The organism is Microbacterium sp. ISL-59 (genome assembly GCF_018613945.1).
In the GTDB taxonomy this organism is placed as follows: Bacteria; Actinomycetota; Actinomycetes; order Actinomycetales; family Microbacteriaceae; genus Microbacterium; species Microbacterium oxydans_B.
Genome location: NZ_JAGGPG010000005.1, coordinates 55604 through 169111, shown reverse-complemented (window position 1 = coordinate 169111; position 113508 = coordinate 55604). Strand labels below are relative to the sequence as shown.

The 113508-nt window shown below is 69.1% G+C and carries 106 protein-coding genes and 1 tRNA gene (2 of these 107 only partly in view); 59 read left to right on the top strand and 48 right to left on the bottom strand.

The window, feature by feature from the left end; translation table 11 throughout:
- The 4 genes in view from J7E45_RS17165 to J7E45_RS17150 are tightly spaced (at most 20 nt apart) and all read right to left on the bottom strand, a layout consistent with a single transcriptional unit that may run on beyond the window.
- Window positions 1-891, bottom strand: partial view of a glycoside hydrolase family 3 protein gene (locus J7E45_RS17165; protein WP_215070940.1) — the 5' portion only. It extends 1383 nt beyond the left edge of the window; the window shows 891 of its 2274 coding nt (coding positions 1-891); the start codon lies at window positions 889-891; its stop codon lies beyond the left edge, outside the window.
- A complete protein-coding gene (locus J7E45_RS17160; RefSeq protein ID WP_091030986.1) occupies window positions 888-1739 on the bottom strand; it encodes a carbohydrate ABC transporter permease in 852 nt (283 codons plus the stop codon). Before J7E45_RS17160 ends, J7E45_RS17165 begins: the two co-directional genes overlap by 4 nt.
- Window positions 1740-1759: 20 nt before the next feature.
- Window positions 1760-2692, bottom strand: a complete 933-nt coding sequence (locus J7E45_RS17155) for a carbohydrate ABC transporter permease (RefSeq protein ID WP_091030982.1) — start codon at window positions 2690-2692, stop codon at window positions 1760-1762.
- Window positions 2693-2709: 17 nt separating this feature from the next.
- Complete coding sequence (locus J7E45_RS17150) at window positions 2710-3993, bottom strand: ABC transporter substrate-binding protein (protein ID WP_215070938.1); 1284 nt, start codon at window positions 3991-3993, stop codon at window positions 2710-2712.
- A gap of 135 nt (window positions 3994-4128) precedes the next feature.
- Between J7E45_RS17150 and J7E45_RS17145 the strand changes: the two genes are divergently transcribed.
- Together J7E45_RS17145 and J7E45_RS17140 are read left to right on the top strand one after the other, a co-directional pair.
- Window positions 4129-5169 carry a LacI family DNA-binding transcriptional regulator gene (locus tag J7E45_RS17145; protein WP_215070936.1) on the top strand — a complete coding sequence of 347 codons (1041 nt, stop codon included), beginning with the start codon at window positions 4129-4131 and terminating at the stop codon, window positions 5167-5169.
- Window positions 5170-5176: 7 nt separating this feature from the next.
- Window positions 5177-6433: a glycosyl hydrolase gene (locus J7E45_RS17140; protein WP_308162176.1), complete on the top strand. Its 1257-nt coding sequence runs from the start codon at window positions 5177-5179 to the stop codon at window positions 6431-6433.
- A gap of 3 nt (window positions 6434-6436) precedes the next feature.
- Here the strand turns inward: J7E45_RS17140 and J7E45_RS17135 are convergent, their stop codons facing one another.
- On the bottom strand, window positions 6437-7285 hold the full coding sequence (locus J7E45_RS17135) for a spermidine synthase (RefSeq protein ID WP_215070935.1): 849 nt from the start codon (window positions 7283-7285) through the stop codon (window positions 6437-6439).
- A 56-nt stretch (window positions 7286-7341) separates the two neighbouring features.
- Between J7E45_RS17135 and J7E45_RS17130 the strand changes: the two genes are divergently transcribed.
- The 5 genes from J7E45_RS17130 to J7E45_RS17110 all read left to right on the top strand — a co-directional run bounded on the left by J7E45_RS17130 (window position 7342) and on the right by J7E45_RS17110 (window position 13790).
- The gene (locus tag J7E45_RS17130) at window positions 7342-9165 is read left to right on the top strand and encodes an ABC-F family ATP-binding cassette domain-containing protein (RefSeq protein ID WP_215070933.1); all 1824 of its coding nucleotides are present in this window, start codon (window positions 7342-7344) and stop codon (window positions 9163-9165) included.
- Window positions 9166-9205: 40 nt separating this feature from the next.
- Entirely contained in the window at window positions 9206-10975 is a 1770-nt protein-coding gene (locus tag J7E45_RS17125; protein WP_215070930.1) for a Na+/H+ antiporter, read from the top strand.
- 103 nt (window positions 10976-11078) lie between these two features.
- Window positions 11079-11990 (top strand): MetQ/NlpA family ABC transporter substrate-binding protein, encoded by a 912-nt coding sequence (locus J7E45_RS17120; protein WP_215070928.1) that lies wholly within the window; start codon window positions 11079-11081, stop codon window positions 11988-11990.
- Window positions 11991-12087: 97 nt separating this feature from the next.
- Window positions 12088-13131 carry a methionine ABC transporter ATP-binding protein gene (locus J7E45_RS17115; RefSeq protein ID WP_091030959.1) on the top strand — a complete coding sequence of 348 codons (1044 nt, stop codon included), beginning with the start codon at window positions 12088-12090 and terminating at the stop codon, window positions 13129-13131.
- Window positions 13131-13790: a methionine ABC transporter permease gene (locus tag J7E45_RS17110; protein ID WP_091030955.1), complete on the top strand. Its 660-nt coding sequence runs from the start codon at window positions 13131-13133 to the stop codon at window positions 13788-13790. Before J7E45_RS17115 ends, J7E45_RS17110 begins: the two co-directional genes overlap by 1 nt.
- Here the strand turns inward: J7E45_RS17110 and J7E45_RS17105 are convergent.
- Both J7E45_RS17105 and J7E45_RS17100 read right to left on the bottom strand, forming a co-directional pair.
- On the bottom strand, window positions 13777-14700 hold the full coding sequence (locus J7E45_RS17105; RefSeq protein ID WP_215070925.1) for a pseudouridine synthase: 924 nt from the start codon (window positions 14698-14700) through the stop codon (window positions 13777-13779). The two genes, J7E45_RS17110 and J7E45_RS17105, sit on opposite strands and share 14 nt — an antisense overlap.
- Window positions 14701-14789: 89 nt before the next feature.
- Window positions 14790-15539 carry an SDR family oxidoreductase gene (locus J7E45_RS17100; RefSeq protein ID WP_167634503.1) on the bottom strand — a complete coding sequence of 250 codons (750 nt, stop codon included), beginning with the start codon at window positions 15537-15539 and terminating at the stop codon, window positions 14790-14792.
- Between the two features lie 62 nt (window positions 15540-15601).
- On the opposite strand from J7E45_RS17100, the gene J7E45_RS17095 reads away from it, so the two are divergent.
- On the top strand, window positions 15602-16078 hold the full coding sequence (locus tag J7E45_RS17095) for an Rrf2 family transcriptional regulator (protein WP_091030945.1): 477 nt from the start codon (window positions 15602-15604) through the stop codon (window positions 16076-16078).
- A 32-nt stretch (window positions 16079-16110) separates the two neighbouring features.
- Here the strand turns inward: J7E45_RS17095 and J7E45_RS17090 are convergent, their stop codons facing one another.
- Both J7E45_RS17090 and J7E45_RS17085 read right to left on the bottom strand, forming a co-directional pair.
- A complete protein-coding gene (locus J7E45_RS17090) occupies window positions 16111-16605 on the bottom strand; it encodes a MarR family winged helix-turn-helix transcriptional regulator (protein WP_091030941.1) in 495 nt (164 codons plus the stop codon).
- A 7-nt stretch (window positions 16606-16612) separates the two neighbouring features.
- Window positions 16613-17110, bottom strand: a complete 498-nt coding sequence (locus tag J7E45_RS17085; RefSeq protein WP_091031289.1) for a GNAT family N-acetyltransferase — start codon at window positions 17108-17110, stop codon at window positions 16613-16615.
- A gap of 126 nt (window positions 17111-17236) precedes the next feature.
- On the opposite strand from J7E45_RS17085, the gene J7E45_RS17080 reads away from it, so the two are divergent.
- The 7 genes from J7E45_RS17080 (at window position 17237) to J7E45_RS17050 (ending at window position 23884) form a co-directional block, all read left to right on the top strand.
- A tRNA-Gln gene (locus J7E45_RS17080) sits at window positions 17237-17308 on the top strand.
- Window position 17309: 1 nt separating this feature from the next.
- Complete coding sequence (gene glmU, locus J7E45_RS17075; RefSeq protein ID WP_215070923.1) at window positions 17310-18740, top strand: bifunctional UDP-N-acetylglucosamine diphosphorylase/glucosamine-1-phosphate N-acetyltransferase GlmU; 1431 nt, start codon at window positions 17310-17312, stop codon at window positions 18738-18740.
- Between the two features lie 7 nt (window positions 18741-18747).
- The gene (locus J7E45_RS17070; protein ID WP_029262597.1) at window positions 18748-19782 is read left to right on the top strand and encodes a ribose-phosphate diphosphokinase; all 1035 of its coding nucleotides are present in this window, start codon (window positions 18748-18750) and stop codon (window positions 19780-19782) included.
- Between the two features lie 93 nt (window positions 19783-19875).
- Entirely contained in the window at window positions 19876-20349 is a 474-nt protein-coding gene (locus J7E45_RS17065; protein ID WP_091030931.1) for an FMN-binding protein, read from the top strand.
- Between the two features lie 14 nt (window positions 20350-20363).
- Complete coding sequence (locus J7E45_RS17060) at window positions 20364-21245, top strand: FAD:protein FMN transferase (protein WP_215070921.1); 882 nt, start codon at window positions 20364-20366, stop codon at window positions 21243-21245.
- A 15-nt stretch (window positions 21246-21260) separates the two neighbouring features.
- Window positions 21261-22835, top strand: coding sequence for a flavodoxin reductase (locus J7E45_RS17055; RefSeq protein ID WP_215070919.1), 1575 nt, complete (start codon window positions 21261-21263; stop codon window positions 22833-22835).
- Window positions 22836-23215: 380 nt separating this feature from the next.
- Window positions 23216-23884 (top strand): DUF559 domain-containing protein, encoded by a 669-nt coding sequence (locus J7E45_RS17050; protein ID WP_308162173.1) that lies wholly within the window; start codon window positions 23216-23218, stop codon window positions 23882-23884.
- A gap of 165 nt (window positions 23885-24049) precedes the next feature.
- Here J7E45_RS17050 and J7E45_RS17045 read toward each other — a convergent pair whose 3' ends face one another.
- From J7E45_RS17045 to J7E45_RS17035, 3 genes are all read right to left on the bottom strand, one after another.
- Entirely contained in the window at window positions 24050-25558 is a 1509-nt protein-coding gene (locus tag J7E45_RS17045) for a cell wall metabolism sensor histidine kinase WalK (RefSeq protein ID WP_215070914.1), read from the bottom strand.
- Window positions 25559-25584: 26 nt separating this feature from the next.
- On the bottom strand, window positions 25585-26313 hold the full coding sequence (locus J7E45_RS17040) for a response regulator transcription factor (protein WP_091030915.1): 729 nt from the start codon (window positions 26311-26313) through the stop codon (window positions 25585-25587).
- A 75-nt stretch (window positions 26314-26388) separates the two neighbouring features.
- Window positions 26389-27354, bottom strand: a complete 966-nt coding sequence (locus J7E45_RS17035) for an acetylxylan esterase (RefSeq protein ID WP_215070912.1) — start codon at window positions 27352-27354, stop codon at window positions 26389-26391.
- Between the two features lie 123 nt (window positions 27355-27477).
- On the opposite strand from J7E45_RS17035, the gene J7E45_RS17030 reads away from it, so the two are divergent.
- Entirely contained in the window at window positions 27478-31488 is a 4011-nt protein-coding gene (locus tag J7E45_RS17030; protein WP_215070910.1) for a hypothetical protein, read from the top strand.
- Window positions 31489-31560: 72 nt separating this feature from the next.
- Here the strand turns inward: J7E45_RS17030 and J7E45_RS17025 are convergent, their stop codons facing one another.
- Both J7E45_RS17025 and J7E45_RS17020 read right to left on the bottom strand, forming a co-directional pair.
- Window positions 31561-32721 (bottom strand): mandelate racemase/muconate lactonizing enzyme family protein, encoded by a 1161-nt coding sequence (locus tag J7E45_RS17025; protein ID WP_091030903.1) that lies wholly within the window; start codon window positions 32719-32721, stop codon window positions 31561-31563.
- 83 nt (window positions 32722-32804) lie between these two features.
- The gene (locus tag J7E45_RS17020; protein WP_029273785.1) at window positions 32805-33608 is read right to left on the bottom strand and encodes an IclR family transcriptional regulator; all 804 of its coding nucleotides are present in this window, start codon (window positions 33606-33608) and stop codon (window positions 32805-32807) included.
- 227 nt (window positions 33609-33835) lie between these two features.
- Here J7E45_RS17020 and J7E45_RS17015 point away from each other — a divergent pair, with 227 nt between their 5' ends.
- From J7E45_RS17015 to J7E45_RS17005, 3 genes are read left to right on the top strand one after another with little or no spacing between them, the layout of a single operon-like run.
- On the top strand, window positions 33836-34774 hold the full coding sequence (locus tag J7E45_RS17015; protein ID WP_215070908.1) for a carbohydrate ABC transporter permease: 939 nt from the start codon (window positions 33836-33838) through the stop codon (window positions 34772-34774).
- Entirely contained in the window at window positions 34774-35631 is an 858-nt protein-coding gene (locus tag J7E45_RS17010) for a carbohydrate ABC transporter permease (RefSeq protein WP_051662341.1), read from the top strand. The genes J7E45_RS17015 and J7E45_RS17010 overlap by 1 nt, the downstream gene beginning before the upstream one ends.
- Before the next feature lie 52 nt (window positions 35632-35683).
- Window positions 35684-37000 (top strand): extracellular solute-binding protein, encoded by a 1317-nt coding sequence (locus tag J7E45_RS17005; RefSeq protein ID WP_167634495.1) that lies wholly within the window; start codon window positions 35684-35686, stop codon window positions 36998-37000.
- 67 nt (window positions 37001-37067) lie between these two features.
- On the opposite strand, the gene J7E45_RS17000 is transcribed toward J7E45_RS17005, so the two are convergent.
- Both J7E45_RS17000 and J7E45_RS16995 read right to left on the bottom strand, forming a co-directional pair.
- The gene (locus J7E45_RS17000; RefSeq protein WP_215070906.1) at window positions 37068-37787 is read right to left on the bottom strand and encodes an SDR family NAD(P)-dependent oxidoreductase; all 720 of its coding nucleotides are present in this window, start codon (window positions 37785-37787) and stop codon (window positions 37068-37070) included.
- On the bottom strand, window positions 37784-38677 hold the full coding sequence (locus J7E45_RS16995) for a dihydrodipicolinate synthase family protein (RefSeq protein ID WP_251054540.1): 894 nt from the start codon (window positions 38675-38677) through the stop codon (window positions 37784-37786). Before J7E45_RS16995 ends, J7E45_RS17000 begins: the two co-directional genes overlap by 4 nt.
- Window positions 38678-38813: 136 nt before the next feature.
- Here J7E45_RS16995 and J7E45_RS16990 point away from each other — a divergent pair, with 136 nt between their 5' ends.
- From J7E45_RS16990 to J7E45_RS16980, 3 genes are all read left to right on the top strand, one after another.
- Window positions 38814-39731 (top strand): SMP-30/gluconolactonase/LRE family protein, encoded by a 918-nt coding sequence (locus J7E45_RS16990; protein WP_215070902.1) that lies wholly within the window; start codon window positions 38814-38816, stop codon window positions 39729-39731.
- Window positions 39728-40372 (top strand): bifunctional 4-hydroxy-2-oxoglutarate aldolase/2-dehydro-3-deoxy-phosphogluconate aldolase, encoded by a 645-nt coding sequence (locus J7E45_RS16985; protein ID WP_215070899.1) that lies wholly within the window; start codon window positions 39728-39730, stop codon window positions 40370-40372. Before J7E45_RS16990 ends, J7E45_RS16985 begins: the two co-directional genes overlap by 4 nt.
- Window positions 40373-40437: 65 nt before the next feature.
- On the top strand, window positions 40438-41688 hold the full coding sequence (locus J7E45_RS16980) for an FAD-binding oxidoreductase (RefSeq protein WP_215070897.1): 1251 nt from the start codon (window positions 40438-40440) through the stop codon (window positions 41686-41688).
- A gap of 50 nt (window positions 41689-41738) precedes the next feature.
- Here the strand turns inward: J7E45_RS16980 and gndA are convergent, their stop codons facing one another.
- Together gndA and J7E45_RS16970 are read right to left on the bottom strand one after the other, a co-directional pair.
- Window positions 41739-43187: an NADP-dependent phosphogluconate dehydrogenase gene (gndA, locus tag J7E45_RS16975; protein WP_091030878.1), complete on the bottom strand. Its 1449-nt coding sequence runs from the start codon at window positions 43185-43187 to the stop codon at window positions 41739-41741.
- Window positions 43188-43243: 56 nt separating this feature from the next.
- Window positions 43244-44134: an NAD(P)-dependent oxidoreductase gene (locus tag J7E45_RS16970; RefSeq protein ID WP_215070895.1), complete on the bottom strand. Its 891-nt coding sequence runs from the start codon at window positions 44132-44134 to the stop codon at window positions 43244-43246.
- Between the two features lie 99 nt (window positions 44135-44233).
- On the opposite strand from J7E45_RS16970, the gene J7E45_RS16965 reads away from it, so the two are divergent.
- From J7E45_RS16965 to J7E45_RS16935, 7 genes are all read left to right on the top strand, one after another.
- On the top strand, window positions 44234-45292 hold the full coding sequence (locus J7E45_RS16965; RefSeq protein ID WP_215070893.1) for a D-2-hydroxyacid dehydrogenase: 1059 nt from the start codon (window positions 44234-44236) through the stop codon (window positions 45290-45292).
- A 55-nt stretch (window positions 45293-45347) separates the two neighbouring features.
- Entirely contained in the window at window positions 45348-46136 is a 789-nt protein-coding gene (locus tag J7E45_RS16960; RefSeq protein ID WP_215070891.1) for an IclR family transcriptional regulator, read from the top strand.
- A 132-nt stretch (window positions 46137-46268) separates the two neighbouring features.
- Entirely contained in the window at window positions 46269-47687 is a 1419-nt protein-coding gene (locus tag J7E45_RS16955) for an MFS transporter (protein WP_215070889.1), read from the top strand.
- Complete coding sequence (locus J7E45_RS16950) at window positions 47684-48469, top strand: SDR family NAD(P)-dependent oxidoreductase (RefSeq protein WP_167634488.1); 786 nt, start codon at window positions 47684-47686, stop codon at window positions 48467-48469. The genes J7E45_RS16955 and J7E45_RS16950 overlap by 4 nt, the downstream gene beginning before the upstream one ends.
- The gene (locus J7E45_RS16945; protein WP_167634487.1) at window positions 48469-49200 is read left to right on the top strand and encodes a fumarylacetoacetate hydrolase family protein; all 732 of its coding nucleotides are present in this window, start codon (window positions 48469-48471) and stop codon (window positions 49198-49200) included. The genes J7E45_RS16950 and J7E45_RS16945 overlap by 1 nt, the downstream gene beginning before the upstream one ends.
- Window positions 49201-49216: 16 nt before the next feature.
- The gene (locus J7E45_RS16940) at window positions 49217-50254 is read left to right on the top strand and encodes an alcohol dehydrogenase catalytic domain-containing protein (protein ID WP_215070887.1); all 1038 of its coding nucleotides are present in this window, start codon (window positions 49217-49219) and stop codon (window positions 50252-50254) included.
- On the top strand, window positions 50251-50748 hold the full coding sequence (locus J7E45_RS16935; protein ID WP_215070884.1) for a gluconokinase: 498 nt from the start codon (window positions 50251-50253) through the stop codon (window positions 50746-50748). Before J7E45_RS16940 ends, J7E45_RS16935 begins: the two co-directional genes overlap by 4 nt.
- Before the next feature lie 7 nt (window positions 50749-50755).
- Here the strand turns inward: J7E45_RS16935 and J7E45_RS18135 are convergent, their stop codons facing one another.
- Window positions 50756-50881 carry a hypothetical protein gene (locus J7E45_RS18135; RefSeq protein ID WP_258134167.1) on the bottom strand — a complete coding sequence of 42 codons (126 nt, stop codon included), beginning with the start codon at window positions 50879-50881 and terminating at the stop codon, window positions 50756-50758.
- 224 nt (window positions 50882-51105) lie between these two features.
- Between J7E45_RS18135 and J7E45_RS16930 the strand changes: the two genes are divergently transcribed.
- Window positions 51106-51717 carry a 50S ribosomal protein L25/general stress protein Ctc gene (locus J7E45_RS16930; RefSeq protein WP_091030853.1) on the top strand — a complete coding sequence of 204 codons (612 nt, stop codon included), beginning with the start codon at window positions 51106-51108 and terminating at the stop codon, window positions 51715-51717.
- A 99-nt stretch (window positions 51718-51816) separates the two neighbouring features.
- Window positions 51817-52398, top strand: a complete 582-nt coding sequence (pth, locus tag J7E45_RS16925) for an aminoacyl-tRNA hydrolase (RefSeq protein WP_167634485.1) — start codon at window positions 51817-51819, stop codon at window positions 52396-52398.
- Between the two features lie 36 nt (window positions 52399-52434).
- On the opposite strand, the gene J7E45_RS16920 is transcribed toward pth, so the two are convergent.
- Both J7E45_RS16920 and trpS read right to left on the bottom strand, forming a co-directional pair.
- The gene (locus tag J7E45_RS16920; RefSeq protein WP_251054538.1) at window positions 52435-53046 is read right to left on the bottom strand and encodes a hypothetical protein; all 612 of its coding nucleotides are present in this window, start codon (window positions 53044-53046) and stop codon (window positions 52435-52437) included.
- Window positions 53047-53059: 13 nt separating this feature from the next.
- Window positions 53060-54064, bottom strand: a complete 1005-nt coding sequence (gene trpS, locus J7E45_RS16915) for a tryptophan--tRNA ligase (RefSeq protein ID WP_167634484.1) — start codon at window positions 54062-54064, stop codon at window positions 53060-53062.
- 45 nt (window positions 54065-54109) lie between these two features.
- Here trpS and J7E45_RS16910 point away from each other — a divergent pair, with 45 nt between their 5' ends.
- From J7E45_RS16910 to J7E45_RS16900, 3 genes are read left to right on the top strand one after another with little or no spacing between them, the layout of a single operon-like run.
- Complete coding sequence (locus J7E45_RS16910) at window positions 54110-54754, top strand: SRPBCC family protein (RefSeq protein WP_215070878.1); 645 nt, start codon at window positions 54110-54112, stop codon at window positions 54752-54754.
- Window positions 54751-55434 carry a DUF4166 domain-containing protein gene (locus J7E45_RS16905; RefSeq protein ID WP_215070874.1) on the top strand — a complete coding sequence of 228 codons (684 nt, stop codon included), beginning with the start codon at window positions 54751-54753 and terminating at the stop codon, window positions 55432-55434. Before J7E45_RS16910 ends, J7E45_RS16905 begins: the two co-directional genes overlap by 4 nt.
- Entirely contained in the window at window positions 55431-56093 is a 663-nt protein-coding gene (locus tag J7E45_RS16900) for a DUF4166 domain-containing protein (protein WP_215070871.1), read from the top strand. Before J7E45_RS16905 ends, J7E45_RS16900 begins: the two co-directional genes overlap by 4 nt.
- Here the strand turns inward: J7E45_RS16900 and J7E45_RS16895 are convergent.
- From J7E45_RS16895 to sdhC, 6 genes are all read right to left on the bottom strand, one after another.
- Window positions 56081-56920, bottom strand: a complete 840-nt coding sequence (locus J7E45_RS16895) for an exodeoxyribonuclease III (RefSeq protein WP_215070868.1) — start codon at window positions 56918-56920, stop codon at window positions 56081-56083. The genes J7E45_RS16900 and J7E45_RS16895 overlap by 13 nt on opposite strands.
- Before the next feature lie 10 nt (window positions 56921-56930).
- Window positions 56931-58139 (bottom strand): YihY/virulence factor BrkB family protein, encoded by a 1209-nt coding sequence (locus tag J7E45_RS16890; RefSeq protein WP_215070865.1) that lies wholly within the window; start codon window positions 58137-58139, stop codon window positions 56931-56933.
- A gap of 126 nt (window positions 58140-58265) precedes the next feature.
- Complete coding sequence (locus tag J7E45_RS16885; RefSeq protein WP_091030828.1) at window positions 58266-59033, bottom strand: succinate dehydrogenase iron-sulfur subunit; 768 nt, start codon at window positions 59031-59033, stop codon at window positions 58266-58268.
- 2 nt (window positions 59034-59035) lie between these two features.
- Window positions 59036-60862, bottom strand: coding sequence for a succinate dehydrogenase flavoprotein subunit (gene sdhA / locus J7E45_RS16880; protein ID WP_215070862.1), 1827 nt, complete (start codon window positions 60860-60862; stop codon window positions 59036-59038).
- A gap of 18 nt (window positions 60863-60880) precedes the next feature.
- Window positions 60881-61327, bottom strand: a complete 447-nt coding sequence (locus J7E45_RS16875) for a succinate dehydrogenase hydrophobic membrane anchor subunit (RefSeq protein WP_167635373.1) — start codon at window positions 61325-61327, stop codon at window positions 60881-60883.
- Complete coding sequence (gene sdhC, locus J7E45_RS16870) at window positions 61327-61761, bottom strand: succinate dehydrogenase, cytochrome b556 subunit (protein WP_105710884.1); 435 nt, start codon at window positions 61759-61761, stop codon at window positions 61327-61329. Before sdhC ends, J7E45_RS16875 begins: the two co-directional genes overlap by 1 nt.
- Before the next feature lie 179 nt (window positions 61762-61940).
- Between sdhC and J7E45_RS16865 the strand changes: the two genes are divergently transcribed.
- From J7E45_RS16865 to J7E45_RS16820, 10 genes are all read left to right on the top strand, one after another.
- Window positions 61941-63056: a mannose-1-phosphate guanylyltransferase gene (locus J7E45_RS16865; protein ID WP_091030817.1), complete on the top strand. Its 1116-nt coding sequence runs from the start codon at window positions 61941-61943 to the stop codon at window positions 63054-63056.
- Window positions 63057-63216: 160 nt separating this feature from the next.
- Window positions 63217-64329, top strand: coding sequence for a BMP family protein (locus J7E45_RS16860; protein WP_091030813.1), 1113 nt, complete (start codon window positions 63217-63219; stop codon window positions 64327-64329).
- 120 nt (window positions 64330-64449) lie between these two features.
- Window positions 64450-65964, top strand: a complete 1515-nt coding sequence (locus tag J7E45_RS16855; protein ID WP_215070859.1) for an ABC transporter ATP-binding protein — start codon at window positions 64450-64452, stop codon at window positions 65962-65964.
- Window positions 65961-67280 (top strand): ABC transporter permease, encoded by a 1320-nt coding sequence (locus J7E45_RS16850; RefSeq protein ID WP_091030805.1) that lies wholly within the window; start codon window positions 65961-65963, stop codon window positions 67278-67280. The genes J7E45_RS16855 and J7E45_RS16850 overlap by 4 nt, the downstream gene beginning before the upstream one ends.
- A complete protein-coding gene (locus tag J7E45_RS16845; protein WP_374225482.1) occupies window positions 67280-68563 on the top strand; it encodes an ABC transporter permease in 1284 nt (427 codons plus the stop codon). The genes J7E45_RS16850 and J7E45_RS16845 overlap by 1 nt, the downstream gene beginning before the upstream one ends.
- 27 nt (window positions 68564-68590) lie before the next feature.
- Window positions 68591-68989, top strand: a complete 399-nt coding sequence (locus J7E45_RS16840) for a cytidine deaminase (protein ID WP_029262551.1) — start codon at window positions 68591-68593, stop codon at window positions 68987-68989.
- Window positions 68986-70278 (top strand): thymidine phosphorylase, encoded by a 1293-nt coding sequence (locus J7E45_RS16835; protein ID WP_215070856.1) that lies wholly within the window; start codon window positions 68986-68988, stop codon window positions 70276-70278. Before J7E45_RS16840 ends, J7E45_RS16835 begins: the two co-directional genes overlap by 4 nt.
- A 50-nt stretch (window positions 70279-70328) precedes the next feature.
- Entirely contained in the window at window positions 70329-71444 is a 1116-nt protein-coding gene (locus tag J7E45_RS16830) for an adenosine deaminase (protein ID WP_215070852.1), read from the top strand.
- A 2-nt stretch (window positions 71445-71446) separates the two neighbouring features.
- Complete coding sequence (locus J7E45_RS16825; RefSeq protein WP_215070849.1) at window positions 71447-72562, top strand: polysaccharide deacetylase family protein; 1116 nt, start codon at window positions 71447-71449, stop codon at window positions 72560-72562.
- 26 nt (window positions 72563-72588) lie between these two features.
- On the top strand, window positions 72589-73455 hold the full coding sequence (locus tag J7E45_RS16820; RefSeq protein ID WP_215070846.1) for a PfkB family carbohydrate kinase: 867 nt from the start codon (window positions 72589-72591) through the stop codon (window positions 73453-73455).
- A 3-nt stretch (window positions 73456-73458) separates the two neighbouring features.
- Here J7E45_RS16820 and J7E45_RS16815 read toward each other — a convergent pair whose 3' ends face one another.
- From J7E45_RS16815 to J7E45_RS16770, 10 genes are all read right to left on the bottom strand, one after another.
- Window positions 73459-74205 carry an alpha/beta hydrolase gene (locus J7E45_RS16815; RefSeq protein WP_308162172.1) on the bottom strand — a complete coding sequence of 249 codons (747 nt, stop codon included), beginning with the start codon at window positions 74203-74205 and terminating at the stop codon, window positions 73459-73461.
- A gap of 9 nt (window positions 74206-74214) precedes the next feature.
- Entirely contained in the window at window positions 74215-75180 is a 966-nt protein-coding gene (locus tag J7E45_RS16810; protein ID WP_215070843.1) for an SDR family oxidoreductase, read from the bottom strand.
- The gene (locus J7E45_RS16805) at window positions 75180-76130 is read right to left on the bottom strand and encodes a bile acid:sodium symporter family protein (RefSeq protein WP_167635366.1); all 951 of its coding nucleotides are present in this window, start codon (window positions 76128-76130) and stop codon (window positions 75180-75182) included. Before J7E45_RS16805 ends, J7E45_RS16810 begins: the two co-directional genes overlap by 1 nt.
- A complete protein-coding gene (locus tag J7E45_RS16800; protein WP_215070840.1) occupies window positions 76127-77419 on the bottom strand; it encodes an NAD(P)/FAD-dependent oxidoreductase in 1293 nt (430 codons plus the stop codon). The genes J7E45_RS16805 and J7E45_RS16800 overlap by 4 nt, the downstream gene beginning before the upstream one ends.
- An 86-nt stretch (window positions 77420-77505) precedes the next feature.
- Window positions 77506-78663, bottom strand: a complete 1158-nt coding sequence (locus tag J7E45_RS16795) for a mannitol-1-phosphate 5-dehydrogenase (RefSeq protein WP_215070837.1) — start codon at window positions 78661-78663, stop codon at window positions 77506-77508.
- Window positions 78660-79094: a PTS sugar transporter subunit IIA gene (locus tag J7E45_RS16790; protein WP_167635363.1), complete on the bottom strand. Its 435-nt coding sequence runs from the start codon at window positions 79092-79094 to the stop codon at window positions 78660-78662. The genes J7E45_RS16795 and J7E45_RS16790 overlap by 4 nt, the downstream gene beginning before the upstream one ends.
- Window positions 79091-80722, bottom strand: coding sequence for a PTS mannitol transporter subunit IICB (locus tag J7E45_RS16785; RefSeq protein WP_215070834.1), 1632 nt, complete (start codon window positions 80720-80722; stop codon window positions 79091-79093). Before J7E45_RS16785 ends, J7E45_RS16790 begins: the two co-directional genes overlap by 4 nt.
- The gene (ptsP, locus tag J7E45_RS16780) at window positions 80719-82404 is read right to left on the bottom strand and encodes a phosphoenolpyruvate--protein phosphotransferase (protein WP_215070831.1); all 1686 of its coding nucleotides are present in this window, start codon (window positions 82402-82404) and stop codon (window positions 80719-80721) included. Before ptsP ends, J7E45_RS16785 begins: the two co-directional genes overlap by 4 nt.
- Window positions 82401-82682 (bottom strand): HPr family phosphocarrier protein, encoded by a 282-nt coding sequence (locus J7E45_RS16775; protein WP_091030758.1) that lies wholly within the window; start codon window positions 82680-82682, stop codon window positions 82401-82403. Before J7E45_RS16775 ends, ptsP begins: the two co-directional genes overlap by 4 nt.
- Window positions 82679-82996, bottom strand: coding sequence for a hypothetical protein (locus tag J7E45_RS16770; RefSeq protein ID WP_215070828.1), 318 nt, complete (start codon window positions 82994-82996; stop codon window positions 82679-82681). Before J7E45_RS16770 ends, J7E45_RS16775 begins: the two co-directional genes overlap by 4 nt.
- Window positions 82997-83162: 166 nt before the next feature.
- Between J7E45_RS16770 and J7E45_RS16765 the strand changes: the two genes are divergently transcribed.
- Entirely contained in the window at window positions 83163-85085 is a 1923-nt protein-coding gene (locus J7E45_RS16765; protein ID WP_215070825.1) for a PRD domain-containing protein, read from the top strand.
- A 10-nt stretch (window positions 85086-85095) separates the two neighbouring features.
- Here J7E45_RS16765 and J7E45_RS16760 read toward each other — a convergent pair whose 3' ends face one another.
- From J7E45_RS16760 to J7E45_RS16750, 3 genes are read right to left on the bottom strand one after another with little or no spacing between them, the layout of a single operon-like run.
- On the bottom strand, window positions 85096-85359 hold the full coding sequence (locus J7E45_RS16760; RefSeq protein WP_215070822.1) for an HPr family phosphocarrier protein: 264 nt from the start codon (window positions 85357-85359) through the stop codon (window positions 85096-85098).
- Window positions 85360-85361: 2 nt separating this feature from the next.
- Complete coding sequence (locus tag J7E45_RS16755; protein ID WP_215070819.1) at window positions 85362-87035, bottom strand: phospho-sugar mutase; 1674 nt, start codon at window positions 87033-87035, stop codon at window positions 85362-85364.
- Entirely contained in the window at window positions 87032-87865 is an 834-nt protein-coding gene (locus J7E45_RS16750; protein WP_215070815.1) for a purine-nucleoside phosphorylase, read from the bottom strand. The genes J7E45_RS16755 and J7E45_RS16750 overlap by 4 nt, the downstream gene beginning before the upstream one ends.
- 48 nt (window positions 87866-87913) lie before the next feature.
- Between J7E45_RS16750 and J7E45_RS16745 the strand changes: the two genes are divergently transcribed.
- The gene (locus J7E45_RS16745; RefSeq protein ID WP_029262532.1) at window positions 87914-89362 is read left to right on the top strand and encodes an NAD(P)H-quinone dehydrogenase; all 1449 of its coding nucleotides are present in this window, start codon (window positions 87914-87916) and stop codon (window positions 89360-89362) included.
- A gap of 85 nt (window positions 89363-89447) precedes the next feature.
- Here the strand turns inward: J7E45_RS16745 and J7E45_RS16740 are convergent, their stop codons facing one another.
- A complete protein-coding gene (locus J7E45_RS16740) occupies window positions 89448-91214 on the bottom strand; it encodes a biotin carboxylase N-terminal domain-containing protein (protein WP_215070812.1) in 1767 nt (588 codons plus the stop codon).
- 78 nt (window positions 91215-91292) lie between these two features.
- Window positions 91293-91931 (bottom strand): nucleoside triphosphate pyrophosphatase, encoded by a 639-nt coding sequence (locus tag J7E45_RS16735; RefSeq protein ID WP_215071091.1) that lies wholly within the window; start codon window positions 91929-91931, stop codon window positions 91293-91295.
- A 23-nt stretch (window positions 91932-91954) separates the two neighbouring features.
- Here J7E45_RS16735 and J7E45_RS16730 point away from each other — a divergent pair, with 23 nt between their 5' ends.
- From J7E45_RS16730 to J7E45_RS16705, 6 genes are all read left to right on the top strand, one after another.
- Entirely contained in the window at window positions 91955-93202 is a 1248-nt protein-coding gene (locus J7E45_RS16730; protein ID WP_215070809.1) for a TRAM domain-containing protein, read from the top strand.
- A 40-nt stretch (window positions 93203-93242) separates the two neighbouring features.
- Window positions 93243-93902: a response regulator transcription factor gene (locus J7E45_RS16725; protein ID WP_091030266.1), complete on the top strand. Its 660-nt coding sequence runs from the start codon at window positions 93243-93245 to the stop codon at window positions 93900-93902.
- A complete protein-coding gene (locus J7E45_RS16720; protein ID WP_091030269.1) occupies window positions 93892-95127 on the top strand; it encodes a hypothetical protein in 1236 nt (411 codons plus the stop codon). The genes J7E45_RS16725 and J7E45_RS16720 overlap by 11 nt, the downstream gene beginning before the upstream one ends.
- Window positions 95124-96131 carry a hypothetical protein gene (locus J7E45_RS16715; RefSeq protein ID WP_308162170.1) on the top strand — a complete coding sequence of 336 codons (1008 nt, stop codon included), beginning with the start codon at window positions 95124-95126 and terminating at the stop codon, window positions 96129-96131. The genes J7E45_RS16720 and J7E45_RS16715 overlap by 4 nt, the downstream gene beginning before the upstream one ends.
- Before the next feature lie 315 nt (window positions 96132-96446).
- On the top strand, window positions 96447-97646 hold the full coding sequence (locus J7E45_RS16710; protein WP_091030276.1) for an ROK family transcriptional regulator: 1200 nt from the start codon (window positions 96447-96449) through the stop codon (window positions 97644-97646).
- Window positions 97647-97744: 98 nt separating this feature from the next.
- A complete protein-coding gene (locus J7E45_RS16705; RefSeq protein ID WP_215070804.1) occupies window positions 97745-100774 on the top strand; it encodes a glycoside hydrolase family 38 C-terminal domain-containing protein in 3030 nt (1009 codons plus the stop codon).
- Window positions 100775-100781: 7 nt separating this feature from the next.
- Here J7E45_RS16705 and J7E45_RS16700 read toward each other — a convergent pair whose 3' ends face one another.
- The 4 genes from J7E45_RS16700 to J7E45_RS16685 form a co-directional block, all read right to left on the bottom strand.
- Entirely contained in the window at window positions 100782-101024 is a 243-nt protein-coding gene (locus J7E45_RS16700) for an acyl-CoA carboxylase subunit epsilon (protein ID WP_374225478.1), read from the bottom strand.
- On the bottom strand, window positions 101021-102610 hold the full coding sequence (locus J7E45_RS16695; protein ID WP_374225477.1) for an acyl-CoA carboxylase subunit beta: 1590 nt from the start codon (window positions 102608-102610) through the stop codon (window positions 101021-101023). The genes J7E45_RS16700 and J7E45_RS16695 overlap by 4 nt, the downstream gene beginning before the upstream one ends.
- 87 nt (window positions 102611-102697) lie before the next feature.
- The gene (locus J7E45_RS16690) at window positions 102698-103657 is read right to left on the bottom strand and encodes a hypothetical protein (protein WP_215070799.1); all 960 of its coding nucleotides are present in this window, start codon (window positions 103655-103657) and stop codon (window positions 102698-102700) included.
- 79 nt (window positions 103658-103736) lie between these two features.
- Complete coding sequence (locus J7E45_RS16685) at window positions 103737-104429, bottom strand: NTP transferase domain-containing protein (protein WP_091030288.1); 693 nt, start codon at window positions 104427-104429, stop codon at window positions 103737-103739.
- Window positions 104430-104676: 247 nt separating this feature from the next.
- On the opposite strand from J7E45_RS16685, the gene J7E45_RS18010 reads away from it, so the two are divergent.
- Genes J7E45_RS18010 through J7E45_RS16670 form a run of 3 tightly spaced genes read left to right on the top strand, consistent with a single transcriptional unit; the run spans window position 104677 to window position 108375 of the window.
- A complete protein-coding gene (locus tag J7E45_RS18010; RefSeq protein WP_308162169.1) occupies window positions 104677-106527 on the top strand; it encodes an ATP-binding cassette domain-containing protein in 1851 nt (616 codons plus the stop codon).
- Window positions 106503-108068 (top strand): hypothetical protein, encoded by a 1566-nt coding sequence (locus J7E45_RS16675; RefSeq protein ID WP_091030292.1) that lies wholly within the window; start codon window positions 106503-106505, stop codon window positions 108066-108068. Before J7E45_RS18010 ends, J7E45_RS16675 begins: the two co-directional genes overlap by 25 nt.
- Window positions 108069-108108: 40 nt before the next feature.
- Window positions 108109-108375 carry a DUF3039 domain-containing protein gene (locus J7E45_RS16670; RefSeq protein WP_046013003.1) on the top strand — a complete coding sequence of 89 codons (267 nt, stop codon included), beginning with the start codon at window positions 108109-108111 and terminating at the stop codon, window positions 108373-108375.
- Window positions 108376-108377: 2 nt separating this feature from the next.
- Here the strand turns inward: J7E45_RS16670 and J7E45_RS16665 are convergent, their stop codons facing one another.
- Window positions 108378-109703 carry a nicotinate phosphoribosyltransferase gene (locus J7E45_RS16665; protein ID WP_215070796.1) on the bottom strand — a complete coding sequence of 442 codons (1326 nt, stop codon included), beginning with the start codon at window positions 109701-109703 and terminating at the stop codon, window positions 108378-108380.
- A 63-nt stretch (window positions 109704-109766) separates the two neighbouring features.
- Between J7E45_RS16665 and murI the strand changes: the two genes are divergently transcribed.
- The 4 genes from murI (at window position 109767) to J7E45_RS16645 (ending at window position 113011) form a co-directional block, all read left to right on the top strand.
- Complete coding sequence (gene murI / locus J7E45_RS16660; protein WP_091030299.1) at window positions 109767-110597, top strand: glutamate racemase; 831 nt, start codon at window positions 109767-109769, stop codon at window positions 110595-110597.
- A 53-nt stretch (window positions 110598-110650) separates the two neighbouring features.
- Window positions 110651-111388, top strand: a complete 738-nt coding sequence (rph, locus tag J7E45_RS16655; protein ID WP_215070793.1) for a ribonuclease PH — start codon at window positions 110651-110653, stop codon at window positions 111386-111388.
- Between the two features lie 2 nt (window positions 111389-111390).
- Window positions 111391-111984 (top strand): RdgB/HAM1 family non-canonical purine NTP pyrophosphatase, encoded by a 594-nt coding sequence (gene rdgB / locus J7E45_RS16650; protein WP_091030495.1) that lies wholly within the window; start codon window positions 111391-111393, stop codon window positions 111982-111984.
- A gap of 106 nt (window positions 111985-112090) precedes the next feature.
- Complete coding sequence (locus J7E45_RS16645; protein WP_091030308.1) at window positions 112091-113011, top strand: cation diffusion facilitator family transporter; 921 nt, start codon at window positions 112091-112093, stop codon at window positions 113009-113011.
- Window positions 113012-113031: 20 nt separating this feature from the next.
- Here J7E45_RS16645 and ligD read toward each other — a convergent pair whose 3' ends face one another.
- Window positions 113032-113508, bottom strand: the 3' portion of a protein-coding gene (gene ligD / locus J7E45_RS16640; RefSeq protein ID WP_215070790.1) for a non-homologous end-joining DNA ligase. The gene runs 1494 nt beyond the window's last position; only the last 477 of its 1971 coding nucleotides appear in the window; its start codon lies beyond the right edge, outside the window; it ends in the stop codon at window positions 113032-113034.

Here is a 113508-nt window from a genome sequence, read left to right as displayed (position 1 = left end):
ATCCGGTGTGCTGTCGCGCAGCCGATCGACAGCGGTGCCGTCGGCCATGACGATGCCCGTCCAGTTCCAGTCGTCGCGCAGCGTGCCGGTGAGCAGGTCTCTGTTCGCGGTGCAGGCGACGCCGTCGATGTCGTTGTATGCCGCCATGAATCCGGCGACACCTGCTCGAGCGGCGGCGTAGGCGGGGCGCAGGTGGATCTCGCCCAGTTCCCGCCGACCGATCGGCGCCCCCGATCCGTTCCTGCCGCCGATCCCCGCGCCCTGAGCGGCGAGGTGCTTGGCCACGACGGCGATGTGGTCGCCGTCGATCCGGCCGTCCGATCGGGAGCCCTGCATACCTCGCACCGTTGCCTCCATGAGTGCGGCTGCCAGGGCGGGGTCCTCGCTGAAGCACTCCTCCGCCCGCCCCCATCGAGGGTCCCGCAGGATGTCGAGTCCCGATACCAGAGCCACGTGAGCGCCGCGGGCCCGGGTCTCGGCGGCGATGTGCGCTGCGAGCTGCGCGGTGAGCTCGGGGTCCATGCCTGCGCCCAGCGCCAGGTTCACCGGCACGGTGGTGCCGCCGAGCGCCATGAGTCCGTGCGGCACCTCCTCCACGAAGAGCGTCGGCAGCCCGGCGCCCCGAGTGCGCACGAAATCCTGCACGAGCTCATAGGTCTCCGCGCTGCGCGCGGGTGGGATCCCGTTGCTCCAGCGCACCTGCGACCAGGGGTCGGCGCGGAGCACGCCGTAGAGGGCTCCGATGCCGCCCCAGCGGTCGACCTCGCGCCGCAGGACGTCGGTGATCCGGGGAGCGCCGTCGACCCAGCGGACGGCCTCCCACCCCTTCAGGCGCTGGTTGATCTGGCCGACCCGTTCGCGGAGCGGCAGGCTCGCCGACGACGGGGTCATCCCTTGATCGCCCCCGAGACGAGTGCCCGCTGCATCTGCCGCTGCAGCACCGTGTACACGAGGTACACCGGCAGCAGTGTCAGGAGCGTGCCGGCCATGAGCACGCCGTAGTCGGTGCCGGCGTCGACCTTGAGCGTGGGAAGAGCGACCTGGATGGTGCGCTGAGCGGTGTCCGGACCGATGAGGATGAGCGGATAGAGGTAGGCGTTCCAGAAGGACAGGAAGTTCAGCAGCAGCACGGTCGCGATGCCGGGGATGCAGATCGGCAGGTACACCTGCCGCAGCACCTGTAGCGTCGTCGCCCCGTCCATCGACGCCGCCTCTTCCAGCTCGCGCGGAATCGTGCGCATGAACGCCGTGAGGATCACGATCGAGAGGGGGAGGGCGGTGGCGGGAAGGAGCAGCACGACGAAAGTGCGCGTGTGGAACAGGCCGACCGACGCCGCCAGGAGGAAGGTCGGGAAGAGGGCGGCGAAGGAGGGGATCAGGAAGCCGAGGCTGAAGGTCGTCTCGATGATCCGGCCCAGACGACCCTTCGCACGGGCGAGCGCGAACGACGCAGGCAGCGCCAGCACCAGGGTGAGCGCCAATGCGCCGACCGTCGTGAGGGCGGAGTTCGCGATCGCCAGACCCAGATCCGCCTGACGGAACGCGGTGGTGAAGTTCGAGAAGTCCCAGGTCGTGGGAAGCGCGAGGGGGGACTCGAAGATCTCCTCGTTCGACTTGAACGACGACGAGATGAAGTAGTAGAAGGGGATGAGCAGGGCAGCTGCGTACAGCCACGCGAGAGCGCCGCTGGTGAGGGAGCCCACTCGGTCGCGGAGGGGGAGGACGGTGCGTGATGCCATGGGAGAGATCCTTCGTCCGATCAGTGGGTGGCGCGCAGCGTGCGACGGATCAGCCACATGCCCAGCAGCCCGAGGATGAAGAGGATCACCCCGACCGCCTGGCTGTAGCCGAGATCGGTCTCGACGAACGCCTTGCTGTAGATGAGGTACGACAGTGTCGTCGTCGACGTGCCGGGGCCACCCTGCGTGAGCAGCAGCACGGTCTGCGCCGAGTTGAACAGCAGCGACAGGAACTGCAGCATCGTGACCACGCCGATGAAGTCCTGGGCGATGGGCCAGTACATCCGCCACGCCACTCGCCAGTCGCTCGCACCGTCGACGCGCGCCGCCTGCACGATCTCGGTGTCGACGCCGTCGAGCCGGGCGGCGATGAGCACGGCGGAGTATCCGATCCCGCTCCACAGCTCGACCGCGATGATCGCGCCGAGTGCCGTGTTCGGGTCGGCCAGCCAGGCGTTGCCCTGCAATCCGAGCGGGGTGAGGATGCCGTTCACGAGGCCATCCGGGTTCAGCATCGCGTAGAAGACCATCGCCGTGGCCGGTGCCGACATGAGCGCCGGGATGAACAGCAGATAGCGCAGGACCTTGTGTCCGCGCGGCTTCTGGACCACGTAGAAGGCGAGGAGGAACGCCAGCACGATCATGATCGGGAGCCCGATGACGATCTGCAGGGCGGAGTTGCCGAGCGCGGCCCAGAAGGTGGTGTCGGTGAACACTGCGCGGAAGTTGTCCCACCCGGCGAACGTGGGCGTCTCGAGCATCCCCGGCCAGTCGAGGAACGCGATCACGAAGATCGCGATGACCGGCCCGATCATGAACACCGCGTACCAGATGAGGGCGGGCAGGGCGAGGCCGGGGAACCTCTCGCGCAGGGGCGATCGTCGGGAGGGGATCTGAGCGGGGGGAATCGGGGGCAGCTGTGCCGTGGTGTCCGGCGTCGCGATCGCAGTCATGGTGTCCTTCCGGGCCGTCAGGCCGCGCGGTATGCCTTCTCGAACGTGTCGATGATCTGATCCGCGGACGCGCGGCCGTAGGCCATCGCCGTGGCCCGGATCATGGGTTCGAACACGGAGTCCGGAATGAGCAGGTCGGGCAGCATGACCGGCGTCACCTGGTCGGTGGTGAGCTGGGAAGCCTGGGCGACCAGGGGGAAGTCCTTGCTGACCACGTCGGTGATGCGGTTCATGTCACGCCCCGATCCGAGGATGAAGTCGCTCGTGACCTCGGGCGAGTAGAGGTTCTGGATGAAGGGCTTCAGCAGATCGAGCTTCTCCGCACCGTTCGCGCTGATCCAGATGCCGTGCCCGTTGTAGCTCTGGATGACCGTGGGGTGATCGACGACGCCGCCTCGCGAGGGCTTCGGCCATCCGCCCACGGCGACTTCGGTCGCGCGCTCCGCGGGGACGAGAGCGAGAGCCGACGACATCGCCGGCACGATCGCCGCCTTGCGGGTGTTGAACTGCGTGAGTTCGGAGTCGGATGTGTAGCCCTGCACATTGTCGACGAAGACCCCGGCGTCGCGCAGTTCGACGAAATGCTCGACTCCGGCGACGGCTCCGGGGAATTCGGAGAGCTTCCCGGTCGAGAACGCCTGCTTCACCTCGTCCCTGGTGAGGAAGCCCTGGAGGATCTGGAGGAACATCTTCTGGCCGCTCCAGTCCGACCCGCCGACGGTCACCGGGCCGATCCCCTTCGAGCGCAGCGCGTCGGCGACGGCGATCAGTTCATCCGACGTGGTCGGCAGCTGCACCCCTGCTTCTTCGAGCAGGCCGGTGTTGAACGACACGGGCCAGTTCGTCCGGGTGAAGGGGAACGCGCGCAGGCGGCCTTCATCGTCCGTCCACTCCTCGAGTGCCTCGGGGATGATCTTGCCGCGAAGGTCCCATTCGTCCAGCAGGTCCTGCACGGGCGCGGTGGCGCCGAGTCGAGTCCACGAGAGCGTGCGGCCCTGAAGGTTCACCATCGCGACGTCGGCTTCTTTGCCCGCGAGTGAACTCGTCTCGAAGACGATCGGCAGGTCGGAGCCGTTCTTCAGCAGGGCGACGGGTGTGTCGGTTGCCCGCGTGTAGGCGGCGACCACGTCCGAGAACACCTGGGCTCCCGACACCGCACCGCTCAGCTGCGTGTGCACGGAGATCGATCCGGCGACGCCGGAGGTCGGCATGAGGGGCCCGCATCCGGTGAGCAGCGGGATCATCACTCCGCCGCCGATCACGGTGCCGAGAAAGGTGCGTCTGTCGATGCCTTCGGTCATGAGACCTCCTGAGAGCTGCGGTGCGTCTGTGGGGGACGATGTGCGCCAGACGTTCTTTGTATAGCGGTACACATCAACGTGCGATTAATGTATACCGCTTTACAAGATCGGGTCAACCCCCTAATCTCGGTGGTGATGAACGAGAACAGACCTGCCAGGGCGACCATCGCCGCCGTCGCTGCCCGAGCCGGGGTTTCCCCGTCGGCGGTGTCGCACGTCTTCAACGGGCGCCCCAACGTCTCGGCCGCCACCGAAGCCCGCATCCGGGCCGCCGCCGACGAGCTGCACTGGCGCCCCAACTATGCGAGCCGCAAGGTCAGCGGCCGGGGCGGGAGGAGCCTCGGCCTGGTCGTCGCCCGCTCCGGAGACACCTTCGAGCGCGACCCGTTCTTCATGCGTCTGATCGCCGGCCTCACCGAACCGCTCGCCGAGATCGGCTGGTCGCTGTCCCTGACGCTCGTGCGGGCCGAGGACGAGCAGCGCGTCTATCGGGAGTGGTGGAGCGAGCAGCGAGTGGATGCGTTCCTCCTCGTGGACGTTCGCGATGCCGATCCCCGTATCGGTCATCTGCGAGAGCTCGGTGCTCCTGCCGTCCTGCTCGGATCCCCGGTCGACGACGCGGTGCCGGCGGTGACCGTGCAGGACGACGCCGCGTACGACGAGGTGCTCGAGCATCTGGGGGCACTCGGCCATCGAGCCCTCGCGCGCGTCAGCGATTCGCCGGGGCTGCTCCATTCCCGCGATCGCGACCGCCGCTTCTCGGACGCCGCTCGTGAGCACGGCATGATCCCGACCATCCTGCATTGGGCGCCCGAGGCAACGGATCCCGTCGAGGACATCCTTGGACGGCTCGGCGACGCCACGGCGCTCCTCGTCGACAGTGAGGCGATGGCAGCCGAGATCATCGCGCATGCACCCGAGCTCGGCGTCCGGATTCCGGAGCAGCTGTCCGTGATCGCGTGGGAGGACTCCTGGGTGTCGACCCTCGTCCGCCCGCGGATCACCGCCCTGGATGCCCCGGTGGAGGAGAGCGCACGCACAGCCGTGAAGCTGCTCGCACAGCTCGTCGACGGGCAGCCCGCCGCGTCGCAGGTCGTCTCTGCGCGCCGCCTGATCGTCCGTGAATCCACAGCCCCGGCCCCCATGACCCCGCAGACCGCAGATCGAGAAGGATGACACACCCGTGACTGACCGCACTCCGCGTTTCGGAGCGAACTACACGCCCTCCCAAGACTGGATGTTCCAGTGGATGGACATCGACGCCGACGCGGTCCGAGCCGATTTCGAGGCACTGGCCGGCCTCGGGCTCGATCACGTCAGGGTGTTCCCGCTCTGGCCCGTGCTCCAGCCGAACCGCACCCTGATCCGGCGCAAGGCTCTGCAGGACATCGCTGTCGTGGCCGACGTGGCTGCCGAATTCGAGCTCGACATCGCCGTCGACGTCATCCAGGGCCACATGTCCGGGTTCGACTTCGTGCCCGCCTGGCTCGTCAACTGGCACGAGGGCAACATGTTCGTCGACGAGGCGGCCATCCAGGCGCAGGCCGCGCTCGTGAGCGCGGTCTACGACGCCGTGCGCGACCGCCCCAATCTGATCGGACTCACGCTGGGCAACGAGCTCAACCAGTTCCAGCTGCCGAACCCGGCGGCGATGCCGGCGGACAGCGATCAGATCGCCCACTGGCTGACGACGCTGCTGGAGGCGCCGGTCGACCCCGACCCGCGCCACCTGTTCACCCACAGCGAGAACGATCACCTCTGGTACCGCGACGGGCATCCGTTCCTCCCGGAGCACGCGTCTCGGCTGGGGGACATCACGACCGTCCACTCCTGGATCTTCAACGGCACGGCGAAGCGGTACGGCGGGCTGTCGTCGCAGTCGGTGCGTCATGCCGAGTGGATGATCGAGCTCTCGAAGGCCTTCGCCACGGATCCGCAGCGACTGGTTTGGCTCCAGGAGGTCGGGGCGCCGTCGATGAACCTGACGGATGCGGAGATGCCGGAGTTCGCCTCCCGCACCGTCGAGGCCGCGCTCAGCTCGCCGGGCCTCTACGGCATCACCTGGTGGTGCTCGCACGACGTGTCCCGATCCCTCGGCGACTACAAGGATCTGGAGTACTCCCTCGGTCTTCTCGACGTGGACAACGCCGTCAAGCCGCTCGGGCGCAGGTTCGCGGAGCTGGTCGCCGACGCGCGCGCCGGAGCGGGAACCACGGTGATGCCGCGGACCGTCGGTGTGGTGGTCGATGTCGACGACGACGATCTGCCGACCTCGCGCGCCGACCTCGCCCCCGGCGGACGGGTGTTCGAGCGCTGGCACGATCTGCGCGCGCAGGGTCGACCGGTGACGGTGGTGACATCGCGCACGGCCGCAGACCCTCGGGCGCTGGCGGATCGAGGCATCACTGCTCTCGACACGGTTCCGAACCGGGCGGGCTGAGCGCTAATCCCAGATGGGGTCGTCGGGGTCGGGGGAGTCCGTGCCGTCGGCGTCGGTCATGATGCGTGCGTCGGCGATCCATGACGTCAGCGAATCGTCGTGGAGCATGTGCGGTCGCGGTGCGCCGAGCAGATCGGGGTTCGTCACGACGTCCAGCGGCGCATCGCTCGCGAAGACGACGACGTTGCCGAGTGGTCCTTCGTCATCGTTCGGTTCCGCGTCGAGAACCACGGCGACGTGATCGAACACCGAGCTCAGCGTGGCCGCCTGTCGCCGTGAGTACTCGAACGGATGCCCGTCGAGCAGGTTCACCGCCACGACGCCGTCTGCGGCGGAGCGCGCGGCGACCCGGCGGTAGAACTCCTGACTGGCCACCCGATGTCGGATGACGGCGGCATCCCAGAGGTCGACGACGGTGAAGCGTGCATCCGTCCACTCGTCCGGAAGCTCCGCGTCGGCGACCGCTCGCGCATCGCCGAAGATGACCCGCAGATCGGCGCCGGCGGGCAGGGGCAGTGCCGCGATCACCGCTTCGTAGAGAGCGGGCTCGAACTCGACCACGAGCTGGGGTGATCCGGCACGCGTGGCCTCGACATAGCGCGCCAGCGTGAGTGCTCCGGCTCCCAGATGCACGGTGAACAGCGGTGCACCGGGCTCGGCCGCCGCATCCATCGCTCGGGCGATGTGCCGGGTGTAGTCGTATTCGAGCTCGGTGGGCTCCGTCATCGACACGACGGACTGCGGAATCCCATCGACGCTGAGTTCGTAGCGACCGGGTCGCTTTCTCGACTGCACCAGCTTCGCCTTGCGATTGTCGAGCATGAGCGAGAACACCCGGCGATTCCTTGGCACCCCTCGATTTTAGGCTGGCCGCCGCACACATCGCGCGCGGCTACCCTGGAGGGAACATGGCACATCTTCTCGGGGCTGAAGCCCTGCACCTCGAATATCCGACCAGGGTCGTCTTCGACTCCGTGACCCTCGGCATCGAAGAGGGTGACCGCATCGGCATCGTCGGCCGCAACGGCGACGGAAAGTCCAGCCTCCTCGGCATGCTCGCCGGCATCAAGGAGCCGAACTCCGGCCGCGTCACGGTGCGCGGCGGCACGCGCATCGGCGTGCTCGACCAGGCCGACAACCTGCCGGACGACCTCACGATCAGCGCCGCCGTGGTCGGCGACACCCCGGAGTACGAGTGGGCGGGTGACGCGCGAATCCGCGACGTGATCGACGGGCTCCTCACCGACCTGCCGTGGGATGCCGAGATCGGCTCGCTCAGCGGTGGCCAGCGGCGCCGGGTGTCTCTCGCGAAGCTGCTCACCGGCGACTGGGACGTCATCGCCCTCGACGAGCCCACCAACCACCTCGATGTCGAGGCGATCACGTGGCTCGCCGCGCATCTCAAGAAGCGCTGGTCTCAGAACTCGGGCGCGCTCATGGTCGTGACCCACGACCGGTGGTTCCTCGACGAGATCTGCACCGAGACCTGGGAGGTGCACGACCGCATCGTCGAGCCCTTCGAGGGCGGTTACGCCGCCTACATCCTGCAGCGCGTCGAGCGCGACCGCATGGCCTCGGCGACCGAGGCGAAGCGTCAGAACCTCGCCAAGAAGGAGCTCGCGTGGCTCCGCCGCGGCGCCCCTGCCCGCACGGCGAAGCCGAAGTTCCGCATCGACGCGGCCAACGAGCTCATCGCCGACGTGCCCGAGATCCGCGACAAGGTGTCGCTGCAGTCGCTCGCGGTCTCGCGCCTGGGCAAGGACGTGGTCGATCTGCTCGATGTCGGCGTGACATACCCGACGGCGGATGGCGGCGAGAAGGTCGTGCTCCGCGACATCGAGTGGCGCATCGCGCCGGGGGAGCGCACCGGCATCCTCGGGGTGAACGGCGCGGGCAAGTCCACCCTCCTCGGGCTCATCTCCGGCACGGTGGAACCCACGGTCGGCCGGGTCAAGCGCGGCACGACGGTGAAAGTGAAGACGCTCACCCAGCGCCTCGACGAGCTCACGCAGCACTGGAAGGACCCGGTGCGCGTGATCATCTCGGGTCTGCGCACCTCGTACTCGATGGGTGCCGGCTCCAAGGCGCAGGACCTCACGCCGGGGCAGCTGCTCGAGCGGCTCGGGTTCGACTCCGCCCAGCTCTCCACCCCGGTCAAGGACCTCTCGGGTGGCCAGCAGCGCCGTCTGCAGCTGCTGCTCGTGCTGCTCGACCAGCCGAACGTGCTGATCCTCGACGAGCCGACGAACGATCTCGACACCGACATGCTGGCCGCGATCGAAGACCTGCTCGACTCCTGGTCGGGCACGCTCCTGGTCGTCAGCCACGACCGGTACTTCCTGGAGCGCGTCACGGACCAGCAGTACGCGATCCTCGACGGACACCTGCGCCACCTTCCCGGCGGGGTCGACGAGTACCTGCGACTGCGCCACCTGCAGGCGTCGGCGGGCTCGAAGCAGACCGCGACGTCAGCAGCTACGGCGACGGCGACGGCAGCCGCCTCAGGTCTCGACGGTGCCGCTCTCCGCACCGCGCAGAAGGAGATCGCCTCCCTCGAACGGCGCATCCAGAAGCTGACGCAGCAGGTGAACGCCGCCAAGACCGCGCTCGCCGATCACGACCAGGCCGACTATGCGGGCCTCGGCGATCGCATGAAGAAGATCAGCGATCAGCAGGCCGAGATCGAGGAGTTGGAGCTGCGCTGGTTCGAACTCACCGAGGAGATCGGCTGACCGAGGAATATCCTTCTTCCAACGCTGTTGGGAGGTAGGGATGGAAGGCCTCGAAGTAACAGTCCTGCTCGGACTCACGATTCTCGTCGGAACCCTGATCGCCCCGCGCGTGCGTCTCGCGCTGCCCCTCGTCCTGGTCATCTTCGGACTGCTGCTCGGCTTCGTGCCGCAGCTGCGCGAGGTGCAGCTGCCGCCCGAGACGGTGCTGCTGCTGTTCCTCCCGGTGATGCTGTTCTGGGAGAGCCTCACGACGTCGCTGCGCTCGATCCGCCGCGACTTCCGCTACATCCTGCCGATGAGCACGGTGCTCGTGGTCGCGTCGGCCTTCGCGGTCGCCGGCATCGGGGTGCTGTTCGGGATGCCGTGGGAGATCGCGCTCATCCTGGGGGCCGCGGTCGCCCCGCCGGATGCCACGGCCGTGGCGGCGCTCGGGCGGCTGCTGCCGCGCCGCATGTTCATGAAGCTGAAGGCCGAGAGCCTCACCAACGACGGCACGGCGCTCGTGCTGTACGCGATCGCGGTGTCGCTCGCGCTCGGCGGCCAGATCACCCCGCTCTCGGTCACGCTCGACGTGCTGATCTCGTACGTCGGGGGGATCGGCGCCGGTGTCGCGATCGCCGGTCTGGGGTACCTGCTGCTGCGGCGCACCTCCTCGACGATCGTGATCAACGTCGCGCTGCTGCTGATCCCGTTCACGGCGTTCCTCGCGGCCGAGATGATCCACGCCTCCGGGGTGCTCGCGGTCGTGGTGGCCGGGCTCATCGTCGCCTACGTGTCGCCGCGGGTGACCACCGCGTCCTCCCGCCGACAGGCCGATGCGGCCTGGCCGTTCGGAGTGTTCCTGCTCAATGGCGCCCTGTTCGTGCTGATCGGCCTCGAGGTGCAGTACGTCGCGCACGAGATCTCGGTGGCGGCGATCGGCCGCCTCGTGCTGATCACGCTCGCGGTGTGGGCGACCCTCCTGGTCGTGCGCTACGTGTTCCAGGTGCTGAACGTGCTCTTCCAGCGCCAGGGCGGGGGGCGTCCGGCGCGTGGAGCCCGGTCGCGGGCCCGCGTCGTGTCCACCGTGGCCGGCATGCGCGGTGCGGTCTCCCTCGCGATCGCGCTGTCGGTCCCCGCCACGGTCACTGACGGCGGTGCGGTGTCGGGACGCGACGAGATCGTGTTCGTCACGGCAGGGGTCATCCTCCTGAGCCTGCTGGTGCAGGCCCCGATGCTCCCCGCACTCGTGCGCTGGGCACGGTTCCCCGCCGACCATGTCGAGGACGAGGAGTACGAGCTCGCCGAGCGGGCGATCTCGGGTGCGGCGCTCGCGGCCCTCGACGACCTCGCCGCCGAGCACGGCATCGGGCAGGAGGTCCGCGACCGTGTGCGCACCGAGGGATACGCGATGCTCGAGTTCGCGAACGCGCGCACGCTGGCGCGCGAGCAGGCAATCGTCGACGCGGAGGCCGACGCGCTGGACGAGATGCTCGGCGAGCCCGATCCGTTGAGCGCCGGAACCACCGATCCGGCCGACGAAGATCCGGGACCGAGCGGGGGAGTGGATCAGGCTACGGGACCCGATGGCACCGACGGCACGGTCCTGCAGATGATCGCGACCTCGGCCGACGTCGACCTCGCGCAGCGCTCGCCGCTGGTCCGGCACGAGGAGCACACGCGCCTCAAGCTCGCGTTGATCGACCGCAAGCGCGAGGTGCTGCTCGGCCTCCGCGGCGCCGGCACCGTCGACGACATGGTCGTGCGCCGCATCTCGGCTCGCCTCGACCTCGAGCAGGTGCGTCTGCAGGGGATCGAGGAGTTCGACTGACCCGCACCCGGGCGGGCTGTGACGCCGTGTGACGACTCGATTCCGCACGTTCGAGGGTGCCTGCCTAACGTATTCGAGTCCCCCCAAGAGAGGAACTCCTTCCATGTCACGCCGCACCACTTCCGTCATCGCCGCGCTCGCCGCGGTCCCGCTCTTCGTCGCACTCGCAGGCTGCGCGACGGCATCCTCCGAAGCCGGTTCCGGCAGCGCGGGCTCGACCGAGGACCAGGTCGTCAAGATCGGCGTCGTAGGCAAGGGCGACGAGCAGTGGCCCGCATTCGTCGATGCCGCGGCCGAGGAGGGCATCACCGTCGAGCTGGTCGACTTCGGCTCCTACGAGCAGCCCAACCCGGCTCTCAGCGAGGGCGAGATCGACCTCAACCAGTTCCAGCACATCGTGTACCTCGCGGAGTACAACAACGCCTCGGGTGCGGACCTGACCCCGATCGGGTCGACCGCGATCTACCCGCTCGGCCTGTACTCGACCAAGTACGACGATGTGAAGGACATCCCGAAGGGCGAGACCGTCGCCGTCCCGGACGACGCCTCCAACCAGGCCCGTGCGCTGAACGTGCTGCAGCAGGCCGGCCTCATCGAGCTGAAGAGCGGCGGCACTCCGTACTCCGACCTCGCCGATGTGGACACCGAGAAGTCCGAGGTCAAGGTCAAGGCGCTGGAGGCCGCGATCGTTCCGACGTCGCTCCCCGACGTCGCCGCGGCGATCATCAACAACGACTTCGTGGAGCCGGCCGGTCTCTCGTTCGAGGACGCGATCGCCCAGGACGACCCCGAGGATGCCGGCGCGCTGCCGTACGTGAACATCTTCGCCGCGCGCGCCGACGATGCCGACAACGAGACGTACCTCAAGCTCGTCGAGATCTTCCAGACGAACGAAGAGGTCCAGAAGGGCCTGCTGAAGTCGTCGGGCGGCACCGCCGTGGCGCTGCAGACCCCGGTCGACGACCTCGTCGCCTCGCTCGAGAAGGTCCAGAAGGACGCGGACTCGAAGAAGTAGGACGACGGGGAATCCCCCCTTCGTCCGATGAGGGAGAATCGGGTGCCGCGAACTGCGTCACCCGATTCTTCGTTCCCGAAGCAGACCGGAGCAGCCCATGCCGATCGTCACCCTGACGAACGTCTCCAAGACCTATCCGCCTCGAACCCGTGAGGGGTCCGAGGTCGTCGCCGTCGACGACGTGTCCCTCGAGATCGAGAAGGGCGACGTGTTCGGCATCATCGGCTACTCGGGCGCCGGCAAGTCCACGCTCGTGCGGCTGATCAACGCGCTCGAGCCGGCGACGAGCGGCACCATCACGGTGGACGGCGTCGACATCACCGCGCTCAAGGAGAGCGAGCTGCGCAAGGTCCGCGGCGGCATCGGAATGATCTTCCAGCAGTTCAACCTGTTCTCCTCGCGAAGCGTCAAGGCCAACATCGCCTACCCGCTCAAGCTCGCCGGCTGGTCCAAGGACGACATCGAGAAGCGGGTCGCCGAGCTGCTCTCCTTCGTCGGCCTGGCCGACAAAGCCAAGGCCTACCCCGAACAGCTCTCCGGCGGGCAGAAGCAGCGCGTCGGCATCGCCCGCGCGCTCGCGACAGGCCCCGCGATCCTGCTCGCCGATGAGGCCACCAGCGCTCTCGACCCGCAGACCACCCACGAGGTGCTCGACCTGCTCAAGCGGGTCAACCAGGAGCAGGGCGTCACGATCGTGATCATCACGCACGAGATGGACGTCATCCAGACCATCGCCACCCGGGTCGCGGTCATGGAGAACGGTCGTGTGATCGAGCACGGCGATGTGTTCGACGTCTTCTCCGCTCCGCAGAACCCGGCATCCCAGCGATTCGTCGGCACGGTCGTGAAGGGCGTGCCGTCGCCAGCCGAGCTCGCGGTGCTCCGCGAGCGTCACCGCGGCCGCCTGGTGACGTTCTCGTTCCGCGACGGCGACTCGTCGCAGGCGCAGGTGTTCCTCGATCTCGCCGGCGCGGGCCTCGACTTCGAGCTCGTGTTCGGCGGCATCAACGACATCCGCGGGCGCGCCTTCGGGCATCTGACGCTCGCGATCCGGGGTGACGCCGCGGCGATTGACGGGGCACTCGCCCGCATCGCCGAACGCGTCCAAGTGCTCGAGATCGCCGGAGAGGAGGCCCGCTGATGGAGCGTCTGAACGAACTGTGGCCCGAGTTCTGGGCGGCCGCACTCGAGACCCTGTACATGACGTCGTTCGCGCTGGTACTCGGCGGCATTCTCGGGCTGGCGATCGGCATCATCCTGTACGTCACGCGCCCCGGTGGACTCGCAGCGAACCGGGTCGTCTCGGTGCTCGCGAACCTCGTGGTGAACTTCTTCCGCCCGATCCCGTTCATCATCTTCCTCGTGGTTGCGCAGCCGCTGGCGCGCGCGGTCGTCGGCGTGGGTATCGGCACGACCGCCGGAGCCTTCATCATCGGTCTCGCCGCCGCGTTCGCGATCGGGCGCATCGTGGAGCAGCACCTCGTGTCGGTCTCGCCCGGAGTCATCGAGGCGGCGCGGGCGATGGGCGCCGGTCCGTGGCGCATCCTCTTCACCGTCGCCATCCCGGAGTCGCTCGGTCCGCTCATCCTCGGCTACACGTTCATCCTCGTGGCGCTGATCGATATGACGGCCATGGCGGGCCTCGTCGGCGGCGGCGGGCTCGGTGCGTTCGCGCAGATCTACGGCTTCCGGCAGTTCGAGCCGCTCGTCATGTGGGCGGCGATCGTCCTGATCGTGGTGTTCGTGCACCTAGTGCAGATGCTCGGCACGCGCCTGGCCCGCAAGGTCATGCGTCGCTGACGGGTGCTTCCTGCAAGGTGCGACGCGTGGTGAACACCCGGTCCGCGCCGCTGATCGGGTCCACGAAGCGCAGCTCGCGCGCCAGGAGCTGCAACGGGCGGTCGTAGTCGTCCGGCAGGTCTTCCTGCAGCTCGGGGTAGAAGCGGTCGTTCAGGATGCCGATGCCGAGGGCGGCGAGATGCACCCGCAGCTGGTGCATCTTGCCGCTGTGCGGGCGCAGCAGGGTGTGCAGTACGCGCTCGTCGGCGCGGATCAGCTCGACCAGCGTCTCGGAGTTCGGCTCCTTGGCGTCGTCGACCTGCACGCGTACCTGGCCGCGGAGCTTCTCGATGTTGTTGCGGTAGACGACGGGGAACGCGGGGAGAGGCCGGTCCGTGGGAAGCGCGGACACCGCCTCGTAGACCTTCTGCACCTGCCGCTTCTCGAACAGCAACTGGTAGGCGCCGCGGGTGGCGGGGCGCGTCGAGAACATCAGCAGCCCGGCGGTGGCGCGATCCAGCCGGTGGATCGGCGCGAGGTCGGCATTGTCGAGCAGATTGCGCAGCCGCACCAGCGCGGAGTTCTGCAGGAACTTGCCGCCCGGCGTGGTGGGCAGGAAGTGCGGCTTGTCGACGACGACGAGATGGTCATCCTGGTGCAGGATCTCGATCTCGAACGGCATCCGGGTCTCGACGGCGGGTTCGCGGTAGTACCAGACGAACTCTACGCTGCCGAGCGGCGCATCACGGGGGACGGACGACCCGTCGACCCGCACGATGTCGCCGCGGTCGAACCGCTCGAGTAGACGCTCGGGATCGAGGTGGAAGAAGCGCTCGACCATGTACGAGGCGACCGTGGGCCAGGCGCCCGTGAGCGGCACGTGCAGTCGGGTCGCTCCCACGCCGTCGCGCACCGGGAGGGGAGAGGGCATGCCCATCAGTCGGCCTCCGGAGAACAGTGTCGCGGGTCGCGAACGGGATCGTCCCAGCCTAAGCGAACCGCGACGCTGTTCTCCGTCGGTCAGAGGGCGCCCGCAGCGAGCCAGTCGTCGAACGACGTCGGAGCCAGGCGAGCGTCGGGAGCGGGGAGGAGGACCTCTCCGGCGAACTCGACGCCGAGCGCGGCGTCTCGCCACGCGGCACGCAGCGGCAGCTCTCGTCCGCGCGCCGCGAGGGTGCGGCGAGCCATGTCGACCGCGTCCTCGGTGCGCGGCCCCGCGATGTCGAACGATGCGGAGAGCGGCGCTTCGACGGCGGTCGCGACCAGCGCGGCCGCGACGTCTGCCGGGGCGATCGGCTGCAGCAGGAGCGGAGGGACGATCCCCTCACCGTCGACGACGGTCCACTCCGCGATCATCGCCGGGAAGTCGTGGAACTGGGTGGCGCGCACGATCGTGAAGGGCATCGCGCCGGCGGTGACCTCGCGCTCCTGGGCGCGCTTGCCGAAGTAGTGCGGGTTTCCGGCGACGGAGTCGAGTGCGGCGATCGACAGCGCGACATGGTGGCCGACGCCCGCCTCGGTCTCGGCCGTGAGGAGGTTGCGGGTGATCGTCGCGAAGGCGTGTTCCGCCTCGGCGATGTCGGCGACCGGGGGATTGGTCGCGTCGATCACGGCATCGACATCCTCGAGCCGCTGGCGCAGACCGACGCCGGTGAGCAGATCGATTCCCTCGCCGCGGCTCAGGGAGACCGCGACGTGTCCGGCTCGCGCTAGCTCCGCCACGACCAGTCGTCCGATCCGGCCCGTTCCACCAGCCACTGCGATGCGCATGCTCACTCCTCAATCATGGATATTACGTGTCCACAATAGGGGGAGGTGGATACACTGGGCAAGTGAAACTTCCGGAGACATCCGAATGGGTGCTGCACACGGTCGCCGTGATCGCGCAGCTCCCCGGAGGGGCGACCGTCTCCGGGGCGCAGCTGGCAGAGCACTTCGGTGTTCCGGGCCCGTACCTGTCGAAGCAGCTCGCCAAGCTCGTGCGCGCCGGCATCCTCACCGGCAGCACCGGACCCCGCGGTGGGTTCCGCCTGGCCAGGGAGCCGGAGCGCATCAGCATCCTCGACCTCGTCACCGCGGTCGACGGCGCCGCCGATCCCTACGTCTGCCGTGAGCTGCGGCAGCAGGGGCGCGGGGCGGCGCGACCCGAGGACTGCACACGGCCCTGTGCGCTCGCCGCGGTCATGCGCCGGGCGCACGAGGCATGGCGAGAGTCGCTGGCGGGCGTCACCGTCGCCGAGATCGTCGCAGGTCTTCCGGTCGGCGTCCCGGAGAAGAACCGCCGGTTGCTCCTGGAACCCGCACGCTGAGACAGCGGCGCGGCGAGCTCAGGAGCAGCCGCTCACGTGTCGAAGCTCAGACTCAGCTTGCGCAGCAGTCCGGCGAGGCGATCCCGGTCCGAGCGCGAGAGGGCCTGCAGCAGGTCGGCCTCCACGTCGACGAGGCGGGTGATGGCGGCGTCCACCCGGATGCGCCCGTCGTCGGTCAGGATCACCAGCACGCTGCGTCCGTCGCCGGGGTCGGCCTCGCGGCGCACGAAGCGGCGGCCGACCAGTCGGTCGATCCGGTTGGTCATCGTGCCGCTCGAGACCAGGGTCTGCTGCAGCAACTGCTTGGGGGAGAGCTGGAACGGCGCGCCTGCGCGGCGCAGGGCCGAGAGCACGTCCCACTCCCAGTGCTCCAGGTCGCTGCGACGGAACACGTCGCGGCGGGCGCGGTCCAGATGGCGCGAGAGGCGGTCCATCCGGGAGAGCACCTCGAGGGGTGAGAAGTCGAGGTCGGGACGCTGCGTGTTCCACGCGCCGACGATCCGGTCGACCTCATCCACCTCGCTCATCCGCCCATTATCGCGTGTGCGGGTCGTGCGCGACGGACGCCTCCGGCAGGTCGAGGGTCATGAAGGTGCTGTACGGGTCGGGGAGGTAACGGCCGAACGGGCCCGATTCACGGAACCCGACCGCCGCATACATCCCGCGTGCGGGGATGAAGAAGTCGTCGCTGCCGGTCTCGAGCGAGAGTCGGCGGATGCCGCGCTCCTGCGCATCGGCGAGGAGGAAGGCCAGCATCGACTTCCCGAGTCCTCGGCCGCGCAGCGCCGGATCGGTGCGCATCGACTTGAGCTCCTCGTGGCCGTCTTCGACCGTGACCAGCGCGCCGGTGGCGACGGGGCGGTCGTCGATCGAGCCGGCGAAGAGCCGGACACCGGGGGCGAGCAGGCGCTCGAAGACCAGCGCATGACGGCTCTCCGCGGGTGCGGTGTGCTCCAACTCGGCGTGGTGGGCGACCAGGAATTCTGCGAGGGCCGGGGTCGCCGTCTCGACCCTTTCGATCACGATGCTCATGGTGTCAGCATTCCAGAGCAGTGTTTCCGAACCATGACGGCGCAGGGCGGCCGTCATCCGCGCACATCGGAACACAGGCCGGAGCATGGCAGACTTGACCCCGCGGTGCCCTCCTGGGCGGCGCGGTCCGCCGTGGTGTAATGGCAGCACGACAGCCTTTGGAGCTGTTAGGTCTAGGTTCGAGTCCTGGCGGCGGAGCATGACTGGGAACAATCTCGCCATCATCGTCCTCGCTGCAGGCCAGGGCACACGCATGAAATCGCGTCTGCCCAAGGTGCTGCACCCGATCGGCGGACGTCCTCTGGTGGGGCACGTGCTCACCACCGCGGGGCGGCTGCACGCCGCGCACGTCGAGGTGGTCGTGCGACACGAGCGCGATCAGGTCGTCACGGCCCTCGCGAAGGACTACCCCGACGCGGTGTTCGTCGATCAGGACGACGTGCCGGGAACCGGGCGGGCCGTGCAGGTGGCGGTCGACGCCCTTCCCGGCGACTTCGAGGGCGATGTGCTCGTGCTCTCCGGAGACTGCCCGCTCGCCGACGCCGACACGCTCTCCGCGTTCGTGGAGGAGCACCGTGCGTCCGGCGCGCCGGCCACGCTGATGACCGCATTGGTCGACGACCCGACGGGTTACGGACGCGTCGTCCGCGATGCCGACGGTGGGGTCGACCGCATCGTCGAGCAGAAGGACGCGAGTGCGGAAGAAGCCGCCGTCCGCGAGATCAACGCCGGGATGTACGTGTTCCGGGCCTCGACGCTGCGCACCTACCTGCCGCAGCTCAGTCTCGACAACGCGCAGGGCGAGATGTACCTGACCGATGTGCCCGGCCTGCTCCGCCGCGACGGCGACCGGGTGGCGGCATCCGTCGTCTCCGACATCTCGGTGACGTTCGGGGTGAACGACCGCGCACAGCTGACCGAGGTCGGTCGCCTGCTCAACCAGCGCATCGTGCGTCGCTGGCAGCTCGAGGGCGTCACCGTCATCGACCCGAACACCACCTGGATCGACGACGACGCGAAGCTCTCGCCCGACGTCACGCTCCTTCCGAACACCCACATCCTGGGTGCCACGTTCATCGCCGCAGGCGCCGTGATCGGACCCGACACGACCCTCGTCGACTGCGAGGTCGGCGAGGACGCGACCGTCCGTCGCACGGATGCCACCCTCGCCGTGATCGGCGCGGAGGCCACGGTCGGCCCGTTCTCGTTCCTCCGTGCCGGCACCGTCCTCGGCGCCAAGGGCAAGATCGGCGCCTACGTCGAGACGAAGAATGCCGAGATCGGCGAGGGCAGCAAGGTCCCGCACCTCTCCTACGTCGGCGACGCCACGATCGGCCGCGGCGTCAACCTCGGTGCGAGCACCATCACGGCGAACTACGACGACGTGAACAAGCACCGCACCGAGATCGGCGACGAGGTGCACACCGGCTCGCACACGGTGCTCGTCGCGCCCGTTAGGCTGGGAGCTGGCGCGAAGACCGGCGCCGGCGCGGTCGTCCGCAAGGATGTCCCGGCCGGAGCACTGGCCATGACCGTCGCACCCCAGCGCAACATCGAAGGCTGGGTCGCGAAGAACAGAGCAGGGACGGGCGCGGCGGATGCTGCGTCCCGCGAGAATTCGGCGGAATAGGCGGAGCATGGCGCGCAAGAAGAAGACGGTCGATCTGGATCGCGACAACGGCGTGGCTCCCGGCATCATCGCGAAGACGAAGAAGCGACTCGTCGTCGCGGGCGGGCGTTCGCACCCGGCGCTCACGGCGGCCGTCGCCGAGGCGCTCGGCACGGAGATCGCCCCGGTCGAGCACCGCACGTTCGCCTCCGGTGAGATCTACGCGCGCTTCGAGGTCTCGATCCGCGGCGTCGATCTCTTCCTGATCCAGACGTTCGGCGAGCCGGTCAATGAGTGGCTCATGGAGACGCTCATCATGATCGACGCCGCCAAGCGCGCCTCGGCCAAGCGCATCACCGTCGTGGCTCCGTACTATCCGTATTCGCGTCAGGACAAGAAGGGCCGCGGTCGTGAGCCGATCAGTGCCCGCCTCGTCGCCGACCTGCTGAAGACGGCCGGTGCCGATCGCGTCATGAGCGTCGATCTGCACGCGGCGCAGATCCAGGGCTTCTTCGACGGGCCCGTCGACCACCTGTTCGCCAAGCCCGTGCTGCTGGACTACTTCCAGCGCACGCTCTCGCCGGCAGACCGCGAGATCCTCACGGTCGTCTCGCCCGACATGGGTCGTGTGCGCGTCGCCGACACCTGGTCGGACAGCCTCGGTGCTCCGCTCGCGATCATCCACAAGCGCCGTGACCCGAAGGTGGCCAACCAGGTCTCCGTGCACGAGATCGTCGGCACGGTCGAGGGGCGCACCTGCCTCCTCGTCGACGACATGATCGACACCGGTGGCACGATCGTCAAGGCCGCCCAGGCGCTCAAGGCAGCCGGGGCGCACCGTGTGATCGTCGCGGCGACCCATGCGATCTTCAGTGACCCGGCATCCGATCGCCTGCAGGACTCGTCGATCGACGAGGTCGTCATCACCGACACGATCCCGCTCACCGAGTCGCGCCGATGGGACAACCTCACGATCCTCCCGATCGCTCCGCTGCTCGCCCGCGCCATCCACGAGGTCTTCGAAGACGGCTCCGTGACGAGCATGTTCGGCGGCGACGCGTAACGCATCGTCACGGCACAGCCCGCGCATAGACGCGGTGCTTACGGTCGAAGGGTCGGCGATCCCGTCGACAGACACCGCGCCGGGAGGACCAGCATGATCCGCACGACCGTACCGACCTCTGTCCGCAAGGGATCCGCGATCCTCGGGATCGCGGGACTGTTCGTCCTCGCCGGATGCTCCGGCCCCGCCGACGCGGGTGACGCCTCGAACGACACCGGCAGCACGCCGGACGCCGGTTCGTCGGAGTCCTCCGGTGGCGACGCCACCGCCACCTACGCCGACGGCACCTACACGGCCGACGGTTCGTACCAGACGCCCGAGACTGTCGAGCAGATCTCCGTCACGCTGACCCTCGCCGACGGTGTCGTGACCGACGTCGAGGTCACGGGCGACCCGCAGGCCCCCGAGACCGAGCAGTATCAGGGTCAGTTCATCGACGGCATCGCCGACGAGGTCGAGGGCAAGTCGATCGATGACCTGAACGTCAGCCGGGTCGCCGGCTCCTCGCTCACCAGCGGCGGATTCAACGACGCCGTCGAGTCGATCAAGGAGCAGGCGGCCGCCTAGGCGCCTGAGCCCGCATGGCGAGCTGGCGCTTCGAGGCGATCGGAACGCACTGGGAGATCGAGACGACGGCTCCGCTCGCGGACTCCGTGCGTGCGGCGGTCGACGCCGAGATCGAGCGCTTCGACCGCGAGTGGTCGCGGTTCCGCGCCGACTCGGACGTGACGCGGCTCGGCCGGGAGGGCGGTTCTTTCGCCTCGCCGGACGCCGGTCCGATGCTCGATGCGTACCGCGAGCTCTCGGCGGCGACGGGCAGCGCCGTCAACCCGCTCGTGGCGGTCAGTCTCGAAGCGCTCGGGTACGACGCGGGCTATTCGCTCGTCGGCGGTGACCCGGTGCGTGCTCCGGAGGCCTGGCAGGCGCAGGTGTCGTGGACGACCGGCGAGGTCGCGGCATCCGCCCCTGCCCTCCTCGACGTCGGCGCCCTCGGCAAGGGGCGACTGGTCGACCTCGTGATCGACACGCTCGCTGACGTTCCGGGCGATGTGGTGGTCGATGCCGGCGGCGACATCCGGGTGCGGGGATCGGGTGTGCGGATCGGGCTCGAGCATCCGTACGACGCGACGAAGGCGATCGGCGTCGTCGAGGTGCGCGACCAGGCGCTGTGCGCCTCCGCGGTGAACCGGCGGGCGTGGGGGAGCGGACTGCACCACGTGCTCGACGCCCGCACCGGGCTGCCGGTGCGCACGTGGGCGGCGACCTGGGCGCTGGCCCCCGACGCGATGACGGCGGATGCCGTCTCGACCGCGCTGTTCTTCGACGGCGGACCGGAGCTCGCCGGCGCCTGGGGTGTGGAATGGGTGAGGATGAGCACCGACGGCCGGGTGCAGCGCTCGCCCGGCTGCCCCGCGGAACTGTTCATCGCGGGGGCGAACACGCGCCCCGCCGCGCCGAACTAGGGAAGAGTGGAGAACGTGATCACCTCATTCGCCGCCGCACGACAGCGGGTCCTCGCGGTCCTGGGGTCGCTGTCGATGTATCGCCTCGTGCTGTTCGCCCTGATCGCCCTCGCCGTGATCGCGTTCGCGCTCTCGATGCTCGGGGTGATCGTCTCGCCCACGCCGCTCGAGATGGTGGCGTCTTTCCTGGTGCTCGCGATCGTGATCTCGGTCGTCGACGCCGTCGCCCAGCGCATCCTGCGGCTCCCGTGGCGCATCGAATCCTCCCTCGTCACGGCGCTCATCCTGCTGTTCGTGCTCCGCCCCGGCGTCGAGCTCGGCGCCCTTCTCGGGCTCGCCCTCGCCGGAGCCGTCGCGAGCGTGTCGAAGTACCTGATCGCATGGCGCGGTCGACACATCTTCAACCCGGCGGCCTTCGGTGCGGCCGTCGTCTCGATCCTCGGCGCCTTCGGGGCGTTCGAGTGGCTGGGCACCTCGTCGTCCTGGTGGGTCGGGACTCCGGTGCTGACCATCCCCGTGCTCATCCTGGGCCTCGCGGTGCTGTGGCGAACCGAGAAGGTGCGGGTGGTGCTGGTCTTCGTGCTGGTCGCCGTCGCCACCTCGGTCGTGCGCCAGGCCGTGCAGGCCGTGCAGTTCGACATCGGCTTCGACGTGCTCACCGCGCTGCAGTTCGCGGTGCTGCAGTCGCCGTTCCTGTTCCTCGGGGCGTTCATGCTCTCCGAGCCGCTCACGCTTCCGCCGCGTCGCCGTCAGCAGCTCGTGGTGGCCGTCGTGGTGGGTCTTCTCGCGGGATGGCCGATCTCGGTCGCCGGCCTGTTCACACTCGGCCAGGAGCGGGCTCTCCTGATCGGAAACCTGGTGGCCTTCGCCTTCGCGCTGCGCGGGTCCGTGCGGCTCGTGCTCGAACGACGCGAATTCATCACCCCGACCGCGCAGGAGCTGACCTTCCGAGCCCGGGGTCGGGTCCGGTTCCTCCCGGGGCAGTACCTCGAGCTGGACGTCCCGCATCACCGCCCCGACGCGCGCGGCACCCGGCGGGAGTTCAGCATCGTGTCGGCGCCGGCAGACCTCCCGACGCTGCGCATCGCCTACAAGAACGGCGACCAGAAGCATCCGTCGAGCTACAAGCGGGCTCTCGCCGCTGCGGAGCCGGGCGCGACGTTCGCGGTCACGGGCACCTGGGGAGACTTCATCCTGCCGCGCAGCGATCACCCGGTGCTGATGGTCGCCGCGGGCATCGGCGTGACGCCGTTCGTCTCCCAGCTGCGGCAGCTCCAGGCCGCGGGGCAGCAGCGCGACGTGGTGCTCGTGTACGTGGCATCCGAGGCGTCCGAGCTCGCCTTCCGCGATGAGCTCGCCGCGACCGGCGTGCGCACGGTCGTGTTCACCCGCGACGAGCCGCTCGACCTGCCCGCGCACTGGGCCTGGGCGCAGGGCGCACGACTGGACGCCGAGACACTGGAGCGCACGGTCCCCGACCTCGGCAGCCGCCACGCGTTCATCTCCGGGCCCCCGCGCCTGATCGCCGACCTCGCTCCCGCGCTGCAGAAGGCCCGCGCCCTCACGACCGACGCCTTCGCCGGCTACTGATCCGGCTGTACCGGCCGGCCCATCCGTCCCGGCCGGTACACCCGTCGGGAGAACGGACGGATGTCGGATGAATCGCCGCGAGCTGCCCGACATCTGTGCATCCTCCCGACAAGTGCACGGCGCATCCACTTCTGCACATCCCGCATCCACCTCGGATCGGCTCACAACGGCGGAATCGAGCTCGCTCAGCCGTTTCGGGGCATCAGGATCGGTGGATGCTCAGCGCTCTATCCGCGACAGGCCTGCATGGCGGAGTCGTCCGGGGAACACAGCTTAAGAAGTACGGAATCGATCGTCGGATGCGCGCGAGCGCGGTTCGTGCCGGTGCCCTGATCCGTGTGAGAACAGGAGTGTTCGCCGCGCCGAACGCAGACACGAGCGTGGTTGAGGCCGCCGCGCACGGCGGGGCCCTCACCTGCGCGCACGCGTTGCGTCTGCACGGCGTCTGGGCGCTCGATCCCGGTGGACCTGTTCACGTCTGGCTAGGGGCGAAGGGTCGCACCCATCACGCGCAGTGCGAATGTGTCGCGCATTACGACGCGGGGCACGCCGGTGTCGGACTCGCGCCGCTGGAGGAGGTGCTGATCCACGTCTACCGGTGCGCCGGAGACGAGGCGTTCTTCGCTGCTGTCGAGTCCGCACTGGTGCAACAGAAGATCAACGGTGCGGCGCTGCGCCGGATCCGTCGCCGACTACCGGCCCGCGCGCACTGGTTGATCGACCTGGCGCGATCGGATGCCGACAGCGGCCTCGAGTCGCTGCTCAGGCTGCGCCTGCACCTGCACGGCATCAGCCTGGACTGCCAGGTGACCATCCCGACCGTCGGGAGAGTGGATTTCGTGCTCGACGGACGTCTGATCCTCGAGGCCGATGGGAAGGGCAACCATGACGGCCCCGCGCATCGCCACCGTGATCTCGTGAGGGATGCGGCAGCGTCGGCTCTCGGCTACGAGACGCTGAGGTTCGATTACGCGCAGATCGTCCACGCCTGGCCCACTGTCGAGGCCGCGGTGCTCGCCGCCGTCGCACGCCTGCGCGCCCGAGGCTGACGTCTTCGCGGTCACGCGTGTGAGCATCGGTCGGGAGAACGGACGGATGTCGGACGAATCACCGTGAGATGCTCCGACCGCCGTGCATTCTCCCGACACGTGTGCACGCGAACGGATGCGGCGGATGGCAGGACGCCGCGGGTGGCGGAGCAGACCGGCCGGCCGTCAGGCTTCGGACGCGTCGTCTTCGGCGGTCGTGGCCGCGGGGTTGACCGGGATGCGCACGGTGAAGGTGGTGTCGCCGGGGTCGCTGGCCACGGAGATCGTTCCGTGGTGGCCCTCGACGATGGCCTTGACGATCGCCAGGCCCAGTCCGGTCCCTCCGGTCTGGCGAGCGCGGGAGCTGTCGCCGCGGGCGAAGCGTGCGAAGAGCTCATCGCGGATGGCGGGATCGATGCCGGGACCGTCATCGTGCACGCGCAGCACGGCGTCGTCACCCTCCCGCGCGACGCTCAGGGTGATCCTGGTGCCCGCAGGCGTGTGTGTCCGGGCGTTCGCGAGAAGGTTCGCGACGACCTGGTGCATCCGGCCCGCATCGCCGACGACCGTGACGGGCTCGTCCGGCACCTCGATGCTCCAGTGGTGGTCGGCGGCCGTCGGTCGAGCATCCGAGAGTCCTTCGAGAGCCAGCTGGGTGAGGTCGACGGTGCCGTAGACCAGCTCCTGCCCCTCGTCGAGCCGTGCGAGCAGCAGCAGGTCCTCGACGAGACGGGTCATCCGCAGAGACTGCGCCTGGATGCGCTCCAGCGATGAGGTCGTGCTCTCGATGACCTCGGGCCCCTGCTCCGCGGCCGGATGCCGGTGCAGTGCGCGCAGCGACAGTTCGGAGTACCCGCGGATGGAGGCGAGTGGCGTGCGCAGCTCATGACTGGCATCGGCGACGAACCGGCGCATCCGCTCCTCGTTCTTCTGTCGCGAGGCCAGCGAGGCGTTGACGTGGTCGAGGAGTTTGTTCAGTGAGGCGCCGACCAGGCCGGTCTCGGTGCGCGGATCGGCTTCGGATGCCGGCACCCGCTCGGTGATCGTGACCTCGCCCCGATCGAGCTGCTGATTCGCGACCCTGGTCGCGGTGACCGCGACGGCGCGGAGCGGGCGCAGGCTCACCCGGATGGTGATCGCGGTCGTGAGCGCCAGCAGGATCAGACCGCCGATCGTGGCGAGGGCGATCACGGTGAGCAACTGCGTGAGCTGGCTCTGGATCTCATCGCGGGGGAGCCCGGTCACGGCGAGGACGCCGTTGGTCGAGGGCAGTGCCATGACCCGATACGAGCCGAGGTCGGTGAGGGAGACCGTGGCGACGGACGTGCCCTTCAGTGCGGCGGCGATCTCGCTCAGCTGCTCGCCGGTCAGCGGCTGCAGGGTGCCCCTGAGCTCGTCGGCGGCGGTGCTCTTCACGAGCGAACCGCTGAAGCCGGTCACGGGGCTCGAGACGACGAACAGGAGCCCGGCCGGCGGCGAGTAGCGGCCGGCCAGAAGCACGTTCTGCGCGGTCGCCGAAGACGGGTCGAAGGCCTCGGTGACGCTCACCAGCGCGTGCGCGCTGTTGTTCAGCTTCTGGTCGAGCTGGTCCTCCATGGTCTTGCCCAGCGTCGCGCTGGTGATGACGGCGACGATGATGAGGATCAGCGATACGAACCCGATCACGGCGGTCATCAGCCGTGTCTGCAGGCTCATCGGTCGTCTCATCATCGTCGCTGGACTCACTGCGGCGCCTTGATCATGTAGCCGACGCCGCGGACGGTGTGCAGCAGCGGCGTGCGGCCGGCGTCGATCTTCTTGCGCAAGTACGAGATGTACAGCTCGACGACCGAGGACTTGCCGCCGAAGTCGTAGCTCCAGACCCGGTCGAGGATCTGGGCCTTCGACAGCACCCGTCGCTCGTTGCGCATGAGGTAGCGGAGCAGCTCGAACTCGGTCGCGGTCAGCTCGATCTCGGTGCCGTCGCGCACGACCTCGTGGCTGTCCTCGTTGAGCGTGAGGTCGGCGACGCGCAGGATCGACTGTCCGTCGTCGGTGGTCGCGTGCCCGGTGCGGCGGATGATCGCGCGCAGTCGGGCGATGACCTCCTCCAGGCTGAACGGCTTGGTGACGTAGTCGTCGCCGCCCGCGGTGAGTCCGGCGACGCGGTCGCCCACGGCATCCTTGGCGGTGAGGAACAGCACGGGGACGAGGTTGCCCGACTCGCGCAGCCGCTTCAACACGGACATGCCATCGAGGTCGGGCATCATGATGTCGAGCACGAGCGCGTCGGGCTCGAAGTCGCGCGCGACCTGGAGCGCCTCCATGCCGGACGAGGCCGTGCGCACCTCCCAGCCTTCCATGCGCAGGGCCATCGCGAGCAGGTCGGTCAGCATCTGCTCGTCGTCGACGGCGAGGATGCGCAGGGGGGTGCCGTCGGGGCGGCGCAGTTCGGGCAGGTCGCTGGTCATGTCCCTATTCTGCGGAATCTCCTATGTAATTTCTATGGAGATCGCTATGTGTTGTCTGGGAGGCGCCGGATGCGGTCATGCCAGCCGCTCGTCGGGGAGGACGAGGAAGTCGATGCCGGCCTGCAGCGCGAGCCGGTCCGACAGCTCGCCGATCGGTCCGTCCAGGTGCCCTGCGGCGCGGACGCTCAGGCGACGCGGCCCGGTCAGCGCGTGGTAGACCGCGAACTGGCCGCGGGGGTCGACGGCCGGATCGAGCACGGCGGCGCTGACGTGCACGGGAAGTCGCAGCCGCCGTGCCGCGATCGCCGCGTCGAAGTAGTCGAGCACCGGGCGGTCCTCGGGGTGCCGGAGCAGATGCTGACGCACGGCCTCCCCGCTCCCCGTGCATTTCCGCGTGAGCCGCACGTCGTGGTCACCGAAACTCGGCACGTCCAGCACGCCGCGGCGGAAGCGGGCGTCCCAGGGGAGGGCCATCGCGCCGATGCCGCCGCCGAAGCTGCCGCCGCTGAAGTCGAGGGCACCCGCCGCTGCGGGCACCATCTCGAGCAGCACGGTGGCCGCACGCCAGATGTCCGCCGCGCTGAAGCGGTGCGAGTAGGTGTCGCGGTGGGCGATCCCGGCGAGGACATGCTCGTCGGGGAGGGCGGGGAAGCGGCTCGCGGTGCCGGCGTGGGTGCCGGGGGCGACCGGGAAGATCGCGGCCGTGTCGGCGGGTACCCGGTCGAGGTCGGGCGCTGTGCGGCCCCCGTAGCCGTGTCCGACGACGAGCCCACGGGGTGCGCTCCCCATCGTGTGCGGCAGCACCACGTAGGCCGCAGCGGCCTCGCCGGCCGAGGAGTGGAAGCGGATCTCCGAGACGCGGTGCGTCGCGGTCGGCGCGAGCTCGCGGGTGGTTTCCCACGGCACGGGACCTGTGCCGAACTCCTCGTAGGTCGCGCGCCAGAAGTCGTCGAAGTCGTCCGGCTCGGCGGGCGGCGCGAGCGGGGTCAGCAGCGCGCTGAGTGAGTACTCGGTCAGTTCGGCGGGGGGATCCTGGGGCACCGCACGCGTCCTTTCGGGTGGTTCTGCCTGCTCGACGTTACCGGCGTGGCACGACGAGGCGGCGCCGTGGCCCGGAAGGCTGACGCATTGACATGATCGCATACGGATTGCAGTATGTGCATCATGGATTCAATGCCTGGCGATGGAGCCGAAGACAATCCTCTGCTGTGGAGCCGACGCTCCGTGCTGCGCGCACTCGTGATCGCGGGAGTGCTTCCCCCGGTGCTCGGGTCGTCATATGGTGCCGCCCCGGCAGCGGCGACGGAGCTCACGACGACGACCGGTGCGTACGCCGATGCCCTCCGCCGCCTGGACAAGCCGAATCTCGCGTTCACGCAGGTCGCGCAGCTGGTCGGACAGAACCACCGGATGACCTTCTTCCAGGCGACCTGGGACGGCGGGGCCACGATCGTGCGCGACCTCGAGGTCGCGCACAACGGCGGCTGGCTGCAGATCACCGACCCCGCGCACCGCTTCGACGAGCAGTGGCTGGTGCTGGAGGGGACGCTGCCGTCGGGCAGCGCGCCCGAGCTGTACGGGCCGCTCGCACCGAGCTGGCTCGGCTTCACGTCGTACCAGGTGCTGGGCTCGCAGGCCATCGAGCTGACCACGAGCACGGACGACGTCGACCTGGTCGTCCGCTGGCGGCTCGAGGGCGCCCATCCCGAGGCGCACTACGTGCTGACGGCCAAGACCGCCGGTGACTACATCGTCGGATACCAGAGCCAGGACGCGAAGTCCCTCGACGACCTCGACGAGGTGCTGTGCGGGTCGTATCAGCACGCGCTCTCGGTGCTCGACGGATCCGCTCCGCTGGGCGCCTGGGAGCTCTTCGCGCCGATGGCGCTGACCCAGTACGCGGTTGGCCAGGTGGCTGTCACCTCGGGGGTGTACCTGCCCGCCGAGGTGGCCGAGTTCGTGCACGAGCGGCAGCTGATGGCCGACCGACAGCCTTACGGGATGAGTCTGCGCAACGACAGCCTCGATATCGTGCCCAGCATGTACGCGCCGCAGCCCGGGCTGCGCACGGCCATGGCCGTCGGCGAGCAGCGCGGATTCGCGTTCGGCCTCGCGGCCCGCCCGGACACGCTGTACGGCACGTACGCACAGCTGTGCCGGAGCGAGTACGGGCTGACCGCCTACCGCAGCAACGTCTACGACCGCTCGCTCACCGACGCCGTGCACGCGATGGCGGCACTGATCGCGGTGGAGCCCGACGGAGACCACTCCGTCGACTACATCCCCTCGCACTCCGGGTGGTGGAACCGCGCCAAGGGGTTCGTCGATGTGGAGAACGAGGATGCCGTGCGCGCGGCGGCCAGCGGCGTCGTCCTCTCGGCGCACTATCTCACCGGCACAGCAGACGGCACTCTGTACGACCGCCGTGCGCGGCCGCTCGTCGAGTACCAGCTCTCCCGGAAGGGCATCGGGCACACACCGATGATCGGGAGCCCGGTCTACAACGACACGAGCCAGTACCGCATCGGCAGGATCCCCACGGATGCCGTGAATCTGGCGTCGCTCTACCAGCTCACGCACGGCCGCAACGCCGGCATCCAGCGGCTCGCGGTGAAGGCGACCAAGGCCGGCGTCGTCGGGCAGAGCAGGGCGCCGTTCTCGAACGCCCTCGCGACGTACCGGGTCACCGGGGATCCGGCCTACCTCGCCGAGGCGACGCTGATCGCCCGCCGCTACTCCCAGGAGCAGATCCTGGAGCCGTACCGCAGCAACGGCCAGCCGCCCGGCGGGTTCGCGTACAGCTTCTCGAAGTACTGGGTCGACCTGCTCGAGATGTTCGAGGCGACCGGCGAGACCGAGTTCCTCGACGGCGCGTACCGGGAGGTCCAGCGCTTCATCACGCAGACTGCCGTCCGCCCGGTTCCGGGTGGCACGGTCACGGTGCCGGCAGGTCACGTCATCAAGCAGCAGTACGACTGGGAGTCGCGTTCGTCGCTGCCGTCCTACCCGACCACGAACGTGCCGACCGAGACCGTCCCGGCCTGGTACGTGTCTCCCTCGGGGCTCACGTTCGAGGCGCTGTCGTCGTTCAAGCTCGGCGTCAGCACACTGACCAACCCCGGCGGCGGCTATGTGTTCAACCCTTGCTGGGCGGGTGCCCTGCTGCGACTGGCGCATCACACCGGAGACGAGCTGCTGGCCGACATCGCCCACAACATGGTGATCGGCCGGTTCACGACCTACCCGGGCTACTACGGCCGACAGTTCCAGGTCGCACACATGAAGCCCGACTTCGCGACGAGCGGTCCCGTGGGCATCACCGGGTACTACTTCCATCACGCCCCCGCGCAACTCGGCCTCGCGATGGACTACCTGCTCAGTGAGAGCTTCTACCGCAGCGGTGGCGCAATCGAGTTCCCGCACGTGTTCGAGGCCGACTTCGCCTACTTCAAGTTCTTCGCCTACGGCCACGCCCCGGGGACGTTCTTCGGCGAGGACGGCGTCTGGCCGTATCTCCCGGCGGGGCTGATCTCGGTGTCCAATTCGCTCGTCAACTGGATCGGCGGCGTCGGCAACGACGCCCTCTACGTCAGCCTCACCAACTCCGCCGGCTCGGCGCAGCAGGTGGTCGTCGACCTCTCCACCGAGCTGACCGGCATTCCCCGGGGGTTCTCCGGTGCCGTCGAGCTGGTCACCGCCAACGGCACCCGGTCCACCGGCGCGGCGGTCAGTGGCCGGGTCACCGTCAGTGTGCCGGCGCGGGGGCTCGTCGCCCTCGTCGTCCGGAACGTGGAGGTGCAGCGCCCCGGCCTGCCGTTCGACGACGTGGCCGACCATGGACGCGACAGCTTCCACGAGATCGACACGGACTCCGGCACTGACTACGGGATCGCCCGCGGAATGCTCCTGGTCCGCCCCGACGGGCAGGGCTACGACGCCTACGTGCAGATCGACACCGAGGAGCAGGCGACGCTGTCGTATCGGATCGGCGACGGGGCGGCGAAGCAGGCTCCCGCGAAGGCCTACCCCTACGAGTGGACGATCCCGGTCGAGGATCTCACCGACAGATTCCGGTACACGATCACCTCGGGCGGGACGACGACCGACGAGGTGACCCTGCGGCTGCCGGCCAGGATCAGCGGAGCCAACCCGGGAGTCGTGGGCGACGTGATCGCGCAGGCGACGGGCACGGCCGGAGACCGCGTGCCGTTGACCTTCGAGGTGCGCAACGCCACCGCGGACCCGATCACCGGCGCCATCACGGTGGCCCTGCCGGCAGGGTGGCAGCTCGACGGGGCCGTCCCGGCGATCACGGTCCCCGCCAAGGGCTCCGCGCGGGTGGAATCGGCGGCGATCATCGCGACGAACGCCGCGCTCGGCGAGGTCGATGTCACCGCGAACGTGACGGTCGCGGGGGAGGACCCCGTGCAGCTCCGCCCCGCCGCGATCGAGGTTATCGACCGCCGACGGCTGGTGTCCCTCACCTCCGACGTCGAGATCGTCAGCGGGCCGGGCGCCGTCGCCAAGCTCACCGCGCTCGTCATCAACACGGGCGTCACCCCGCTGCAGGGCACGCTCGCGCTGTACGGCCTCAGCGGATGGAGCGTGGGGCGGCAGAGCACGAGCATCACGGTGCCGCCGCGATCCGACCTCACTCACACCTGGACGGTGACCGCCGGGTCGGGCGTCGCGCCCGGCTCGTCGACGCGGTTCGAGGCGCGTCTCGATCAGACCCTGCGCCGGGGTGTGCTCGTGCGCGTCGCCGACGAGGGCGTCATCGCGCACACCCAGTCCCCGTGGCCCGGCTACCTGGAGTCCGGCAACTGGTACCCCAGCGGTCTGTCCGGCTGGAACGGCACCAGGACGCGGTACAGCGACTCCGACTCCATGGGCAGCACGGTGACGTGGAACGTGGAGCTGCCGGATGCCGGTCTCTACCGCGTCTCGGTCTGGTACCCCACGAACTCGACGACCACGACCTCGGCGGCCTACGTCGTGGAGCATAAGGACGGCAGCTCCGAGGTCATCGTGGACCAGACGCAGGGCGCGGCGGCCTGGCGTTCGCTGGGCTCGTTCCGCTACGCCGCCGGGGCCACCGGCACGGTCCGACTCGAAGTCCGCAACACCAGCATCCACCGGGTCAGCGCCGCACAGTTCGTGCGCATCGGGAACTGACGCGAAAGAACGGGTGGGCGGGCCGGAGAGATCCGGCACGCCCACCCGTTCTTCGTCGGATGTCGATGCAGATCAGTGCCGCACGTACTCCTGGATCGCGTCCTCGTCGACGGTCACGCCGAGCCCGGGGCCGGTCGGCACGACGAACCCGCCGTCTGCGCGCACCTCGAGCGGGGTCGTCAGCAGGCGGTTGGCGACGGGAAGGGTGAACGGCTGGTACTCGAAGGCGAGGAGCGACGCGGAGCTCGCCGCGACATGCACGCCGGCGGCCATCGCGATGCCGAATGCGGCGGAGTGGTGCGGCGCGACCGGCACGTGGAAGGCATCGGAGACCGCGGCGATCGCGAGGCCTTCGGTGATACCGGTGCGGCCGATGTCGGGCTGCGTGAGGCCGACCGCGCGGCGGGTGAGCCAGTCCGTGAACTCGAAGCGGCTGCGCATGGCCTCGCCGATCGCGATCGGGGTGGCGAGAGCGGTCGCGAGGTCGCGGTGCCCCTCGACGTCTTCCGGGGCGAGCGGCGCCTCGAAGAACCATGCGCGCCGGTCGTCCAGCTCGCGGCCGAGCGCACGCGCCTCGCCGAGCCGGTACGTCCAGTGCGCATCGAGCGCGACGTCGAGATCGGGGTGCACACCGCGGACGGCGTCGTAGGTCGCCAGGTCGGTGCGGATGTCGACACCCAGGTGCAGCTTGATGCGGCGGACGCCGCCCTCCACGAGCTCTGCCGTCTTCTCGGCGCGCTCGACGTCGTCGACACCGCGGATGCCCGAGACGTAGGTCGGCAGCACTTCGTGGAAGCGCCCGCCGGCGAGCTCGGACACCGAGAGGCCGGTGGCGTGGCCCCAGAGGTCCCACAGCGCGATGTCGACGGCGGCCATGGCGTCGGCCTGGTGCCCGGTGAGGTGACCGCGCTCGCGCATCGACTCCGTCATGCGGTGCCACAGCGTGCGCACCGAGCGCGGGTCCTCGCCGAGGATGAGCGGGGTGAGCAGGTTGTCGACGATGGCCGCGGCGACGACCGGGGCCACGGGGGCGAGAGCCTCGCCCCAGCCGACCAGACCCTCATCGGTCTCGATCTTCACGAGCAGCGTCTCGTAGCCGGGGGAGTACAGGCTCCGCCACGGAGGACGGATGACGTACCCGCGGTGATCGACGGCGGTGTCGCCCGCGTACGAGTTGTTCGCATCCTCCTTCGACAGGTAGAGCGGGAAGGTCTGGACGCGCGTGATTCTCACTGGGGTCTCCAATAGACGGGGTGGTCGAACGGCCGGCGGCAGGTGCCGTCGTCAGAGGGGGGAAGCCGCAGTGCGGCCGAGGGTCAGAGTGCCGCGAACGCCGAAGCGGTGCGCGACGGGCTGTACCCGAGGGCCACCGAGATCTCGTCGGCGGCTTCGATGAGCTGCAGGGCGAGCTCCTGATGCGGTTCGTGCAGGTCGAGCACGGAGAGGGGCCCGCTGGCCGAGATGCCCGCGACGATCTCACCGGCTCGGTTGCGGATCGGTGCGGCGATGCAGGCGCGCCCGAAGGCCAGCTCCTCGATCTCGGTCGCGTAACCGCGGCTACGTGTCTCGTCGAGCGCGGTCTGCATGGCCGCGCGGTCCACGATCGTGTGCGGCGTGAAGCGCTGCGGCGTCTGCGCGAAGTACTCGTCGACCTGTGCGTCGGACATGCCCGACAGCAGGGCCTTGCCGATGCCGGTGGCGTGCAGGGGCCCGGTCCGACCCGCCATGGCGAACGACTTCGGCGCCAGGGCGCCCTCGAAGTTGCAGAGGTAGGTGAAGGTGAAGCCGCTGAGCTCGGCCACGTTCACGCCGATCTCGATCCGGCGGGCGAGGTTCTGCGCGATCTGCCGCGAGGCGCGGAAGATGGGGGAACCGTTGATCGCGACCGTGCCCAGGGACACCGCCGCAGGGCCGAGGCGGTACAGGCCCGTGCGGGCGTCCTGCACCACGAACTTCATGCGGTCGAGTGCCGACATCATGCGAGAGACCGTCGACTGGCCGAGGCCGGTCAGCGTGCAGAGCTCGGAGACCCTCAGCTCGCCGGATTCCTCCGTGAAGCATGCGAGCAACGACATCGCCCGTTCGACGGTCTGCGTGCCGCCTACCGATTCCGACGCCATGGTGACTCCTCCTTGGTGATGTGGCCGCATCTGCGCGACCGCGGCTCGTCGCCGTTGCCAGTCATCCTATTCAGCGAAATGGCTTCGAGCAACACAAATGTGGGTGTCTTATGCATTTTGTGGATTTCGCATCCGCATTGTGGTTAACTGGCCGCACGTCGACGTCGACGACTGTGACGACGATGCGCAGGGCCCTCCGGGGTCGTCTCTACTGGAAAGTGACTGCAATGCAACAAGCCATACTCGAGCGGCCCGCAGAGAGCGAGCAGAAGGCCGTCGAGCCTCGCTCAGGGCGGCGCTCCACGGTGGGGGCGAAGGACCGCACCTTCGGTTTCATGATCGCACTTCCCGCGGTCCTCCTGTTCCTCGTGATCGCGATCTTCCCCCTCGTGTCGAGCATCTGGACCAGCCTCTACGACCAGTCGCTGCTCCGCCCGGAGCGCACGTTCGTCGGCCTCGACAACTACGTGGCGGTCTGGGACGAGTTCTTCGCCCGACTCGGCACCACCCTGGTGTTCGCCTCGCTCGCGACGGTCTTCCCGCTCATCCTCGGCGTCGCCCTCGCGCTGCTGCTGAACGCCCGCATGCGCGGACGCAACATCCTGCGCGGCGCGCTCATGCTGCCGTGGCTGCTGCCCGGCGTGGTCGTCTCCTTCCTCTGGGCGTGGATCTTCAACGACAGCTACGGTGTCGTCAACCACGTGCTCTCGATCTTCGGGCTCCCCGAGGTCAGCATGCTCGGCACCCCGACCGGTGCGATGGCCGCGGTGGTCATCGCCAAGACCTGGCACTCGTTCCCGTGGATCATGGTCGTCGCCCTCGCGGTGCTCCAGACCCTGCCCAGCGAGCAGATCGAGGCCGCCACCATCGACGGTGCGACGCGTGCCCAGCGGTTCCGCCACATCTCGCTGCCGCACATCGCCGGCCCCGTCACTCTCGTCGCGGTGCTCGAGTTCATCTACAACTTCGGCAACTTCGACACCATCTTCGTGATGACCGGCGGTGGGCCGGGCAACTCGACCACGACGCTCGCGGTCAGCCTGTACGACCTCGCCTTCGGCAGCTACGAACTCGGCAAGGCCTCCGCCATGGGCGCCCTCTGGCTCGTCCTGCTCGCGATCATCACGAGCGGATACCTGTTCCTCAACCGACGGCTGGAGAAGTGATGCGCCGTAGTCGCGATGTGGGGGAGTCGATCATCCGCCCCCACCTGTCCATCCCGGGGCGCGTGCTGCTCCTGCTGCTGGCGCTGTTCGGCCTGCTGCCGGTCTACTGGCTCACGGCGACGGCGTTCACGAAGAAGGAGGACGTCTTCTCCCTGGATCGGCCGTTCTTCCCGGTCGACCCGACGTTCGACAACTTCATCGGCTTCTTCCAGAACGACCTCCTGCTGAAGAACCTGCTGAACAGCATCATCGTGTCCACCGGCACGGCCTTGCTCGCGGTGCTCGTCGGCGGACTGATGGCGTACTCGCTGTCGAAGTTCCGCTACCGCGGCCGCAACGCGATCATGTTCATGTTCCTCATCGGCCAGCTGATCCCGGGCGCACTGCTGCTCATCTCGCTGTACCTGATGCTGAGCTCGGCCGGGCTGCTGTACACCTACACGGCGCTGATCATCTCGTTCACGACGTTCACCCTGCCGCTCGCGGTGTTCCTGCTGAAGGGCATCATCGACGCCCTTCCGGACGACATCCTCGAGGCGGCCAAGGTCGACGGCCTCTCACGCACCGGCACCATGTTCCGCATCGTGTTCCCGCTCGTGGTCCCCGGTCTCATCACCGCGGGCATGTTCGCCTTCATGCGCGGCTGGAGCGATCTCCTCTTCGCCCTCACGCTCGCCGGCCCCGACAAGCAGACGCTGCCGGCAGGCCTCACCCAGGCGTTCATCCGCGAGGGCACGGCCGACTGGCCCGCCCTCATGGCGGCGTCCCTCATCACGTCACTGCCGCTCGTCATCATCTTCGTCCTCCTGCAGCGCTACTTCGTCTCCGGCCTCGCCGCCGGAGCCGTCAAGGGGTAGCCATGCGTCTCCCGAACAGCTCTACCCCCATCACCTCGAAGGAGCAGTCTCCATGACCATCTCGAACTCACAGCTGAGCCGCCGAGCCTTCCTCGGAGGCGGCACCGTGCTCGCCGCATTCGGTGCCCTCGCGCTCGCCGGGTGTGCAACGCCCGCCGCCCCCGGCGCCGGTGCCGGAGGGGCCTCGGCCGGTGCCGCGACAGCAGCCAAGACGATCAACTTCTACGGCAACTCGCTCGGCGAGGAGGCGCTGAAGTCCGCGTGGCAGGGCATCCTCGACGGGTTCTCCAAGAAGGAGGGCGTCAAGGTCGCCCCGGTCATCTACCCGTACGACCAGGCGGCCACGCAGCTCGCTCTGACCGGGCGCTCCGGCAACCTCATGGGCGTCGGTCAGTCGGGCGGGTGGCAGGTCCTCACGCCGATGAACGTACTCGCCGACCTCACCGACCTCGCCAAGGGGCTCGGCATCCCGCAGGGCGTGCTCGACTCGTACACGATGGACGGCAAGCTGCTCGTGCTGCCGCTCACGGCCGCCGGCATCGGCATCATCACCAACGGCGAGATCGCGAAGAGCGTCGGCATCAAATCGGGTATGACGGTGGAGCAGTTCGCCACCGCGCTCGAGAAGATCAAGAAGCAGGACAAGTCGCTGATCCCGTACGCCGCGGTCACCAAGAACCCGGACCTCAAGGACTCCGTGCCGTGGATGTGGGGCTTCGGCAGCGATGTCGTCACCGACGACCTCAAGTGCACGCTGGGAGACGCCGAGAGCGTCGAGGCCGTCACCTGGTACAAGTCGCTGCAGGACCAGGGTCTGACGCAGACCAACGTCGCCCGTAGCGACGCCCGCATCCTGTTCGCCAGCGGCCGGGCAGCGCTCTACGACGACGCCCCGCTCGCTTCGACCTTCGTCAAGACGAACGGTGCCGCGCAGAACATCATCGACAACATCGGAGCGATCTCGCGTCCGACGGCCGGAGGAAAGGACTCCTTCAACCGTGCCTGGGGCAGCGGCGTGTTCGCGACCGCGGGCGAGGGCGAGCTCACCAGCCGCGACTTCATCCTGTACGCGGCGACCAACGTCGAAGCGGCGACGGCACTGTACGAGAACTCCGCCGTGGCTCCGGCCGCCAAGAGCGTCGCCGACAAGATCCCGGCACTCGCGGCCGACAAGTTCCAGGGTGCGTTCCGCACGGAGGTCTCCGAGCACGCTCGGGGCGCCGCGTGGGATCGTGTCGCCGTGACGGCGCAGATCGATGCCGCCATCGGTGCCGGAGTCGCAACCATCCTTGCCGGGCAGGTCGAGGCGCAGGCCGGCCTGAACGCGCTGAAGAAGGAAGTCCAGGGGCTGCTCGACTCCAACGCCTGAGGCCCTGCACGAAGAAGGCCGCGTCCCGAAAGGGGACGCGGCCTTCTTCGTCGTGGGGACGGCGGGGTCAGAGCCAGCGATCCCGGAGGACCGGCTTCAGCCAGGCTGCGGGGGACGAGATCGAGAGGCCGCCGTCGACCGCGATCGACGTTCCCGTGACGAAGGAGGCGGCATCGGAGGCGAGGAACGCCACGACCGAGGCGACCTCCTCCGGCCGGCCGATGCGTCCGAGCGGGTAGCCCTCGCTCTCGCCGGTGTCCGCGGCTGCGATGCTGCCCGGCTGCACGGCGTTGACCCGGATGCCCCGAGGGCCGTTGTCGAGCGCGAGCTGCCGCACGAGGCCGTCCACGCCCGCCTTGGCGGCTGCGTAGGCGGCCAGGGCAGGGGCGGCGAGCGAGGAGTTCACCGAGGTGACCGCGACGATCGACGATCCGCGGGTGAGGCGGGGGAGTGCGGCCCGCGCCACGAAGAACGCCGAGTCCAGCGTGGCGCCGAGTGCGCCGCGCCAGTCGTCGTCGCTCGTGGCCTCGGCGCGCGCGATCGGCATGCGGCCCGCGGCGAGCACCACGACATCGAGGCGGCCCAGAGACTGCTCGGCGTCGGCGACGGCGCGGTCGGCGGCCTCCGGCGCGCTGCAGTCCGCGACGAGGTAGCGCTCGAAGACCGGGTCCGCCGGGTCCTCGAGCCCTACGCCGACGACGGCGTCTCCGCCGTCGACGAAGGCGCGGGCGATCGCGAGTCCGATGTCGGAGCTGCCGCCGATCAGCAGCACGCCGCGGCGTGTCACACGCGCACCGTGGCGGGGATCGGGGGCAGCGCGAGCTCGTCGATCACGAGCTTGACCGAGGCGCGGCTGCCCGCGTCCAGGCGCGACGCGGGGTAGCGCACCGTCGCATGGTCGATCACGCCGCGTGCGACGAGCACCTCCTTGTGCACCGCCCAGGCGATGCCTCCCTGCAGACCGATGAGCACGAGAGGGAGCATACGACGGAACTCGGCACGCGCCTCCTCGACGCGCCCCTCGGTGAACAGCGCGAGCACCGGGCCGAGCAGGTCGGGGAACTCGCAGGCCGGCATCGTGCCCACCGCGCCCCTGGCGTACTCCTCCAGGCAGAACTGGGCGTTCTGACCGCCGAGCACCGCGAACTCGGGGTCCTCGATCGCCGCGACCACCGCGCCGACCTTGGGGGCCGTCGGCGGCGCCTCGACCTTGACGGAGTCGACCCCGTCGAGGCGGGCGATCTCAGCGATCAGGCTCGGCGCCATCGCGACGCCGGTGACGCCGGGTGCATCCTGCACCATGACGGAGAGCGTGGTCGCGGCGGCCACGTCCCCGTAGAAGTCCACGAGGGTGCCGGCGGGCGGCTTCACCATGAACGGCGGGAGCACCATGAGGGCATCCGCGCCGCCTTCCTCGGCGAGGAGGGACTGCTCGATGGACGTCGCGGTGGAGGTGCCGTTGACGCCGGCGATCACAGGGATGCGGCCGTCGACGACCCGGACGACATCGTCCAGGATCGTGCGGCGCTCCTCGGTCGTGAGAGCGAAGCCCTCGCTCGCCATCCCGAAGACGGCGACACCGTCGACTCCGGAAGCGAGCTGGAACTCGACCAGTCGGCGCAGGCTCGCGCGGTCGAGGGCGCCCGTCTCGTCGAACGGAGTCGCCAGAATGGGCATCAAGCCGTGGAGTGTCGGAGCCATCAGCTGTTTCCCCGCTTCATCATCGTGTATCCACATTTCTCGCAAGTGTTATGCATATTGTGAGATAGTCTGCCACATAACGGTTACGAGCTACCAGCGAAGGATGATCCGGATGTCGCACACCCCGCCCTCCCGAACCGTCGAGATCATCTCCGACGCCCGTTACGTGCAGGCCGAATCTCCGCGCTGGGACGGTCGCGACGGCGGCCTCGCCTGGATCGACATGGCCACCGGGTCGCTGCATCGCGGACGTATCGAGCACGGCAGAGTCGTCCCCGAGACCGCGGTCGTGGTCGGTGCGCAGATCGGCGCTCCCATCCCGCTCGCGCAGTCGGGCGCCGGATGGCTTGTCGGTGTCGATCGCCGCGTGGTGCACGTCGGCGACGACGCGGTCGTCACGGCGCTCACCGACGACGTCGCCGCACCGGGCGACTACATGAACGATGGCGGCGGCGACCCCTCCGGCCGCTTCTGGGTGGGCAGCCAGTCGATGCCGCGCGATCCCCACTGCACGCTGTGGAGCATCGGCGCCGACGGCATCCCCGTCGCGCGCCTCGACGGTGTGACCGTGTCGAACGGTCTCGCCTTCGACCAGACGGGCACCACTCTCTACTACATCGACACCCTGCCGCACCGCAGCATCGAGGCCTTCGACGTGGCCGCCGACGGCACGCTGTCGAACCGCCGCACGGTGTGCCGCGTCGACGGCGGCAACCCCGACGGCATGACCATCGACCTCGACGGCAACCTCTGGGTCGCGGTCTGGGATGCCGCCGAGGTGCGCCGCTACTCGCCGGAGGGTGAGCTCCTGGAGGCGATCGCCCTCCCGGCGAAGCGACCCACCGCTGTGGCGCTCGTCGGAACGCTGCTGGTGATCACGACGGCGAGCATCGGACTCGCAGACCCGGCGGATGCCGATGGTGCGCTGCTCGGCGTGCAGGTCGATGTCGCCGGCGTCCCGGCGTGGCCGTGGGCAGGTGCGGCTCCGGTCGTGAGCGCAGCCGGTTCCGTCGCGGAGGCGGCGCTGTGAGCACCGTCGACAACGCGCAGCTCCGGGAGCGACTGCGAGCCACGCGGCTCGTCGCGATCCTCCGGGGCACCGACGTCGATGCGACGGTGGCCGCGGCGCGCACGCTCATCGACGCGGGCGTCGTGACGCTCGAGATCGCCCTCACCCTGCCGGACGCCGAAGAGGCGATCGCCCAGGTCGTGCAGGATGCTCCGGAATCGGCGCTGATCGGCGCCGGGACCGTGCTCAGCGAGGCCGACGTCGAGCGGGCAGCATCCGCCGGCGCGCAGTTCATGGTGACGCCCACCCTCAGCGCCTCGGTCGAGTATGCGGTCGCGCAGGGGATCGGCGTGCTTCCGGGTGTGTATACGCCGACGGAGATCCAGCGCGGTCACGACCTCGGCAGTGCGGCGGTCAAGCTGTTCCCGGCGTCGGCGCTCGGAGCCTGCTTCATCCGCGCGGTGCGCGACCCCTTCCCCGATGCGCGGATCATCCCCGTGGGCGGAGTGCGCGTCGACACGGTGGGCGAGTACATCGCGGCCGGAGCCTTCGGGATCGGGGTCGGGGGACCCCTCGTCGGCGATGCCGCCGCACCGGGCGGCGATCTCGCGGCGCTCGCCGTTCGCGCCCGTGCGTTCGTGCAGGCCGTGCGCTCCGCCTGATCGCGTCCCTCCGGGCGTCGCAGAAGGTGGTGCGCGATGTCGGGGCCCGTGCTTACCATGTCGCCATGGTCGATAGCGCTGCTGCTTCCGTTCCCCCTGTCCGCCGCCCCTCCACCGTCGAAGAAGTCGCCGAGGTCGTGCGACTCGCCTCCCGCGAGGCCGTCCCCTTGACCGTCGTGGCCGGCGGGCACGGGCCGTGGTCGCACGCCCCGGCCGAGGGGATCCGTCTCGAACTCGGCGGTCTGTCGGGCATCGAGGTCGACGGCACCACCGTGCGCATCGGTGGCGGCGCGGTCTGGGGCGATGTCGCTTCGGCGCTCGCCGGGCACGGTCTGGCGCTCAGCTCGGGCGACACCGCCTCGGTCGGCGTCGGCGGGCTCACGCTCGGCGGCGGGATCGGGTGGATGGTGCGGGCCTGGGGTCTCGCCATCGATCAGCTGATCGGCGCACAGGTCGTCACCGCCTCGGGCGAGGTGGTCGAAGCGTCTTCCGCGACGAACCCCGAGCTCTTCTGGGCACTGCGTGGCGGTGGCGGCAACTTCGGCGTGGTCACACGGTTCGACTTCGCCGCGCATCCGCTGGCCGGGATCGCCTTCGCCGAGAGTGTGATCGACGGTGATGCGACCGCGGTGCTGCGTGCCGCGCGCGATCTGCTCCGCGACGCTCCGCGTGAGCTCACGGTCACGTACATGGACGTGCCGCCGATGGACCCGAGCGCACCGGCGGGAGCGCGCCTGAGCGCGGTGTGGGCGGCACCGGAGCCCGATCGGCTGCGTGCCGTGTGGGAGCCGATCTCCGCGCTCCCCGGCGTGCAGACGCAGGTGACGACTCCGCCGTATCGCGAAGTGCTGATGGAGATGCCCGAGCCGGAGGGCGATGATGTGCCCGCCCCTCCTGGTTTCCTCGGCGGCAACGGGCTCTACGCCGAGCTCGATGACGCGCTGATCGAGCGGCTCGTGGCCTTCCGGCGCGCGTATCCGGCCTCGGTGGTCTTCCTCCGGTCGCTGGGCGGCGCGTTCCACGACGTCGCGCAGGAGGAGACGGCGTTCCCGGCGCGTGCGGCGAACTGGTTCGTGATGGCCGGGGCGTTCGACATCCCGGGCATGCTCGACGATCAGACCCGTGCCGCGATCGATGCGGACGGCGAGGGCATCCGGGCCGGTCGCCTGGCCGAGTACGGCAACTTCGCCGACACCGAGCGCGCGGATGCGGTGCCCGGAATGTTCTCGGCGGATGCGCTCGCGCGGCTCCGGGCCACCAAGGCCGCGTGGGATCCGCAGAACGTCTTCCACCGCAACCACAACATCGTCGTGTGATGCACGAAGGGCCGGGTACCTCGCGGTGCCCGGCCCTTCGTGACGAGACGTCAGTGCGTGTCTTCGGCCTCGATCTCGGTGCGGTCGCCCGACCACAGCGTGTGGAAGGTGCCTTCCTTGTCGATGCGCTTGTAGGTGTGCGCGCCGAAGAAGTCACGCTGTCCCTGGACGAGCGCGGCCGGGAGGCGGTCGGCACGGATGCCGTCGTAGTACGACAGCGACGACGAGAACGCCGGGGCGGGGATGCCGGCTTCGGCGGCCGCGATGACGACTCGGCGCCAGGCTGCCTGGGCACGGGTGATCGCCTCGGTGAAGTACGGGGCGGTGAGCAGAACCGGCAGCTCCGGCGTCTCGGCGTAGGCGTCGGCGATCCGGTTGAGGAACTGGGCGCGGATGATGCAGCCGCCGCGCCAGATCTTGCTGATCGCGCCGAGGTCGATGTTCCAGCCGTACTCGGCGGCGCCGGCGCGGATCTCGTCGAAGCCCTGCGAGTACGCGACGATCTTCGACGCGTAGAGCGCGAGGCGCACGTCTTCGATGAACGCGTCGGTGTCCTCGACTGAGAACTCCTCCTCCGGGCCCGGCAGGTCGCGGGAGACCGCGCGCTGCTCGGGGTGCGAGGAGAGCGAGCGGGCGAAGGTCGCCTCGGCGATGCCCGAGACGGGGACGCCGAGCGACAGCGCGGTCTGCACGGTCCACGCGCCGGTGCCCTTGGCGCCGGCCTGGTCGAGGATCACGTCGACGAGCGGCTTGCCGGTCTCGGCATCCACCTGGCGGAGCACCTCGGCGGTGATCTCGATCAGGTACGACTCCAGTTCGCCGCGGTTCCACTCGGCGAAGATCTCCGCGATCTCCGCGGGGGTCTTGCCCGTGCCGCGACGGATCAGGTCGTATGCCTCGGCGATCAGCTGCATGTCGGCGTACTCGATGCCGTTGTGCACCATCTTGACGAAGTGTCCGGCACCGTCGTGGCCGACGTGCGTCACACACGGCTCGCCCTCAGCGACTGCAGCGATGGACTTCAGGATCGGTCCGAGCGTGATCCAGGACTCGTCCGAACCGCCGGGCATGATCGAGGGGCCGAGCAGGGCGCCCTCCTCGCCGCCGGAGATGCCGGCGCCGACGAAGTTGATGCCCGTCTCGCGGACGGCCTTCTCGCGACGGATCGTGTCGGGGAAGTAGGCGTTGCCGCCGTCGACGATGATGTCGCCCGGCTCGAAGACCTCGACCAGGGAGTCGATCACGGCGTCGGTCGGGCCGCCGGCCTTGACCATGATGATCGCGGTGCGCGGCTTCTGCAGCGAGTCGGCGAACTCCTGGTAGGTGCGGGCCGGGACGAATCCGGCCTCGGGGTGCTCGTCGAGGAGCGTCTGGGTCTTCTCGTAGCTGCGGTTGAAGATCGCCACGGTGTTCCCCTCGCGGCTGGCGAGGTTGCGGGCGAGGTTCGATCCCATGACGGCGAGTCCGACGACTCCGATGTTCGCTGATGCTTCGGGCACAGAAGGCTCCTCGAGGGTGAAGAAGGGGTGGTTTCAGCGTATCGCTGTCCGGGAGGTCAGTGCTCGCCTGTGTCACGCGACGCGATGAAGCGTCGGGACACGGCGATGTCGCGGTCTCCGAGACCCGCGGCCACCAGCTCGTCGAACGCGGCGCGCAGGGTGGGCAGGAGCACGGGGGAGGTGCCGGTGGCCTCGGCGATGTCGGCGGCGAAGCCGAGGTCTTTCACCATGTACTGCGCGACGCCGCTGGGGGAGTCGTCGCCGGTGACGAGCTTCTCGCGACGGCTGTCGAGCAGTCGCGAGCCGGCGTAGCCGCCGGAGAGCAGCGACCAGAGGGCATCGAGGTCGAGTCCGGAGCGGTCAGCGAGCACCGTGGCCTCTCCGAGCGCCAGGATCGTCGCGGACACCACCAGCTGGTTGCAGGCCTTCGCGACCTCGCCGGCGCCGAGCGGACCGAGCAGGACGGGCGTGCCGCACGGGGCCAGCACCTCGGCTGCGAGGGCCGCATCCTCGGGGTCGCCGCCGAGCATGATCGAGAGAGTCCCGGCGATGGCGCCGTCTTCGCCGCCCGAGACCGGGCAGTCCACGACCCGCACCCGCCCGTCGGTCTGCGCGCCGATGCGCTCTGCGAGCGCACGGACGGCCGGTGCCGACGAGGTCGATCCGATCATGATGAGCAGCTCACCGGCGTCCGCGAGGAGTCCGTCCGGGCCGTCGAGCATCGCCTCGAACGGGGGCAGATCCGGCAGCATCATGAGGAGGGCGTCTACTCTGGAGGCGAGTTCGCGCGGTGTCTCCGCCCAGGTGGCTCCGGCCGCCAGCAGCTCCGGCTGCGGGCGTCGCGCGTGGATCACCAGTCGTCCGTGCGCGGCGAGCAGATGGTCGGCCATGGGGCGGCCCATGGCGCCGAGTCCCACGGCGCCGACGGTGACGGATGACATGTTCATGGGCACACGGTAGCAATAATCCAATGGATAGAACAGTGTCCAACAGGATGGATCTGAGCTAAAGTGAGGGATCCAGGATTTCCCGAGGAAGGGATCAGCATGACGGGGACCGAGAACAAGCTGCGTGCCGTCGTGACGGTACCGCTGCGCGAAGACCTCTGCCGGCTCATCGAAGAGCTCGAGCCTCGCGTCGAGGTGGTCCGCGATCACTCGCTCCTCCCTCCGATGCGGGGGCCTGCGGATTGGTCCGGCGACCCGGACTTCGCTCGCACGGAGCGCGAGCAGCGGGCCTTCGATGAACTGGTGGACTCCGCCGACGTCCTCTTCGGCATCCCCGATGTGGACGCCACGGCGCTGGCCCGCACGGTGACGGCGAACCCGCGACTGCGCTGGGTCATGACGACGGCGGCCGGCGGCGGGGCCGCGGTCAAGGCCGCAGAGCTCGACCGTGCGGACCTCGATCGGATCGTCTTCACCACCAGCGCGGGCGTGCACGGCGGGCCCCTGGCTGAGTTCGCCGTTTTCGGCGTGATGGCGGGAGCGAAGAACCTCCCTCGCCTCCTTGCGGATCAGCGCACCCGCACCTGGCCCGACCGCTGGGAGATGCGACAGCTCGACGAGATGACCGTGCTCGTCGTCGGCCTCGGCGGCATCGGCGCGGAGTGCGCGCGTCGCTTCCACGCGCTCGGTGCCAGGGTCTGGGGCACCACGAGGTCGGGGGAGCCCGTCGCCGGCGTCGATCGTCTGGTGCGACTGGACGAGCTGCGAGACGCGGTGGCCCATGTCGATGCGATCGTCGTGACCCTGCCCGGCACGACCCAGACCCACCACCTGATCGGCGCCGACATCCTCGCCGCGGTGAAGCCGGGGGCGATCATCACCAACGTCGGTCGCGGCACGGTCATCGACGAGACGGCACTGCTCGCAGCTCTCGACGACGGTCGTCTCGCCTTCGCCGCTCTCGATGTCTTCGAGCAGGAGCCGCTCGACGATGAGTCACCGCTGTGGACGCATCCGAACGTGCTGGTGAGCCCGCACACGGCCGCGCTCAACTCGAAGGAGGAGGAGCGGATCGCTCGACGCTTCGCCGAGAACGCGGCGCGCCTGCTCGATGGCGAGCCGCTGACCGCCGTGGTCGATACGGTCGAGTTCTACTGATCCGCAGGCGGGTGCGTGCGCACCCGCGGCCCCACTGATGGCGGAAGGCGCAGCCATGGACGACGACACCCGCGAGGGGCGCGATCCCGCGCCTGCCGTCACCCGCAGCATCCGCCTGCTCGGCCTCCTCGCTGACGCGGGTGGTCCACGCACCCTGACGGAGCTCGCCGGCGAACTGGGGCTGGCGAAGTCGTCGACCGCGAATCTGTGCCTCGCGCTCGAGGCGGGGGGCATGGTCGACCGCACCGCCCAGGGCTATCGACTGGGCGTGCGAACTGCGGAGCTGGGCGGTGCGTTCGCCGCACAGTTCAACCAGGTGCGCGAGTTCTACAGCGTGTGCGAGGCCTCGCCGCAGCTGGCCTCCGAGCTCGTGCAGGTCGCCATGCTCGACGGCACGGATGCGCTGTATCTCGCCAGGCACGAAGGGTCGCGGTCGCTGCGACTGGGTACTCCGCTGGGCTCGCGGCTCCCCGCGCCGCTGTCGGCCACCGGACGCGCGCTGCTCGCCGCGATGAGCGACGCCGAGGTCACCGAGCTCCTCGGGGAGGATGCCGTCTTCCCGTCGCTGACGGAGCGGAGCGCGACGACCATGGCGGGGTTGCTGGAAGTGCTCGCCACCGCCCGCCGGCGCGGCTGGGCGCTGGATGCGGAGGAGTCCTTCCGCGGCATCGTCGGCGTGGCCGTGCCGCTCGAGGGGTGGGCGCCGACCGATCCGCCGCTGGCGCTCGGTGTGGCGATCCGCGCCGCCGAGGCGGACTACGAGCGCATCGAGCGCGTGGGTGAGGCTCTGCGCGCGGCTGCCGCGGCGTTGACGAACCCGTTCAGCACCGCCGTTCGTCGCTGACTCTTTCTGCGCTTCCGTGTCTCGGGGCGCGGTCGGTACTTTCGTGCGTCGAAACCCGGTCCAAAGGGTTGAACGCAATCCAACGGGCTGGTACAGTCGTGCTCACGCCGCAGGCGAAGCCGATCGAAGGAGATGGCAGTGACCGACCCCCGCACCTCAGCACGAGCAGTGTCCGATGACCCGGAGTACGCGGCCAATCTGCGCCGCGCGACGCTGGCCTCCAGCATCGGCAGCGCGCTCGAGTACTTCGACTTCGCGCTCTACGGGCTCTCGACGGCGTTGATCTTCAACGTCCTGTTCTTCCCGCAGGACGACCCCGCCATGGCCACGGTCGCCGCGTTCGCGACCTTCGGCGTCGGCTTCCTGGCACGTCCGTTCGGCGGTCTGTTCTTCGGCGTCCTGGGCGACAAGCTCGGACGCAAGTGGGTCCTGGTCGCCACGATCGTCCTGATGGGCGGGGCATCGACCGCGATCGGTCTTCTGCCCACCTACGAGGCGATCGGGCTCTGGGCCCCGGTCCTGCTGGTGCTGATGCGCCTCCTCCAGGGCTTCGGGGCGGGGGCGGAGCAGGCCGGTGCCACGGTGCTGATGGCCGAGTACGCGCCGGTCAAGCGCCGCGGGTTCTTCTCCGCACTGCCGTTCGTCGGCATCCAGGCGGGCACCCTGCTCGCCGCGGTCGTCTTCGGGTTGATCACCCTGCTTCCCGAGGACCAGCTGCTGAGCTGGGGATGGCGCGTGCCGTTCCTCGCCTCGTTCGCCCTGATCCTGCTCGCCCTGTTCATCCGGATGCGGCTGCGCGAGACGCCGACCTTCATCGAGCTCGAGAAGCACGAGCAGGTCGCCGATCGCCCCATCAAGGAGATCTTCACGCACGGACTCCCCGGCGTCATCGTCGGCATCGGTCTGCGGATGGCCGAGAACGGCGGCTCCTACATGTTCCAGACCCTCGGTCTCGCGTTCTTCGTCACCGTGGTCGGCGACAGCGCAGACAAGAGCCTGCTCACGTGGGGTGTCACCCTCGGGTCGCTGATCGGCGTCTTCTCGGTGCCGTTCACCGGACACCTCTCCGACCGCTTCGGGCGCCGCACGGTGTACCGCTTCGGTGCCGTCTTCATGCTCGTCTACACGTTCCCCGCGTGGTGGCTGCTGTCGCTCGGCAACTACGCCGTGGCCATCGGCGTGATCGCGATCGGCATCGGCGTCGCCGTGAACAGCATGCTCGGACCGCAGTGCGCCATGCTCCCCGAACTCTTCGGAAACCGTCACCGCTACCTGGGCGTCGCGATGGCCCGCGAGATCTCGGCCGTGCTCGCCGGCGGCCTCGCCGGTGTTCTCGGTGCCTACCTGATCGCAGTCAGCGACGGGAACTGGGTGCTCCTGGCGATCTACATGGCCGTGCTCGCCATCATCACCACCGCCTCGACCTTCCTCGCTCCCGAGACGCTGCGTCGCGACCTGACCCGCGTCGACGACGCGATCAAGGTCTCCCGCGAAGAGGGTGGCGACGACGTCTTCGCCACGACGGTCTCGATCAAGGCCGTCGGACGGTGAGCGCCCTGCCTGCGGGCCTCGCCCTCTTCGACCTCGGCGGGCGCACGGCGCTCGTGACCGGATCGAGCCAGGGCATCGGCCGGACCCTCGCGGAAGGACTCGCCGGAGCGGGTGCGACGGTGGTCGTGCACGGACGCGATGCCGCGAAGGCCGCGGCGGTCGCGGCCGAGATCGCACAGGGCACGGGCGCCGCGGTCCACAGCGTCGTCTTCGACGTGACCGATTCCGCGGCGGTGGATGCGGGGATGCGCGAGGTCGAGCAGCTCATCGGCACGCCCGACATCCTCGTGAACAACGCCGGTGTGCAGCGGCGGGCGCCGATCGCGGAGTTCGCGGACGAGGACTGGGATGCGCTCGTGCAGACCAACCTCTCCAGCGTGTTCCACCTGTCGCGCCGCGTCGCCGCCGGGATGATCGCCCGCGGCTCGGGAAAGATCATCCAGATCGGCAGCGTGCAGTCTCAGCTCGCCCGTCCGTCGATCGCCGCGTACTCGGCGACGAAGGGTGCGATCGTGATGTTCACGAAGGGGCTCTGCGCCGACCTCGCCCCGCACGGCATCCAGGCCAACGCCATCGCTCCCGGCTACTTCGCGACCGCTCTCACGCAGCCGCTCGTCGATGACGAGGAGTTCTCGGCGTGGGTCCGCGGGCGCACCCCGGCAGGGCGCTGGGGAGACACCCGCGATCTCGTCGGCGCCCTGCTCTTCCTCGCCGGCGGGGCGAGCGACTTCGTCAACGGCCAGACGCTCTTCGTCGACGGCGGCATGACGGCGGTCGTCTGATGCGGCTCGGTCGAGTCGCGTCCGCCGCAGGCCCCCGCTGGGTGCGCGAGACGGCCGACGGGCTCATTCCGATCTCCGACCCGTTCCTCGCGTTCGCCGAGGGGCGTGCCCCGGACGACGAGGGTGACGCCGTCGACGGAACCGTCGTCGCGCCGGTCGACCCTCTCGTCATCGTCGGCATCGCCCAGAACGGTCCCGGTCACGACTCGCCGGTGCAGGCGTGGCTCAAGAGCCCGCGGACTGTGATCGGAAGCGGAGCGGAGGTCACCCTGCGGCGCGATGCGGGCGCCCCGGTGGCGGAGGGCGAGATCGCCGTCGTGATCGGCCGGGCGACCCACGGCTTGACGGCGCAGAACGCTCACGAGTACGTGCTCGGCGTCACCGCGGTGAACGATCTCTCCAGCCCCGATCGCGCGATCAGCGATCCCCGCAACTTCGAGTCGAAGTCGGGGGAGGGCTATACGCCGCTCGGTCCGTGGATCGACACCGCAGCGGGAATCGACGACGTCGAGCTCGACGTGGAGGTCGACGGGCTCCTCGTCGCCCGGACCGGGAGCCGGCAGCTGCCCATGCCGATCCGCGAGTGCCTCGCGTACGTCGCGGCCTGGTCCGTTCTGGGCCCCGGGGATGTCGTGATGACCGGTGCCCCGCACTCGCAGGCACCGGTGCATCCCGGCCAGCGCGTGACGATCCGGGTGGCCGGAATCGAGCTGGTCACGGCGTTCGCCTGACCGAGGAGGAGACCTGGTGGACAATCTCGCCGTGGTGGCCCACGCCGCCGACGATCTGCGCATCGAAGACATCGGCGCCCCAGCGCCCCGCGCCGACGAGGCCGTCATCGACGTCGCCTACGGGGGCATCTGCGGCTCCGACCTGCACTACTTCCGGCACGGCGCAGCCGGGGCGTCCGTGCTCCGCGAGCCGATGATCCTGGGGCATGAGGTCGCCGGCGTCGTGGCCGTCGCCGCGGCAGACGGGTCGGGCCCCGTCGTCGGGACGGCTGTGGCCGTGCACCCCCTCACCGCGCACGGCGATGGACGCACACCCTGGCCGCCGGATCAGCCGAACCTCGCGCCGGCCTCGACGTACCTCGGGTCGGCGATGCACCTGCCGCACACGCAGGGAGCATTCGCGCGCCGGGTCGCGATGCCCGCGCGCATGCTGCATCCCCTGCCCGCCGGACTCGATCTGAGAACCGCCGCGCTGGCCGAGCCCGCGGCCGTGGCCTGGCACGCATTGCAGCGAGCCGGCGAGGTGCGCGGGCATCGTGTCGTCGTCATCGGCGCGGGACCGATCGGTCAGCTGGTCGCCGCGGTCGCTCAGCGCGGCGGGGCGGCCTCCGTGACCGTCACCGACCTGCAGCAGCGTCCGCGCGAGATCGCGGAGGCGCGCGGCATCCGGGCGATCGATGCGAGGGCCGAGGCGGAGATCGCGGAGCTGCACGCTGACATCGTGGTCGAATCCAGCGGCACGGTGCCCGGTCTCTCGGCCGCGGTCTCGGCGGCGACCCGTGGCGGCACCGTCGTGCTGCTCGGCCTGCAGCGCGGGGGAGATGTCCCGGCCCCTCTGGCGACGGCCATCACCCGTGAACTGACGCTCCGCGGCTCGTTCCGCTTCGGCGCCGAGTTCGACGACGTCATCGCCGCCCTCGCCGACGGCAGCCTCGACGTGCGCGGTATCATCAGCGAGGTGCTGCCGGTGGAGGATGCTCACGAAGCCTTCGCGCTGGCAGCCGATCCTGCGAGCTCCTGCAAGGTGCTCATCGACTTCGGCCTGGAGATATGACTGTGCGCATCGTCGTGATGGGTCCCAGCGGCTGCGGCAAGTCCACTGTCGGCAGTGCACTCGCGGAGAGCATGGGGGCGCGCTTCATCGACGGCGATGACCTGCATCCGCTGACCAACGTCGAGAAGATGGCCGCCGGCATCCCGCTCGACGATGCGGACCGGATGCCTTGGCTTCGCACCGTCGGAGCGACGCTCCACGGCGAGGAGCGGATCGTCATCGCCTGCTCCGCGCTGCGTCGGCGTTATCGGGACGCGATCCGCGAAGAGGCGCCGGACACGTTCTTCGTGGAGCTCGTGGTCGATCGCGCGACATTGGAGGCACGGCTGACGCAGCGTGCCGAGCACTTCATGCCCGCATCGCTGCTGGATTCGCAGCTGGAGACCCTGGAATCCCTGCAGGACGGCGAAAGCGGGATCCGGGTATCGGCGTCACTCGCTCTGGACGAGGAGATCCGCCTCATCCGCGAAGCGGCGCAGGCGTCGGCGGTCTGAGCCGCGTTCAGTCCTTGCGGTAGCTGGAACGGCCCATGGCGAACAGTGCGATGAAGGACGTGACGGCCGCGCACACGGTCATGGCGCCGATCAGCCAGAGGATTGCGTGCGAGAGGAAGGCGCCGTCGAGCATGGGGGTTCTCCGTGTTCTGCAGAAAAGGACCGGGTGTCCTCAGCCTATCGGGTCATCCGGTACCATTGAGGCTGTACCTCGGCGAGGGATGCTTCTGCGCGTGCGCGTTCATCCGTTATCGACGCGGCGAAGCAAGCCCGGTGGCTTTCCTCCTGCGTCAGCGAGTTCGACAATTCCAAGACCACCGCGCGGCGCCTTCGCTGCGTGCCCCGAAGGAGAACCCCATGTCTGAAGACACCAAGGTCCAGGCCGAGCTCCGCGAGAGCTTCGGCAAGGGCTTCGCCCGCCGCCTCCGCGCCGCCGGCAAGATCCCCGCCGTCATCTACGGCCACGGCACCGAGCCGGTGCACGTCGCGCTGCCGGGCCACCAGGTCTCGCTCATCATCCGCCGCGCCAACGCGCTGCTCGAGCTCGACATCGAGGGCAAGGGCCAGCTCGCCCTCGTCAAGGACGTCCAGCGCGACCCGGTGCACCAGATCATCGAGCACATCGACCTGCTCGTCGTGAAGAAGGGCGAGAAGGTCGCCATCGACGTGCCGATCGTCGTCACCGGCGAGTCGGCTTCCGGCACCATCGTGAACCTCGACGCGACCACGCTGTCGATCGAGGCCGAGGCCACGCACATCCCGCAGAACATCGAGGTCTCGGTCGAGGGCCTGGAAGAGGGCGCGCACATCACCGGCGCCGACGTGAAGCTCCCCAAGGGCTCCACGCTGCTCTCCGACCCCGAGGTGCTCGTCGTCGCGATCTCCGTCCCGGCCGCACCCACTGAGGATGACGCCGAGGGCGAGTCCGCAGAGGGCACCGAGGCAGCCGAAGAGGCCGCCGCGGAGTGATCTCCGACTGATTCATCACAGAGGGGACGCGATCCGATCGCGTCCCCTCTGTCGTATCCTGACCGAGGCTCTGCGCACCGGCAGTGAGAGGACGACGACATGGCATCGACCTGGCTCGTGGTGGGACTCGGCAACCCCGGCCCGCGATATGAGACCACCCGCCACAACATCGGTCAGATGGTGGTCGATGAACTGGCCTCGCGACGCGGCGAGGCGTTCCGCGAGCACAAGGGCGGAGCGCGCGTCGTCGAGACGTGGCTGCGTCCTGGCGCGGACAAGCTCGTGCTGGCCAAGCCGAACACCTTCATGAACGTCTCGGGCACTCCGGTCGCGGCACTGGTGCGCTTCTACTCGGTGCCCGCGGAGCAGGTCATCGTCGTGCACGACGAACTCGACATCCCCTTCGATACGGTCAAGCTCAAGATCGGCGGGGGACACGGCGGACACAACGGCGTGCGCGACATCGCTCGGGCTCTCGGGACGGCAGAGTTCCCGCGTGTGCGCGTGGGAATCGGCCGTCCGGTCGGCCGCCAGGATCCGGCTGACTGGGTGCTCTCACCCTTCGGCAAAGAGGAACGGCCGAACCTGCCGATCCTCGTCGACGATGCCGCCGACGCGGTCGAGCTCCTCGTCGGCGAAGGACTTCTCGCGGCGCAGCAGAAGCACCACGCACCGCGCTGACGCCGCGGTGGTGCTCCCGCTGCTCCGGGAGCGCCGTCAGGACGTGTAGGTCGCGAAGCCGGTGGCGCTGCCGGCCGCGAGAGCGCCGACGAGCACGATGAAGAAGATGACCGCGCCGAGCACGGCGACGACGATGGCGGCGATTCCGGTGCCACGGCCCCTGCGCTTCGCGATGGCGATGATGCCGAGCACGATCGCAGTGATCCCGAGGATCGTGCCGATCCAGAAGGACAGCTCGGCCCAGAGGACCTGGTCGCGCGCGGGGGAGAGCACGCTGAGGTCTTCGGCGGTCGACGTCGTGACACCCTGCGGGAGGACGCGTCCGATCTCGAAGGCCGCGATGCCGGCGATGATCGGAGCGACGACCGCCGCGAGGAGTGAAAGCACCAGCGCGATCGTCCCGAACAGGCCGGAGGGGCGGACCGTGGTGTCGGGGGCCGTGTAGGTGCCCGCCGGGGAGGCGTAGCCGCCGACCGGGACCTGGTACGCGCCCGGAGGGGCTGCCGGGTACGCGGCAGCCGGAGCGTTCGGGGTCGTCGCGTACGGCGGTGCGACGGGCGGTGCCGGCGGTGCGACGGGTGGTGCCGGCGGCGCGAAGGGCTCGGCGCCGGAGGGGGGAGGCAGCTGTGGATCAGTCACGTCCCCCATCCTAGGGCGCGGCTCAGACGCGTCGGAGGAGGCCCACGCGGTCGTACACGTTCGAGAGGGTCGCATCGGCGACGGCGTCCGCGCGTCCGGCGTTCTCCGCCAGGATGCGGTCGAGTTCGGCAGGATCGTCGAGCAGTTCGAGCGCACGCGCGCGCACGGGCTCGAACTCGTTCACGACCACCTCGGCGAGGCCCTTCTTGAAGTCGCCGTAGCCGCGACCTGCGTACTCGTCCTCGATCGCGGCAACCTGGCGACCGCTGAGGGCCGCGTAGATCGTGAGCAGGTTCGAGACGCCGGGCTTGTTCTCCCGGTCGAAGCGCACGGAGCCCTCGTTGTCGGTCACGGCTCGCATGACCTTCTTCGCAGACTTCGCCGGGTCGTCGAGCATCCACAGGACTCCCGCGTCGCTCTCCGCCGACTTCGACATCTTGGCGGTCGGGTTCTGCAGATCGTAGATGCGCGCGGTCTCCTTCTGGATGACCGGCAACGGCACGGTGAAGGTCTCACCGAAGCGGGAGTTGAAGCGCTCGGCGAGATCGCGGGTGAGCTCGACGTGCTGCTTCTGGTCGTCGCCCACGGGTACCACGTCCGTCTGGTACAGCAGGATGTCGGCGGCCATGAGGACCGGGTACGTGAACAGGCCGACGCTGGTGGCATCAGCTCCGTAGCGCGACGATTTGTCCTTGAACTGCGTCATGCGGCCGGCCTCGCCGAAACCGGTGATCGTGCTGAGGATCCAGGCGAGTTCGGCGTGCGCGCGCACGTGGGACTGCACGTACAGGGTCGACAGCGACGGCTCGATGCCCGCGGCGATGTACTGCGCGGCGGTGCGACGCGTCTTCTCGCGGAGCTCGGCCGGGTCCTGTGCGACGGTGAGCGCGTGCAGGTCGACGACCGAGAAGTAGGCATCGTAAGAGCTCTGCAGATCCCGCCACTGGAGCAGCGCGCCGATGTAGTTGCCGATCTGGAGGGAGTCGGCGGAGGGCTGCATTCCGGAGTAAAGGCGAGGTTTCGTCACACCCCCAATCCTATGGGGTGCGTGCGCGGCCCATACGATGGGCGGATGACGCCCGAATCCCCTCGCCGCCGCCGACGAGGGGACGCAGCCCTCTACGTCGAGGTCTTCATCCGCGCGCCACTGGAGGATGTCTGGCGACTGACGCAGGATCCCGCCTCGCACGTGCGGTGGGATGCGCGATTCACGGACATCGTTCCGCAGCGCACGCGATCCGACGGCGCGCGGGAGTTCCGATACGAGCTCGATCTCGGGGTGCACACGATCCGCGGCACCGGCGTCTCTCTCGCCACCCGCGAGGGGCCCGTGGGCGAGCGGACCTCGGCTCTGCTGTTCGATACGGAGGATGCACTGTCGCCGCTGGGCGCCGGTCGCGGGTACTGGCGATACATCCCGACGCCGGAGGGCGTGCGATTCCTGACCGGCTACGACTACGCGCCGGGATGGGGTTGGCTCGGGCGTCTGTTCGACCCGCTCGTCATCCGCCCGTTCGTGTGGTGGCTGACCGCCCGGAGTTTCGACCGCCTGCGGATGTGGGCGGAGGAGGGCACCTCCCCTGAGCAGGCCAGCGGATGGCGGTCGCTGCGTCGCGGATATCGGCCACGAGCGCGGAACTGTCGTTCACAGCCTCCCCGCCGCACCGGGAGAACGATCATGGAAGACGCACCGAGATCGCTCGAGGAGATCGCATGACGGCGGGCACCGGAATCTTCGAACGCGCGCTCGGAGACGATTTCGCCCGCCTCCACCCGCAGCTGCAGCGTCGCTTCGGGGTCGGTGTCGAGGCGGGATACGGCTGCATCGGACGAGGCACGATGACGGAGGTGCGTCGCGGCCCCTGGTGGACGCTGCCCTTCCTCCTGGTCGGGACCTTCCGCAACATCCTCTTCCCGGAGCGCGGACGCGATGTCCCCTTCCGAATAGACAACCATGCGTATCTCGACGATTTCGGCCGGGAGACGGTGACGTTCGTTCGGACGATGCAGGTGCGCCCCGGTCGTCGCCGACGCTTCGACGCCACGATGATCTACAGCGACGCTCGCCGTCGAGTGGTCGACTATCTGGGCACGCATCAGCACCTGGCCGTCGATCTGGATCTCACTGTCACCGACGACGGCGCTCTGCAGCTGACCTCCGGCGAGCAGCGGTTCTACGAGGGGCCTCTCGCCTTTCGATTCCCGATGCTGTTCAGCGGGCGCGCGCTACTGCGGGAGCGATACGACGACGAGCAGCAGCGGTACCTGATCGATCTCGAGATCCATAACGACGTCCTCGGATTCCTGTTCGGCTACCGCGGCGCATTCACGTGCGAGTTCGTCGACGGGCCGGCGCCGGCGACCGTGAAGCCCTACCGTGAGGAGCTTCGCGAATGACGGCCAGAGGCGCCGTGTTCCTCGCCGCACTCGGCGACGACGCGGAGCGGCTGCACCCGGAGATCCTCGCGCAGATGCGGGTGGAGGCCGAGAGCGACAGCGCGGCGGGTGTGTTCACGGTCGCCGGCAGTCGGTTCAGGCGGCTGACCGCTCTGGGGTACCCGGTGGTGGGCCCCGGACTGCTCGTCACGCGTTTCGCCCGCGACGTCCCGTTCCGGATCGACACCGTGGCCGGCCGGTCGGGATCGGGTCGGACGACCCTCGCCGCCCGACGCGAGTTCCGCTTTCCCGGGAAGGTACAGCACATCTCCGATCGCCTCACGGTGACCGGCCGTCCCGGGATCCTCCACAATGCGCTGGGGGTGCGCGGGCGCGTGGAGATGCTCGAAGAGTGTTCCGTCACGCCGGAGGGGGCACTGCGGATGCGCTCCCGCGCGGTCGCCCTGCGCGTCGGCAGACGTCGGATCGTGCTGCGAGGCATCCTGCGCCTCGATGTCGACCTCGTCGACGGCTGGGACGAGGCAGAGCACCGTCGCACCATCGCGATGCGTGCCACCAGCCCGGTGCTGGGGACGGTCCTCGAGTACCGCGGCTGGTACCGTCACGGAGATTCGCCTGCGGTACCCGAGGATGCCCTCGGATCGGGTCAGTACGAGTAGTCGACGACGACCGGGGCGTGATCGCTCCAGCGCAGATCGTAGGCCGCCGCACGGGCCACGTGGTAGGTCGTGACGCGCTCGGCGAGTGCCGGCGTCGCGAGGTGATAGTCGATGCGCCACCCCGAGTCGTTGTCGAACGCCTGACCGCGCATGGACCACCACGTGTACGGTCCGTCGATCTCGCCGTGGAACCGGCGGCCGACGTCGACCCAGCCGAGGCCCGTGCCGATCGTGCCGTCGACCGCGGTGACCTCGGCCCCCGACTCACCGAGGAAGCGGTCGAAATACGCCCGCTCGCGGGGCAGGAAGCCGGCCTTCTTGCGGTTGCCGCGCCAGTTCTTGATGTCGAGCTCTCGGTGCCCGACGTTGAGGTCTCCCGTGACGAGCGCGAGTGCGCCGTCGGCCCCGAGCTCGCCGAGCCGCGTGCCGAACGCGTCGAGGAACTTCCACTTCTCGTCCTGCTTCGGGGTGTCGGCCTCGCCGGAGTGCACGTACGCGCTCACGACGGTCAGCGGAAGGTCGCCGAGCAGGTAGTCCGCCTCGATCCAGCGGCCCTTCGAGTCGAAGTCCGCGGCACCGAACTCGGTGCGCGACGCGAGGGCGGGCGTGCGGCTCGCGATGGCGACGCCCGCGCGGCCCTTGGCGGTGGCCTCGTCATGCACGAACGACCAGCCGGGCAGCGCGGCTTCGAGGTGTTCGTCCTGTCCGCGGACCTCTTGGAGCGTGAGGATGTCGACGCCGGCCTCATCGAGCCAGCTGCTCATCCCGTTGCGAGCCGCCGCTCGGATCCCGTTGACATTGACCGTGGCGATACGCAGATGGGGCATGCGAACAAGCCTAACGAGCGTCGCCGACATCCCGGGACGGCCGGTGCAGGTCGGCGATGAGGCGCTGCGCGAAGGGGGTGGGCGAGTCCACGGGCGGGGGAGGGGAGGCCTCGAGAGCCGCGAGCTCGTTCTCCGCAGCTCGCACCGCCCGTCCGGCGGTCCATGCCTGGAACCACGGGGCGGCGTCGCGGGCGGCACGGGCCTCTCGCACACGGATCTGCGCCGCGGTGAGCAGCGTCTCGTACTCGATCAGGCGGCGCTCCGCCTCGGTCTGCTCCAGCAGGGGCTGGTCCCGGTCATTCGCGGCGACCGCGATCCAGGACGACGCCACCAGCATCACGACGCCGTTGATGCGGAACCAGAGGAGGAGTCCGATGAAGATGGCGAAGGTCGCGAGCAGCGGATTCGACGGGGTGTAGCTCAGCAGGAAGCCGGCTCCGTACTGGAGCACGGTCATCGCGCCGCCGCCGAGAAGGGCGCCGGGCCAGATGGTCCGCCACTGCAGGGACGTTCCCGTGAGGAAGCGGACCATGGCGGCCAGCGCCGCCGACATGATGACGAACGACACGATGACGGTCGCGATGCGGATGCCGAGGTTCAGCCCGTCCGAGCCGGAATCCCAGCCCAGCAGACTGACGAGCCAGCTCAACACGGCCGCGCTGGCGGAGCTGAGGAGAGAGCCGACGATCAGCGAGACGCCGAAGATCAGCGCCGCCAGCAGGTCGCGGGCCTTCAGGATGACGTAGCTGCGCCGGTCCGGAGGAAGGCCGAAGATGTCCCTCGTCGCTCGCCGCGAGAACGTCACCCAGCCGATGGCCGTCCAGATGACGGTTCCGAGGGCGATCAAGCCCGTGATGCCCAGGACGTTGGTCGTGCTCGCGGCGACGTCCTGCACCTGCTTCGGCGTGAAGACGCCGCCCTCGGGGAGGATCAGGTTGGGGATGTAGCTGTTGATCATGTCGATCAGACCGTTGACGGCTTCCTCGCTGCCACCGAGCCAGAGCCCGGCGATGGCGAAGGCGAGGTAGATCGCCGCGAAGATCGCGAAGAGCGCCTGATAGCTCACACCCGCAGCGAGCAGGAATCCGTTGTGCTGCAGGAAGTGTCGCCAGACACGCACGGGGAAGAGCGCGAGGGTCCGCTGCGTGAGTGCGGTCGCGCGCTCGACGGCCGCATCGAGGCGACCGGGCTCGGCCGCGGAGCCATCGGGTTCAGACACGTCCCCACCCTATCCAAGCGCCGCGCGATGCGAGAGCAGCCGGGACGTGAGAACAGGCGGAGACGCGAGAACAGGCGGCCCCCGAAGGGAACCGCCTGTTCTCGGATGATGGCCTGATGCGGCGCGTCAGGGACGCCCGCGAAGGACCGCCTGCTTGACCTCGGCGATGGCCTTGGTGACCTCGATGCCGCGGGGGCAGGCCTCTGAGCAGTTGAAGGTCGTGCGGCAGCGCCACACGCCTTCCTTGTCGTTGAGGATGTCCAGACGCACGGCCGCGTTGTCGTCGCGGGAGTCGAAGATGAAGCGGTGCGCGTTCACGATCGCGGCGGGGCCGAAGTACTGACCGTCGGTCCAGAACACGGGGCAGGACGAGGTGCACGCGGCGCACAGGATGCACTTGGTGGTGTCGTCGAAGATCTCGCGGTCGGCGATGGTCTGGACGCGCTCCTTGCCCTTCTCCGGGACGGAGCTGGCGACGAGGAACGGCTGCACCTCGCGGTATGAGGCGAAGAACGGCTCCATGTCGACGACGAGGTCCTTCTCCAGCGGCAGACCCTTGATGGCCTCCACGTAGATGGGCTTCGAGATGTCGAGGTCCTTGATCAGGGTCTTGCAGGCCAGGCGGTTGCGGCCGTTGATGCGCATGGCGTCGGAGCCGCAGATGCCGTGCGCGCAGGAGCGGCGGAAGGTCAGCGAGCCGTCGACCTCCCACTTGATCTTGTGCAGCGCGTCGAGGACGCGGTCGGTGGAGTAGAGCTCCACGTCGTAGTCGACCCAGTGCGGCTCCGCGTCGACCTCGGGGTCGAATCGGCGGATGTTGAACGTCACGATGAAGGACTGGATGCCGGTCTCTTCGGTCGTGTCCGCGGGTGCTTCGGCGATGGCGTTCGACATTCTCAGTACTTCCTCTCCATCGGCGGGTAGTTCAACTCGCCCTGATCGTTCTTCGTGAAGACGACGGGCTTCCAGTCGAGCTTGATGTGGTCGCTCGGAGTCGACGAGTGCGGGTCACCGGTGAGGTAGGCCATGGTGTGCTTCATGTACTTCTCGTCGTCGCGCGTCGGGAAGTCGTCGCGCATGTGACCGCCGCGGCTCTCCTCGCGGTTCTGCGCGGCGTAGACCACGACCTCGGCGATGTCGAGCAGGAAGCCCAGCTCGACGGCCTCGAGCAGGTCGGTGTTGAACCGCTTGCCCTTGTCATCGACGTGCACGTTCTTGTAGCGCTCACGCAGCTCGGCGATCACGCCCAGCACATGCTGCAGCGAGTCGTGCGTGCGGAACACCTGCGCGCCCTTGTCCATCTCGTCCTGCAGCGTCTTGCGCAGCACGGCGATGCGCTCGGTGCCCTGGTTGTTGCGCAGGTCCTCGAGCATCCCGGAGACGAAGGCCGCGGGGTTCTCGGGCAGCGGCACGAACTCGGCCGTCTTGACGTACTCCACGGCGTTGCGGCCGCTGCGCTTGCCGAACACGTTGATGTCGAGCAGCGAGTTGGTGCCGAGACGGTTGGCGCCGTGCACCGAGACGCAGGCGCACTCGCCGGCGGCGTACAGGCCGGGGACGACCGTGTCATTGTCGGCCAGGACCTCGCCGTTGTTGTTGGTCGGGATGCCGCCCATGGCGTAGTGCGCGGTCGGCATCACCGGGACCGGCTCGACGACCGGGTCGACGCCCAGGTACGTGCGGGCGAACTCCGTGATGTCGGGCAGCTTGGTCTCGAGGACCTCGGCGCCCAGGTGCGTGCAGTCCAGCAGCACGTAGTCCTTGTGCGGGCCGGCGCCGCGGCCTTCTGCGACCTCCTGCACCATGCAGCGGGCGACGATGTCACGCGGAGCGAGGTCCTTGATCGTCGGGGCGTAGCGCTCCATGAATCGCTCGCCCGAGGCGTTGCGCAGGATCGCGCCCTCACCTCGTGCGCCCTCGGTGAGGAGGATGCCGAGGCCGGCGAGTCCGGTCGGATGGAACTGGAAGAACTCCAGGTCTTCGAGGGGGAGGCCCTTGCGCCAGACGATGCCGACGCCGTCGCCCGTGAGGGTGTGCGCGTTCGAGGTCGTCTTGAAGATCTTGCCGAAACCGCCGGTCGCGAAGATCACGGCCTTGGCCTGGAACACGTGCAGCTCGCCGGTCGAGAGATCGTACGCGACGACGCCCGAGACCTGGGTCTTGCCGTCGGCATCCTTCACCGTCAGCAGGTCGAGCACGTAGAACTCGTTGAAGAAGTTGATGCCGAGCTTGACGCAGTTCTGGAACAGCGTCTGCAGGATCATGTGGCCGGTGCGGTCGGCGGCGTAGCAGGCGCGGCGGACCGGGGTCTTGCCGTGCTCTGCCGTGTGCCCGCCGAAACGGCGCTGGTCGATCTTGCCCTCGGGCGTGCGGTTGAAGGGGAGGCCCATGTTCTCGAGGTCGATGACCGCCTCGATGGCCTCCTTCGCGAGGATCTCCGCCGCGTCCTGGTCGACGAGGTAGTCGCCGCCCTTGACGGTGTCGAAGGTGTGCCACTCCCAGGAGTCCTCTTCGACGTTCGCGAGGGCTGCCGCCATGCCGCCCTGCGCTGCACCGGTGTGCGAGCGCGTGGGGTAAAGCTTGGAGATCACGGCGGTCTTCGCGCCGGGGCCGGCCTCGATGGCCGCCCGCATGCCGGCGCCACCGGCGCCAACGATCACGATGTCGAACTGGTGGTAATGCACGCCGTCACGGACGACGGAATCCTGCGTCTCGGTAGTCACTTCTTCTTAGCCTTCTTCTCAGTTCCCGACCAGTGCGGCGCATTCGCTCCACAGGACGCTGTCCTCGGTCGCACCCAGGCACGGGTCGAACGTGAAGACGACGAGCGTGCCCAGGATGATGAGCAGGCCGGCGGCGAGCCCGAGGGCCCAGGTGAGGGCCTTCCGGGCGGTGGTGTTCGTGACGTAGTCGTTCACGATCGTGCGCATGCCGTTGGCGCCGTGGATCAGTGCGAGCCACAGCATCAGCACGTCCCACCACTGCCAGAACGGCGTGGCGAACTTGCCGGCGATGAATGCGAAGTCGAGGGCGTGGATGCCCTCGCCGACCATGAGGTTGACGAAGAGGTGGCCGAAGATCAGCACGACGAGCACGATGCCCGAGGCGCGCATGAAGACCCAGCCCCACTTCTCGAGGTTGACTCCGCGCCGGCGGCGAGCCGGGGCTGCGATGGTCTGCGCGGTCATCAGTGTCCCCCTCCGAATCCGGCGAACGCGAGCATCAGGTGGCGGGGCACGAAGCCGGCCATGATGATGCCCCAGACCAGCAGCACGCCCCAGAAGAGCTGACGCTGGTACTTGGCGCCCTTCGACCAGAAGTCGACGGCGATGATGCGCAGCCCGTTCATCGCGTGGAACACGATGCCGGCCACGAGCACGACCTCGCCGAACGCCATGATGGGGTTCTTGTACGTGCCGATCACGGCGTTGTACGCCTCCGGCGAGACCCTGATGAGTGCCGTGTCGAGCACGTGCACCAACAGGAAGAAGAAGATGGCGACTCCGGTGATGCGGTGAAGCACCCACGACCACATGCCTTCGCGACCCCGATAAAGGGTGCCGCGGGGGGTCTTGGACGTGGTTTCCGAAATCGACGGTGTCAAGCGAGCGCTCGTGGACACGGTCGTCCTCCCTGATCGATGTGCGTCGGTCGCATGCGCTGCTCTCGTTCAAGTGTGAGCCTGTCGAAGTCAGGCACGCCCGATCGCTGTCCATCCTATTCCTGTCAGAAGACTGGGAGCGACGAAGGGGAGCCTAAGTATCTCGATGTCGAGAGGTCTCGTCGGGCTACCCTGGCAGGGTGAGCGCACCCATCAAGGATTTCTACGCAGTGATTCCCGCCGGCGGCATCGGCAGCCGGCTCTGGCCGCTCTCCCGTGCGGACGCGCCCAAGTTCCTGCACGACCTCACGGGTTCCGGGCATTCGCTGCTCCGTGACACCTGGGACCGTCTGGAGCCGCTCAGCGGATCCGACCGGATCGCCGTGGTCACCGGGCGCGCGCACCGTGCCGCGGTCGAGGCCGAGCTGCCGGGCATCGCCGACCTCAACGTCTTCCTGGAGTCGGAGCCGCGGGAGTCAGCCGCCGCGATCGGCCTCGCCGCCGCGATCCTGCACCGGCGCGAGCCCGACGTGATCATCGGCTCGTTCAGCGCGGACCATGTGATCCGCAGCACGCGCGTGTTCGAGTTCGCGGTGCGCGACGCCGTCGAGGTCGCCCGCGAGGGATACATCTGCACCATCGGCATCTCGCCCACCGAGCCCGCGATCGGGTTCGGTTACATCAAGAAGGGTCCGGAGCTGGTCGTCGACGGCGCGCGTGAGGCCGCGCTCGTGGAGAGCTTCGTAGAGAAGCCCGACCTGGAGACGGCGAAGGAGTACCTCGCCGATCGCGACTATCTGTGGAACGCCGGCATGTTCATCGCGAAGGCGAGCGTGCTGCTGGAGGAACTCGCCGCGAACGAGCCCGAGCTGCACGCCGGGCTCCTCGAACTCGCCGAGGCCTGGGACGACCGCGAGCTGCGCGGACCTGCGGTCGACCGCATCTGGCCGCGCCTGAAGAAGATCGCCATCGACTACGCGGTGGCCGAGCCGGCCGCCCGCCGCGGACGGCTCGCCGTCGTCCCCGGTCACTTCGACTGGGACGACGTGGGCGACTTCGCCTCGCTGACCAAGCTCATCAACAACGGGCGCAAGAACGACCTCGCCGTCCTCGGGCCGAACGCCCGGGTGCTGACCGACGGCGCGAGCGGAATCCTCGTCAGCCAGACGTCTCGGGTGATCAGCCTGGTGGGCGTCCAGGACATCGTCGTCGTCGACACCCCCGATGCTCTGCTGGTCACCACGGTCGAGCACGCGCAGCGGGTGAAGGGCGTCGTCGAGTCCCTCAAGCTCACCGGCCGGGGAGACGTGCTCTGACGCCTGCGCCGATGAGCAGGCGTTCACGCTCATCGGGTGGCTTGATTTCAGCTTTGTAACCTTTGGCCAGCGCATCCGCTGCGCACGTGCGCAAAAGGCGAAACAGTAGGTAACTTTGATCGATCCGCGATGGCCGCGGTTTCGTTGAGGGAGGCATCAGTTGACCATCTCCACCACCAAGAAGCTGCTCGGCGCGACGGTCGCCGCGGGCGTCATCTTCGCGCTCGCCGGCTGCGGTCAGGCACCGACCGACAAGCCCGCAGGCTCCGAGAAGCCGGTCGACTCCGACTTCCTTCCCTGCCTCATCTCCGACGCGGGCGGTTGGAACGACAAGTCGTTCAACCAGTCGGCCAAGGAGGGCATGGACAGCGCGGCTGAAGAACTCAGCATCAAGCCGCTCGAGTTCGAGTCCGCGAACGACAACGACTATGCCCCGAACCTCGAGACCGCCGTCTCTGAAGGCTGCTCGCTCATCGTCGCGGTCGGCTTCAAGCTCTCGGCAGCCACGGTCGAGTCCGCGCTCGCGAACCCCGAGATCGACTACGCGATCATCGACGACTACGCCGACAACGACTTCGATGGCACCACCGATGCTCCGAACATCAAGCCCCTCGTCTTCGACACCGCGCAGGCGGCCTACCTCGGCGGCTACGCCGCGGCAGCCTGGTCCGCGCAGAGCGGCGTGAACAAGGTCGGCACCTTCGGCGGCATGCAGATCCCGTCGGTCGCCGTGTTCATGGACGGCTACCAGCTCGGCGTCGACAAGTACAACGAGGACAAGTCGGCTGCGGTCGAGGTCTTCGGTTGGGACGCCGCGACGCAGAAGGGCTCGTTCACGGGCGGCTTCGACGCGAACGACACCGCCAAGCAGACCGCGCAGGGCGTGCTCGACCAGGGCGTCGACGTGATCCTCCCGGTCGGCGGTCCCGTCTACCAGAGCGCTGCTGCGGCGATCACCGACAGTGGCAAGGACACGCTGATGCTCGGCGTCGACAGCGACCTGGCCGTGGCTGACCCGAACGTGGCCGGCATGACGCTGGTCTCGATCATGAAGGCGATCGACGTCGCCGTGCATGACGCCACCGTCGCCGCCGCCGCCGGTGAGTTCGACGCAGCGCCGTACGTGGGCACGCTCGAGAACGAGGGCGTCAAGCTCTCCGGCTTCGGCGACTTCGAGGGCGACCTCCCCGAGGGCCTGGTCGACGAGCTGGCCGAGCTGCAGAAGCAGATCATCGCCGGTGACATCACGGTGGAGTCTGAGAACTCCCCGTAAGTCGTAACCGGTCCAGCACGGGGCGAGTGGTGAGCAGTCTGCCACTCGCCCCGTGCCGTGGACGGACGATGATTCTCCTGGATGACTGTTCTGGATAACTCTTCTGGATAAGGTGCAGATATGAAGCTCGAACTTCGCGGCATCACCAAGCGATTCGGTAGCCTCGTGGCCAACGACCACATCGATCTGGTGGTCGAGCCGGGGGAGATCCACGCGCTCCTCGGCGAGAACGGCGCGGGCAAGTCCACACTCATGAACGTCCTCTACGGTCTCTATCAGGCCGATGAAGGTGAGATCCTCCTCGATGACGAGGTGCAGCGCTTCCGCGGTCCTGGCGACGCGATGGCTGCGGGGATCGGCATGGTCCACCAGCACTTCATGCTCGTCCCGGTCTTCACCGTGGCCGAGAACGTGATGCTCGGTCACGAGCAGACCAAAGCGCTCGGAAGGCTCGACATCGCGAAGGCGCGAGAGCACGTGCGGTCGGTGGCTGCCCGGTTCGGATTCGACATCGATCCGGATGCGCTCGTGGGCGACCTGCCCGTCGGCGTGCAGCAGCGGGTCGAGATCATCAAGGCGCTGTCCCGCGACGCGAAGGTGCTCGTGTTCGACGAGCCGACGGCCGTCCTCACCCCGCAGGAGACCGACGAGCTGATGAACATCATGCGTCAGCTGCGCGATGAGGGCACGGCGATCGTGTTCATCACGCACAAGCTGCGCGAGGTGCGCGAGGTGGCCGACAAGATCACCATCGTCCGCCTCGGCAAGGTCGTCGGCGAGGCTTCCCCCACCGCGACGAACGCGGAGCTCGCCTCCCTCATGGTCGGTCGCGCGGTCGAACTGACCGTGCACAAGGACCCGCCCCGCCTGGGCGAGGGCGGTTTCGAAGTCAAGGGACTGCGCGTCCTGACGCCCACCGGCGCGATCGTCGTCGACGGTATCGACCTCGCCGTTCGACCGGGTGAGGTCCTCGCGATCGCCGGCGTGCAGGGCAACGGCCAGACCGAGCTGGTGGAGGCCATCGTCGGCCTCGCGGCCCGCGTCGAAGGCAGCATCGTGCTCGACGGGAAGGAACTCGTCGGAAAGAGCGTGCGCGCCATCCTCGACGCCGGTGTCGGCTTCGTCCCGGAAGACCGCACGGAGGACGGCCTGGTCGCCGGCTTCTCCGTCGCGGAGAACCTCATCCTCGACCGCTCGGACGACCCGGCATTCAGCCGTGCCGGCACGCTGCGCCGCGCAGCCCTCGACGAGTTCGCCCGTGCGCGCATCACCGAGTACGACATCCGCACGCAGGGGCCGGAGACGGCGGCGGGCACGCTGTCGGGCGGTAACCAGCAGAAGGTCGTCATCGCCCGGGAGATGAGCCGCGACCTGCGGCTCCTCGTCGCCGCGCAGCCGACACGTGGCGTGGACGTCGGCTCGATCGAGTTCATCCACAAGCGCATCATCGAGACGCGCGATGCGGGCATCCCCGTGATCGTCGTCTCCACGGAGCTCGACGAGGTCGCAGCTCTCGCCGATCGGATCGCGGTCATGTACCGCGGCACGATCGTCGGCATCGTCCCCGGCGACACGCCTCGGGAGACGCTCGGACTCATGATGGCCGGAGCGGCCGAAGGGGAGGTGGCCGCGTGAGCGGAGCGACGCCCGGCGCGGGCGATGTGACCAAGGGGATCCCGCCGCAGGAGCTCGCCACGAGCACAGGCACCGTCCCTCGAGACCCCTCCGACGTGCCCCCGCCCCCGCGCGGAAACCTCATCCTCAAGGAGATCCTCCGCGGCAACGCCGTCACGACGATCCTCGCGATCGTCCTGGCACTCGTCGTGGGCGGCATCCTCATCGCCTTCACGAACGAAGACGTGCAGGCGGCATCGGTCTACTTCTTCAACCAGCCGGGCGACACGTTCGTCGCCGCCTGGAACGCCGTGTACAACGGCTACGAGGCGCTGTTCCGTGGGGCGATCTTCAACGCCCGCGGCGCGGACTTCGCAGCCCAGATCCGTCCGCTGACGAACACCCTCGGCTTCGCGGCTCCGCTGATCGCGGCCGGCCTCGGTGTCGCTCTGGCGTTCCGCGTCGGGCTGTTCAACATCGGTGCCCGTGGCCAGATGCTCATCGGCGTCGCGGTTGCGGCGCTCCTGACGTTCTCCCTCGACCTGCCGATCTGGCTGCACATCCCGGTGACGCTGATCGCCGGTATCGCCGGCGGCGCGCTCTGGGGCGCGATCGCGGGGCTCATCAAAGCGCGCACCGGTGCGCACGAGGTGATCCTCACGATCATGCTCAACTACATCGCGTACTACCTGCTGCTGTGGATGATCCGCACGCCGGGCCTGCTGCAGAAGCCGGGCACCAACCAGGCACTCGGCTCGGCGACGCCGCAGAGCGCGCAGTTCCCGACCCTGCTCGGACCGCAGTTCCCGCTGCTCGATCTCGGTTTCGTGATCGTGATCGTCGCGACCCTGTTCGTCTGGTGGCTCATCGAGCGCTCGTCGCTCGGCATGCGGATGCGCGCCGTGGGGGAGAACCCCCATGCGGCACGCGCCGCCGGCATCAGCGTGCAGCGCATCTACGTCTACGCGATGCTGTTCGCCGGAGGCCTGGCAGGTCTCGCCGGCATGAACCAGATCCAGGGCGCCGTCACCACCGGCGTGACCGAGACGATCGACGCCGGCATCGGCTTCGACGCGATCACGGTCGCGCTCCTCGGTCGCAGCCGCGCCTGGGGCACGTTCGCCGCCGGCATCCTGTTCGGGGCGCTCAAGGCGGGCTCGTTCTCGATGCAGGCGCAGGATATCCCGGTCGACATCGTCCTCGTGGTGCAGTCTCTCGTGGTGCTGTTCATCGCGGCGCCGCCGCTGCTGCGGACGGTGTTCTTCCTTCCGAAGACCGATATCGAGAAGGCTGCCAGGCTGAGAGCCAAGGCCTCCAAGAAGGCGGTGGCGGCATGATGTCCCTCGTGCAGACCCAGGCCGCTGACGGCACGGTACAGCTGGCGACCGTGAAGGAGCGGCACCTCAAGGCGCCGATCGTCCTCGCAGGCGCCACCGTGCTCCTCGCGCTGTTGTTCCTGTTCGTGCCGCGTGACGGCATCAGCACCTTCCGGCTCTCCGATCAGTCGTCTGCGCTCGCGCTGCCCGACGTCGCACTGCCCACGGCCTCGACGTTCTGGGTCGTGCTCGGAATCCTCGTGGTCTTGACGGTCGGAGCGTTCCTCCGCGCGTGGACCTACCGCACGCCTTCGCTGTGGCTGGTCATCGCCTACAGCGTGCTGGCTGTCTTCGCGTTCCTCGTCTGGGCGTCCGCCGGCGGACTCGTGCCGGTCACGAGCCTGCTGTTCGGTGCGGTCTCGCTCTCGGTACCGCTGGTGTTCGGCGCCCTGGGCGGTGTCATCGGCGAGCGTGCCGGCGTCGTGAACGTCGCCATCGAGGGGCAGCTGCTTCTCGGGGCATTCTCGGCCGCGCTGCTCTCGAGCATCACCGGCAACCCGTTCGTGGGTCTGGTCGGCGCGATGATCGGCGGCGTCCTGGTCGCCAGCGTCCTCGCCGCGTTCGCGATCAAGTACCTCGTCGAGCAGGTGATCGTCGGTGTCGTGCTCAACGTCCTGGTCACCGGTCTCACCGGGTTCCTCTACGGGGCGCTGCTCGCACCGAACGAGTTGACGCTGAACACCCCGGTGCGGTTCCCGCGCGTGGAGATCCCCGTGCTCAGCGACATCCCCATCATCGGGCCGGTGCTCTTCAACCAGACGTTCATCGGGTATCTGATGTTCATCACCGTCGCCGTCGTGGCCTGGGGGCTGTATCGCACCCGGTGGGGTCTGCGGCTGCGTGCCGTGGGCGAACACCCGCAGGCTGCAGACACCGTCGGCATCAAGGTGAACCCGACCCGGTTCTGGAACGTGCTGCTCGCCGGCGCGATCGCCGGTATGGGTGGTGCGTACTTCACGCTCGTCTCGGTGCCGCAGTTCGGCAAGGACATGACGGCCGGGCTCGGCTTCATCGCCCTCGCCGCCGTGATCTTCGGTCGCTGGGACCCGATCCGCGCGACGCTCGCGGCGCTGCTGTTCGGCTTCGCCACCAACCTGCAGAACCTGCTGTCGATCCTGAAGACACCCATTCCGGGCGAGTTCATGCTGATGCTGCCCTACGTCGTGACGTTGCTCGCGGTCGCCGGGTTCGCCGGTCAGATCAAGGCGCCCGCCGCCGACGGCAAGCCCTACATAAAGTCCTAGCCCGGTCGGAAGAGGAAAAGTATCGCAATGACAGACATCGACTGGGACGAACTGCGCCAGGTCGCCACGGATGCCATGACGAAGGCGTACGCGCCGTACTCGCGCTATCGCGTGGGGGCGGCGGCCCTCGTCGGCGACGGTCGCATCGTCGCCGGCTGCAACGTCGAGAACGCGTCCTACGGCGTGACCCTGTGCGCCGAGTGCGCCCTCGTCGGCGATCTGCACATGTCGGGCGGCGGCCAGCTCGTCGCCTTCGTGTGCGTGAACAACGACGGACAGACGATCATGCCGTGCGGACGCTGCCGTCAGCTGCTGTTCGAGCACGCGATGCCGGGCATGCTGCTGGAGACGGTCTCCGGCATCCGCACGATCGACGAGGTGCTGCCCGATGCATTCGGGCCGCGCGACCTGGAGGAAGCACGATGACTGTTGAGCCTTTCGACGCGGTGGACGTGATCCGCGCCAAGCGCGACGGCGGTGCGGTCCCCGAGGCGGCGCTGCGGTGGATGATCGACGCGTACACCCGCGGCTATGTCTCCGATGCGCAGATGGCCTCGTTCGCGATGGCGATCTTCCAGCGCGGGATGGAGCGTGATGAGATCCGCGTGCTGACCGACGCGATGATCGCGTCGGGGGAGCGGATGAGCTTCGCCTCCCTCGGCAAGAAGACCGTCGACAAGCACTCCACCGGCGGTGTCGGCGACAAGATCACCCTTCCGCTCGCTCCGCTGGTCGCGTCGTTCGGCGTCGCCGTTCCCCAGCTCAGCGGTCGCGGACTCGGCCACACCGGCGGCACACTCGACAAGCTCGAGTCGATCCCCGGCTGGCGCGCCGCCCTCAGCAACGAGGAGATGTTCGCGCAGATGCAGGGCGACGTCGGTGCGGTCATCTGCGCCGCGGGCTCGGGTCTCGCGCCCGCCGACAAGAAGCTGTACGCCCTCCGCGACGTCACCGGCACGGTCGAGGCGATCCCGCTGATCGCGTCGAGCATCATGTCGAAGAAGATCGCCGAGGGCACCGACGCGCTCGTGCTCGACGTGAAGTTCGGCTCCGGCGCCTTCATGCAGGACATCGACCGCGCCCGCGAGCTCGCGCGCACGATGGTCGCGCTCGGCACCGACTCCGGCGTGGCGACCACCGCGCTCCTCACCGACATGAACGTGCCGCTCGGACTCGCGATCGGCAATGCCAACGAGGTCCGCGAATCCGTCGAGATCCTCGCCGGCGGCGGCCCCGCCGATGTCCGCGAGCTGACCCTCGCCCTGGCACGGGAGATGCTCGCCCTCGCCGGACAGCCGGATGCCGACGTGGAGGCCGCGCTCGACGACGGCCGCGCGATGGACACCTGGAAGGCGATGATCCGCGCCCAGGACGGCGACCCCGATGCGGCGCTGCCGACCGCGCGGGAGACGCACGTCGTGACGGCCCCGGCCGACGGTGTGATGACGCGCATGGACGCACTGCCGTTCGGCATCGCCGCCTGGCGACTCGGAGCCGGTCGCGCCAGGGCCGAGGATCCGGTGATCTTCGAGGCGGGGATCGACCTGCACGCCAAGCCCGGTGACCGCGTCGTCGCGGGGCAGCCGCTGTTCACCCTCTCCGCTGCCGACGACGCACGCTTCGGCCGGGCTCTCGATGCTCTCGAGGGCTCGTGGGAGATCGGCGACGAGGCTCCGGCCACCGGTCCCATCGTGCGCGAGCGCATCACGGCGTGACGCGCGACCGCTAGCCTGAACTGAGCACATCCGCGACCGAGAGGATCACCATGTCGATCGATGCGAACGGCGACGTCACGCTGCAGGGCGTCTCCCTGCGGAGCCTCCCGAAGGTGTCGCTGCACGACCACCTCGACGGCGCTCTGCGCCCCTCGACGATCCTCGAGCTCGCGGACTCCATCGGCCTCGAGGTCCCGGAATCCACGCCCGCAGCCCTCGGAGAGTGGTTCGCGAAGCAGAGCGACTCCGGTTCCCTGGTCGAGTACCTCAAGACGTTCGACCTGACCACCGCTGTCATGCAGACCCAGGAGGGACTCACCCGCGTCGCGCGCGAGTTCGTCCAGGACCTCGCAGCCGACGGTGTGGTCTACGGCGAGGTGCGCTGGGCTCCGGAGCAGCACCAGGCGCAGGGCCTCACGCTCGAGCAGACCGTCGAAGCCGTGCAGCAGGGCATCGAGGAGGGCGAGGACGCGGCGGACCGTGACGGTCGCAGCATCCGCGTCGGCCAGCTCATCACGGCGATGCGCCACACCGACCGTGCCCGGGAGATCGCGGAGCTCGCGGTCGACTTCCGCGGTCGCGGCGCCGTCGGCTTCGACATCGCCGGCCCGGAAGACGGCTTCCCGCCGTCGAACCACCGCGCGGCTTTCGACTACCTCGCCGACAACTTCTTCCCGGTCACCGTGCACGCGGGCGAGGCCGCAGGTCTCGCCTCGATCCGATCGGCGCTGATCGACGGTCGCGCGCTGCGCCTGGGCCACGGCGTGCGTATCGCCGAAGACCTCCAGGTCGTCACGCAGGAGGGCGACGAGGTTCAGGTGCAGTTCGGCGATCTGGCCCGCTGGGTGCGCGACCGTGAGATCCCGCTCGAGCTCTCGCCGTCGTCGAACCTGCAGACCGGTGCGATCGCCGCGTGGGGCGACACCCTGGCCGACCACCCGTTCGACCTGTTGTACCAGCTCGGATTCGCGGTGACGGTGAACGTCGACAACCGCACGATGAGCGCCACCTCGCTGACGCGCGAGCTCGCCCTGCTCGTGGAGACGTTCGAGTACGACCTCGACGATCTCGAGACGTTCCAGTTCAATGCGGCTGCGGCCGCGTTCCTCCCCGTCGAGGAGCGGGAGGAGCTCGTCGAGTTGATCGCCGAGGGATTCGACATCTGACCGTGGCTTCCGGGGGGAGGCGGCGCGGGGGCGTCGCGGGCATCATCATCGCGGCGGTGATCGTCGTCGTGGGCGGAGGCTTCACGGCATACGTCTGGCTGAACCACGCACCGGCCGAGGCCGAAGCGAAGCCGACACGGACGCCGACGCCGGTCGTGACCCCGACGCCGCTGACACCGGCGGAGCAGCTCATCGCGGATGCCGATGATCCGCTCGCCTGCGCGGTGACGTTCACGGGCGAAGGGGTTCCGGCCGACCCCCAGCTGCAGCGGCAGGACGGTCTGTACCAGGCACTCCCGATCCCGGCGGTCGCCGGCCGCGTGTTCGCCGGCTGGTACGCGACGGCGGCGGATGCTGCGGCCTACACCGTCGCCGCGCGGGTCAACGGTGCGGACCCCGTCGTCTGCGACCAGCAGCAGGTCGAGCTCTTCGCCGCCTGGAAGACGCCGGAGCAGAACACGGCCGAGGGCGTGCAGGTCCCGATCCTCATGTACCACCAGTTCACGGCGAATCCTGAGGGCGAGTCCGGGTGGCTGCGCGGGAACTACGCGTACATCGGCGACTTCGACGCGCACATGAACCACATCGCGACGACGGGCTTCTACCTGCCCACCTGGGACGAACTGAGTGCCTTCATCGACGGTCGGCTCTCGCTGCCCGCGCGGAGCGTGATCATCACGGACGACGACGCCGACCAGACCTGGTTCGACCTCGGGGCCCCCGTCGTGGCAGCGCACAACCTGCTCGCAACCTCCTTCATGGTGACCGCCTACCGCTCCGACCCGCCGCCGTCGATCCACGTGCTGCGCCGCTCGCACACGCACGACATGCACAAGGCGGGCGACAACGGCGACGGCCTGATGGTGAACTGGACCGCGGATCAGATCGCCGCCGACCTCAACCTCTCCGGCGACACTCTGGGCGTTCGCGAGGTCATCGCGTATCCCTTCGGGCACTACAACGACACCGCCAAGCAGGGTGTCACGCAGGCCGGCTACGAGATGGCGCGGACGATCGAACCCGGGTTCGTGACGATCGGCACCGACAAGCTCGCCCTCCCCGTGGTGCGCATCGACTACGGCATGGGCCTCGACGCCCTGGTGTCGCGTATCGGCTGACGGCGTCGGGACGGCAGGATGGTCGCATGCCCGACTCCGTCTTCATCGCCGGTCCCGCGTCATGGAACACGATCGTCGTGCTCGATCGACTTCCCGAGCCGGTGCCCCACATGCAGTTCGCCGAGGAGACGTGGGCGACCGTCGGCGGCACGAGTGCCGGCAAGGCCCTGAGCCTCGCCGGGCTCGGGCGTGCGACGCAGCTCTATGCTCTCGCCGGACCCGATGAGGAGGGCGACCGCGTGCGTGCGGCCCTCGACGGTGCGGGAGTGCGAGTGCGCTGGGGTCAAGGAACCACCGAGCGGCATCTGAACCTCATGACCCGCGAGGGAGCCCGGGTTTCGCTGTACCTGTCGTCGCCGGACGCGACCACGGGCGAGGACGACGCGTGGGTGCGCGAACGGATGGGGGAGGCGGGCGCGATCGTGCTCGACCTCGCTGCCGAACCGCGGCGGCTCCTGCCGGTCGCGCGCGAGACGGGCGTCCCGATCTGGGTCGACGTGCACGACTACGACGGTGAGGCCGAGTTCCACCGCCCGTTCCTGGCGGCGGCGGATGCCGTGTTCTGCAACGCGGATCGCCTTGCAGACCCGGTCGCGTTCCTGCACTCGCGTATCGCCGCCGGTGCCTCACTCGCCGTGTGCACGCTCGGGGCGGAGGGCGCGGTGGCCGTGGATGCAGAAGGAATCGAGTACCGGGTGGCCGCGGTGCCCGTCGAGGTCATCGACACGAACGGTGCGGGCGACGCCTTCCTCGCGGGCGTGCTCGACGCGCGCCTGGACGGGGCGGGAGTCGGCGCGGCACTCGAGGCGGGCGCCCGGACAGCCGCAACCGTTCTCCGGACGCGTCACCTGCATCCGTTGCTGGATGCGGCCGTCGGCTCGGCGGGGGAGTGAACGTCAGGGCGCGAGCGGCGCGAGGAACTCTTCGGTGAGGCGCGTGACCTCGTCGTGCATCTCGTCCGTCGAGATCGTCGGGGTGCCGTCGCCGTCCTGCGGGCCGTAGTCGCCGAAGGACGCGTGCGATGCGCCGTCGATCTCCACCATCTCGGCATCGGCGGGCAGTAGATCCCGCGCGTCGGCGATCTTCTCCGGAGTGGAGAGGCCGTCTTCGCTGCCGGAGAGGCTGAGGACGGGAAGCCCGCTCTCCGACACATCGGTCGCGCAGTACGACCCGAACAGCACGAGCGCGTCGGCATCCGCGGCGAGCTGGCAGGCGCGGACGCCGCCCAGCGAGTGTCCGCCGACGCCCCAGACATCGATATCGGGCGCGGCCGAGGTGAAGGCGTCGAGTCCGCGCGGGTCGAAGAAGGCCAGGTTCAGCCAGGGGCGGGTGATCACGACCGTGGTTCCCTCTTCGGCGAGCCCCTGGAGGATGGCCGCGTAGGCCCACGGGTCGACCTTGGCGCCCGGGATGAAGACCAGGCCGAGATCCGAGTCGCCGTCGGCGGGGGCGAGCACGATGCCCTCGTCCGCGTCGGTGACCGTGATCGCGGGGTTCTCCCGCACGCTCGCGAGCGGTTCCGGCTCGGCGGCCATGACACCGATCTGCGTGTACGCGACGACGCCGACCACCGCCAGCACCAGCACGATCGCGAGACTCCACAGCACACGTTTCAGGACCCGGCGGCCACGCTTCTTCTGCACGGATCAACGCTACCCCGCGTCGACGCCCTTCCGAGCGACGGCTGAGTGCGTACGGAGGTACTCCTCGAAGGCCTCCCGCGTGGTGCGGCGCGGCGTGTAGCCGAACACTTCCTTCAGTCGGCGATTCGCCAGCACCGGGCGGTACCGCAGGAACGGGACCTTCTCCGGTCCGTGCGGGGTGAGCCGCAGCATCCGTCCGATCCGCAGCACGCTCGACAGTGCCCACGCGGGCAGCACGATCTGCGGTTTGCCGAGACGAGCAGCGATCTCCGGCACCGTCATCCGTCCGTCGCCCGCGACGTTGAAGATGCCCGCGGGGCCGTCGGTCGCCGCCCGCACCATCGCGGCCGCCACATCGTCCACCCAGATGAACACGAAGGGCGACTCCGAGCCGGAGATGCGAAGGATCCGCCGGCCGTCCCAGAGCGCGGTGATCTGGTTGCGCACGGTCGGACCGAGGATCGTGCCGATGCGGAAGATCACCTGGTCGAGCTCGGGGTGGGTACGCCGGTGCTCGGCCAGCATCTCCTCGACCAGCCGCTTGTGCCGGGCGTACGGGAACGCGTCGTTGCCTCGAAGCGGCTGGTCCTCGTCGATCCACTCCGGGTTGTCCGGGTGGTATCCGTACGCCGCCCCGGAGCTGGAGACCACTATGCGCTGCACGCCCGTCTCGACGCACGCGGCGAGGACGTTCGCGCTGCCGGTCACATCGACGCGGTACTCCAGGTCGACGTCGTGACCCGGGTTCACGATTGCCGCGAGGTGCACCACGGTGTCGATGCGGTGCTGCCGCAGCACGGGAGCGATCGCCGCGGCATCCGTCACGTCCAGCGTCGCATCGATGACGCCCGCGCGGGGTGCGCCCGCTCGCAGGTCCGCGGCGACCACGACCTCGACGTCGTCACGGGCCGCGAGGGCTTCAGCCACGTGCGAGCCGAGGAAGCCGCTGCCGCCCGTGATCAGCACCCGGGGCATCAGGCGGCCTCGACGGTCGTGCGGCCGCTCGCGTCGCCGGTGCTCGAGCCCGTGCGCTTCCTGGTGTGCCGTGCCCAGAGTCCGGCCAGGACGAGGCCGGCGACGATGTCCCAGATGCCCCACCAGCCGGCCACGATCGCCATGCCGCCGAGTCCGTCGAAGAACAGGAATACCAGGCCGAGCCCGAGGCCGGCGTTGCGGATGCCGACTTCGAACGTCATGGCCTTGCGCTCGCGGGTGCCGAGTCCGCCGACCACCGCTGTGCCGTAGCCGAGCGCGAGCGCCACCGCGTCGTGCACCGCGACCACCAGCAGGATGATGCCGAGAACCTGCACGAACACCGCCCAGTTGCCGACGAGCGCGGCGATGATGAAGCCGAGCAGCGCGATCAGGCTGAACCACTTCACGAACGGCTGCACGCGGGCGCTGAAGCCCGGTGCCTTGGCGCGCAGGAGCAGACCGACGGCGAAGGGGAGACCGACGATGAGGAAGATCTCCAAAAGCATCCGCCACGGGTCGAGCGTGATGTCGCGCAGCAGAGTGCGGGCGGTCGGATGCAGCGAGGCCCAGAACGTGATGCTCAGCGGCATCGCGACGATGTAGATGAGGTTTCCCACCGCCGTGAGCGACACCGAGAGGGCGACGTTGCCGCCGGCGCGGTGGGTCAGCACCTGCGAGATGTTCCCCGGAGGGCAGCAGGCCACGAGCAGCATCCCGAGCGCCATCGACGGCGGAACAGGGAGCACGAGTGTGAGCAGGAACGTCGCGATGGGCAGCAGGAGCAGCTGGGCGAGGATCGCGATCGCGAACGGTTTCGGATGCTTCGCCACGACGCGGAAATCGCTCGGCGAGGTGTCCAGCGCGATGCCGAACATGATGAGACCGAGGACCACGTTGAGGATCGTCAGCGTGCCGGGCGTGAACGAGAGCACGACATCGTCGACGTTCATGCCGAGGCCTCCAGTGCGCGCTTCTCATCCCGTACGGCGCCCCGGTAGGCATCCTTGTTCACGTAGTACGCCATCCGGTCGAGGCCCAGGTAGTGATAACCGCCCGTCAGATCCGGCCACGACGTTCCGGTGACCCGGTCGCGGAAGCGGGCGGCCCGCGCGGGGTCGGTCTCGGCGGCGTCGAGGTAGGCGGCGAGCAGCTCGGCCTGCTCGTAGCGGCCCTGCCAGCCGATGCCGGACGCCTCGATCATGCCCATCACGTAGAGCCCGTTGAAAGAGGCGGGGAAGACATTCAGGAAGAGCCGTGGCGAGGCTCCCTGCCAGTGCAGATGCTCGCGGTCGACGAACGGATAGTCGAGGGTGTAGCCGGTGGCGAGCAGCACGAGATCGTACTCGTCGGCGCTGCCGTCGCGGAAGTGCACCGTGTGCCCGTCGAAGCGGTCGATGTCCGGGCGGATGCGCAGGTCGCCCTGGCCCAGGTGGTTGAGGATCAGGGTGTTCACGATCGGATGAGACTCGTAGATGCGATAGTTCGGCTTCGGGAACCCGAATCGCACGGGGTCGCCCGTGAACGCCCGCAGGACGCGGCTGTCGACCGCCTGCTTGATGCGCGCCGGCAGCGGGCGGCCCTGGTTGAGGGTGTCGCTGGGCTTGCCGAACAGGTAGCGGGGCACGAAGTAGTACCCGCGTCGCACGCTCATGTCGACGGACACGGCGTGATGCACGGCATCCACGGCGATGTCGCAGCCCGAGTTGCCGGCGCCGATCAGCAGCACCCGCTTGCCGCGCAGCTGCTCCGGCGACTTGTAGGCGCTGGTGTGCAGCAATTCGCCCGTGAAGTTCCCGCGGAACGTCGGCACGTTCGGCTCGGCGAGGGTTCCGTTGGCGAGGACGACGCCGGCGTACCAGCGCGTGTCCGTGCCGTCGGGGCCGGAACTGGTGAGATCCCAGCCGCCGTCGGCAGGCTCGAGGCGCGTGACGCGCGTGTGGAACCGGAACAGGCCGGTGAGCCCGAAGTGGTCGGCGAAGTCGTCGAAGTACTCCTTCAGCACCCGGTGGCCGGGGTAGTCGACCCGCGAGCGCATCGGGAACTCGGCGAACTCGGTCGTGGTGCGCGACGAGATCAGATGCGCGGACTCGTACATCGTGCTGCGGGGGTTGGTGATGTCCCAGAGGCCGCCCACGCTGTGGGAGGCCTCATAGCCGTCCACGGCGATTCCGCGCTTCTGCAGCGCGCGCGCCGCGGCCAACCCCGATGGACCCGCGCCGATCACGGCGTATCTGTTCATGCTGCTCCCCGCACGTCAGTGTGCTCGAAAAAACGCCCCCGCTCACCGATCGTAATGGGTGGGCGGGGGCGTCGAGTTCCGCGAGGTCAGGCGGCTCCGAGGTGCTGCTGACGCGCGGCGACGGCCTCCCGGATGGCGGTGAACAGCGGATGCTCGGGGTCCAGGCTCGTGGTGCGGGCGGTGAACGCGGCGGGCTCCTCCGTGCGCAGCAGCTGCTGGAGCTCCGCCGACTGCTCGTCGGCCGGATCGTCGAACTCCAGTGCCGCCGACACGGCCGCCACGAGAGCCGCGGTCGGCAAGCCACGCTCCGCGGCCATCGCAGCGGGCCCGACGAAACGCTCGTGCCGTGAGATCTTGCGCAACGGCTGCCGTCCCACCCGCTGCACCGTGTCGACGAGCGCGGGATTGCGGAACCGCTCGAGGATCTTGGCGCGGTACGCCGCGAGGTCGGCGGGGTCGAGCCCGTGCTCGGCGACCAGCACGGCTGAGGTCTCCTCCAGCGCCGCCGAGACGCTGGCCGCGATGGCGGGGTCGGCCAAGGCATCCGAGATCCGTTCGATCCCTGCGCGGGCGCCGAAGTAGGCCGTCGCGGCGTGCCCCGTGTTCACCGTGAAGAGCTTGCGCTCGATGTACGGCGCCAGGTCGTCGACGAAGTGCGCGCCGGGGATGGCCGGCAGCGCTCCGCCGAACGGACGCGATTCGATCGCCCACTCGAAGTACGGCTCGACCGTGACGTCGACCCCGCCGTCTGCGGGCTGTGCCGGCACGATGCGATCGACAGCCGTGTTCGCGAAGACCGCGCGGGCGAGCAGCACCTCGGCATCCGCTCCCGCCGCCGTCGCGATCTCCTGGCGGAGCAGGTCGGTGGCTCCGATCGCGTTCTCACACGCCATCACCTGGAGCGGTGCGGCATCGGGGGAGCGGAGCGCGAGTCCGGCCACGATCGACGGTGCCACGAACCGCAGCACGGTGGGCCCGACCGCGGTCGTGACCACATCGGCCGTCGCGACCTCCTCGGCCACGGCGGCGGGATCCGTGCGGCTGTTGACAGCCCGGAAGCCGGTGACGACGTGATCGGTCCCTCCGGGGCCGGCCTCGTGCACGGTGTACGAGTCGACCGCGTTGATCGCGTCGACCAGGGCGTCGGCGACGTCGGAGAACACGACCTCGTACCCGCCCTGGCGCAGCAGCAGACCGACGAACCCGCGCCCGATGTTGCCCGCCCCGAAGTGGACCGCCTTCATCCCTCGTTCACCTCCGACAGGAGGGCGTAGAGCTCCTCCGGGGTCTGCGCCGCCGAGAGCCGCGCGACGTCGTCCTCCTCGGAGAACAGGATCGCGATCCGGGACAGGATCTCCAGGTGCTCGTCACCGATCCCGGCGATGCCGATCACGAAGGTCGCGGGATCGCCTGCCCAGTCCACACCGCCGTCGTAGCGGACGACGGACAGTGCCGAGGCGAGGATGGTGTCCTTCGCGTCGTTGGTACCGTGCGGGATCGCGAGACCGTTGCCCATGAAGGTCGACACGGTCTCCTCGCGCTGCCGCATCGCGTCGACGTACGCGGGGGTCACGGCTCCGGCGGCGACGAGGATGTCCGTGGCCTCCTGGAGCGCCTCGTCTCGCGTCGCACCGCCGGGGTGGATGCGGACCTGGTCCGGGGTGAGAACGCTCATTCTTGTTCCTTTCGCTGTGCCCGCACCATCTCGACGACCTCTTCGTAGCGGGGCGAGTTCATGAAGTTGTCGACCGACACGTGCACCGAGTTCGGCGACTTCGCCGCGGCGCGCTCGGTGAGCTGCTGCTGCGTGATGACCACATCGGCGGTGCCGTCGAGGTTCGCGATCGCCTGGTTGGTGACGTTCACGTCCTCGATGCCCGCCTTCTTGAGCTTGTTGCGCAGGACGCTGGCGCCCATCGCGGACGAGCCCATACCGGCGTCGCACGCGAACACGATCCGCTCGATCGGCGCGGTGGCGACGGCGGTGGTGCTCGGTGCGGACGTCTCCGCCGCCGACGAGCCCGTGGACGTGCGCAGCGCATCCATCGCGGCGGACGACTTGCCCTTGTTCGCCTCGGTCTGCGCGATCGCGGCACCGAAGGTGTCGCCCTCGGCCTCGAGGTCGCGCTTGCGGGAGGCCCGCAGGATCACGCCGGTGATGAGGAACGTCACGGTGGCGGCGATGAGGACCGACAGGTACACGACCAGGAGGTTGGGGACGCCCGCACCGACGGCCGCGACGGTCACGGCGATGATGCTGCCGGGAGCGGCCGGGAACACGAGCCCGCCGTTCAGAAGCATGTTCGTGGTCACGCCGGCGGCACCACCCGCGATGAGCGCGAGGATCGTGGTCGGCTTGCTCAGCGCGTACGGGAAGTAGATCTCGTGGATGCCGCCGAAGAACTGGATGATCGCCGCGCCGGGGGCCGACGCCTTCGCGACGCCGACTCCGAAGAAGCTGAACGCCAGCAGCAGACCGATACCGGGGCCGGGGTTCGCCTCGATGAGGAACAGGATCGACTTGCCGGCCTCCGAGGCCTGCTCGAATCCGAGCGGGGTGAACACGCCGTGGTTGATCGCGTTGTTGAGGAACAGTACCTTCGCCGGCTCGACGATGATCGACACGAGCGGCAGCAGCTGCAGCGCCACGAGCCAGTCGACGGCGGCACCCAGCGCGGCGCTGATGCCGAGCATCACCGGACCGAAGGCGAAGAAGCCGAAGATCGCGAGAAGCATCCCCAGGATGCCGGCGGAGAAGTTGTTCACCAGCATCTCGAAGCCGGGACGGATCTTGCCGTCCCAGATCCGGTCGACCTGCTTCATGATCCAGGCCGCGAGCGGCCCCATGATCATCGCGCCGAGGAACATCGGGATGTTCGTGCCGACGATCACGCCCACGGTGGCGATGGAGGCGACCACACCGCCGCGGTCGCCGTAGACCATCCGGCCTGCGGTGTTGGCGATCAGCAGCGGGAGCAGGTAGGTCACCATCGGACCGACCAGGCCGACGTAGGCGAGGATGTTGCCGTCGGCGGTCTCGGCGACCGATGTCATCGCGCCCTGCCACCCGATGATGACGGAGTCGCCGCCGCCGCCGAGGATCTCGGACACCCCTTCCCAGTGCCAGCCGAAGGGGCTCTCGGCACCGAAGAAGCCTCGGGGAATGAAGAGCATCGTGATGAAGCCCCAGGCGATGAAGGCGGCGATGTTCGGCATGATCATGCCGGAGAGGAACGTGCCGAAGCGCTGTACTCCTACGCGGAGGCCGCCGGGTTTGGTCGCGGCAGGTGACGTCGTCGTCATGATGTCGTCTCTTTCTTGTGAAGGGGGAGTGCCGCGGCGAGCGTCGCCACGGCGGTTCGGGCGGAGGGGGCATCGTCGGCGGCCAGGGCGGCCTCCGCGAGGCTCCGCGCCTCGGACGGGGTGCGTTCGGAGAGCGCGTGTCGCACATCGGCCAGCGCCGAGGGAGCCATCGAGAGACTCGTGGCACCGAGCCCGACGAGCACGACGGCGAGGAGTGGATCTGCTGCAGCCTCGCCGCAGATTCCGACCGGTTTGCCCAGGCGGGCACCGGCGTCACCGACCTCGCGCACCAGACGAAGCACGGCCGGATGCCAGGGGTCCTGGAATCCGGCGACCGAGCCGAGCATGCGGTCGGCCGCCATGGTGTACTGCGTGAGGTCGTTCGTGCCGATCGAGGCGAAGTCGGCGTGCGCGAGCACCCGGTCGGCCAGCAGGGCGCTCGCCGGGATCTCGACCATGACCCCTGCGGTCTGCAGTCCGTACTCGCGGGCGAGCCCCGTGAAGTAGATCGTCTCCTCGACGGTGGCCACCATCGGAGCCATCACCCACAGGTCGGCGTCGGTCTCGGCGTCGGCTTCGGCCAGGGCGGTCAACTGCTCGCGCAGGATGTCCTCGCTGGCGCGCAGCGCCCGGAGGCCGCGCAGTCCCAGCGCCGGATTCTCCTCGTGCGCGTCGTTGAGGAACGCCAGCGGCTTGTCGGCGCCCGCATCGAGCATCCGGACCACGACCTTCTTACCGGGAAAGGCGGCCAGCAGCTCGCGGTACGACTCCCGTTGCTGAGCGATGGTCGGCGCCTGTGCCGAGGAGAGGAACATGAACTCCGTGCGGAACAGCCCGACGCCCTCGGCCCCCCGAACGACCGCATCGGCCGCGTCTGCAGGCTTCCCCAGGTTCGCGAGCAGTGCGACAGGCGTGCCGTCGGCGAGGGCGCCGGGAGTGGGAGGAGCGGTGTCGGCCGACTGGCGAGCGGCGGCGCGCTGAGCTGCGCGGTCCTTCTCGTCCTCCGTCGGCTCGCGGGTGACCACGCCGCTGGCGGCATCGACGATCACCGTCTCGCCCGTGACGAGCGGCGTGCCGACTCCGACACCGACGATCGCGACGATGCCCTTCTCCCGCGCGAGGATCGCGGTGTGGGAGGTCGGTCCGCCGTCGGTCGTGATCAGGGCGAGCACCTGATCCAGGTCGAGGAGTGCGGTGTCGGCCGGAGCGAGGTCACGGGCAACCAGGACGAACGGGTGCCCCGGGTTCGGAACACCGGGCGCATCGACGCCGCGGAGATGCGCCAGGACGCGCTGGGCGATGTCGTCGAGGTCGGCGGCGCGCTCGCCGAGGTAGCCGCCGACGGCCTCGAGCGTGGCGCGGAACCCCGCGAAGGCATCGTGCACGGCCCATTCCGCCGTCGCCCCGGCATCGATCCGGGTGTCCACCTCGTCCTGCAGCGTCGGATCCTCGGCGATCATCGCCTGCGCTTCCAGCACCTCCTGAGCGGCGCCGCCTGCCGCCTCACCGCGTTCGTTGAGCTCGCGGGCGACCGTCGCCACCGCCTCGTGAACGCGCGCGCGCTCGGCTTCGGCGCCCGCCGTGCTCGGCGTGTTCTCCGGAGCCGGCATCGCCTCGGCCATGCGGACGACCGGTCCCTGGGCCACACCCAGACCGATGCCCACCCCGCGCAGCTCGCTCATCCGGCGGCGTCCTGGTCATGGTCGGTGGTGAGGAGCTCGGTGAGCGTGTCCAGCACGCCTTCGGCTCCCTCGCCCTCGGCCGTCAGCGTCACGTAGTCGCCGTACTCGATCGCGAGCGCGATCACGCCGAGAATGCTGGCGGCGTTGACCGGTTTGCCCGAGTCCTTCGCGATCGTCACGGCGAGGCCCGAGTCCTTGGCCGCCTGTGCGAAGAGCTTCGCGGGGCGGGCGTGCAGTCCGTGGGAAGAGCCGATCCGGACGGTGCGGGTGGCGGTCATGATGTTCCTTTCGGGGTGTCGCCGGCGGCGGCGAGGATCGATCGGGCGAAGTCGAGGGTGCGGGAGCCGTCACGGTCGGTGAAGACGTCGTCCGGCAGCACGGCGACCGGCGCTTCCACGCTGCGGCGCATCGACTCGAGCCGGTCACCGAGATGCGGACCGACGAGGACGAGGTCGTGGTCGGAGCCGGCGACGGAACTCTCGGTGCCCGCCACGGCATCCCAGCCGAGACCGGCCGCTGCTGCCGCTGTGCGGAGCCGCAGCGCGACGAACGTGCTCGACGCACCGGCGCCGCACACCACGAGGATCCTCATCGATTCCCACCTTCCTGAGAACAGTCTGGGAACCGGGAGGGGTGCCGCACCAACAGGTTCCTTTCCGCCCCTGCGGAACCCCGGTTTCCGCCCGGGGATGCCGGCATGCTGACATCATGGAGACCACGTCGAGACAGTGCGGTCACCAAGCGGGAAGGGGAGGATCATGTCGCGCCAGCGTCAGGACCAGCTCCTCACCGCCCTGCTGCGCCAGGAAGGGTGGGCGACGGCTGCCAGCCTCGCCGATCTGCTCGGGGTCACGCCCCGCAGCATCCGGTCGTACGTGGCAGCGCTGAACGCGCGGACCCCGGGGGCCGGCGTGATCGAGTCCGGCCCGGCCGGGTACCGCGCAGGATCCGGTGCCCGCGGTGCGCTCCGGATGCGTCAGACCGGCGAGTCCGCTCCCCGCGATCGGCTGCACACTCTGGTGCGGCTGCTGCTCGACGAGCCCGCCGGGATAGACGTGTTCGACACGGCCGACGAGCTGCACGTGAGTGAGGCGACTCTCGAGGCGGACCTGGTGCGGGTGCGCAGCCTGCTCGACGGCACCGAACTCGCGCTCGAGCGCGACCGGGAGAGGGTGCGACTGCGGGGGAACGAAGCCGCTCAGCGGCGCCTGCTCAGCAGGCTCGCGCATGACGAGATGGACGACGCCTCCTTCCACCCCGAGACCTTCCGGCGCGCCCTGTCGCGGTCGGCGGTGGCCGCCAGCGCGGTCGGTCCGTTCAAGACATCGCTGGTGCGGGAGCTCGGCGAGCTCGGCTACTACGTGAACGAGCTCGCGATCGCCGACGTGCTGCTGCACATCGCGATCGCCGCCGAGCGGGTGGCCGCGGGGCACGCCCTCGAATCGTCGCCGGCGGGTGCCCGGGAGGAGATTCCGCGGGTGGGCGCCGTCATCGCCCGGCTCGCCGCCGAGCACTTCGACGTGGCCCTCGGCGACGGCGACAGCGGCCACCTCGCCTCGCTGGTCCTGACCCGCATCGTCGCGCCGGGAGAGGATGCGACCCGGGAGGTCGCGCGCAGCGGTGTGGATCCGGCCGTCGAAGCCGCGGTCCGGGCGGAGATCGCGCGCGCCGCCGAAGACTTCCAGGTCGATCTCGTGGACGAGACCTTCGTCCTCCGACTCGCGCTGCACGTGCAGAACCTGCTGCGGCGGGCCGAGGAGAGCGCGCTGACGCGCAACCCGCTCACGCGCTCGCTCAAGACGACGTATCCGATGATCTTCGAGGTGGCGGTGTCGATCGCGAGCGGACTCCACGATCGCGTCGGCACGCCCATCCACGATGACGAGATCGCGTACATCGCCATGCACGTCGGCGGGCGACTCGAGCGCAGTCGCAAGGCGGAGTCGATCCTGACCGCCACGATCGTCTGCCCCGGGTACCAGGAGTTGCACGAGCTGCTGCGCTCCAGCGTCGACCGCTCACTCGGCTCTGCGATCGAGGTCACGACCGTCGTCACGAACGTGGATCCGGACTGGGCATCCTTCGACACCGACCTCGTCCTGAGCACGATCGAACCGGGGGATGTGGGTGACCGTTTCGTCCGCATCCAGCCGTTCCTGACGGATACCGACGTCGACCGCATCCAGCAGGCCGCCGCCCGCGTCCGACGCGGGCGACGCCTCACCCGCCTGCGCGGCGAACTCGCGCGCTACTTCCTGGCCGACGCCTACGTCTTTCCCCTGCAGGATGAGGGGGAGGAGACGATCATCCGCCGCCTCGGTGGGCTCCTCGTGCAGGCGGGGCTGATCGGCGAGGACTACATCGAGAACACGATCGTGCGTGAGCGGATGTCGTCGACCGCCTTCACCGATGCGCTCGCGGTGCCGCACGCGCTGCAGATGACGGCGACCCGCACGGCCATCGCGATCGGCGTGGCGGACGGCTCGGCCGCGTGGGGCGACGGACGTGTGCAGGTCGTCGCGCTCGCCGCGTTCAGCGAGAGCGATCGGGCGGCGTTCCAGACCGTGTTCGAGCAGCTGGTCGAGGTGTTCAGCGAGCGCGAGAGCGTGCAGCGCATCGTGCGCAGGGGCACCACGTTCGAGGCCTTCCTCGACGAGCTCGTCGCGGTGATCGACGGCTGATCCGCGAGGCTCACTCCCGCGGTGCGAGCACCTCGGCGAGCTGATCCAGGATGTCGTCCGCGGTGCCGGAGGCCGCCGTCTCGAGCACGACCGCGTCTCCGGACGAGATCCCCAGGTCCATGACCGCCAGCACGCTACTCAGGTCGACGGTCGTGCCGTCGGCGGTGCGCAGGGTCACCGGGGCGTGGTGCGAGTGCGCGAGTCGCACGAGCTCGGCCACCGGCCGGGCATGCGCGCCGTTGTGCGCGCTGACGATCAGGCGTCGGGTGGGCATGCTCAGGAGCGCTCGTCGAGCAGGGCGCGCACTCCCGCCTCGAGCTCTGCCACGGCACCGCGTGCTGCTTCGGCGGAGTCCGCTCGGGCGTCGATGTAGACCTTGAGCTTCGGTTCGGTGCCGCTCGGCCGGACGATGACGCGCGAGCCGTCGCCGAGGCGATACCGCAACACGTCACCGGAGGGCTGTCCCGGTGCCGCCTGCAGCAGGTCTTCGGCCGAGGTGATGGTGCGTCCGGCGATGTGGGTCGGCGGCAGCGAGCGCAGCGAGAGCATCACGTTGCCGATGACGGCGAGATCCTCGACCCGCACCGAGACCTGGCCGCTGGCGAAGTGCCCGTATGTCTCGCCCAGCTCATCGAGCAGATCGATGAGCGTGGCCCCGCGGTCTCGCGCCTCGGCGGCGAGGCCGAGCACGGCGATCGCCGCAGAGACCCCGTCCTTGTCGCGCACCGTCTCGGGGTTCACGAGGTAGCCGAGCGCCTCCTCGAACCCGAAGACGATGCCGGGGGCGCGGGAGATCCACTTGAATCCGGTCAGGGTCTCGTGGAAGTCGAGCCCGTGGTGCGCAGCGACAGCTCCCAGGCCGGGCGACGATACCAGCGAGCAGGCGAGCGAGGCTCCCGGGGTCCCGGCCGCGGCGCGGGCGGCCCTCGCGCCGAGCAGGAGTCCCACCTCGTTGCCCGTCAGACGGCGCCAGCCGTCCGCGGCGGAATCGTCGGGAACAGCGACCGCCAGGCGGTCGGCGTCGGGGTCGTTGGCGAGGATGAAGTCCGCTTTCACACGGCGGGCCCGCGCGAAGGCGAGGTCCATAGCTCCCGGCTCCTCGGGGTTCGGGAACGAGACGGTGCGGAAGGTCGCGTCGGGCGTCAGCTGCTCGTCGACGACGAACGGCTGGGGGTAGCCGGCGTCCCGCACGATGCGCGACAGCGTCTCCCAGCCCACCCCGTGCATGGCGGTGTAGACCCACCGCATGCCGGAGGAGCCGGCGGGTGCGGGAGCCACGGCCGCGGTGGCCGCGATGTACGCCTCGACGACATCCTCGCCGGCGGTCTCGTAGGCCGTGGAGCGGGGCAGCGCCGCCACGGAGCCGGTATCGGCCGTGCGCTGGATGTGCGCGGCGATCTCGGCATCGGCGGGGGCGACGATCTGCGAGCCCTGGTCGGCGCCGCCGAGATACACCTTGTAGCCGTTGTCGTTCGGCGGGTTGTGGCTCGCGGTCACCATCACGCCGGCGTCCGCGCCGAAGTGACGGACGGCGAAGGCCAGCACGGGCGTCGGCAGCAGGCGGGGCAGCAGGATGGCGCGCAGGCCGGCGCCGACGAACAGCTCGGCCGAATCCGTGGCGAACACGCGGGAGTTCCGGCGTCCGTCGTAGCCGATCACGACGGTCGGAGTGTGCCCTTCCGCCGCCTTCTCGCGCAGGTAGGCGGCGAATCCGGCGGCCGCCTGCGCCACGAGCACGCGGTTCATCCGGTTGCTTCCGGCACCGAGCTCGCCGCGGAGGCCGGCGGTGCCGAACTCGAGGCGCGCGCGGAACCGGTCGTCGAGTTCCGCGACGGCGGCGTCATCCCCGCCGGAGGCCCGCGTGATGAGGCCGGCCAGCTCGTCGCGGGTCTCGTGATCGGGGTCCTGTCGCAGCCAGGCGCGCGCCTGCGCGATCCGCTCCTCGCTCACAGCGCCTCGACCACCCTGGCCAGGAGCGCGGAGATCACCGGCTCGGCCTCACGCCCGGCCTCGATCACCTCGGCGTGGCTGAGCGGGGTCTGCTGGATCCCGGCGGCGAGGTTCGTGATGAGGGAGAAGCCGAGGATCTCCATGCCGGCCTCGCGGGCGGCGATGGCCTCGAGAGCGGTCGACATGCCGACGATGTGTCCGCCGATGTGCTTCGCCATCTGTACCTCGGCCGGGGTCTCGTAGTGGGGGCCGCGGAACTGGGTGTACACGCCCTCGTCGAGCATCGGATCGATGCTGCGCGCGACGTCGCGCAGGCGCTTCGAGTACAGGTCCGTCAGGTCGATGAAGGTCGCGCCCTCGAGCGGGGAGTCGGCGGTGAGGTTGATGTGGTCGCTGATGAGCACCGGCTGGCCGGGCGTCCAGGTCTCGCGGATGCCTCCGGCGCCGTTCGTGAGCACCATAATCTTGGCCCCCGTGGCGGCGGCGGTGCGGACGCTGTGCACGACGCGGCGCACGCCGTGGTCCTCGTAGTAGTGCGTGCGCGCGCCGATCACGAGGACGTTCTTGCCGCCGGGCGTGCGGATGCTGCGGAGCGTGCCGACGTGGCCCTCCAGCGCGGGCTTGGAGAACCCGGTGACCTCGGTGGCGGGGATCGTGGCGATGGTCTCGCCGATGATGTCGGCGGCCTTGCCCCAGCCGCTGCCGAGGGTGAGAGCGATGTCGTGATTCTCGACTCCGGTCAGACGCGCGATGTCGGTGGCGGCCTGTGCGGCGACCTCGAACGGGTTCGCGGTCGGGTCATCGAGAGGGTTGCTGTGCGTTTCGGGCATGGATCCACTCTAGGAAGGTGCAGGCTCCGGGGCCAGGATTGCGGAAGAATGGGTTGCATGTCTTCCACCACTTTCGAGCGCACTCAGCGCGTCGCCGTCCTCGGCGGCGGTCCCGGCGGTTACGAGGCGGCCCTCGCGGCCGCTCAGCTCGGAGCGGAGGTCACCCTGGTCGAGCGGGTGGGAGTCGGTGGATCGGCCGTCCTCACCGACGTCGTGCCCTCCAAGAGCCTGATCGCGACGGCCGATGCCGCGGTGGCCATCTCCGAGGCGAGCGACCTCGGCGTGAACTTCTACGCGAAGGGGGAGAACGGCAAGCCGCTCAAGCCCGAGATCGCGATCAACCTCGCCGCCGTCAACAAGCGTCTCATCGCGCTCGCCGGGCAGCAGTCCGAGGACATGCGTGCGACGCTGCTCGAAGCCGGCGTCCGAATCCTCTCCGGGCACGGACGGCTCGAAGGCCCCACCGCGATCGTGGTGTCGACGGGCGAGAAAGGCACGGACTTCGACCGCGTCGAGGCCGACACCATCGTCGTGGCCGTGGGGGCGTCTCCCCGTGAGCTCGATTCCGCGAAGCCCGACGGCAAGCGCATCCTCACGTGGACGCAGCTGTACGACATGAAGGCGCTGCCGGAGCACCTCATCGTCGTGGGCTCGGGCGTGACCGGCGCGGAGTTCGCCTCCGCCTACATGAACCTCGGTGCCAAGGTCACGCTCATCTCCAGCCGCGAGCAGGTGCTCCCCGGCGAGGACAAGGATGCGGCGAGCGTCCTGGAGAAGGTGTTCAAGCGCGGCGGCATGCAGGTGCTCTCGAAGTCCCGTGCCGACAAGGTCGAGGCCACGAAAGAAGGCGTGACCGTCACGCTGTCCGACGGCCGCACGGTCGAGGGGAGCCACTGCCTGATGGCCGTCGGCTCGATCCCGAACACCGCGGGGATCGGCCTGGAGGAGGCGGGCGTCGAGCTCGACGACTCGGGTCACGTGCGGGTGAACAAGGTCGCGCGCACCTCGGTGCCCAACGTCTACGCGGTCGGCGACTGCACGAACTTCTTCCCGCTCGCCTCGGTCGCGTCCATGCAGGGGCGCACGGCCGTCTTCCACGCGCTCGGCGACATCGTGATCCCGCTGGAGCTCATCAAGATCACCTCGAACATCTTCACCGCTCCGGAGATCGCGACGGTCGGATACGGGGTCAAGGACGTCGAGGACGGCGTCGCGGACGGCATGGTCTACAAGCTTCCGCTCGCGGCCAACCCTCGCGCCAAGATGATGGGCATCAAGGACGGCTTCGTCAAGCTCATCGCCCGCAAGGGATCCGGCACCGTCATCGGAGGCGTGATCGTGGCACCCAAGGCCTCCGAGCTGATCTATCCGATCGCCGTGGCCGTCGAGCGTCGCCTCACGGTGGACCAGGTCTCGCGGGTGTTCGCGGCATACCCGTCGCTCTCGAGCAGCATCACCGACGCCAGCCGGGCGATGCACCTCGTGAACATCTCCTGAGACGCAGGACGAGAAAGGCGCCCCACCTCGGTGGGGCGCCTTTCACATTTCCGGGACGCGGTCCCTGAGCTTCGTGTGCGAAGGATCAGCTGATCGTGAGCAGCTGGTGTCCGGCGGAGACCGTCAACCCGGCATCCGCGTTGATGTTGCCGATGACGCCGTCCTTGTGGGCCTGCAGCGGCTGCTCCATCTTCATCGCCTCGAGCACGACGACGAGGTCGCCCTTGACGACCTGCTGGCCGTCTTCGACGGCGACCTTGACGACCGTGGCCTGCATGGGCGACTTCACGGCATCGCCGGATGCGCCCGCGTTCGCCGTGGTGGCGTGGCTGCGACGCGACGGGGGTACGACGGCGGGGCGACCCGCAGTGCCCGGAGCGACGGCCACCCGGTCGGGCAGGCTCACCTCGAGGCGCTTGCCGGAGACCTCGACGACGACCGTGTGGCGCGACTCGCCGGCGGCCGGTGACTCGAGCTCACCGTCCCACGCGGGGATGTCGTTGACGAACTCGGTCTCGATCCAGCGGGTGAAGATGCTGAACTCGCCGTTCTCGGCCGTGAACGCCGGGTCGCGCACGACCTTGCGGTGGAACGGGATGACGGTGGGGAGACCGGCGACCTCGAACTCGTCGAGTGCGCGGCGCGAGCGCTCCAGTGCCTCGGCCCTGTCCTTGCCGGTGACGATGATCTTCGCGAGCAGCGAGTCGAACGCGCCCGAGACCGAGTCGCCCGCGGTGACGCCGGAGTCGAGGCGGATGCCGGGACCCCCGAAGGTCTTGAAGACGTGGATCGGGCCGGGCTGGGGGAGGAATCCGCGACCGGGGTCCTCGCCGTTGATGCGGAACTCGATCGAGTGGCCCTGCGGCTTCGGGTCGTCGTAGTCGATGGTGCCACCGGCCGCGATGCGGAACTGCTCGCGCACCAGGTCGATGCCGGTGACCTCCTCGGAGACCGGGTGCTCGACCTGCAGACGCGTGTTCACCTCGAGGAACGAGACCGTGCCGTCGGCGCCGATCAGGAACTCGCAGGTGCCTGCACCGACGTAGCCGACCTCCTTGAGGATGGCCTTGGACGCCGAGTAGAGCAGGTCGTTCTGCTCCGCGGTCAGGAACGGCGCAGGGGCCTCTTCGACGAGCTTCTGGTGGCGGCGCTGCAGCGAGCAGTCGCGCGTCGAGATGACGACGACGTTGCCCTCGGCGTCTGCCAAGCACTGGGTCTCGACGTGGCGCGGCTTGTCGAGGTACTTCTCGACGAAGCACTCGCCGCGCCCGAAGGCGGCGACGGCCTCGCGGGTGGCCGATTCGAACAGCTCGGCGACCTCGTCGAGCTCGCGGGCGACCTTGAGGCCGCGTCCGCCGCCGCCGTAGGCCGCCTTGATGGCGATCGGGAGGCCGAACTCCTTCGCGAAGGCGATGACCTCATCGGCTCCGGCCACGGGGCCGGGGGTTCCGGGGGCGAGGGGAGCGCCGACCTTCTCGGCGACGTGACGTGCGGTCACCTTGTCGCCGAGGGCTTCGATCGCCTCGGGCGACGGGCCGATCCAGGTCATCCCCGCATCGATGATGGCGCGGGCGAACTCGGCGTTCTCCGCGAGGAACCCGTAGCCGGGGTGCACGGCGTCGGCACCGGCGCGGCGGGCGATCGAGAGGATCTTCTCGATCTGCAGGTACGTCTCAGCGCTGGTCGAGCCGCCGAGCGCGTACGCCTCGTCCGCGAGACGGGAGTGCAGGGCATCACGATCCTGGTCGGCGTAGACGGCGACCGACGCGATCCCGGAGTCTCGAGCGGCGCGGATGATGCGTACGGCGATCTCGCCGCGGTTGGCGATGAGCACCTTGGCGATAGCAGGCATGGTTGCCAGCCTAGCGAGAAGGCACTCGATCCCTTTGACGACTCCCCACAAGAAAGAGGGGGAAACGTGGAGGGGAGTCTACGACCACAGGTCCGTCCACCGGACGCCGAGCTCTGCGGCCAGGCGCCGCACGGTCGACAGGGACATGCCCACCACGGTCGAGGGATCGCCGTCGACCCGGGTGATGAAGGCGCCGCCCAGGCTGTCGACGGTGAATGCTCCGGCCACGTGCAGCGGTTCGCCCGAGGCCACGTAGGCCACGATCTCGGCGTCGCTGACATCTGCGGCGAAGGTCACCGCCGCTTCGGCGACGGCGGTCGCCTCGACGGGCTCGGCGCCAGGAACGATCCGGAACACCGAGTGCCCGGAGTGCAGGATGCCGGTCGCGCCGCGCATCTCCTGCCAGCGTCGGGTGGCCTCTTCCGCGGTGTACGGCTTGCCGTAGACCCGCCCGCCGAGCGCGAACATCGAGTCACCGCCGATCACGAGACCGTCGAACTCGCCCGCCTCGGCGAGACTGCGGGCGACCGCTGCGGCCTTGGCGCGGGCGAGGAGCAGCACCAGTTCGGCGGGTGCGAGCGGGCTGCCGTGTTCGGCCTCGGCGGCCGCGGCTACGGCATCCTCGTCGACGTCCGGAGACAGGGTGAGTGGCTCGATCCCCGCCTGCCGCAGCAGCATCAGTCGAGCGGGAGACGTGGAGGCGAGGCAGACGCGCATGTCCACCACCGTATCCTCGAAGAATGACTTCCTCCGCAGCCGACGTGCTCGAACTCGACATCACCGGCATCGCACACGGGGGCACCTTCGTCGCCCGCCATGAGGGCCGCGTGGTCTTCGTCTCCGATGCGATCCCCGGGGAGCGCGTGCGCGCCAGGGTGATCGCCCCGCAGGAAGGGGCGGATGCCTCCACCCGCAGCTTCTGGCGGGCCGAGACGATCGAGGTGCTCGACGCCTCGGAGCACCGCCGCCCGCACATCTGGGCCGAGGCCGATCTCTCCCGTGATCCGGTGGACCGCCCGGGCGGAGCCGATCTCGGCCACATCGACCTCGGGCACCAGCGGGTGCTCAAGCGCCAGGTGCTGACCGAGGCGCTCGACCGGTTCGCGGGATCAGGCCTCGTCGCTCCCGAGATCGAGGCCGTCGATTCCGGTGACGGCACCGGCTGGCGCACCCGCGTCACCCTGCACGTCGATGAGTCGGGTGAGGTCGGTCCGTTCGCTGCGCGCAGCCACCGCGTGATCCCCGTCACCAGCTACCCGCTGTCCCGTCCTGCCATCGCCGAGGCCGCGCTCGCGCTGCACGGCGAGGCACCCGGACGCATCGAACTCGTCGAGCCCGCTGACGGCAAGGTCCGTGTCATCCGGCGGGAAGAGACCGAGCGGCCGGCGAAGGTCGCTCGCGGCTTCCGTCGCCGTCCGACACCGGAAGTGATCGAGGAAGTCGTCGGCGACCGCCGCTTCCAGGTCGATGCGACGGGCTTCTGGCAGGTGCACCCGCGCGCGGCGTCCGTGCTCGACGCCGCGGTCTACGGCGTGCTCGAGGGGCACGTCGACGAGCAGAAGACGCACTACGACCTCTACGGCGGTGTCGGGCTCTTCGCGGCGACGCTCGCCGACCTCGGCGGCACCGACATCGTCACGGTGGAGTCGAGCGCGCGGGCCACGCAGTACGCTGCCGCGAACCTCGCCCCGCTCGATGTGAAGGCCGTAACCGCGCGCGTCGATCGCTTCCTCTCCACGCAGAAGAGCGGTGGGCGCACCGGAGCGGTCATCCTCGACCCGCCGCGTGCCGGGGCCGGGCGCCAGGTCGTCGACGCGGTGCACGCCCTCGCGCCGGAGGCCATCGCATACGTCGCGTGCGACCCGGTGGCCCTCGCCAGAGACCTCGGGACGTTCCGTACCCTCGGGTGGAAGGTCGACCGCCTGCGCGGCTTCGACCTCTTCCCGCACTCGCACCACTTCGAGGTCGTCGCGCTCCTCACCCGGTGACCGATCCGGGCCGCCGCCGGGTACTCACTAGGCTGGGTGGATGAGCAGGGTCGCACTCATCGACGATCACGAGTCCGTTCGCCTCGGCCTCGAGGCCGCGTGCGCGCGCGATTCGCAGACGGTGGTCTTCTCCGGCAGCACGGTCGTCTCCTACCTCGAGTGGCGAGTGGCCTCCGCGTCCGCTCCGGCCGACGTGGTCGTGCTCGACCTCACTCTCGGTGACGGTTCGACCGTGACCGAGAACGTGACCTCGCTCGTGAACGACGGCGCGAGCGTCGTCATCCACAGCGTCGCGGACCGTCCCGCAGCGGTGCGCGAGGCGCTCGCCGCCGGGGCCGCCGGTGTCGTCAGCAAGTCGTCCGCTCTCGACGACGTGCTGGATGCGATCCGCACCGTCGCTCAGGGCGAGGCGCTCAACAACGTCGAATGGGCCAGTGCCGTCGACGGGGATCGGGCCTTCGCCGACGCCCAGCTCTCCACTCGCGAGCGCGAGGTGCTCCGGCTCTACGCCACGGGGCTGCCGCTGAAGGCGGTCGCCGAACGCCTCGGCGTCGCGTACTCGACGGCCAAGGAGAACATCACCCGCGTTCGCGTGAAGTACGTCGAGGTCGGTCGCCCCGCACCCACCAAGGTCGACCTCCTCCGTCGGGCCATGGAGGACGGGATCGTCGCGGCCGACGGGGCGCCGAGTGCCCGCTGATCCGCTCAGCATCCGCGATGCCTGGAGCAAGATCCCTTCTCCCGGCAGCGCGGACACCGAGTTCGAGCGCTTCACCGGCAAGCGCATGGAGCGGATCCTCGCGATCGTGGTGGCGATCGGCTCGGCCGCGCTCGGCGTGCAGGCCCTGATCGCCGCGTTGAGTTCTCCGATGCGGGCCGATGCGGGGGATGTCGTGATCCTGGCCGCGGTGTTCGTGCCCCTGGCTGCGATGCTCGTGGCCTGTCTGATCGGACGCGGTGTACGCCTCTTCTCCGGCGTCTTCGCCGTGATCTACGTCCTGGCCCTTGCCGCCTGGCCGAGCGTCGTCGATCCGACCGACAAGAGCGCGGGCGATCAGCCGTGGATCTTCTTCCTCGTCAACGTCGGCGTGGTCGCGGCGATGCTCGCGTTCCCGCTGCGGCTCCAGTTCGCCTGGGCGGCGGGGATGCCGTTCGTCTACGGGTACGTCCGACTCGTTCAGGGCGAGTTCTCGCGGGAGTTCTGGGTGACGACCGCTTTCGACGTGTCGTTCACGCTGATCCTGGGCGTGGTCATGATCGCGCTCGGCTGGATGTTCCGCTCGGTCGCCGCCGGTGTGGACGAGGCCAGAGGTCAGGCCGTCTCGTCGTACTCGACCGCCGCCGCTGCCGCTGCCGCAGAGGAGGAGCGGGTGGCCATGTCGGCGCTCATGCACGACAGCGTCCTGGCGGCGCTGATCGCCGCCGAGCGTGCGGAGGGCGAGCGGGCGAAGGAGCTCGCGGTCGCGATGGCGCGCGAAGCGCTCACCCGACTCGCCAATACCGAGGTCGCGGTGGCGCAGGAGGGGAGCGATGAGCCGATCGGGACGGCGCAGATCGTGGTGGAGCTGCGTCGCGCGCTCTCCGAACTCGGCGCCGATGCGATCGTCGAGGAGCGGGGCGGCATCGGGCTGATTCCGGGTCGCGCCGCCCGGGCCCTGGTGCTCGCCGCGCGTCAGGCCATCGGCAACGCCGTCGCTCATGCCGGCGGGCGGGGCCTGCACATCATCGCCGAGGGTCATGGCGACGAGGGGATCGCCGTGACGGTGTCCGATGCCGGGCCGGGTTTCGATGTCGACAGCATCGGCGCGGATCGTCTCGGCATCCGGGCGTCCATCCTCGCTCGCATGGCCGGTGTCGCCGGCACCGCGCAGATCCGGTCCGACGACCACGGCACGATCGTGGTCCTGGGGTGGGAGCGCTCGTGAACCGCACCGTCCGCAGCGTCGCCACCTCCCTCGCCGTCGGCTTCGCGCTGTACTTCGTCGCGCGCGGCATCTGGTGGATCGAGCAACCGACCGCACCGCTGGTGATGGTCCTCGCGATCGGTCTCTATCTCGTCGTGGTCAACGTCGCGATCCTCGGCAGCGCCAATTCGGTGCGGATGCCTCTGTGGTCGGCCGTGCTCGCGCTGCTGGCGAGCGCCGTCATCCCGGCGCTGGTCACGTTCGCGCTCGATCCCGCCGACCGCACGGCGCCGTTCGCCACCTGGTACATCGGCGCACTCGGCCTGCTCGGGGTCGTGTGCGTCGTCCGTCGTCGGTTCCTCGTCGGCTGGGCGACACTCGGGGTCCTGGTGGCGGCGACGTCCGCCTATCTGGGCCTGGGCGTGGCGCTGAGCCTCGGTCTGGTGGGCTCGATCATGTGGGTCGTCGTCGCCCGACTGCTCGTCATGTTCTGGGACCGAGCGGTCCGCGACACCGAGCGCCTCGCCGAGATCCAGCAGGCGGTCTCGGCCTGGCATGCCACGCAGCGGGTGCGTCAGCGCGAACGCCGCCTGCGCACGCAGTTCGCTCTGGCTGTCGCGGGGCCCGTCCTGAGCCGTGTGGTGGCGTCTCGTGGAGCGCTGGACGATCAGGAGCGCCTGGATGCGCGTCTGGCCGAGGGGCGACTGCGGGATGAGCTGCGCGGGGCGGACCTGCTCAACGACGCGGTGCGGAACGCGATCGAAGCCGCGCGTCGCCGCGGCGCTGTCGTGACGGTGTTCGACGAAGGCGGTTTCGACGGTATCGAGGCGGCGCGTCGGGTCGAGATCAGAGATGAGCTGGCCGCCGTGCTCACCCGCGCGGAGAGCGCTCGCCTCATCATCCGCTCCTCTCGCGACCCGCGCGTCGCCGTGACCGTGGTCGGCCGCGCCGGCACCCGCGCCTCCGGGGACGACGATTCCGTCGACCTGTGGCACGAGATCCTGCGGGAAGCCGCCGCGGTCTGATCGCCGCCCGACGCGGCGCGCCGCCCCTCGGCTCCGGTGGGGGAGGAGACCGGAGTCGAGGCGGTAGAGAGAGTGGGCGAGGGGCGGCGTATCCGCCTGCCCCTCGCCGTGCGGACAGTTACCCGAAAACCGTCCGCTGGTGGCCGATCAGCGTCTGTCTACCCTGGGACAGAGAGACCAGCCGAACGCGAAGCGTCTCACTCAGTCTGAAGGTTCTTCCAATCGTTGTCTGTAGGTATTTTGGGGGACACGATTTCCCCGGCGATGGGGGATCATTGGACGATGGGAACGCGCCGGGGCACGAATCTTCCGCGGATGGGCGACTTCAACCAGTCCGTCGTGCTGGAGGCCATCCGGCAGTCCGGTGACGGATCGAGCCGGATCGAGCTCGCCGAGGCGACGGGCCTGTCGGCCCAGACCGTCACCAACATCACGCGGCGACTGCTCGACGAAGGCCTGATCCGCGAGGCCGGGCGCACCATCAACGGACCGGGCAAGCCCCGGGTCACGCTGCGGCTCGTCGCGGACAGCCGGTTCTCGGTCGGGGTGCATCTGGACCCCGCCATCATGACCTTCGTGCTCCTCGACCTCTCCGGTGCGGTCGTGCGGCGTGTCGGTGTGCGCACCCCGGCCATGGAGCCGCGCCGGATCGTCCAGGCCATGGCGGCGACGATCGACGCCCTCATCACGGTGTCGGGCGTCGACCGGGCATCGATCGCCGGTGTGGGGGTCGCGGCCCCCGGCCCGCTCGACGCGGAGAAGGGCACCGTGATCGATCCGCCCAAACTGCTCGGCTGGAACCGGGTGCCGCTTCGCTCGGTGCTGGCCGAGGCGATCGGTCTCCCCGTGGTGCTCGAGAAGGACACGACCGCCGCCGCGGTGGGCGAGCTCTGGACGCGGAGGGCGTCGGCCGATGACTCGTTCGTGTTCGTGTATCTGGGTACCGGCATCGGTGCGGCGCTGGTCAGAGACGGGGAAGCGGTCCCCGGAAGCACCCGCAACATCGGAGAGGTCGGACACCTCATCGTCGACCCGGACGGACCGCCGTGCACCTGCGGCTCCCGCGGCTGCGTCGAAGTCGTCTGCACGCCGCAGGCGATCGTCGCGCAGGCGGAGCGAGCGGGAGTGTTCCGCGACGATGTCGAGGTGAGCGATGTCGAGGTGGTCGACACGCGTTTCACCGAGCTGTGTCGACGGGCGGCCGAGGGTGATGCGCTCGCCGACGGTGTGCTGCGGCAGTCGGCGGCGCACATGTCGGTGCTGACAGCTGCCCTGACCAACATGCTCGACGTGGATCGTGTGGTGTTCGGCGGCCCGTTCTGGTCGCGGCTGGCCGAGGTCTATCTGCGAGAGATCCCCGACCTGCTCGAACAGGCGAGTGCCACACGCTCGGTGCGCTCGCTGCCAGTGGATGGAACGGTCGTCGGTGACGATGTCGCCGCTGTAGGGGCCGGTTGCGTGGTGCTCGACGCGGTGCTGAGCCCGCGAGCATCGACTCTGCTGCTCGATCACTGAGCGGGATCCCGCAGGCGAGGGATCCGTGGCGAACGCTTGACAGAAATAACTCCAATCGATGTATTATCTGTCATCCCCCCTCAGCGATCGGACCACCGATGCATGACAACTCCGTGCTCGTCGACGCGCGCCTCGAGCGCTTCGTGGAGGAGCGGTTGCGTCCCGCCGTGTACGCCGGAGCGGTGGCGCTCGAACTTGCGGCGTGGACGGCTCCCGGAGAGCCGGTGCCCTTCGCCGAGGCGGTGCAGCAGCGGTTCGCGGCCTTCGAGGTGGGGACGCCGTGGGGTCGGGCTTGGAGCACGATGTGGCTGCGCATCACCGGGGTGATCCCCGCCGTCGGCGAGGGACAGCGGGCAGAGCTGCTGCTGGATCTGGGCTTCAATGCGGCGGATCCCGGATTCCAGGCCGAGGGCACCGTCTATCGCCCTGACGGATCGATCGTCAAGGCCGTCGAGCCCCGCAACTCCTACGTCCCGCTCGACGGTGCCGCCGGAGACTCGTTCGAGTTCTACCTGGAGGCCGCGGCGAACCCCGACGTCGCCGAAGGGTTCCGGCTCTTCCGGCCCACCACGCTGGGTGAGTGGCACACGGCGGGGGAATCCCCCCTCTACGTCTTCCGGCAGGCCGACGTCGCCGTCCTCGACGTGACGGCGTGGGAGCTCCTGCAGGATGTCGTGGTGCTGCGTTCGTTGATGCACGAGCTTCCCGCGCAGTCGTCGCGGCGCGCCGAGATCCTGCGGGCGCTCGAACGCGCGATCGACGCCGCCGACCCCGAGGACATCGCCGGTTCTGCGGCAGCCGCCAGGACAGAGCTCGTCGGAGTGCTGTCGCATCCGGCCGCAGCGTCGGCGCATCGCGTGCACGCGGTCGGCCACGCGCACATCGACTCGGCGTGGCTGTGGCCGGTGCGCGAGACGCAGCGGAAGGTGGCACGGACGTTCTCGAACGTCCTCTCGCTGCAGCAGGAGGACCCGGACTTCGCTTTCGCCGCGTCGTCGGCGCAGCAGTACGCGTGGATGAAGCGGTTCCAACCGGAGCTGTTCGAGAGGTTGCGTACCGCGGTCGCCGAGGGACGCTTCGTCCCGGCGGGCGGGATGTGGGTCGAGTCGGACACCAACATGCCCGGCGGTGAGGCGCTGTCGAGGCAGTTCATCCGCGGCAAGCGGTTCTTCCTCGAGGAGTTCGGAGTCGAACCGCTGGATGTCTGGCTGCCGGATTCGTTCGGATACTCCGCGGCGCTGCCGCAGATCGCGCGGGCGGCCGGATCGCGATGGATGCTGACGCAGAAGATGTCGTGGAACGAGTCGAACCGGATGCCGCATCACACCTTCCAGTGGGAGGGCATGGACGGCACCCGGATCTTCACGCATTTCCCGCCGGTGGACACGTACAACGCACAGCTCTCCGGAGAGGAACTGGCGCGCGCCGAGGCCCAGTATGCCGAGAAGGGCCGCGCGAACACCTCGCTCGTGCCATTCGGCTACGGTGACGGCGGCGGAGGACCCAATCGCGAGATGCTCGCCGCGGCCGCACGACTGCGTTCGCTGGAGGGGTCTCCGACCGTGACCCTGTCGACGCCGCGCCGTTTCTTCGAGGCCGCCGAGGCCGAATATCCCGATCCTCCGGTGTGGACGGGGGAGATGTATCTCGAGTTCCATCGAGGCACCTACACCTCTCAGGCCAGGACGAAGCGGGGCAACAGGCGCAGTGAGCATGCCCTGCGTGAGGTCGAGTTCTGGGCGACGGCTGCGGCGCTACGTGGTGCCGACTACCCGTATGACGAACTTGACGCGCTCTGGGAGGTCGTGCTGCTGCAGCAGTTCCATGACATCCTCCCCGGCAGCTCCATCGGCTGGGTGCATCGGGAGGCGGAACGACGCTACGACGAGGTCCTCGCCTCGGCAGAGCGCATGATCGCGGAGGCACTGGCTGTCGTCGCCGGTTCGGGTGGATCCGAGCTGGTCGCGAACGCGGGTCCCTACGCACGGGAGGGAGTGGCGGCGATGGGGATCGCCGCCACGCGGGGCACTGGGGGTCCTGCGGCGGTCTCGCGGACGACGAGCGGCTTCGTGCTGGAGAACGCGCACCTGAGGGTGACGATCGACAGCGCGGGCCTGGTGACGTCACTCGTCGTCCGCGCGACCGGGAGAGACGCGATCGCGGTGGGGGAGCGGGGGAACCTCCTCCAGCTGCATCGCGATACGCCGACTCGCTGGGATGCCTGGGACATCGACGAGCACTACCGCCGACACGTCATCGATGTGACGGATGCGGTCTCGGTCGACATCGTCCCGCATCCCGCGTCGGCGGTCGTCTGCGTGGTCCGCGAGTCGGGGGGTTCGCGGATCACGCAGACACTGACGCTCGCGTCCGACGCCGAGGCGCTCGACATCGAGACCGTCGTCGAATGGCACGAACGGCAGAAGCTCCTCAAGCTCGCGTTCCCGCTCGACGTGCACACCGACCGGGCGACCTCCGAGATCCAGTTCGGTCACGTGCATCGCCCGACGCACATGAACACCTCGTGGGACGCCGCGAGGTTCGAGACCGTCGCGCACCGATGGGTGCACGTCGGGGAACCCGGCTTCGGCGTCTCGGTCGCGAACGACGCCACCTATGGGCACGACATCACTCGCGCACCGCGTGCGGGCGGCGGAACCACGACGACCGTGCGCCTCTCGCTCCTGCGGGCGCCGCTCTACCCCGACCCGGAGGCGGATCAGGGCACGCACACGTTCCGCGTGAGCGTGCGCCCGGCGTCGACCATCGCCGATGCGGTCCGCGAGGGGTACCGGTTGAACCTGCCGCTGCGTCGAATCCAGGGCGCAGGCCCGGTAGAACCGTTGTTCTCCGTCTCGTCGGACGCGGTCGTCGTCGAGGCCGTGAAGCTCGCGGAGGACCGCAGCGGTGACGTGGTGGTGCGCCTCTACGAGGCGCACGGTGGGCGTGCGGCTGCCGCGCTGACCACCGGATTCACATTCGACTCCGTCGTCGAGACCGACCTTCTCGAGCGCGAGATCGCCACCGGCACGGTCGACGGGGTCGAGCAGCAGTCGGTACAGCTGGAGCTGCGTGCTTTCCAGCTGGTGACGCTCCGCTTCCGCGGGGCATCGTCGCCCGGGGCCTGATCCGCGATCAGCCGGAGAATCGTCCCCAGGGGATGTCTCGACGCAGCGGACGGCGCAGCGGGCGCTGCGTGCGGGTCCACGCCGAGACCGATGGCTCTTCGACGACGGCGTCCGCCGCCTCGGTGGCGTACGCCTCGCTGATCACCGCGATGAGGGCGGCGAGTTCCTCTTCGGTGGCGGCCCCGCGGGTGATCTCGAGCATCGGGGCGACGTCCCCCGATGCTCCGCCCTGTGCGTCGTGCGCGGTCACAGCGGGATGTTCCCGTGCTTCTTCGGCGGCAGCTCCGCACGCTTGCCGCGCAGAGCCCGCAGTGCCTTCGCGATCGAGACGCGGGTGTTCGCCGGCTCGATGATGCCGTCGAGCTCGCCGCGCTCCGCCGCGAGGAACGGCGACGCCACGTTGTACGTGTACTCGTTCGCGAGGCGGGTGCGCACGGCGGCGACGTCTTCGCCAGCCTCCTCCGCCTTCTTGATCTCGCCGCGGTAGAGGATGTTGACGGCGCCCTGGCCACCCATGACGGCGATCTCGGCCGTGGGCCAGGCGAGGTTCACATCGGCGCCGAGCTGCTTCGATCCCATCACGATGTACGCGCCGCCGTAGGCCTTGCGCAGGATGACGGTGACCAGCGGCACGGTGGCCTCGGCATACGCGTAGAGCAGCTTCGCACCGCGGCGGATGACGCCGGTCCACTCCTGGTCGGTGCCCGGCAGGTATCCGGGCACATCGACGAGGGTGACGATCGGGATCGAGAACGCGTCGCAGAAGCGCACGAACCGGCTGGCCTTCTCTCCGGCCTCGATGTTGAGCGTTCCGGCCATCTGGGAGGGCTGGTTGGCGATGATGCCGACCGAGCGCCCCTCGATGCGGCCGAAGCCGATCACGATGTTCGGGGCGAACAGCGGCTGCACCTCGAGGAAGTCGCCTTCGTCGACGATGTGCTCGATCACCGTGTGGATGTCGTAGGGCTGGTTCGTCGAGTCCGGCACGATCGTGTTCAGCGTGCGGTCGGCGTCGGTGGTCTCGAATTCGAAGGTGCTCTCGTACGAGGGCAGCTCCGCCATGTTGTTGTCGGGGAGGAAGCTGAGGAGCGTGCGCGCGTAGTCGATCGCGTCGTCCTCGTCCTCGGCGAGATAGTGCGAGACGCCGGAGCGCGTGTTGTGCGTGTACGCGCCGCCGAGCTCCTCCATGCCCACGTCCTCGCCGGTGACGGTCTTGATCACGTCGGGTCCGGTGACGAACATCTGGCTGGTCTTGTCGACCATGATGACGAAGTCGGTGAGGGCAGGCGAGTACACAGCTCCTCCGGCGGCCGGGCCCATGATGATCGAGATCTGGGGGATGACGCCGGAAGCGCGGGTGTTCAGGCGGAAGATCTCGCCGTACTTGCCGAGGGCCACGACACCCTCCTGGATGCGTGCGCCGCCCGAGTCGAGGATGCCGATGCACGGCATGCCTCCGGAGAGGGCGAACTCCATGATCTTGATGATCTTCTCGCCGGCGACCTCGCCGAGCGATCCGCCGAAGGTCGAGAAGTCCTGGGAGTACACCGCGACGGTGCGTCCGTTGATCGTGCCGACGCCGGTGACGACCGAGTCGCCGTAGGGACGGGAGCGGTCCATGCCGAACGCGGTCGTGCGGTGGCGCACATACTCGTCGAACTCGACGAAGCTCCCGGGGTCGACGAGCAGTTCGATGCGCTCGCGGGCGGTCATCTTGCCCTTGGCGTGCTGCTTCTCCTTCGCCTTCGCTTCCGCGTCGACGACGGCTTCCGTATAGCGAGCGCGCAGATCCGCGATCTTGCCGGCGGTGGTAAAGAGGTCGGGCTTGTCCGTCACGGATTCCACCCTAGCGTCGGGGCGACGCGCGCCGTTGGATGCTCGGCACAACGGGGCGGTCGATCCTTTGGCGATGAACGCGCGAGCTCAGTGCCCGCTGGGGTCCTGTTCCTGCTCCTGGCCATTGCCCTCGAGTGCCGGATCTGTTTTGGGTGAGCGGCCGAGGGAGAGCGCTTTGCGACCGACCCACTCGACACCGCGGACCGTCGTCCCGGCAGCGCCGGCCACCGCCGTGCCCGCGTACCGGGCGCCGCGCAGCATGCGAAGTTCGACCTTCTCGGCACCGGGAACGGGCTCCAGCTCGAGAGGGAGATCGATCGGGGCCGCTCCGAACGCCCGATGCGATGTGGTGAGTACGCGACGACCGAGGATGTGGTTCCCGGCCCCGCCGATCGCCGCCCCGATGCCGAACGGCAGCGCTTTGCCGATGATCGACGCTCCGCCCTTCGCGGCGAACTGCTTCACGAACATGCTCTTGAGCTGGTCGACCAGGGGCCCGACGGCGGCACGGGGCAGCGACTTCGTGACCAGCTCGCCCCAGTAGGACGATCTGCTCCCACCGCGTCCGGCCACCTGTCCGGCGAGCTGCCCGACCAGATCGACGCCCTCCTTGCCGAGCATGAGCGTCATCACGAGTGCGCGTGCGCGATCAGGGTTGGCGACCGCGATGCCGTGCACCTCGGCGACGGACTGGGCGAAGAGGGCCGTCGATTCCACGAACCCCACCGTCTCGACTCCCGACAGTGCCAGGGTCACTCCCGTGCCGATGCCGGGAACGACCGCGGTCGCTCCCACCGCGGCCCCGCCTGTGGTGACGGCAGCCAGGTAGCGCCGCTCGAGGATGCGGATGATCTCGGCGGGCGTCGCGTGCGCGTTGCGCAGGCGGATGCTGCGGATGTGCGCGAGGACGAGTGGGCGCTGGATCGACAGGACGCGGTCGAGCCCGCGCACCATCATCGGATGCTCAGGCGACCCGGCGGGCGGCACGCTCTTGTCCCACGGGGCGTCGTCCGGAAGGGAATGGATCTTGTGCACCTTGGGGGCCATGGAGTGATCCTACGAAGCCCGGCCGCGAAAACGCCGAAAGCCCGGCCCCTCGAAGGGGCCGGGCTTTCGGGAAAGCGGGTCAGACGAAGAGGTTCGCCCGCTCGAGGTCTTCGGCGAAGTCGACTTCCACCGCGTACAGGTCCGAGACGTCCATCGGCTCGAGGAGCAGACCGTCTTCGGCGATGGCCAGCTCGAGCCCGCGCTCGAAGTAGTCCTGGTCCTCGACGCGCTGCAGCTGGCGCATGAACGCCTTCTTGTGCGTGGAGGAGATGTAGTTGATGCCCACAGCCTCGCCCAGACCGCCCTTGACGGTCTTGGACAGCTCGTTGATGAAGCCCTCGGCGGTGACCGTGTACTTCACCTCTTCGTCGCTGACCTTGGAGGTGTTGACGGTGACGAACGACTGGTCGCGCTCGATGTAGGCAGCCGCCCGACCGAGGATCATCGGATCGAACACCACGTCGCCGTTCATCCACAGCACGCCGCCCTTGCCGGTCGCGCCGAGGGCGCGCAGCAGGCTCTTCGACGTGTTCGTCTCGTCGTAGCGCTCGTTGTGGACGTAGTTGACGGCGGGGAAGGCGTCGATGATGGTCTCGGCGCGGTAGCCGACCACGGTGGTGATGCGCGCGTCCGAACCGAAGGCGGCGCGGATGTTGTCGTGCTGCTGGCCCATGATCGTGCGGCCGTCGCTCAGTTCGGTGAGCGGCTTCGGCAGCGCTCGGCCGAGGCGCGAGCCCATGCCGGCGGCGAGGATGACGGTCTGAAGAGTCACGAGTGCTCCTAAAGGAAGTTGTGTTCACGGTCGATTCATCGACCAGACACTTCGTCGTGCCGAGTTCATGGTAGCGAGGCAGCCTGGGAAGCCCCGGGTCGAGGGGCCTCCCGTTGTCATTTCGTGATCGAGTACACACCGGACGCACAGGCTCGCCACGAGCCGGTTTGTATCGGATCCGAGGGCTGTGCGGTCGAATGTTGCGCGGCGGCCTTGGTATGCCGCCACCCATTGATACCGTAGGACGGTGACTTCCTCCCCTGACGACCGCGCCGCCGAGGTGGACGATACCGAGACCGCGCCGCCCCAGGCATCGACGAAGCGTGCTCCGACTGGTGAGCCCACGCCGGACGCCGCCTCAGCGCCGAAGAAGACGAGTCGCACGTCGCCCGCGAAGTCGAATGCCGCGAAGACGAGCGCCACCAAGGCGAGTGCCACGAAGAAGCCCGCCGCGAAGAAGCCCGCCGCGACTCGCGCTCCGGCGAGACCCGCTGCCTCGAAGGGCACGGCAGCGAAGGTGCCCGCCACCAAGACGACGGCGAAGGCGGCTGCCGAGAAGGCGGCGCCGACCGCTGAGGTCGTCGTGGAGCCGCTGAAGAACGCGATGCTCGATCGACCGGGGGCGAAGGCCGCGCCGAAGCGGACGCCCGCGGCGGCCCGGACGGCCGCGGCGAAGAACACGGTCGCACGTGCCGCAGCGACGAAGTCCCCCTCATCGACAGCGGCGGCGGCCAAGACCGCGGCTGCGAAGACGGCGGCTGCGAAGACCGCGGCGGCCAAGACCGCGGCGGCGAAGACCGCCGCTGCGAAGACGGCAGCTGCCAAGACCACCGCCGCCAAGACAACAGCCCGGTCAGCGACCGCGAAGACGACGGCGGCGAAGACGGCTGCGGCGAAGACCGCGGCGGCGAAGACGGCTGCGGCGAAGGCGGCCGCGGCGAAGGCGGCCGCAGAAGAGGCCGCCGCAGAAGAGGCCGCCGCAGAGAAGGCGGCAACGGAGAATGCGGCGACGGAGAGTGCGGCGACGGAGAGTGCAGTAGCGGCCGAGGCACGTGCCGACGCCCCGGCGACGCCCGTCGTAGAGCCATCACCCACTGCCGATCAGACGCCCCCGGTGAAGTCCGCTCCGGTACTCGAGTCCGCTCCCGCTTTCGAGGAACCGGCGCTCGGCGAGGCAGACGCACCCGTGGTGCCGGTCGCCGACGACGTCGCTGCACCCACCGTGATCGCCGAGCCGGAACCGACAGAAGAAGCGACGTCGGTCGAGGTCGTCGAAGCCGTGGTCGACTCGGATGATGCGACGTCTGACGCCGTCGGCGCGATCAACAGTGCGTCCGGCGGCGAGGCCATCAGCATCCGCGGTCTCGTCAAGCAGTTCGGCGACAATCGTGCCGTCTCCGGGATCGACCTGACCGTGCCTGCCGGGTCGTTCTACGGGGTCGTCGGCCCCAACGGTGCCGGCAAGACCACCACGCTCTCGATCGTCGCCGGCCTGCTGCGCGCCGATGAGGGAAGCGTCGTGATCTGCGGAATCGATCAGGCGACGCAGCCGCAGGCCGCGAAGCGCATGATGGGTGTGCTGCCCGACCGGCTGCGCACGTTCGACAGGCTCACAGGGCGTCAACTCCTTTATTACTACGGGCTTCTGCGGGGGCTCACGGCCGATGTCATCGAGAAGCGTGCGTCCGACCTCGCCCGTGCGTTCGATCTCGGCGACGCGCTCAGCCGGGTGGTTTCGGACTACTCGGCCGGCATGACGAAGAAGATCATGCTCGCCGGGGCAATGATCCATTCGCCGCGCGTCCTCGTGCTCGATGAGCCGTTCGAATCGGTCGACCCGGTCTCGTCCGCGGTCATCCTCGACATCCTGCGTGCCTACGTCTCACACGGTGGCACCGTCATCCTCTCCAGCCATGGCATGGACCTGGTCGAGCGCGTCTGCTCGCGGGTGGCCATCATCGTCAACGGCGAGGTGCTCGCAGAGGGAACGATCGACGAGGTGCGCGCAGGCCAGACCCTCGAAGCGCGCTTCGTGGAACTCGCCGGTTCCAGCGGAGAGGTGGAGGGGCTCGAGTGGCTGCACACGTTCTCCGACTGAGGTTCGCGCTGCTCGTCGGGGCGCTGCGCAGCGATCGTCGGGTTCGGATGCTCGTTCTGCTCGCTGCGGTCGTCGCGGTCACCGTCGTCGTCTGCCTGGCGGTCTTCAGCCTCGCCGATGCTCCTGTTCCCGTCGCCCGCGCGGTCACTGTGCTCGGCGGGGCTGCCCTGCTCGTCGGCTTCCTCGTCGGCCCGATCCTCGTCGGCGCGGTCGACCAGCTGGATCCCCGCCGATTCGCCGTCTTCGGCGTGGACGAGCGTCAGATGCCCTGGGTGCTCACGCTGGCGGCTTTCGTCAGTGTGCCGAGCCTGGCACTGCTCGCCGTCTACATCAGCGTCTGCATCGTCGCGGTCCGGGCGGGGACACCGTGGCCGCTGGCCATCCTGATGACGCTCCTCGGCGTCGTCACGACCGTGCTCATCTCCCGGATCGGTATGGGGGTCAATGCCCTGCTGCTCCCGGAGCGCCGATCGCGCGAGCTCACCGCACTGTTCGCACTCGCGCTGCTGGTGATCGCGTTCCCGGTCGCTGTTTTCCTCGGTTCGCTGCGCTGGGACGGCCTCGTCCCCGACTCTCTGGCGACGCTGTCGACCGTGCTCGGGTTCAGCCCGTTCGCGGCTTCGCCCGCCTTCCTCTTCTCGTCCGCGGCGGGAGAGACGGCATCGGCGTGGGTGAGTGGCATCGTGGCGGTCCTCACCGTCGGCCTCCTGTGGGTCGCTTGGTCGTGGCTCGTGCGTCGCCTGCTCACGACGACCGAGCGCCCCGTCACCTCGCGAGAGCGCACCGGGCTCGGCTGGTTCGGTCTGCTGCCGTCCAACGCTTTCGGCGCGATCGCCGCCCGCAGCCTCGTCTACTGGCTCCGGGACCGCCGGTACATCATGAACATCATCGTCGTCCCGGTCGCCGGGGTGCTGACGGTGCTTCCGCTCATCGTCGCTGGCGTGCCCGTCGAGGTCGCCGCACTGGTGCCCGTCCCGGTGATGGCACTGTTCTTCGGTTGGCTGCCGCACAACGACGTCGCCTACGACTCGACGGCCCTGTGGACCCACGTGGCCAGCGGGGTGCGAGGGCTTCCCGACCGCCTCGGCCGCCTGGTTCCGGTCCTGCTGGTGGCGGTGCCGGTCCTCGCGATCGCCACACCGCTGTCGCTCCTCCTCATCGGCGACTGGAGTCTCCTGCTGCCGCTCGGGGGGCTCGCGGCGAGTCTGCTGTTCTCGGCGCTCGGTATCTCGAGCATCGTCTCCGTCGTGGCCCCGTACGCGGTGTCCCGACCCGGTGACAGCCCCTTCCAGCAGCCGCAGCGGCCCAGCTCGCGAGGCACGTACGGCCCGGCGGCCGCTTTCCTCGGAGCGATCCTGGTCAGCATCCCGACCATCTGGCTGTTCGCGGCCACGCTTCTCGAGGGCTCGGCCTATGCGCCGGCGACGTTCTGGGTCGGGCTCCTCATGGGGCTTGCGGTGCTGGTGGCAGGAGCGGTCATCGGCGGCCGTATCTTCGAGCGCAGCGGCGAGCGGCTGATGGAGTTCGTCGAGACCGCGTGACGACCGCCCGCGGTGTCTTCGACGCCGCTAGACTCTCGGGATGAGTACTCCGCTGGACAGCCCCGATCAGGGCGGCGTGGCAACGCTTGATCGCGAACTGGAAGAGCTCCTCCGCGAGGAGAATCTCGAGCCGGGCGACCACGAGCGCTTCTCGCATTACGTGAAGAAGGACAAGATCCTCGAGTCCGCGATCACCGGGAAACCGGTGCGGGCGCTGTGCGGCAAGAAGTGGACGCCGGGTCGCGACCCGGAGAAGTTCCCGATCTGCCCCACGTGCAAGGAGATCTACGAGTCGATGATCAGCTGACGTCAGTCGGCTTCGACGTACACGGTGGGAATCGCCGGGTCGGACTTGCTGAGCGCGAGAGCGCGCACCGGCAGTTCCTCGCGCACGCGCAGGTGGTGCGCTCGCGCGGCCGCCGTCCCCGCCGCCCCCTCGTGGGCGGTGTCGATGTCTCCCGCCTCGACGAAGGTCACCTGAAGCGAACGGCCATCGGGGTGCTCGTCGGGCGTGTCGAGCTCCTCGAAGCCGTCGGAGACGACGACTGTCTCTGCGGTCGCGACGCCGTCGACCAGCGTGCGGAACGCGGCCTTGCGGCCGCCGTAAGACGCCTTGTCGGCAGATGCCTTCGCGACGCCGATCCATGAGCCGTCGGCATCCTGCCGTGCGACGAGCTTGTAGACCATGCTCGCTGTCGGGTAACCGGAGCCGGTCACCACGGAGGTGCCGACGCCGTAGGCATCGACCGGTGAGGCGGCGAGGGCTGCGATGGCGTACTCGTCGAGGTCGCTGGTCACGGTGATGCGCGTGTGGGCGGCCCCGAGCTCGTCCAGCTGCGTGCGCACATCGGCGGCGACGGTCGGAAGGTCGCCGGAATCGATGCGCACGCCGCCGAGCCGGGTGCCGGCGACGCGGATCGCCGTCTCGACGCCCGTGCGGATGTCGTATGTGTCGACGAGCAGTGTGGTGTCGGTGCCCATGCTCTCCACCTGGGCGCGGAACGCCTCCTCCTCGGAGTCGTGCAGCAGCGTCCACGAGTGGGCGGCCGTGCCCATCGTGGGGATGCCCCAGCTCCGACCGGCTTCCAGGTTGCTCGTGGCGCCGAACCCCGCGATGTAGGCGGCGCGCGCTGCGGCCACGGCCGAGCGCTCGGCCGCGCGGCGTGAGCCCATCTCGGCCAGCGGACGCTCGCCCGCCGCGATGCTCATCCGGGCGGCGGCGGTCGCGACGGCTGAATCGTGGTTGAGCACGCTGAGCGCCAGGGTCTCCAGGACCACGGCATCGGCGAACGTTCCCTCGACGGTGAGTATGGGCGAGCCCGGGAAGTACAGCTCACCCTCACGGTAACCGCGGATCGATCCCGTGAATCGGTAGGCCTCCAGGTGCTTCAGCGACGCCGCATCCACGACCTGCGCATCGCGGAGGAAGCGCAGTTCGTCCTCTCCGAAGCGGAAGTCGCGCAGCAGTCCGAGAAGACGGCCAGTTCCGGCGACCACGCCGAACCGGCGTCCTCCGGACAATCGTCGGGAGAACAGTTCGAAGACGCTGGGACGGAAGGCCGTCCCATCCCGAAGGGAAGCGGCGAGCATCGTGAGCTCGTAGCGGTCGGTGAGCAGCGCCGTCGACGTGGTCATGCGCTCAGCTTACTGAGCGTGCTGATGCGCGGGTCGGGCCGCGCGCGGGTAGGCTGGGGAGTCATGAACGACGCGCCGATCGGGATCTTCGACTCCGGTGTCGGCGGGCTCACGGTGGCGCGGGCCATCCGCGCCCAGCTGCCCCGAGAGTCGTTCGTCTACATCGGCGACACCGCGCACTCCCCGTACGGCCCCAAGCCGATCGCCGACGTCCGCCGGTACTCCCTCGAGGTGCTCGACACACTGGTCGACCAGGGTGTGAAGATGCTCGTGATCGCCTGCAACACCGCGTCGTCGGCGATGCTCCGTGACGCGCGCGAGAGATACGAGATCCCCGTCGTCGAGGTCATCGGGCCCGCCGTGCGCCGAGCGGTGTCCACGACGCGCAACGGACGAGTCGGCGTCATCGGCACGGTGGGCACGATCGGATCCCGCGCCTATCAGGACATGCTCGAGGTGAACGAGAGGCTTCAGGTCTTCACCGCGGCCTGCCCGCGGTTCGTCGAATTCGTCGAAGCGGGGATCACGGGGACTCCCGAGGTCCTCGCGGTCGCCGAGGAGTACCTCGCCCCGCTGCGGAACGCGGACGTCGACACACTGGTGCTCGGATGCACGCACTATCCCTTTCTGCGCGGTGCCATCAGCTACGTCATGGGCGAGGGCGTCACCCTCGTCTCCAGCGATGATGAGACCGCCGGTGATGTGTACCGCCAGCTGGTCAGAGGCGACCTCCTGGCATCGCCCGATGCGACAGCGACCTACGTCTACGAGGCCACCGGCGCCTCGGCCGATGAATTCACGGCACTGGCCAACCGACTCATGGGTCGCGAGGTCCGGGACGTGCAGCTCGTGCAGACCGGCGTCATCACCCTTCCTGACATCGCCTTCGAGTAAGGCCTCTTCGAATCGTCCGCTCGATTCGTCTCCACCCCGACCGAGAGAAGCACATGTCCGAAATCGTCCGCGTCGACGGCCGTTCCACCGATCAGCTGCGAGAGATCACCATCGAGCGCAACTGGAGCGCGCACGCCGAGGGGTCCGCCCTGATCAGCTTCGGTGGCACGAAGGTGCTGTGCACGGCATCCTTCACCAACGGCGTCCCACGCTGGCTCACCGGCAAGGGCAAGGGATGGGTGACGGCCGAATACTCGATGCTTCCCCGCGCCACCAACAGCCGCAACGACCGCGAGAGCGTCAAGGGCCGCATCGGCGGTCGCACCCACGAGATCTCCCGCCTCATCGGCCGTGCGCTGCGCGCCGTCGTCGACACGAAGGCACTCGGCGAGAACACGATCGTGATCGATTGCGATGTGCTGCAGGCCGACGGTGGCACTCGCACCGCTGCCATCACGGGTGCCTATGTGGCGCTGGCCGACGCGATCGAGTGGGGTCGGGAGAAGAAGTTCATCGGTAAGAACTCCACGCCACTCCTCGACTCCGTCGCCGCCGTATCGGTGGGGATCATCGACGGCGAACCCATGCTCGATCTGGCATACACCGAGGATGTCCGCGCCGAGACCGACATGAACGTCGTGGTCACCGGGCGCGGGCTCTTCATCGAGGTGCAGGGCACCGCCGAGGGAGCGCCGTTCGACAAGCGCGAACTCGATGCGCTGCTCGAGCTCGGCGTGGCCGGCTGCGAGGATCTGAAGGGCAAGCAGCTCGCCGCGCTGGCGGGGGAGTGACGATGCAGGTCGTCCTCGCGACCCACAACGCCCACAAGGTCGCGGAGTTCCAGCAGATCGTGGCGCAGGCGCGCCCTGATCTCGAGGTCGTCGCCTACGACGGCCCCGAGCCGGTCGAAGACGGCGTCACCTTCGCCGAGAACGCACTCATCAAGGCGCGCGCCGCTGCTGCCCATACCGGACTCGCGGCCCTGGCCGACGACTCCGGGATCTGCGTCGACGTGCTCGGCGGTGCACCCGGGGTCTTCTCCGCCTACTGGGCCGGACAGCAGAAGGATGCCGCGGCGAATCTCGAGCTCCTGCTCGACCAGCTGCGGGATATCGCCGACCCGCACCGGGCCGCACACTTCACCTCGACGATCGCCCTCGTCCTGCCGGATGGGCAGGAGCACGTCGTGGAGGGCCGATGGCCGGGGCGCCTCGCGCACGCAGCGTCCGGGGAAGGCGGCTTCGGCTACGACCCGATCTTCATCCCGGACGGGCAGCCGGAGGGGCAGGAACGGACCGTGGGCGGCTTCTCCGCGGACGAGAAGCAGTCGCAGTCGCATCGGGCCCGCGCCTTCGCGGAACTGCTGCCGCTGCTCGGCGCGCTCTGACGTCGGACGGTCCTTCAGCGAACCGCAGATGACGGTGAGAATCGTTACCCTTCCCGACTAGTCGGAACCGGGCTTCCGGCCCGGTTTCCCGGTCTAGCCTGGGGGCATGCACGATCACGCACCCGCCGCCGGCGGCATCCGTTCAGCCAGCAGTCGACGCCTGTTGGCGATCTCGCTGTCGCTCACCGCGACCGTGATGGTCGTGCAGGTCATCGGCGCGATCCTGACCGGGTCGCTCGCCCTGCTCGCGGATGCCGCGCACATGTTCACGGATGCATCCGCCCTCGTGATCGCTCTGATCGCGGCGACGGTGGCCGCACGCCCGGCCGACGACCGACGCACCTTCGGCTATCAGCGCGCCGAGGTGTTCGGGGCGCTGATCAACGCCGTGATCCTGATCGCCCTGGCGACCTGGGTCGCCGTCGAGGGAATCGGGCGGCTCGTGAACCCGGGCGAGGTCGAGGTCGCCGGCGGGCTCATGCTGGTCGTCGCCGTGGTGGGCCTGTTCGCGAACGCCATCTCGATGTGGCTGCTGAGCCGCGCGCAGCGGACGAGCATCAACGTACGCGGCGCGTATCTCGAGGTGATGGGCGACCTGATCGGATCGGCGGCTGTCATCGTCGCGGCGATCGTCATCCTCCTCACCGGATGGATGCCGGCGGACGCCATCGCCTCGCTCTTCATCGCCGCGATGATCATCCCGCGGGCGATCACGCTCCTGCGCGAGGTCTTCTCGGTCCTCGCCGAGTCCGCGCCGAAGGGGACGGCCGTCAGTGACATCCGGACTCACCTGCTCGGCTACGCGGGTGTCATCGGCGTGCATGACGTCCACGTCTGGCAGCTGACCCGAGGCGCCCCGGTCTTCACGGCCCACGTGAGCGTCGATCCGCAGTTGCTCGCCGACGGACGGTCGACGCAACTGCTCTCCGACATGCAGGCGTGTCTTGCCGATCACTTCGATGTCGCGCACTCGACGTTCCAGATCGAGCCGGCCGAGCAGTCCGACTGCGAACCGCATCACGCCTGAGCCGTCGTGACGAGCGGTGGTCAGACCTCCACGACGATGTCGTCCGGCTCTTTGTCCGGGCGCAGCCCCCGCCACCGCGCGTGACGGAGCACTCCGTCCGGGGTCCAGTTCGCGAACTCCACCTCGCCGACGAGCTCAGGGCGCACCCAGAGCGCATCGGACGCATCGGGGGACGGCACGCCATCGAGGGGAGCGGTCTTCACGCGCAGAGGTTCGAGGCGAGTGAGAAGGTCGCGCAGGATGCGGTCGGTGAACCCGGAGCCCACGCGGCCGACGTAGCGGAGCCGAATCGATCCATCGACGCCGCGCGCCGGTTCGGGCACCGCCAGCAGCAGAGAGCCGAGGGTGCTCTCCCTGTCGCCTCTTCCCGGGCGGATGCCGACGATCACGGCCTCCTGCATTCGGGTGTGCTTGAGCTTCAGCCATGACGGGCTTCGTTGCCCCGGGCGGTAGCGGGACTGCGGATCCTTGACCACGACCCCCTCGAGACCGAACTC

Excerpts from the sequence above, each read along its gene's own strand:
- J7E45_RS17160 (WP_091030986.1), bottom strand. The coding sequence starts at position 1,739 with ATGGCATCACGCACCGTCCTCCCCCTCCGCGACCGAGTGGGCTCCCTC.
- J7E45_RS17155 (WP_091030982.1), bottom strand. The coding sequence starts at position 2,692 with ATGACTGCGATCGCGACGCCGGACACCACGGCACAGCTGCCCCCGATT.
- J7E45_RS17150 (WP_215070938.1), bottom strand. The coding sequence starts at position 3,993 with ATGACCGAAGGCATCGACAGACGCACCTTTCTCGGCACCGTGATCGGC.
- J7E45_RS17145 (WP_215070936.1), top strand. The coding sequence starts at position 4,129 with ATGAACGAGAACAGACCTGCCAGGGCGACCATCGCCGCCGTCGCTGCC.
- J7E45_RS17130 (WP_215070933.1), top strand. The coding sequence starts at position 7,342 with ATGGCACATCTTCTCGGGGCTGAAGCCCTGCACCTCGAATATCCGACC.
- J7E45_RS17125 (WP_215070930.1), top strand. The coding sequence starts at position 9,206 with ATGGAAGGCCTCGAAGTAACAGTCCTGCTCGGACTCACGATTCTCGTC.
- J7E45_RS17120 (WP_215070928.1), top strand. The coding sequence starts at position 11,079 with ATGTCACGCCGCACCACTTCCGTCATCGCCGCGCTCGCCGCGGTCCCG.
- J7E45_RS17115 (WP_091030959.1), top strand. The coding sequence starts at position 12,088 with ATGCCGATCGTCACCCTGACGAACGTCTCCAAGACCTATCCGCCTCGA.
- J7E45_RS17110 (WP_091030955.1), top strand. The coding sequence starts at position 13,131 with ATGGAGCGTCTGAACGAACTGTGGCCCGAGTTCTGGGCGGCCGCACTC.
- J7E45_RS17105 (WP_215070925.1), bottom strand. The coding sequence starts at position 14,700 with ATGCCCTCTCCCCTCCCGGTGCGCGACGGCGTGGGAGCGACCCGACTG.
- J7E45_RS17100 (WP_167634503.1), bottom strand. The coding sequence starts at position 15,539 with ATGCGCATCGCAGTGGCTGGTGGAACGGGCCGGATCGGACGACTGGTC.
- J7E45_RS17090 (WP_091030941.1), bottom strand. The coding sequence starts at position 16,605 with ATGAGCGAGGTGGATGAGGTCGACCGGATCGTCGGCGCGTGGAACACG.
- J7E45_RS17085 (WP_091031289.1), bottom strand. The coding sequence starts at position 17,110 with ATGAGCATCGTGATCGAAAGGGTCGAGACGGCGACCCCGGCCCTCGCA.
- glmU (WP_215070923.1), top strand. The coding sequence starts at position 17,310 with ATGACTGGGAACAATCTCGCCATCATCGTCCTCGCTGCAGGCCAGGGC.
- J7E45_RS17070 (WP_029262597.1), top strand. The coding sequence starts at position 18,748 with ATGGCGCGCAAGAAGAAGACGGTCGATCTGGATCGCGACAACGGCGTG.
- J7E45_RS17065 (WP_091030931.1), top strand. The coding sequence starts at position 19,876 with ATGATCCGCACGACCGTACCGACCTCTGTCCGCAAGGGATCCGCGATC.
- J7E45_RS17060 (WP_215070921.1), top strand. The coding sequence starts at position 20,364 with ATGGCGAGCTGGCGCTTCGAGGCGATCGGAACGCACTGGGAGATCGAG.
- J7E45_RS17045 (WP_215070914.1), bottom strand. The coding sequence starts at position 25,558 with ATGAGCCTGCAGACACGGCTGATGACCGCCGTGATCGGGTTCGTATCG.
- J7E45_RS17040 (WP_091030915.1), bottom strand. The coding sequence starts at position 26,313 with ATGACCAGCGACCTGCCCGAACTGCGCCGCCCCGACGGCACCCCCCTG.
- J7E45_RS17030 (WP_215070910.1), top strand. The coding sequence starts at position 27,478 with ATGGATTCAATGCCTGGCGATGGAGCCGAAGACAATCCTCTGCTGTGG.
- J7E45_RS17020 (WP_029273785.1), bottom strand. The coding sequence starts at position 33,608 with ATGGCGTCGGAATCGGTAGGCGGCACGCAGACCGTCGAACGGGCGATG.
- J7E45_RS17015 (WP_215070908.1), top strand. The coding sequence starts at position 33,836 with ATGCAACAAGCCATACTCGAGCGGCCCGCAGAGAGCGAGCAGAAGGCC.
- J7E45_RS17010 (WP_051662341.1), top strand. The coding sequence starts at position 34,774 with ATGCGCCGTAGTCGCGATGTGGGGGAGTCGATCATCCGCCCCCACCTG.
- J7E45_RS17005 (WP_167634495.1), top strand. The coding sequence starts at position 35,684 with ATGACCATCTCGAACTCACAGCTGAGCCGCCGAGCCTTCCTCGGAGGC.
- J7E45_RS16995 (WP_251054540.1), bottom strand. The coding sequence starts at position 38,677 with ATGCCCATTCTGGCGACTCCGTTCGACGAGACGGGCGCCCTCGACCGC.
- J7E45_RS16990 (WP_215070902.1), top strand. The coding sequence starts at position 38,814 with ATGTCGCACACCCCGCCCTCCCGAACCGTCGAGATCATCTCCGACGCC.
- J7E45_RS16980 (WP_215070897.1), top strand. The coding sequence starts at position 40,438 with ATGGTCGATAGCGCTGCTGCTTCCGTTCCCCCTGTCCGCCGCCCCTCC.
- J7E45_RS16970 (WP_215070895.1), bottom strand. The coding sequence starts at position 44,134 with ATGAACATGTCATCCGTCACCGTCGGCGCCGTGGGACTCGGCGCCATG.
- J7E45_RS16965 (WP_215070893.1), top strand. The coding sequence starts at position 44,234 with ATGACGGGGACCGAGAACAAGCTGCGTGCCGTCGTGACGGTACCGCTG.
- J7E45_RS16960 (WP_215070891.1), top strand. The coding sequence starts at position 45,348 with ATGGACGACGACACCCGCGAGGGGCGCGATCCCGCGCCTGCCGTCACC.
- J7E45_RS16955 (WP_215070889.1), top strand. The coding sequence starts at position 46,269 with ATGGCAGTGACCGACCCCCGCACCTCAGCACGAGCAGTGTCCGATGAC.
- J7E45_RS16945 (WP_167634487.1), top strand. The coding sequence starts at position 48,469 with ATGCGGCTCGGTCGAGTCGCGTCCGCCGCAGGCCCCCGCTGGGTGCGC.
- J7E45_RS16935 (WP_215070884.1), top strand. The coding sequence starts at position 50,251 with ATGACTGTGCGCATCGTCGTGATGGGTCCCAGCGGCTGCGGCAAGTCC.
- J7E45_RS18135 (WP_258134167.1), bottom strand. The coding sequence starts at position 50,881 with ATGCTCGACGGCGCCTTCCTCTCGCACGCAATCCTCTGGCTGATCGGC.
- J7E45_RS16930 (WP_091030853.1), top strand. The coding sequence starts at position 51,106 with ATGTCTGAAGACACCAAGGTCCAGGCCGAGCTCCGCGAGAGCTTCGGC.
- pth (WP_167634485.1), top strand. The coding sequence starts at position 51,817 with ATGGCATCGACCTGGCTCGTGGTGGGACTCGGCAACCCCGGCCCGCGA.
- J7E45_RS16920 (WP_251054538.1), bottom strand. The coding sequence starts at position 53,046 with ATGGGGGACGTGACTGATCCACAGCTGCCTCCCCCCTCCGGCGCCGAG.
- J7E45_RS16910 (WP_215070878.1), top strand. The coding sequence starts at position 54,110 with ATGACGCCCGAATCCCCTCGCCGCCGCCGACGAGGGGACGCAGCCCTC.
- J7E45_RS16905 (WP_215070874.1), top strand. The coding sequence starts at position 54,751 with ATGACGGCGGGCACCGGAATCTTCGAACGCGCGCTCGGAGACGATTTC.
- J7E45_RS16900 (WP_215070871.1), top strand. The coding sequence starts at position 55,431 with ATGACGGCCAGAGGCGCCGTGTTCCTCGCCGCACTCGGCGACGACGCG.
- J7E45_RS16895 (WP_215070868.1), bottom strand. The coding sequence starts at position 56,920 with ATGCCCCATCTGCGTATCGCCACGGTCAATGTCAACGGGATCCGAGCG.
- J7E45_RS16885 (WP_091030828.1), bottom strand. The coding sequence starts at position 59,033 with ATGTCGAACGCCATCGCCGAAGCACCCGCGGACACGACCGAAGAGACC.
- J7E45_RS16875 (WP_167635373.1), bottom strand. The coding sequence starts at position 61,327 with ATGACCGCGCAGACCATCGCAGCCCCGGCTCGCCGCCGGCGCGGAGTC.
- J7E45_RS16855 (WP_215070859.1), top strand. The coding sequence starts at position 64,450 with ATGAAGCTCGAACTTCGCGGCATCACCAAGCGATTCGGTAGCCTCGTG.
- J7E45_RS16845 (WP_374225482.1), top strand. The coding sequence starts at position 67,280 with ATGTCCCTCGTGCAGACCCAGGCCGCTGACGGCACGGTACAGCTGGCG.
- J7E45_RS16840 (WP_029262551.1), top strand. The coding sequence starts at position 68,591 with ATGACAGACATCGACTGGGACGAACTGCGCCAGGTCGCCACGGATGCC.
- J7E45_RS16835 (WP_215070856.1), top strand. The coding sequence starts at position 68,986 with ATGACTGTTGAGCCTTTCGACGCGGTGGACGTGATCCGCGCCAAGCGC.
- J7E45_RS16830 (WP_215070852.1), top strand. The coding sequence starts at position 70,329 with ATGTCGATCGATGCGAACGGCGACGTCACGCTGCAGGGCGTCTCCCTG.
- J7E45_RS16820 (WP_215070846.1), top strand. The coding sequence starts at position 72,589 with ATGCCCGACTCCGTCTTCATCGCCGGTCCCGCGTCATGGAACACGATC.
- J7E45_RS16810 (WP_215070843.1), bottom strand. The coding sequence starts at position 75,180 with ATGCCCCGGGTGCTGATCACGGGCGGCAGCGGCTTCCTCGGCTCGCAC.
- J7E45_RS16805 (WP_167635366.1), bottom strand. The coding sequence starts at position 76,130 with ATGAACGTCGACGATGTCGTGCTCTCGTTCACGCCCGGCACGCTGACG.
- J7E45_RS16800 (WP_215070840.1), bottom strand. The coding sequence starts at position 77,419 with ATGAACAGATACGCCGTGATCGGCGCGGGTCCATCGGGGTTGGCCGCG.
- J7E45_RS16795 (WP_215070837.1), bottom strand. The coding sequence starts at position 78,663 with ATGAAGGCGGTCCACTTCGGGGCGGGCAACATCGGGCGCGGGTTCGTC.
- J7E45_RS16790 (WP_167635363.1), bottom strand. The coding sequence starts at position 79,094 with ATGAGCGTTCTCACCCCGGACCAGGTCCGCATCCACCCCGGCGGTGCG.
- J7E45_RS16785 (WP_215070834.1), bottom strand. The coding sequence starts at position 80,722 with ATGACGACGACGTCACCTGCCGCGACCAAACCCGGCGGCCTCCGCGTA.
- ptsP (WP_215070831.1), bottom strand. The coding sequence starts at position 82,404 with ATGAGCGAGCTGCGCGGGGTGGGCATCGGTCTGGGTGTGGCCCAGGGA.
- J7E45_RS16775 (WP_091030758.1), bottom strand. The coding sequence starts at position 82,682 with ATGACCGCCACCCGCACCGTCCGGATCGGCTCTTCCCACGGACTGCAC.
- J7E45_RS16770 (WP_215070828.1), bottom strand. The coding sequence starts at position 82,996 with ATGAGGATCCTCGTGGTGTGCGGCGCCGGTGCGTCGAGCACGTTCGTC.
- J7E45_RS16765 (WP_215070825.1), top strand. The coding sequence starts at position 83,163 with ATGTCGCGCCAGCGTCAGGACCAGCTCCTCACCGCCCTGCTGCGCCAG.
- J7E45_RS16760 (WP_215070822.1), bottom strand. The coding sequence starts at position 85,359 with ATGCCCACCCGACGCCTGATCGTCAGCGCGCACAACGGCGCGCATGCC.
- J7E45_RS16750 (WP_215070815.1), bottom strand. The coding sequence starts at position 87,865 with ATGCCCGAAACGCACAGCAACCCTCTCGATGACCCGACCGCGAACCCG.
- J7E45_RS16745 (WP_029262532.1), top strand. The coding sequence starts at position 87,914 with ATGGGTTGCATGTCTTCCACCACTTTCGAGCGCACTCAGCGCGTCGCC.
- J7E45_RS16740 (WP_215070812.1), bottom strand. The coding sequence starts at position 91,214 with ATGCCTGCTATCGCCAAGGTGCTCATCGCCAACCGCGGCGAGATCGCC.
- J7E45_RS16735 (WP_215071091.1), bottom strand. The coding sequence starts at position 91,931 with ATGCGCGTCTGCCTCGCCTCCACGTCTCCCGCTCGACTGATGCTGCTG.
- J7E45_RS16730 (WP_215070809.1), top strand. The coding sequence starts at position 91,955 with ATGACTTCCTCCGCAGCCGACGTGCTCGAACTCGACATCACCGGCATC.
- J7E45_RS16725 (WP_091030266.1), top strand. The coding sequence starts at position 93,243 with ATGAGCAGGGTCGCACTCATCGACGATCACGAGTCCGTTCGCCTCGGC.
- J7E45_RS16710 (WP_091030276.1), top strand. The coding sequence starts at position 96,447 with ATGGGCGACTTCAACCAGTCCGTCGTGCTGGAGGCCATCCGGCAGTCC.
- J7E45_RS16705 (WP_215070804.1), top strand. The coding sequence starts at position 97,745 with ATGCATGACAACTCCGTGCTCGTCGACGCGCGCCTCGAGCGCTTCGTG.
- J7E45_RS16690 (WP_215070799.1), bottom strand. The coding sequence starts at position 103,657 with ATGGCCCCCAAGGTGCACAAGATCCATTCCCTTCCGGACGACGCCCCG.
- J7E45_RS16670 (WP_046013003.1), top strand. The coding sequence starts at position 108,109 with ATGAGTACTCCGCTGGACAGCCCCGATCAGGGCGGCGTGGCAACGCTT.
- J7E45_RS16665 (WP_215070796.1), bottom strand. The coding sequence starts at position 109,703 with ATGACCACGTCGACGGCGCTGCTCACCGACCGCTACGAGCTCACGATG.
- murI (WP_091030299.1), top strand. The coding sequence starts at position 109,767 with ATGAACGACGCGCCGATCGGGATCTTCGACTCCGGTGTCGGCGGGCTC.
- rph (WP_215070793.1), top strand. The coding sequence starts at position 110,651 with ATGTCCGAAATCGTCCGCGTCGACGGCCGTTCCACCGATCAGCTGCGA.
- rdgB (WP_091030495.1), top strand. The coding sequence starts at position 111,391 with ATGCAGGTCGTCCTCGCGACCCACAACGCCCACAAGGTCGCGGAGTTC.
- J7E45_RS16645 (WP_091030308.1), top strand. The coding sequence starts at position 112,091 with ATGCACGATCACGCACCCGCCGCCGGCGGCATCCGTTCAGCCAGCAGT.